Genomic DNA, 115,343 nt, shown 5'->3' on the forward strand with positions numbered 1-115,343 from the left:
TCCTACTAACCATATATTCTTTTACAAATTACATACCCAAACTCAAAAGAAGAGATAAATATCCCCCTTACTTATTTTTACACTCTTACCATTTATTTTTATAAATTGTATTCCTTTCCATTACTAGAAAAATACAAACAATATAACTAATTTATGGATCTATCAGCCGTTTCGAGTAAAATTTTAAACTTAACAAAATAAAACTATTCTATGGGGATATTAACGTTTCATTTATCTAAGCTCAGAATGATTTTTAATTTAATCAGATTAACCTTTCATTTAAATGATCAAATAGGGTTAACCATATAAAAAAAATAGTCTAACTTGATAGTAAACAATATTATAGAATATACCTCAATTTCCAGTTAGAAAATAGCGAAATATTATTGGAAATAAAAATTATTTAAAATTTAATAAGTCTTTGTCTAAGTTTTAGAAAGTACAATAGTACTTTCCATATTAAATAAAAGTTAGTAATTTTCTAGACATTCATCCTTTAAAATTTAAGTATCTTACTTTGATCAAATTGAAATTCATTTTTGTTCTTCGATCTCCGCAGCGAAGCTTACGAAAAACTATGTTTTTCGTGCTGCAAAAACAAGTTTTTGCAAGCTTTTGGAAATTTCCAATTTCCGATGTTTGCAAATCTTCGATTTGCAACCGCAAAAACCAATGGTTTTTGCATGCCCCGAAAACTTCGTTTTCGAGGGCGAGGATTTTTCGATCCATCCCTTGCAAAATCAAAGATTTTGCACGCCCAAAAATTCTATGAATTTTTGACGGCTTTTTTTGAAAAAGTTGGCAAAATTTTCAATTTTGCCACGTTAAAAATCAAAGATTTTTAACAGGGTGGTTAGTAATTTTCTAAACATTCATCCTTTAAAACACGGGCATCCTCATTTGCAGGATTTATAAGTATAGCCCGGTTAAAACACTCTGCTGCTTTTTCAAACTCATCAAGCTCCATAAGGGCCACACCTTTATTGCTCCAGATAATATCATTTTTAGAATCTAGATTTAACGCTTCGTCGTAACAATTTAAAGCTTCATCAAACCTTCCAAGCTCTAAAAGGGCATTACCTTTACGGTTCCAGGTTGATGCATCAGGTGATTCTTCAAGGCATAACTCCAATGCTTTATCATAAGCTGTAAGCGCTTCTTCAGTTCTTTCTAATTCTGTTAAAATATTTCCCTTTGCATTCCACACATCAGGATTTTCAGGCTCTATTTCTAGAATCTTATCATAGCATTTTAAAGCATCTTCAAATCTGCCAAGCATCTCTAAAATAAATCCTCTCCAGTACAATACAGCAGAGTTAGCTTTATTTATCTTTAAAGCCTTTGTATTGCACTTTAATGCTTCTTCAGGCTTATTTGAATTTAAAAGTGCTATTGCCTTGTTGTTCCAGATGAACTCATTCTCAGGATCGTTTTCTAATGCTTTATCATAGTTTTTGATGGCTTCATCGAACTTACCTAAACGTGACAGATTGTCTCCCCTCTTATTTAAAAGATAAACATCGTCAGGGTCATGTCTTAAAGCTGCGGTATAGCACATTACAGAATCATTGAATCTTCCTGAATCAAACAGTATATCTGCTCTTTTGGTTATCAAAGCTTTTTCATCTATTTTTTCGCCTTCCCATTTATCAACGGGATACTTTTTAAACCTTATTATCTGGAACAACGAATCATCGCTTGTATCATCAGGATACATCTTTCTAAATTCTGCTTCCAGCTCTGCAGCACTTTCAAAACCTTCTTCTCTTGCAAGATCATCATCTTTAATGATATCTTTAAATTCCATAATCTCTACACCGGTTACTTCAGCTTCAAATAGCTTTTTACGCTCTTTGGATATGAGATTCCAGTAACAGTGAAGACGATCCCCAGGAGACAGTGGTTTTTTCCATAGTTTCCTTATTGTGGTAGTTTTTTTACCCGTTATAAGTTCTAAATGACTGCTTCCAAATAATAATATAGGCATATACGACCTCCGCCTAATGAAAAATAATAATTAATTAATTTATAAATTCATTTCCAAATTCTGCTGTTTTTATTCTCACTTTTTTTAAGAATGGTTTTACAGCCTTACCAATTTCTCTAAGTTCATCCCTTGAAGGAACAGGCGTGCCCTGTAATTTTTTATCTAATACAATTTTATCTCTGAATTGTTGAATTGTATATATATCTGAGGTTATAGTTTTTGCAATTGCAATTATGTCTTGAGGATCCATTAAGAAGGGTACATAAGTTGTCCTGCACTCAAGATATATTTTATTATCTATGCAAATTTCCATACTTTCTTTAACATTATCCCCTATATCTGATCCTATAATCTCTTCGTACTTATCAAAAGGAGCCTTAATATCTAAAGCTACATAATCCAGCAGATCTATAAGTTCAGAAAGTTTATCTGGGAAACATCCATTGGTATCCAGTTTAGTTTTTAATCCCTGATTTTTACAGTATTTCAAGATTTTTTTCACATCATCATACTGTATAAGAGCTTCCCCTCCAGTTATTACAACGCTGTCTATAAAATCAATGGAACTTTCAATTTTTTCAATGATTTCATCAAGTTCTACTGATTTTCCATTGTCTATGAGTTCAGGATTATGGCAATATGGACACTTTAAAATACAACCTCCTGAAAAAATAACGATGGACATTTTTCCAGGAAATTCCAGAGAGGATACGATTATATCTCCTATCATCATTTAAATTACAACCTCAAATATCAAATTACCCAATTAAATCTGCAAGTATTTCAATAAATCGGGCATCTTCTTCCATTGTCCCGACACTTACCCTTACCCAGTACTCATCCAGTCCTTTAAACGAAGCACAGTCTCTTACAATGACTCCTCTTTTTAAGAGCTCTTCTGCAAATTCACTGGAGGTCATTCCAGTTTCTTTAACACCTACAAGCAGATAATTTGATTTTGAAGGGTAAACATCAAGTTTATCAAATTTAGACATGTTTTCATATAAAAATTCTCTGCTTTGGATTCCAATTTCTATGGATTCTTGTATGTACTCCTTATCATCCAGCACTGCCGATGCTGCCTCATAGGAAAGCTTTGTAAGGCTGAATACTGGTTTTACCCTGTGCATGTATTCTATAAATTCCGGATTTGAGATTGCATAACCTATCCTCATTCCAGAAAGTCCAAAGACTTTAGAGAATGTCCTGAGCAGAAGCAAATTATCATAATCTTTTATTAGATCAACATTGTTAACTTCTGAAAACTCAAAATATGCCTCATCTGCAACCACAAGCGCATCTGTACTTTCAAGTACTCTCTTAATATCTCTTTTATCTATTAATGTCCCTGAAGGATTATTTGGAGTACATAAAAAGATTATTTTTGTTTTTTCAGATAAAGCTGCTATTATTGAATCCACATCAAGTTCGTTTTTTTCCATGTCCCATCGGGCATATACTGGAACTCCTCCGTGAATCTTTAAAGTAAATTCATAGTACATATATGAAGGTAGTGGGACTATAAATTCGTCGCCTGGTTCTATTAATGTTTTCCCGAGCACATCCAGGATTTCATCTGCCCCATCTCCACCTATTATTATGTTAGAACTGTCCACTCCAGAGTATAAAGCTAGTTTTTCCTTTAGTGGTTCCAAATTTGTTTCAGGATACTGACTTATTAACTGGAGACTCTCTTTTATCGCTTCCATTGATTTTTCAGAAGGGCCAAGTGGATTTTCGTTTGATCCAAGCTTTATGATTGTTTCAGGATCAAGATTATATTTCTGTGCTATTTCTGGGATTGATTTTCCCGGAACGTAAGGATCAAGTTTTTTTACAGTTTCTTTTACTTTAACCATATGATCACCAGTTGTTCTACTAATATTAATTACTGGACTAATGTGTTGTGTTCTAAACCATGCGATTGACTGGATTAATTTAACCAGATAACTATTAATTCTAATTACAGATTTAATTATGTTGTATTTAATAGCGTGATTTAAACCACATAATTTATTTTGCTAATTGTGCGTATCTTACAGCATGATCTTTAATACCTTCTATTTCTTCATCTGTAAGCTTTCTGACCGCCTTTGCAGGAGCGCCCAGGATTAAACTTCCTTCTTCAAATTCTTTTCCTTCTGTAACTAATGCACCTGCCCCAACAATACAGTTTTTCATGATTTTTGCACCATTTAAAACAGTAGCATTCATTCCAATCAGGCAGTTATCTTCGATTTTACACCCGTGTAAAACTGCAGCGTGGCCTACAGTCACGTAATCTCCTAATTCAACCGGATAATTTTTTGATGAATGTACGACGCAATTGTCCTGAACATTAGAATATTTTCCAATAGTTATGGATTCTATATCTCCTCTTAAAACAGCATTATACCATATTGAAGATTCTGAATCGATTTTAACATTTCCAATTATTTTTGAACCTTCAAATGTCTTAACACTTTTATCTACAGTGCTCATTTGGTTCACCTACTTAAAAGTTAGTTAATTTACGGCAATTCTATTTTAAACATGTTTAAACATGTAAAAACCATAGGTTTTTACGGTTAAATAATCGAGAGATTATTTAAACACAGTTAAATTCAATAAATCTAATCGTGTTATTCACTTAATAAATAACAAATTTATTCATCATATTTTATGATTTTATATTCCTGTTTTACTAAAACAAGTGTATTTGAAGGTATATCTTCATAAATTATAGTGCCAGAACCTACTGCTGAATTTATACCCACTTTAACTCCGGGATTGAAACTGGAATTTATACCTGTTTTAACGTTATCTCCAAACACTGCACCAAGTTTTCTAATACCGCAGTCAAATTTTTCGCCTTTAATTTTCATCTTGACATTTTTATTATCAAAACGCAGGTTTGCAATGTTTGTACCTGCAGCAACGTTACAGTTAGCTCCAATTACTGAATCACCGACATATGAAAGGTGATTAACATTAGTACCATCCATTATAATTGAATTTTTAATTTCAACTGCATTTCCCACGTTTACGTTATTTCCAAGGTATGTATATTTTCTCAAATAGGAATTAGGTCCAATATCACAGCCTTCTCCAATAAAAACAGGACCCAAAATGTAAGTTCCAGACCTGATGATACTGTTTTTTCCAAGAATTATCTTGCCGTGGATTGTGACTCCTTCTTCAATTTCACCCTGGATATCCTCTTCCATTTCACTTATGAAATGTTCATTGACATTTAGAAGCTCCCATGGTCTTCCAACATCAATCCATTTATTATTAGATTTAAGCCCTCGTACTATTTTATTTTCGTTCATCTGAATTTTAAGGGAATCTGTTATTTCATATTCTCCTCTTTCAGACTTTTCTGTCCTGTCTATTGCATCAAAAATTGTTTTATCAAAAAGGTATATCCCGGCATTTATAAGGTTACTTGGAGCTTCTCCAGGAGCTGGTTTTTCAATAATATTTTTAATTATGTCGTTTTCTATTTCTACAACTCCAAATGAAGATGGATCTTCAACTTCAGTAAGCATGAGAATTGATGAAGTTTCCTCTGACTCATATTTTACTATTAAATCCACAATAAGCTCTGGATCAACTATTATATCCCCATTCAGAACTATAAATTCATCATCAATCATATCGCGGGCAGAATTTATGGCATGTGCGGTTCCGAGTCTTTTTTCCTGAGTGATGTAATCAATGTTAACTCCAAATGAAGAACCATCTTCAAAATAATCTTCAATAGCCTCTTTTTTATAGCCTACAACCATTATTATATCTTTAATACCTGCATCTCTCAGCGCTTCTAAATTATATTGAAGTATTGGTTTTCCTCCAACCTGCAGCATTGTTTTTGGTCTTGTTAATGTTAACGGGCGCATCCTTGTGCCTTCACCTGCCGTAAGCAATACTCCTTTCATAATATTCCCTCTATAAATTCTCTGGATTTAGTTCTAATTGATTGAGCTATTTCAACATTTCTACCCTCTAAAGTAATCCTTATGTAAGATTCGGTACCCGAAGGCCTTATTAGAACCCAGCTTCCATCTTTCATGGAAATTCTAACTCCATCTATGAAATTGACATCATTTACATCTTCGAAATAATCTGGAAGTTCCTCTTTGACTTTTTCCATTATCAGTGTCTTTTGAATGTTTTCACATTCTATTTTATCTCTCACTGTTGGATAACTGGGTATTTCATTTAAAAGTTTAGAAAGAGGACCATATTTTTCCACAATTTCTATAACCTTAAGTGCAGAAAGTATTCCATCAGGACACATGCAGAAATCTGGATGGAGCCATGTACCAGAAGGCTCACCACCAAATGCAGCATTACACTCCACTATTGCCTCTGCAACATGAACATCTCCTACTTTAGTACGTACTACTTCACCGCCGGATTCTTTCATACATTTATCCACACAGAATGACGCGTCAACAGTTGTAACTATTTTTCCACCAATTTTACTTGATACAAGTGCTAAAAGCTTATCAAAATCTGCCATCTTTCCTTCATCATCGATTGCAACCATTCTATCTGCATCACCATCATGTGCAATTCCAATGTCCGCCCCTGTAGCTTTAACAACTTTCATAAGTTCAGAAAGATTTGCCTCTGAGGGTTCTGGCATTCTACCCGGGAAAAATCCGTCGGGTTGGCTGTTTAAAGTTAAAACTTCACAACCTGCCTTTCTAAGCACTGTTGGAGATACAAAAGAACCTGCCCCATTTGCACAATCGACAACAACTTTAAGGCCTCCTTTAATATCTACATTGTTCAGTAAGTCGTCCATGTACCCTGAGATAATGCTGCTGTTATCTTTAATATCCCCTATATGTTCCCATGAAACTTTAGAGAAAGTCTTCTCATGGACTATTTTTTCTATTGTTCTTTCCTGATCCTGAGTATAAGCCATACCTTTTGGATTCCATAGTTTTATTCCGTTGTACTGGGAAGGATTATGAGATGCAGTTATCATGATTCCTATATCTGCATTGAGTTTCATTGCTGCATATCCAACCAACGGCGTTGGAACCATTCCAAGCCGAATTACATCGCAGCCGCATTGTAATATCCCTGCGATGATTGCATTTTCAACCATCTTATTTGAAGTCCGTGTATCATATCCTATAACAGCTTTACGCCCTTTTCCACCAACATATGTTGCTGCTGCCATTCCAACATCTGTTATTAAGTTTAAAGTGATTTCACTGCCTATTTTACCTCTGATACCTGATGTACCAAATAGTCTTGGAATCATATCTGTCATACAATACACCGTTTTTACTTAATTAGGCTCCAAATTTTTCAGACTTGTTCATGAAATCCATTAATATATTCATGATATCGGAGCCTCTTATTCTGCATAATCCGCCATATGCTGCTGCCCTTTCACTAAAACTGTTAACATTATCCACTTTAACTTCAGGTCCCTTTATGATAATAGGAACAGGATCTCCTGTGTGATCCATTACAGAAATTGGAGTTGAATGATCTGCAGTTAAAATGAAATAAAGATCATCTATTTTCATTACTTCCTCAATTACAGCGTCTACTTTTTCGATGAATTTCACCTTTTCTTCCATCTGCCCGTCGTGACCTGCTTCATCTGCGCCGTCTATATTAATTAATATAAATTCATAATCATCATTCTTTGCTGCTTCAACAATACTTGCAGTCATATTTTCAAGGTTGGTATCAATTCCACCGGTAGCCCCTTCAACATCAATTAAATCCATACCAGTTATTTTTCCAATTCCTTTAATAAGCCCTGTTTCTGCTATGCATGCAGCCTTTACTCCATATTTTTCTCCAAATGGAATAATATGAGGAACTGCACCTACTCCTCGAGGTAAAACCACATTTGCAGGGTTTTCTCCTTCATTTATTCTTTTAAGATTTACAGGGTGATCTTTTAAAAGATCATATGAAGTTTTAACGAATTTATTTAATATTGCTGCTGTTTTTGCTGCTTCAGGAGAATCATCTAAAGGAACAACTTCTTTAGGAGGTTTTCCTTCATGTTTTGGATCGGCGTCGGATACTTTATCAGATAATCCGGCTCCCCTAAGTACAAGTACAGCCCGGTGTCCTGTAGATTCTTTAAATATTATTTCTATATCTTCAAATCCTTCTAATTTTAAAGAATTTATAGATCCCGCAATTTCTTCTGTACCTTCTCTTATTCTCCCGGCTCTCCTATCTACAATAATACCATTTTCATCTTGGGTTGAAAAGTTACATCTAAAGGCTATATCTCCAGCTATAACATCTAGCCCTATTCCTGCTGCTTCAAATGGCCCCCTGCCAGTATAAACTTCATAAGGGTCATAACCCAGTATTGAAATATGAGAAGTATCACTCCCTGCCCTTATGCCTGGGCGTATCGGATCCATGATACCATTTATGCCTATTTCAGCTAATTTATCCATATTTGGAGTGTTTGCAGCTTCAAGTGGAGTTTTATATCCAAGATCTTTTATAGGACGATCTCCCATCCCGTCTATTATCATTATAATTCCTTTCACACTATCACCCAACTATGTAAACATTGTGCGTTATACCTATTAAACTATAAGAATTCCTAAAATTGCCCCTGATACAGTAGCTAAAAGATTAACATGTTCATTTGTAAGATAATTCCTTGATTCAAGTACGGCTCCAAGAATACTGTCTACAAAACATCCGAAAGTACCAGATATAACTGCTATTTTAAGTGCAGTGAAAGGATCTGCAGATATTCCTAAAAGATAAGCAATAATACCTATAATTCCTGCACCTATAATTCCTGCAGCAGTCCCCAGCGGAGAGATTCCTCCATCTGTTCCAGGCGGGACTTTTTTAAAAGTAGTTATAAGCCTAGGATGCTTATCTACAACTCCTATTTCACTTGCAAGTGTATCTGAAGTTGCAACTGCAATGGAACCTATAAACCCAGCATAATTTCCAAATGCCGCCATAACAAAAGGAACTATTCCATTAGAAATTACATTTTTTACACTTCTTGTACCCTCGTAAATACCCATTTCCTTCTTGTATTCATGTTTATATTTGGTAAATATCAGGCCAAGAATCAGGAAAGCAAAAATTAAAAGAAGCCAGTTAACTCCAGCAGTAAAAATAATAATTATACCCATGATAATCATGAAAATGGATCCTAAAAGATCGAGGGCTCCTTTAAGGTATATTAAAAGCCCTACGATTACAAGTAAGATCACATATTCTAAATATATCATTTATCTCCCAGATATTTTAGTAACTAAACTGATTATGCTGGTTCTTCAGCTACTTGAGTTTTAATTATTTCAACTCGTTTTAAAGGATATATTTTCTTTGTTTCGTGGTATATACTGGATGCCATTTTTCCAGTTATTACCCCTTCCACAAATTCTGGGAAAGTTTTTCCATCCACTGCCTGTTGAATAAGGTTGCCCATAGTTTCCCTTATAAACTTCTGCTGGGATGCTTTTGCCCTTTTTACGGTTATTGCAATGATATGCACATTAACTTTGTAACCGTCTTTTGTAGTTACCTCTGAAAGGGTATCTATTCTACTTGTTCCTCTTCTTATCATGCTTCTAACATAATCTGTTGTTACATGATGTCCAACAAACTTGGTGTTTGCTGTGTCTCCAGCTACGTTGTTAATCTGGAAGTAAAGTTTAACGTATTGTTTGCTGAAATCACCAGTTAATTCTCTCATTGATGATTCAACTCTTCTTTTTAAGAGTATATCTGGATCTCGTGCAGGTGTGGTTCCTATTTCTGCCTCTCCAAAATCTTTAGGAGTCATAATTTTATACCATTGTTTTTCTTTCCACGTATCACGCACTCTTCGCCTTCTAGCTTTAGCCATATTATCACCTTTATAAATTTATTTGTAAAATACCGTCCCTAATAGACTTATAGAATAATTCCTTTTATTATAACACTTATAAAAAAGGATTTCATAAAAACTATTTGGTAGATTAAATTAAATTAAAAATTTACTTAATATACAATCTCATTCCTAGTTTATAAATATATGGAAAATATCTGAGGATAAAACAGAGTTTTTATAGTAATTTTCCATTATTTTTAATTTTAAATTTATTTTTTAAAAATCCGCCCAGGTTATACACTACTATTTAGCAGGGGTAATATTTATACTTTTAATGTTCGAAAATCAAAGCCCGCAAAAATTAAAAAATTTTAAGAATATTTTTAAAATAAGGGTTTTTTCATGAAGTTATAATGCTTAACAAACTTCTCAAGAACATCTTCTATGCTCCCTTCATCTTCTACAAGCCTAATTCCCGCATTTTTAATGCCAAATTTACCTTTTAAACCTGCTTGAACACATATAACAACTTCACAATCACTTATTGCATCTAATGATTTTTGCCACTGGTGTTTTTCACCCTCGGTTTTAAGAGATTCTCTTTTTTCTATGAAATTCATATTTTTTTCATCAAATTCATAAATCATGAATCCCTGCGCTTTACCAAAATGATCCACATCATTACCATTAGATGTTGCTACAGCTATTTTCATAAATGATCACTTAATTTAATATAATCTTAATTACTCAAATATTTTCTTACAAAGTCGACCTTTACTATTTTACACCCACAAAAACAGGTCTTTCCCCATTTCCAATTTCATAAATTTCATCTTTAAAATTAGAGTAGATAAAAGTTTTAAATCCAATACTTTTCATTAATTCATCGACCTTCTTTATTTCAAAGATTCCCAATTTATGTTCATCAATGTCAAAATCAACTTTTCCATTCTCTTTTACCAGAAAAATAAAATTTGAATTAAGAACTCCGTTTTCCAAATGTGCTTTAGAAATCCGGGCTAATTTTAGGTCTTTATCAACTACAGTATCAACACTTAAATGTCCGTCAACCCAGTTTTCCTTATTGATCCCCAGATCAAAGATTAAAACACCGCCTTTATTTAAATGGCCATAAAAATTAGTTAAAGTCAATTTCAGCTCTTCAGCTGTAACATTGTAATTCATGGCACTGAACATACAGATTACAACATCGAATTTTCGCCCTAAATCAAGTTTTTTCATGTCTCCAGTTATAAACTCAACATCCGGCACTTTTTCTTGGGCAATTTTTAACATTTCTTTGCTTATATCAATCCCCAGAATTTCAAAATCATCCTTCAAAAAATGGGCATGTCTTCCAGTTCCACATGCAATATCCAAAAGTACATTACTTTCGCTGTTCCCATGTTTGTTTACAGCCCATTTTATAAATTTAGATTCCCTTTTGTGGTCTAATTTTTCATAGATCTTATCATAATAACCTGCAAATTTTTTATAAAGCTGTTCTTCAGTCATTTTAACACCTGAAAAAGTTAAAAATAGATATAATTAAAAAAAATTTATAAATTTTGATTATTCGCTTATTTTTTTAATTAAAGTTGCCACATTGTATCCAAATTTCTTGATAGTCCTCATTCCTTCTTCATCATCCTGCACATCTCCAGGGGCATGGCCAAATACCATGTTCCAGTAGGTTGATCCTGGAACGATCATATCATTGATAAAAAAAAACATCAGCATTTCCTGTATTGTTGCTGTATGTCCCCCTCTTCTTGCAACAGCTATTGGACCTCCCACTTTCCATGACAGAAAATTATCAGAAGCCATTGAAACCATTCCTATTCTCTGCAGTGCAGACATTACATCTCCACGCGCGGTTCCAAAATAAACCGGTGCCCCTACAATAAAACCATCTGATTCTCTAATTTTTGTTATAATATCATTTAATCCATCATTAATTGCACATTCGTTTAATTCTTTGCATCTTCCGCATGCAATGCATGATTTGATACTTTTTCCTACAAATGAGATTATTTCAACATCCAAACCTTCATCTTCTATAGCACCTGCACATTCTTCAAGTACCTGATATGTATTTCCACTTGGTCTTGGACTAGCACATAATAAAAGAACTTTTTTCATTAAATTGTTCCTCCTAATACATCTATTCACTACTTTGTGGATTTGGTCAATGGGGATAATAAAGTTAAAGGTAACCCATCAGTAACCAATTCATTCTTTACTTTTTATTACCCAATGCCAAAATCGTTCCATAATTCAAGATCATGTATTATTTAATCTTTGATTTTTATCTAAAAAAATTTTATCTCCCCAAATTTTATATGCGGCGCCATATAATATCGTAACACGATATATTTGAAGGCAAACAAAATGATTATGGGTACATATTAATCCCACAAAATAGCCAAATATAACAATTAGAGCAACACATGGCGGTATATAATTGAAAAAAGGAAATATAACAGAAATATTGAGATATTGGGAACATATAAATAAGTTAATACGATTAAAACACCGCGAAACAGCCCAAAAATATGAGTTAACATTTGAACAGTTCCATTTGATGATAGAACTGGATCACCATGCTGAATTCAAGCTTGATACCTATGAGTTACCACCAACAGTGGGAGAAATTGCAGCAGATATCGGAAATGCTCCCCATACATTATCTGAACGCATAAAAAGACTCGAAAAGAAAGGTATGGTTAAAAAAATAAAAGATGAAGAAGATTTACGGATAAATCGAGTTATGCTTACTGATAAAGGCCAGAACCTGATTGACCGCATAAAAAATGAATCAAGCAATACCTTCCTTTACAGTGCACTTGAAGAAATGGATGAAAAAACCTTAAGTAATTTATCAAATGGTTTAAAGCAGTTGGATGAGAATTTACTCAAATAAAACCAATTAAATTAAAATTAAAATTAAAGATTAAAATAAAAGATAATATAAAAAAGATATTTAACAGGGGATAAATCATGAACACAGAGAAATCTTGTAAGCAGACCAATACTATTGATAATCGAATACCCGCTCTGCTGGTAGCCACGTTAGCTTCATTTTTTACACCTTTTATGGCATCTGCAGTCAATATTGCTCTTCCAGCAATTGGTTATGAGTTTGCTGCAGATGCTATCATATTAAGCTGGATTCCAACAGCATATTTATTAGCATCTGCTGTTTTTGCAGTGCCTTTTGGAAGAATAGCCGACATACATGGCATGAAGAAGATATTTACATACGGCATAATCATTTTTACATCAGCAACCTTTTTATCAGGTGTAGCCCCCTCTGTAATTTCACTTATTGCATTCAGAGTTTTACAGGGGATCGGTTCTGCAATGATATTTGTTACAGGTTTAGCTATTATAACATCTGTATACCCTCCAAAAGAACGAGGAAAAGCAATAGGTATAAATATTGCGGCAGTTTACACAGGTTTATCAATGGGCCCTGTTCTAGGGGGAATATTAACACATTATCTCGGGTGGAGAAGCATATTCTATGTAATTATACCCTTAGGATTACTTGTAATTGCCCTTACCTCATTGAAAGTCAAAGGAGAATGGGCCGAATGTAAGGGAGAAAATTTCGATTATTTAGGGTCAATTATCTATGGTATCGCCATTATAATGTTGATGTATGGCTTTTCAATAGTTCCCGAGACTTCAGGAATTATACTATTAATTTCAGGCATTATAGGAATTTTAGCGTTTGCAATGTTCGAATTAAGGGTTAAAAATCCTGTTTTTGAAGTAAGGCTCTTCAAAAATATAACCTTCGGATTTTCCAGCGCGGCAGCTTTAATTAATTACAGTGCCACATTTGCAGTTACATACCTTTTAAGCCTTTATCTGCAGTACATAAAAGGGTTTGATGCCCTATCTGCAGGACTAATTCTTGTAGCCCAGCCTGCAGTTATGGCAATCACCGCACCAGTAGCAGGAAGATTATCGGATAAATTCTCACCAGGAGCAATAGCATCAATAGGAATGGCGATTACGGCAGCCAGCCTTTACTTCCTGACATTCCTAGACAGCAATACTGGTCTTGAGTTCATCATAGTAGTTTTATTGATACTCGGATTTGGATTAGGATTGTTCTCATCACCAAACACCAATGCAATTATGGGATCAGTTCAAAAAAGATTTTACGGTATTGCATCAGCTACTGTAAGCACGATGCGTCTTATTGGGCAGATGCTCAGCATGGGAATAGCTTTGCTGATATTTTCAATAGTTATTGGAAATGTTCAGATACTGCCAAGCAGTTACCCTGCCCTGTTAGTCAGTATAAAAATTGTATTTACAATTTGTGCAGTTCTCTGCTTTATAGGCATATTCGCTTCACTGGCCAGGAAATAACTTTTGGCCAGTGCACTAAATTCTCAATTCTCATTTCTTATATTTTTATTTTAATTTGATTATTATCTCTTAAATCATGTTTAATGTTTTAATATTCTTATTTTATATAAAATACCGATATTTTAATGAAATATACTAATTTTAGCCATTAAAACACCAAATTTATTAGACCTACAGTCAATAACCATTGACATTTAGTAAAGTTTATATAACATTATGTAAAGTACTATTTACATGAGGAGATTTAATGGGGGACATTCTTAAAATAAATAAAAAAACATCATTTGTAATTTATATAGTTTTAGATACATTATTGGTTGGAATGGGAATGGGCGTACCATTTTTTTGTATATTATTTGGATTTCCAGCAGGATGGTATCTTTCAAAAAGTTTAAAACATCAAAAATTGCAGATCAATGACATTTCAAGCAGAATTTTAAAATATGCAACCCTCACATCTCTAGTTACGTTAGCATGGATGTTAATCATATGGGGGCCTATGATTACAATGCTGCAGAATCCATCTGCAAATTTTACAGATTTTGGAATTCCATTAATCCTTTATGACCCCAAGTTAAGCTTCATTGGATGGATTACCCTTATGATATTCATATCTCCATTTTTACAGCTGCTTATGACAGTTTTCGCTTCACACGTTGCTATATGGAGATTATTTAAAAAAAAACAAATGAGTAAAAATAACTAAAGGTGAAATCATGAATTCAAAGTCAGGAATAATCATGAAAATACTTTCAATTTTCGAATCAGGTTTATTTATAAAAATATTATCAGTTTTTATAACAGGACTGTGGATTGCAGGCCTATTACTGGCAGATATTTACATTATTATACTGGCAGTTGTATTTTTAATTGCATTAAGTACCGTTTTATATATCCATAGAGATAATTTGAAAGAAATATTCCAAAAAGACAGTAATGCTATTGTTGAAGATGAAAGAACCCAATTGATTAATGAAAAAGCCGCTACCATGACTTTAGGAGTCCTTATAGCGGTTATGATCTATGCAGGCATTGTAATTATTGCACTTAGAAACAACTATCCCCAATTTTTACAAGCAGGATATACTTTATTTTTAGCATCAATTTTATGTTTTATACTTTACTTTACATCAAGAGCATATTACACCCACAAATACTAAAATATTCATATAAAGGTGATATAATGGAAAATTACAAGATTGTAAGAATAATAATTACCATATTTGTTGCTATGATAGCAGGAATATCTGTTGAACTGGGAGAAATTATCCCAGCCATACTGGCCATTGTAATTGGTGCCATGGTATCCTATATCTACAAAAAAAATACCAATGAAACTTTGGAAGATGAAAGAATAATTAAAATAAGTGAAAAAGCCTCAAGAATGGCAATGGTACTCTTTTCCATTACAATAGCCATTATAGGATTGTTCTTTATTACCATGAGAAATCAGTACCCCGACTTTATCCAGGCAGGTTATACCCTTGCATATTCAGCTGTTGCGCTTTTAGGTTTATATTATGTCTTTTATGGATATTATAATAAAAAATACGGTTACTGATTCCTATGAAAAATAATCTGAAAGTATACAGGGCCATGAAGAACCTGACCCAGGAAGAACTTGCCAAAGAATTAGGCGTCACTAGACAGACCATAATTGCCATAGAAAAAGATAAATATGATCCTTCCTTAATCCTGGCGTTTAAAATGGCTAATTTCTTTAAAGCACAGATTGAAGACATATTCCTCTATCAAGAAGAATAGATAATAAAACTTATTGGAAAGTAATCCATATGGTTCAAAAAAACGCTCGCTGGAAAAGCTATTTTAAAACCAGGATGTACATTGCTTCATTTATCCTTGCCATGGTTGGATGGTTCATTTTGTTCGTTTATTTGTTCGGCCAGTTTTTTGAAAAGGAACTCATAGTTTTAGAAGGGAGCATACAATCCCCTTTTTTTATATGGGGGCTCCGAATTCTCATCATTGCACTGGTTGTCCTTTTGATCAAAGAAAAAGGAAAAATTAAAAAATTATTCGAAAGTGTTAGGTGGGCAGTGTATGCCACATATTTAATAGGCGCTTTAGGCTGGTTAGCATGGTTTTTAAGCCTATTTTCTAATTAAATTATTATAACTGCAATTGTGGTAACAAAGTATCGAGTATAAGTCGAATGCAACTATTACAGGAGAATTTTATGGAAACTTTAAAAAAATCACAGGAATACAAACATTTTATAAAACTTTTATGCAAAGTAATAATTATATTAATTATAATACAACTTCTAAGGGCTTTTGTAATGGACAGCCTGTGGTATGTGATAAAACCCGGAGAAAATATAGTATTGTTCCAAATTTTAAATGGAATTTCGTTCCTTATTGTCGGAATATTACTTTTAGTATTGTTTAAGCCATCACTAAACGATTTGAGCCTGAATTTAGACGATGTTAGAAAAAGAACAAAAATAATTTACTTTGCAGGGATGATAGCGCTTCCAGTTTTCATAGTTTTACCTGTGGTTCTAGGAGCCGAGCTTGATATTATCATGCTGAGTTTTATATTCGGACTTATTGTGCCTGCATTTGAAGAGCTTTTGTTTAGGGGATACCTTTGGAACAATATGCAGAATTCTCTTAAAGGGAAACATTCAAGATTAATTACATGGATTACCATTACTATTCTATTTGGATTATGGCATATTGGATACATAGATGTATTTCTAATCCATCCAAAAGAGTTTGCCCTGGTACCACTGTTAATAGGTAAGATAGAAGTTGGACTAATATTAGGGGCTGTTGTAGGTTTTATACGCCTTAAGACCAACAAAGTATATGGATCTTTCTTATTCCATGGATTCTGGAATATTTTTGCACCTTAATAGATGAAAATTGGAGGTTTAAATTAATGAAACAGTTGAAGTTTATTTATGATATTTATGAGTGGTACATATCAAAAAATCTCAAACCAGAAAGCTTGCCTAAACACATAGCAATAATAATGGACGGTAATAGAAGATACACAAAAGTGATGGGCAATATGGAAGTTATAGAAGGCCATAAAAAGGGGGTGAGTACCCTTGAAAAAGTTCTGGACTGGTCCATTGAACTGGAGATAGAAATTGTTACTGTTTATGCATTTTCTACAGAAAACTTCAAAAGGCCTCCTCATGAAGTGGAGGGTTTAATGAAACTCTTCCAGAAAAATTTTGAAGACGTGGCGAAAAACCCTAAGATCCATAAAAATGAAGTCCGAATTAAAGCAGTTGGTAATTTAAATTTACTTCCAGAATATGTTAGGGAAGCCATAAAAACTGCAGAAGAATCCACAGCCCACTACCACAAAAAACATGTGAACTTTGCAATCGGTTATGACGGGCGTATGGAAATTATAGATGCTATAAAAAAGATTTCAAATGAAGTAAAAGAGAATAAATTAGATATAAATGAAATAGACGAAGATCTGGTTAATAAGAATTTATATACTGCAGGTTTAGATGATCCCAATCTTATTATAAGGACAAGTGGAGAGGAAAGGCTCAGCGGTTTCCTATTATGGCAGTCTTCATATTCAGAGTTATATTTCTGCGATAGTTTATGGCCCGAGCTTAGAAAAGTTGATTTTTTAAGAGCTCTCAGGTCTTATCAAGAAAGAGAAAGGCGCTTTGGAATTTAAATGTCATTCAAATAAATAAAATTAAAGTTGAGAAAAAACCACCGGTTTTTTCGAACATTCGAAAATTTTTATAAAAATTTTCGATGTTTGCAAATCGTAGATTTGCAACCGTAAAAATCGATGATTTTTACATGCCCCGAACACTGTCAAAATTTTCAATTTTGACGCAACAAAAATCTTCGATTTTTTTAAAGTTGAGGGAAATTTTCAATTTCCCGAACCTTAGAATTTTACGTAGTAAAATTCTAAAGTTGAGAAAATGCAAAGCATTTTCGAACATTAAAAATCGGAGCATGAAAAAATCGGAGATTTTTTCTGCCCCAAAATTCGTAGAATTTTGAGGGATTTTTAAAGTATTTTACGTTTAGGGCGTTCAGTAGCGCATGAAGCACTTTTATTTGGTAGTACCATATTTTGAGGTGTTTCAATACCTATTTTATCAAGAACTGCCCGGATATCAACTTTAGTACAGACACACCCATCTTTCAGGAGAGGGACCCCCTGACACGGGACATGAGATAAGTTCATCATTGCTAAATTCAAGTCTTGATGACATGCAACACCTAAAACTCCTTTAAACTCGTGATTTTGGGCAATCTTCTTCAAAAAGGTTGATCCTGGTATTATAAACACGTCGTACCCTTTATTTTCTGCTTTATTTTTTAAAACGCCTATCACGCATCGATTACAGTCAGTGCAGTGAAGGCCGGTAGAGTCCAGTTTAGCCTCGCATTTTGGACTTCTTAAACAATGGGGAAGTACTAAAATCTTATCATTGTTGTCTACATCATTAAAAGCCTTTTCATTAACTTTATTTCTTACTTCAACACCCATTTGATCCACAATTTTTTCATCTAAACCAACATTTCCTGCAAACTTTTTAAATAAGCCATAAAAAACATCTATTGTAAACAGAAGCAGCTTAGGAAAAATAAGGCGTTCCTGTTTTATAAGAATCCGTCCAAGGATAAGTGCTACCGATAGCAGACTTAAAATAAAAATACCTGCGATAAACACTATCTGTCCAAAAATGGTGTAAAATTCGTAAATTGACATATTGATCTAAATCTAAGTATTTTATGTTATATTAAACTAATGGTTATTAAAATTAGCTAAAAAAGAGTTATTTAGATTGATTATTCTTCTATTCAAAATTTTTCAACTTTGAATTTTTTAACAGTTCCTTCAACTTCAACACCATCTTTCGATGCTGTTATTTGTGTATCTGAAAGATCATCACATGCACATAATATATCCTGTTCTGGATGAGTACCTGGAACTATATTACAACTCAAATTAATGTGGTCTCCTGCTGCTACAACCATAGGAAGCCTTCTGGAAGTTGGATGATTTTCTGGAAGAACAGTAATGGGAAAATTCATTTCTCTAAGTAAATAAAGCATGCACCTTATTCCTTTTTCTGCTTTCTTACTATTTTCAAATGCAGAAACTGCAATTATATCATCTGGCTCAAGAAAAGCAACTATCTCCTCTTTATCAGGTGTACCTATAAATATCTGCTTTTGTTCTCCAGCTTTTAATATGCCCAGTTCTCCAGATTCTCCTATTAAAAATAAAATTTCGTCTCCAGTTATTCTAATGCTTCTACGTTGTCTGACTGGCATGATGGACATACTACTCTTTTTCCAATTCCTTTAAACTCGTTTCCGCAATCCAGGCATCTATATCTTTTTGTTTTAAGCTTTTTCAGTTTAATATCTGCCATTGGTCCTCCGACTGTACACATATTATCACCAATTCTGCTTATGTAATCGGTGTTATTTATTATTTATGATAAATCAATTCCGCCCTATTTTCCTTAAATTTCCAGATAACCACCAGTTATTGGTTAAAATAATATTATTGATAATGTATTTATGGATCAAATTATTATGTATTAATACTAACCAAAGTTCTAATTTAATAAATTAAAATTATTTCACAATATCAAACGGTGAGACTATTGAAAAACCTTATTTTTCCATTTTCGGCAATTGTAGGTCAGGAAAACGTGAAAAAAGCGCTTATACTAAATGCTATAAATCCAGGGATCGGCGGGGTCCTTATCAAAGGAGATAAGGGGACAGGGAAAACTACCGCAGTAAGGGCGCTTGCAGATCTTTTACCATTATTAAAAGTTGTAAAAGGATGTCCATTTAACTGTGATCCTGATGATGAGGAATCTGCATGCGATACATGCAAATCAGACAATGCAGAAATTGAAGAGAAAAAAATGAGAGTAGTAGAACTTCCACTCGGTTCTACAGAAGACCGCGTAGTTGGATCAATAAACATTGAAAAAGCATTAAAAGAAGGTACTCGAGCTTTAGAGCCAGGAATACTGGCAGAAGCCAATAGAAATATACTTTATATTGATGAAATTAACCTTCTTGACGATAATTTAGTAGATGTCCTGTTAGACGCTGCTGCATATGGGATAAATATTGTAGAAAGGGAGGGGATCTCAGTATCACATCCCTCCAGATTTATACTGGTTGGAACAATGAACCCTGCTGAAGGTGAGCTCAGGCCACAGCTTTCTGATAGAATTGGCCTGCACATCATAGTGCACAGTATCATGGACATAGAAGACCGTGTTGAAATAATGGCAAGAAGAGAAGAATTTGAAAGAGATCCCACTGCTTTTAAAAGAAAATTCAGTACATCACAAAAAGAGATACTGGATAATATCTTAAATGCTAGAGCATTACTCAAGGATGTTAAAATTTCTCCAGAACTAATGAAAATAATAGCACATGTCTGTGTTGATATGGGTGTTGATGGACACAGAGCAGATATTGCAATACTTAAAACATCGAAAACCATTGCCGCTTACAATAAGCATTTAAAAGTTGATTATGATGACGTCGAAGAAGCCGTGATGCTTGTACTTGGAGAAAGACTTCAAAAATCTTATGATCAAAAAAAGATTAAACAAAAACTTGAAAAAGCAATTTCAGATACAGAAGATGAAGATCAAACCCAAGAAGAGCAAGATAATAATGAAGAAGATTCTGAAACTGCAGAAAATCAGGACGAAAAATCCGATGATAATGAAAATGAATCTCAAGAAGGGCAAAATGAAGATAGTGGTTTAAAACCTGAAACTGAAGAAAATCAGGAAGAACCCCGTGATAAAGATGAATCCTCTGAAGAGGAGAGTAATGTAAGTGTTGTTCCCAATCCGGTTGAGCCGTCTGAAAATCCTGAAGAAAAAAAAGGAATTATGTTGAAAAGTATTGAAGAAGAAGGAGATCCCGTAGATTCTGATGATGAGGAAGTCGATATAAAAAAGCTCCTTAAAATGAAAGGTAAAAAAAAGAACAGGTTATATGGAAAACGGGTCGATTCAAAAACTCAAAAAGGGAAGTACATAAAAAGTAAAATTCCTAAAAATGTCTCAAATGATATAGCAATAGATGCAACTTTAAGGGCGGCTGCTGTTAAATCAAAAGGCAGCATTAATGTTAAAAATGAAGATATACGCCACAAAGTTAGAAAGCATGGCGCAAAAGCATCAATAGCTCTCGTGGTAGATATAAGCGGATCTATGTTCTCACAAAGGAAAGCAAATAAGATTAAAGGTATTTTAAATCAATTGATTGAAGATATTAACCGTCACAAGGATAAAATAAGTGTTATTGGATTTAAAGGTCAGGAAGCTGAAGTTATAATTCCAACAACAAGAAGAGCTTCTTCATTTAAAGAAAATGTTGATAATATACGTGTTGGAGGCACCACTCCACTTGCAGCAGGTCTTAAAAAAGGGTTAGAGCTTCTTAAAAAGGAAAAAATTAAAGAAGAATTCGTTCCCATGATGATTGTACTAACAGACGGCATGCCGAATGTAGGCATCAACGACAGGCCTGCAGAAGATGCCCTGAAAATTGCTGCAGACTTAAAAGAAAATGAGATACATACTATCATTGTTAATTTTGAGAGATCAGTTAAATACGGGCGAGATATGAATATGGAACTTGCACTGGCATCTGGCGGCCGTTATTATGATTTAGAAGATATTAAAGACACAAAATGTGTTGTATCACAGATTGTTGAGCAGGAAAGATCCGTTTTATAAATGTACAACTGTAAATAACTTATATAGACATCATAGATACAGCATCTGCGTTATAATGGCAGTTTATTCATTTTTAACTTATTTTCATTTGAAAGTGTAATTTTCAAGGGTTCCAGCCATTCCATTTCTGCTCCACCTCCATTTCACATCTATGCGCAATGGAAATATAATCATATAGCCTGTTTTCTTTTATTCTACTTACTATTCCCGACATTTTACATATCTCATCATACACGAGGAAAAGTATTTTACTTCCTTTACTCCAGCCGCCAACATAATGTGAACCTGGAATGAACACATCCGTCCATTTTTCATAAGTATCCCTATCGAGCATGGTCTTCCAAACCTTTTCTTTCAGGGCATTTTATAACGGTTGAGAAACGTAGTTCTTCAAAATCTTCGATTTTAAGGCCATGAAACTGTGTTTGCGACGGTTTTCCATATTTTTTCCTCTTTCGTATTTAGCTTAGATTCTTGTTTAACTCTTTAAGACATCCAATTCAGCAAACAATTAAAGGTACCCTAAACATGGTCTTGAGGTAAAACAGCAATAGCATCCATTTCTATTAGAAAATCAGGGTTTGCCAGTCCAGACACGAACATCATGGAAATAGCAGGAGGATTATGTCGCCTACCGCCTACCTGTTGGAATACTTCAAAGCCCTGCTCCAATGATTGGCCCTGGACCAGATACACGTTCCACTTAATAATATGCTCTAATCCCGCCCCAGCAGCCTTTAGAGCCTCTTGCAGATTGGTAAATACCTGGGAAACCTGTTTCTTGAGGTCTCCTTTCCCTACAATTTTACCGGAAGCATCTATGGCATCCTGTCCCCCAATGTATATCGTTTTTACATTGCCAGATATAGCAATTACATTGGTGAATGCAGGATTGGTGGACAGAGTATCGGGATTTATATACTGAATCTGCCCGTGGGACAGGTGTTCCATTTTATCGTCCTCCATAGGCCTGCTTCAGAGTTTCTATATCAATCTTATTCATCTGCATCATAGCCTGCATTACTCTCTGGGATTTTTCATTATCAGGATCGCTTAGATACTCTCTCAAAATAGTGGGTACGATTTGCCAGGAGACACCAAATTTGTCCTTAACCCAACCTGGTCCCAGTTCCATTCCACCATCAGAAAGCTTCTTCCACAGCTCATCCACCTCTTCCTGCGTCTCGCAGTTTACAAACAGTGATATAGCTTCTGTAAATTTGAATTGTGGATTACCATTTAATGCATAAAATTCATGTCCTTCCAGCTGAAAAGTCACGTACATAACCGATCCTTCCGGTCCAGGGCCAGCTTCTCCGTAACGAATGGTATTCACTATCTTCGAATCTTTAAAGATGCAAGTATAGAAATTGACAGCATCCACAGCTTTACTATCTTCAAACCATAAAAATGGAACAATTTTTTGCATATTAACTTACTCCTGGTTGTTTAAAAAAAACTACATTTAACTATCATTTATCACTGTTTTGATGTTATTGCAGACTTTCACAGTGATTATTCTATTTCTCTGCCAGTTCTTTGAGCTTTTGCAGTGCTTTGGGCCATATATCCTATAACATTTCTTTGAATTCCTCATTTGCATCCATATCCACCAGAACTTCTGTCTTGTCATCTTTTTCATGGAATGTGTAATTTTCAAGCGCTCCTGCCCATTCCATTTCCTTTTCTTTTCCGTCTTCAACTTCACCCCTATGCTCAATGGAAACATACTCATATTTTCTGTTTTCTTTAATTCTGCTTATCATTCCAGACATCTTACCTGACTCATCAGGGGCAAGGAAAAGAATTTTGCTCCCTTCACTCCATTCACCAACATAATGTGAACCGGGCATAAATACATCTGTCCAAAGCCGATAAGTGTCCTCATCGAGCATTGTTTTCCAAACCTTTTCTTTTGGTGCATCTATGACAATTGAAAAATGCATTTTCTCCATTATTTTTCCTCCATTTAAATATCCAAATTCTATTTTTGCATCTTTTCCAACAGCTCATCAAGACGATTATACGAATCATTAACTCCTTCTTCCATTCCAGACTGGAGCATTCCATCACGATCTTCAATTGTCAGAAAGACAGATTGAGATGTCATCTTTGTTCTGCCGCCAGTTAACGTCTCAAATATAGTCTTTTCAAGGATAACATGACCAGTTTCTGGAAGTCCTTCGAATTCAAATGTGCCAATGATTCTTTCTGGAGCTTTAACTTCATGATTTACTCCATGAAATGCAAATTCATTCCCTTCAGGATCCTTTTGAATATATCGCCAGGACCCTCCGTTTTTCGATTCAAATATTTCAAGATTAGTTTCAAGTTCCCTTGGCCCAATCCACTGCACATAAAGATCTGGATCTGTGTATGCTTTAAAAACAAGCTCCCGCGGCGCATTAAACTCCCTTATAATAAAAATTTCCTGTTTTCCAGGTTCTGCAGTAATTTTTGTTTTATTATTCGCCATTTTTTCAGCCCTTATACCGAATTCTTTCTCATTTAACATTCCAATTTTAACTTTTCGCCAGAAGTTCGGCGAGTTTATCTAATGATTCATCCCAGCCCTGCTGCATATCCTTTAGTTCAGCCTCACTGATGCTACTGACATCAGAATGTTTCAAAATTAGCTTAGTCTTACCACTTTGTTCTTCAAATGTCACTTTGATTTGCATTTCCATTGGAAATTCTGCCCCCATTTCATAGTATGTCGTTGCAACTTTGTTGCCCTCCTTATCTGCAAAGGAATCTGTCATAACCAGCCGTTCTGGTTCAACAACATCCATGTAAACACCTTTACTGCAGAAATCTTGCCCGTCAGGTGCCCGCATGCAGTTGAAGTATTCACCTCCCTTTCGGAGATCTATCTTAGAGACAGGTGTTGTAAAGCCTTTTGGCCCCCACCACTGCATGAACATATCAGGATCCGTCCATGCTTTCCATACAACTTCACGCGGCGCATCTAAGTCACGTGTGAGAACTAATTCTTTTTCATCTGCCATTTGTTTCAACTCCTTTTTGCTCGCTATCTACAAACTTAATAATCAATTAAAGTCATATAGTAATAATAAGTACTTCAAAAATTATAAACTTATCTTAAATCCAAATTAGACCATTTATCTAGAGAATTAATTAATGGTAAATTTAATATAACAAAAAATCATAACTAGTAATGTCTTTTATTTTTGAATTCAAACTGAAAAATAATAATGGCTCTAAGCTAAAATAATATTAAATGTGTTTTGAAAATGAAAATCGTTGTTTATCATGCAGAAGAGTGCGACAGGAAAAAATGTACTACAGTTAAACTTGGAAAACAGGGAAAAGTTAAAGTAGTCACAAAATTAAACCAATTACCTACCGGTGCAATTGTTTTAGATCCATACTCCCCAAAATCATTATCTGTTGAAGACAGGGAGACAGTAATGGAAAAAGGGCTTGTAGGACTTGATTGCTCCTGGAAAAGGTTAGACAAAGTTCCTTATAGAATAAAAACAGGCAAAAACAGCAGATCACTGCCTTTCATGATTGCTGCAAATCCCACCAATTATGGAAAGCCATGTATATTATCTACTGCTGAAGCAATTGCAGCAAGTTTTTATATAATTGGATTTAAAGATATAGCTACCGATATTATGTCGGGGTTCAAGTGGGGACCGCATTTTCTAACGCTCAATGAAGAGCTTTTAGAAAGGTATTCTAAAGCTAAAAGCAGTTTAGAAGTTGTAGAAATTCAAAATGAATATATAAGTTAGTAGTGAATAACCAAATGTTTTTGACTAACTATTTATAAAAAATTTGTTTATGTGCTTTAAACTCTCAAAAACCAAAGTTTTTGGGGTTCCAAACACATTGTGTTTGAGAACTTTCGAAAATTTAAAAAATTTTCGAATGTTCAAGAAATGTTATTAAAATCTGTCAAAATTTATAATTTTGACGCGACAAACACGAAGCATTCGAAAATTTTCAATTTTCGATGCGCCAAAATTCATTAAATTTTGGCAGTGTTTTGCATACATACATTTCTTTCAGCCTACAAAAAATTTTCGATTTTTTGGGTTTCGAAAAATTCTATGAATTTTTCTTCAGCCTCCAAATCTTTGATTTGGGGTTCAGAAAATCTCGAAGAGATTTTCCTCAACTTATCAATGTAAACTCAACTATCCAAAATTTATAAGTTTAGAAAGTTAAGTTATTCACTATAAAAATATATTTATATAAAAATAAACTAACGAGTATAATCAAGAACTCAATTTTAAACTGTATTAAAACAGATTATAAAGGAGGCTAATAATGGCTAGATTTGAAGAAGCAGAAAATAGAATATTCAATATCAAAATATGCTTAAAATGTAACGCAAGAAATCCACCAACTGCAAAAGTATGCAGAAAATGCGGTTACAAAGGTCTAAGACCAAAAGCTAAAGAACCAAGGGGATAAATAAATTCCTTGAAGTTCGATTTAGGAGGATATACCCTCCTATTTACATTTATAACATTTATTTACTTAATTAACTATTTTCTTGATGATGCTAATGAATGTCGAAAACTACATTAGAACTACACTTGAGGATCATAAATTACATTTAACACTTTTAGATCCAGAAGAGCAGAGCCCTGAAGAAGCTGTCAGAATAGCTAAAGAAGCAATTGCAGGCGGCAGCGATGGCATAATGCTTGGCGGATCTACAACAGAGCCTGAAGAACTCGATGCAACTGCAAAAGCGCTGCGTGAAAATGTCGATGTTCCAGTTATTCTTTTTCCAGGTAATATAAGCGGTGTAAGCAAACATGCAGATGCCATATTTTTTATGAGTCTTCTAAATTCAACGAATCCATACTGGATAATAGGTGCTCAAGCGTTATCGGCCCCTGGTATTAAAAAAATGGGAATAGAAATCCTGTCTATGGGTTATCTTGTTGTTGAGCCAGGCGGAACTGTTGGATGGGTTGGAGATGCTAAATTAATCCCAAGGAACAAACCAGATCTGGCAGTAGCATATGCAATGGCTGCAGAATTCTTTGGAATGAAATTAATCTATCTCGAAGCTGGCTCTGGAGCTAATGAACATATTCCAGAACAGATGATTGCAGGGGTCAAAAAAATGACCGACATAATTGTAATTGTCGGCGGCGGAATACGCGATGGTGAAACCGCTGCAAAAATTGCAAAAGCAGGTGCAGATATTGTCGTGACTGGAACTGTAGTTGAAGATAGTTCTAATGTTAAAGATAAAATTGAAGAGCTGGTTAGTGGAATTAAATCAGCTTAAAACTATTCCTTTTTTATATGAATCTGCTTTTTTTCATTTAATTCTTATTTTAATTTCATATTTGTTGATTATTAACTATTTATATGATTTATTATTTTTGCTTATTTAAATATGTCAATATAAGCTCTTATATCACGCGAAAATCCATATTATCTATTACTTATATTCTATTTTAAAGAGAATTTCAAATAGAAATAAATAATTTAAATAATATAATAAAAACGGTGAAAATCATGGCAGAAAGCACTTGCGAAGTAGAAGGATATGATATGATATCTAAAGAACTTAAAGAAAGACTCGGTTTAGACAAATCCCCAGTAGCAATAAAATTCGTTTTAAGGGAAGAAGACATTCCAGGGGGAATAGAAAAAATAGACGAAAACATAAGACACTGCGAAATGGTCCAGAGGGCAGCTCAGGGCGCCATGTTCTATGCAACAAACGATGAACAGATGTGTAAAGGTGGAGCATCCGCTATTGGGCTTATGGAGGCACCAGAGAAGATAAAAACAGGTGAATTTTACCAGAGCCTTGGAAGGTTCTCCAGTCTTGGAGCTGCAAAGCGTACGCTCGATGAAATACCAAAAATAGACCCTATGATGAAGGCTGTAATCTACGCACCTTTAGAAAATATTAAATTTAGCCCAGATGTAATTGTAGTAATATGTACACCTGTTCAGGCAATGAAACTTGCTCAAGCTATGGTCTATACTCGAGGAGGTAAAGTAGAAGCAAGCTTTTCAGGAATTCAATCTATATGTGCTGATGCTGTGGCCGGTCCGTTCACTAAAAATACCGCAAATATAACCATGGGGTGCAGCGGTTCAAGGGGATATGCTGATATAAAAGAAGACGAAGTAATTGTCGGTATGAACGGTGAGAATATAGGGTGCGTTGTAAATGCACTTGTATCCATGAAATAATAACTGATAAATAAGTTAAAGGGGGATTAGATGGCCGAAACAAAAATATTTGAAATATTGGATGAGGCTAAAGAACTGGATGCAAAAATGGAAAAATATAAAGATGTAGCAGACCAGGAAATGATGATGGTCTGGATGGACAACATACTGAAACTGGTAACTAAACTTGGAAAAGCAGAGGAAGAACTGCAAGAAAGATTTGAGATGCTAGAAGACAGTTTAGAAAAATAAATTTACTTTTTTATTTTTCTCTAATGTTTCAATTCGTTTCAAAATTACTTCTTTTAATATCAACCATCACTTCATCCACTAACATGCCCCCATTAGATTCAGCGGCCAATCTTTTAACAGTTTCAAGATGATACAAGACATGCTTAACTATTCTTTCTTTTTCTGTTTTATCCTGATTTTCATCCAGAATACCAATTGTAGAATCCATAATTACTCTTAAACCTTCACGGAATGTACCATAATCATATTTCATCAAGGATGCATTCATGATATCAATAATTGGCTGTATTGGGTCGTCTTTTTCTATTAGTTTCCCATCTGCACTGGCAGCTGCTAAAATACTTTTCTCATTAATTCTTTCTGCAAGTTTGCCAATTACAACAGAAGGCTTCATAAGGTCTAAAATATTCCACATATACGGTATCAAAGCTATAAATGCAAACATGCTGATGTAGTATGCAAAAAGAATATAATTTTCAAGGTCTGAAATCCTGCTTTGAGTGTCAACTATGAGTTTCAGTAAAGTTACACAGTATGCTATGGCAAAAATGTAAACCACAATCAAAACCCAGAGGTCTGGAGTTCTTTTGAAGATATCAATTACCCTTGGAGAAGACGATGCAGCAAGCTGCACTGCTACTAGACTTAAAGTAACGACTATAGCCAAAATAGTAGCTTCACTTTCAATAAGGGAACTCAATATATAACGGGCACTGTCTATATCCGTATAAAGTAGCTTAAAATGATAAAAGAAAAGATATGAAACCAGCGTAACCATTACAAAAATAACTAAATAAATCGTCAATCCACGCAGCCAATCATTTTTAAAGGAAACATTAAGAACCATATATTATTATAGTTCATTATAAAGAACTTTCTTTTCTCTAAACTCAATCTAATTTTTTTTTATACATTACCTTTTCTCCATCATGAATACTTTTTTCCTTTATTATTTTGTTAATCTTTTCTAAGGAAGACTGAGCGGCTAAGCTTGTTTCTTTAACTCCCAGTTCTTTTGCTCTTTTTCTTATATTTTCAAGGGATTCTTTGGCATGTTTTAATATACTATGAGCAGCCAAAACACTTAATTCACTCCATACAGCTATTCTCCCAATTTCCCACAAATATTCAGCCACGTCATTTGTATTTTTGCTAAATTCAGATTCTAGAGCAGCTGTGCCCAAATTAGAGAGATAATTCACTATCCTTATGGTAGTCTTAGGGAGATCATTTCTTGCCGTATATCTTCCCATATTTCCCATGGAATTTACTGCACTGGAAACCGACTGATCCAATTTTTGAGTTATTGCCAACTTCCCAATTCCGTAGATAGTTCCCCCCATCCAAACTGTTTCTTCCAATCCACGTTGAGCATGTTTAGCTGCATCTATAGCAATAATTCCCAGTGAATTAACCGCTACGCTGGTTGCAAAATCAAGTTCATTTTGAGCAGTCCATCTGCCAATTTCCCCTATTAAATCAGTTGCCGCTGCTCTTATATCAACCATTTCTCGATTTATAGCCAGCCTAGCAATATTTTTAATGGAATTAACTGCTTCACCCACCACACTCTCAATCTTATTTTCCATGGCCGTTTTTCCAATTAAATAGATAGTAATTATTACTTCCATAACAGAATCTTCGTCATCACGGCTTGCTGCTAACTTTCCAACCCTTTCCAGATGAGTAAATATGTGCTTTACTACTATGCCCTCTTCCCGCTCAAATTTTCCATTTTTAAGTGTAGCCATCATATAATTTTCAAGTACATTCAATCCATACCTCATTGTTCCATAATCATATTTCATCATTGAGCTGTGTATAATATCAATTACAGGTTGAACTGGATCACTTTCAGTGTCAATAACCGGCCTCATTATATCTGAATAAATGTAAGAATAGCTAATATCATTTGAATCAGCGCCAACAATTTTTTCAGATTCTTGAACACCGGCTAAAATGTTTTCATTTGTTATCCTTTCAGCAAACCTATCTACTACTGTTGAAGACTTCATAATCTCAAGAGATCCTAACAAATAAGGTATTAAAGCACCAAATGCAAAAATACCAAGAAAATAAGCAACCCAAACACTAATCTCAAAATTTAAAATACCACTTGCATGAATAGCATCTATAGCATTTAAAACTGTTAATCCATAGCCAATAGCAATAATATAAATTCCCACAATCAGCCAGATTGATGGAGAATCCTCAAATATATCTATAACCCTAGTTGAATAAGAAGAAGCAGTTAACTGGAGAACAACGAGTGTTAATGTTATGACTATAGCTATGACGGTGGCTTCACTTTCAACAAGAGTAGACAAAACAAATCTAGTGCTTTCAATAGATTTATAGATGAATGCTGGCGAGAAATAATACAAAATAAAAGATGATATCAGTATTAAAGAACCTGAAACCAAGAAATATATTCTTAAACTCAGGGATAATCTAGCTAAGAAGAACAAATTAAGCACCAGTATACTATCTGGTTTTAATGTTTAAAATAATAATTTTATTACAGAAAGTAATTTAAGCAGGAATGTTTTTTTCCAAGATATTGAAGTGATTATCAAATTTATTGATGTTTAAAAGTCCCATATCCCATAAAGACCCCCATAAAATGTAATCTCCAATTTAGCTATAAGATCCGCTCTTACCTTTTTAAAATATGTTAAGCATTATTTAAAAAAATTAAATCTAAAATAAGGGGAGAAGATTAGTCCCTCAAGCCCAATTCAGTTACTTTCTTCTCAGCGTCAGTCTTGTCTGGAATAAGGTAATATATTCCATTAACACGCTGGCTTTTCCCAGTAATTATCTCAGTCGGAGCATCATTTATGTCAAAGTCTAGAAGGAGTTTTCCAAGCCTTACTGAGTCATAAATGGGGACATTTGTATGGGTATTTTCACTCAACTGACTTAAAATAGAAGGTAATTTAGGTAAATTAGAAGTTTCTAATGATTCCCTGATAATTTCTGCAATAATTTTTTGATGTCTCTGCACTCTCCCCATGTCTCCTTTACTGTCCTGCCTAAAACGTGCATAAAGCAAGGTTTGATCTCCATTAAGTTTATGTACACCTGCGGGTGCTAATTCCGGCCTATAAGCAGCGATTTGTGGTTCGACATTGATATTAATTCCGCCCAGAGCATCCACAATACTTTTGAACTCTTCAAAGTCTATCACAACATAATAATCTATATGTATGTTCAAGAAATTTTCTACAGTAGTGGTTGTCAAGTTAATTCCACCATAACCATAGGCAGCATTGATCTTATCCATACCATGTCCAGGTATGTCTACTTTACTATCTCGAGGGATAGAAAGAAGGGAAACTTTTTTTGTGTTCTTATCAATAGAAAGAATTGTTATGGAGTCAGTATTACCTGAATAAATTGAATTTTGAGCATCTCTACCCAATAACAGTATATTTATCTTACCGCCGGTTTGCTGATCTGTAAGTTCAAATTCAACCAGGATAGCTGCAGTAATTGAAACTAATATCAATATTATAATTATAAGAGCTTTTTGCCACCTTTTCATTTTTACCCCTCTCGCGTATCATACGTTAAAATTCATTGATTTACGGCTTTAAACAGTTGATATTCATTTTGCAAAGACTTCAAATTATTTTACAATCAATAATTTTATACTATTTTTAATTTTTTATAACCCAAATAATGAATCATTTTTCACATCCCAAATAATCATCATACCTATTAATGTTTACAAGTTCCAGATCATCCTTTGGAGGAACTCCATAAAAAATAGCCCCTTCTTTAAGTATTTTTCTCAAAATTGGGTTTAAATTATCTTTATTTCCAGTTAAATATTTTTTTAAAATATTTGTATGGCATGCAAAGGGCATGCCAAGACCTTCGGCAGTATCCAAATATCCGGATTTTCCCCTTGCAAGAATTGAAACTGTATTTCTAGGTTCTGAACTATGAGATATCCCATTTATAATATTTTTAAAAGTTTCAGATGATACTGTAGGTTGATCCGCTGCAACACAAAGGCAGAAATCATCTTCAGCCTTTTTAACTCCATTTAAAAGAGATTCCGATAATTCAACATTAACTTCAGGATTTATAACTATTTTAACTCTTTCATCATCAAATTCATCCAGTACTGATATTATTTCATCGCTGAAATGCCCTAAAACAACGATACATTCGTCGACACCTGCATTTAATGTATTTTGAAGTGTTTGTAATATTATTGGATTTCCACAAAAATTAAGGAGAAGTTTGTGCCGAATTTCCATCCCACGAGATCTAAAATCTTCCCTCATTCGTCTATTTTTACCTGCCGCAGTTATAATTGCTGATACCATTGGAATCACATTTAATATTACAAACCAGTTATCTATTCCATTAAACACGGAATATGAAATTTAAAAGTTATAAATAAGAGAAAAAAAGGAAATTTAAAATTATTCCTTTAAATCAATTAGGAACAAGTTCAATGACCTTAGTATATATATTCATACTAGTTCCAGACCCTTCAGTCCACATTACTATCTTAATTGGGTAATCTTTAGTATTTGTAACGGTTATACCAGTAGCAGGGTTATAACCTAATTTTACAGCATACTCCCCTGACTGCATACCAACTGGGAGTCCTAATCCTGCATTAAATAGTGCACCTCTCAGCGACCTTGCTGCAGGGCAAACACCATGAGTTACCCATCCGGCTGAAACAGTTGGATCAGAAACTCTTTCAAATCCTACAGTTTCTTTTCCTGATGAAGTTGTATGTGGCGGGATTATAGTTCCATTCCATGCTACTGCAAATGAATGTGCATTGTATGCCCTTTTTGCATTATCATACTCTGCATAATAACCAACCGTATCTGCCCCAGTTCCAATAACTTTTTGGGTTACAGAGCTATTATAAGCAAGTATTGGTAATCCTGCAGGATAAGCTTTCATATAATTTAATACATCACTCCCAAATAAAGATTCAATATTTCCAGGGGCGACTAAATTCCTTCCATCGTTGAACTTTGAAATTGCATAGTCCAGTGTTATACTATCCCCATTACTAGCGCTTTTATACCACTCTTTAACAGCACTTGCGCTCACATAATTATGGGGCACGGTGCCGTTATTGATCTGATCGTAAGCCACTACTTTAATAGTATTTTTTCCTTCTATTATCTTCAAACCATCATTTGTCTTAACTCCAAAGGTATAAGGAGTTTTATATCCATAAACAAAATTACCAGGGTAAGTAACAGTCAATTTATTATCTGTAACCGCTAAAATTCCAGGACCACTGAATCCCTGTGCAGCTCCTTCTTTGGATATACCCGTACTTGTAAGCTGATCAGTTGGAGTTTTAACTGTACCCGTGACCACCGCATCTATAACGTCTAAAAATTCCATGTTACTTATATAATACCCCAAGTATTCAGGATGATAAAGTAAAGGAACCTTTCTAATTTTACTATCATCTGTAACCTGAGTTCCTGCTATAACTGTATCACCTACACTCAAAGCAGTGATGTCTGTTGGCCCCTGTTGTGGACAGTAACTCCCCACAATATTTCCAAATGGATACATGGCTAGTGCCAGTAAAATAAGTATAGCTATGTTAATTTTTGAATTTCCCAAGTATTTCTGAAGAATATTTAACTCCCCCTTCCCCTATTATCAGAATGATATCTTCTTTTTTCGCTTCATTCACTGCCAAATTTAAGCTCTCTTCTACCTGTGCCCTGCTTGCACCTAAAGTTCCTATTTTAGAGGCCTTTTTACTAGATTCTGTCAGTATAACATAGTTATCAACATTAATCTTAGATGAAGCTTTTCTACTAGCATTCGATGCTACTACTATAACATCTGCATCTTTTAATATTTTTGCTATTTCTATATCTCCAGTAATTCCACTTTCAGAGGATACAGTATTTACAACGATTAATCTTGAGGTTTCTGGTTTTTCTCGGATTAAAGTTTGAATTATTGCTTTAACACCCGCAGGATTATGGGCATAATCTATTATTACCTGCTTTCCAATATTTACTTTCTGAAATCGCCCTTTTACCCCTTCAAAAGATTCAATACCTCTCACAATATCATCGAAATCAATATTAAGTGCTGAAGCTCCGCTTGCTGCGGCAAGGGCATTGTAAACATTGTGAATACCTGCCTGTTTGAGTTTAACTTCTGCAGTATTTGATCCTATAACAAGTTTAAAAGAATTATTCTTTACATCAAAAGCTTTAACATCAGGTTCTTTACGTTTAAATCCGCAAGAACATTTATAAACTCCAAGATGACCTAAATAATGCAGGGAATATTCCAGTTCTTTTCCGCATAGAGGACATTCTCTTGTTTCAGGATAAGCTTCTATTTCCGAATCTATACCTTCAATTCCATAAAAAAAGACTTTATGAGAGGTATCGTTACTAAAACCAGTTACCACAGGGTCATCTGCATTAAAAATTAAACAGCGGGCAACATCTACGATCTCTCTTTTGCAGTTTATATAATCCTGGAAGTTATGGGATCCACTTAAATGATCCTTAGAAATATTAGTTATAATCCCTATGCCTACTTCAGATTTAAGGGCACAGTTTTTAATTTCATCAGGATTTCCATGAGTACCTATCTCTAAAACAGCGATATCTCCGTCAAGTCTTGCCTGAAAAGAGGGTATTAATTCCGTGTTTCCCTGCATCTTCAGTTTATGTTCAGGAGTTCTATATCCACTGAGATTTAATATATTTTTGAGCATCCATGTTGTGGTGGTCTTTCCGTTGGTACCTGTTATTCCAACCACAGGTTTACTCACTTTACATGTGCTTAAAATCTCATCTGCACTTATTATATCTGCGTCTGTAACGCTCTTTATTTTTCCAATCAATTTGCTATTTTGAAGTAAGCTTGGAGCAACTACAATTACATCTACATTTTTTAGGATGTTTTCGTCATGTTCTCCAAGATTGAGTTTTATCCCCTCTTCTTCAAGGATATTTATCTGTGGACTGTCTGTTGAAAGATCAGATACAGTGACGTCGACACCGTTATCCTTTAAAACTCTTGCCATTAAACTCCCGACAGTTCCGCAGCCGCCGATAACTACTGCTTTGAATTCTTGTTCTTTCATAAAAATAAATCCGTTTAGCTGGTTCACTGAAATTTAAGTTTTATCTTTATACTCTTTAATACCTTTATATATCTCTGATTTTACATTGTCATATGCATTAACGACACCGGGACCTATATGGATTATTGTATCTCCCTCTTTTGCAATTTCCAATGCTTTAGATATTGAATCTGCAATATTAATTGTTTGGTATGTTTCTATACCATCAGCTCCGTCCACCACTGTCTCCGCTGCTTCAAGATCTACCACTTCAGTAGTTTCATTTTTTGCGCTTGCAATAACCACATCAGCATACTTTCCAAGCACAGTGCCCATCTTAAATTTATCACGAACTGTAAGTGTATCTGGATTATCTACAGATATTATAAGCTTTCCTTCAAGAGTTAAACCATCTAGAAGGCGTTCTGCGGCTTCAGGATTGTGAGCCGCATCCATGAATATATTTATGCCGTTGATCAAGTCAATTTTCTCAAATCTTCCAGCTACTCCAGAAAAACTTTCCATTTTATCTTTAATATAATCTAAATCAAAATTTAAAATCATATCTACAGCAAAAGCAGCCATTGCATTTTCTATATTGCATGCGCCGGGTGATTTAAGCATTATTCTCATAGTACATGGATCTCTATACTTTCTTTCAAAGTTACCGCAGTTACAGTACACTTTACCACAGTTTTTACAAACCACTGTTGGAATAACTCCAGTTTTAATGGTAAATTCTGAACCATAAAGACCTTTAAGCTCAACATCCTCTGCTAATATATCAAAGTCTATATTATTTTTATGAGGATAAGTTCTACCTTCACATACAACTGTTCTAGGTTCATTAAAACCATAATATATGACTTCTTTATCAAATTTAGGGGCCAATATACTTATGATTGGATCATCACCATTTGCAATTAAAATCCCGTTTTTATGGAGTAAATCTTTTATAGCCACATTTCTCTCCACGTATTCTTCATATGTGTTAAATTCATCCATATGATCTGGAGTAAGGTTAGTTAAAACCCCTGCACAAATTTCAAGCCCGTCTAACATTCTTATAGTACCATGAGGAAGTTCAAAAACTGCAAAATCTTTATTTCCAGTTCCGTTTTCGACTATAAAATCAACTAGCCCCTCAATAACAAGCGAGTTCTGCAGGGATGAGAAAAGTAATGTTTCATATCTATCAGATAATGTATAATTTGTCATGTTGGTGGTTGTGGTTTTACCATCTGTTCCAGCAATACCAATCATAGGGATCTTTATAATAGAATTTATCATCTTTCCAATGTCCCTTGTACCAATTTCCATGATTTCGTAGTTCTCTTCACACTCATTAATAAATTGTCGAATTTCAGAATTTTTAGGTACATTTGGAGAAACAAAAACAACATCCGCCCACATTGCATGTTCATTTACATGGGATCCCAGTTCTACAGCTATTCCTTTTTCTTTTAGCTCTTCAATTCTTCTTCTGGCTTTTTTTGGCAGCTGTTCAAATTCTTTAATATCCGAAATAATAACCTCATTGCCAAGGTAGTTTAAAAGATGTGCTGCAGGCCTTCCCGCGTTTCCTGCGCCTATTATCAGTACTTTTTTGCCCCTAATCACTGTATCATCCTTTGTTAATCTCCGTAGTGTTTCCTGTATTTCTATAAGTTTAGTTTGGCCATTTCCACCTATAAATATATTTTTACATTTGTCACTGCACTCCACTGCAAAGTCAACAACGTCGGCTGTATCTTTCATTATTTTAACAGTTCCATTATAACCTTCATTTTTTAACTTTTCAAATGCAATATCTGTTGTATTGTCTAATCCCGGAAATAAAACTATAGTTTCTGGATTAACTTTGACTACTTCCTTTAAAATTTCATATCTACAGGTTTCATTCTTTCTGGGCGTACCAATTATAGCCACATCAAATTTTAACTCATTAAGCACTGCTGCAGTTGCATCAACGTTATCTGTTTTTCCAACCACAAAATTACATCCAGATAAATTAAGAGTTTCTGATCTTCCATTAACTCCTTTAAATCCACTTAACGCATCATCAATATCGCCTTGTGGAATCTCTAAAAATTGTGCAACTTTTTCTGCAGCAGCAGCATTTTGAAGGTTAAATTCACCGAACAGTTTAAGATCTCTGTATCCATTTCCAAAAAAGAACGTTTCATTAGGATAATCTTTAATTCCAGATAAAAATTCATCTTGTCCATTTAATATAGCCGTTTTCCCTTTTAAGAATCTACCTAACGAGTTTCTATAATTCTCAAGAGAATTATGGAAATCCATGTGATCATGCCCTATGTTTGTTACAACTATCAGGTCAAAATCAAAGGCATAAGAACAAAAATCAAGAGTCATATCACAAACTTCAACTATTAAAATGTCACATTTTTGTTTAGAAGTTTCCAGTATAAGTTTTGTGTATCCCCCAAATCCTCCACCAGCATTTCCGCCGATGAGTACATTAAAACCTGCTTTTTCAAGTATTTCCTTAATCATAAAGCAGGTAGTTGTTTTACCATTGGTTCCTGTTACTCCTATTGTAAAAATAGATTTATGATCTGCCAGAATGTCTGATAAAGACTTCTTATGAGATCTTATTTTTTCGCCGATCTTACTACTCCACAAGCTTGGACTTAAAACTACTGCATCTGCAGAATTTATTTTATCAAAATCATGATATCCAAGATCAAGATCCATAGCAGAGTTATGTTTTAATTCCACATTTTTTTGCATATCAGAAGCATAAACTTTATATCCATAATTAATAAGGGATTTTACAGCATTTTTACCTTCTGTTCCCAATCCGACCACTGCAACTTTCATATTACCTACCGATATTTATAATCCTAAAGGTTATTATGACTATCTAAAAATGGCTTCTAAAATAATTTAAATAATATAGATATTTAATTGTAACGCTTGAATTTCTTCGAACTCTGTAAATCGAAAACAGCCGATCCCGTAAATTCATAAATAAGTACCCATTCTTATTATTAAACCTTAATTTATCTATAGAAAGCCATAAGATCATTTTCAATATTAGTTACCTCAAACAGCCATATTTACTTTTTCGTATTAATTTTTTTGTTATTTGTAATAATAAATTTTTTGATAATTCTATTATTCAAGTAATTTGATCTATACAAACTAGAATAATCAATTTGTATTTATTACAATCATATATAAATGATTTTTAATTAATATCATTTGATAAATATATCGTAAATATAAAATCAATGAAATGAAACTAGTATCTCCCAACATAAATAATTTCAAATAATTAAAGCATTTTATTTCGCTAAATAATCCCTAAATTCCTATTAAAATTCAATAAAAATAATAAATCAGCAATTATATAACAATGTATTAACAATATATGAACAATAAACTAAATTGTTTATTTAAAGTCATTACCTAATAAATATCCTTAAACTTATCTGTTAATCCAAGGATTTAATGATAAATAATTATAACAAAAAAATGATTTGATACAATCAACAACGAAAACAGATCAAGGTGACATCATGAAAAATCTATCCAAAGAAATAGTAGAACGCATTGAAAACATTTCAAGGCCCGTTAAAATAATGCACGTATGTGGCTCCCATGAACATACTATAATGCAGCATGGAATAAGATCATTGATTCCAAAAGAAGTAGAAATAGTGGCAGGGCCGGGGGGTCCTGTTTGTTGTGTACCTTCAATAGAAGTTGATGAATGCCTGTACCTTGCACGAAAAGGCGTTACCATTGCAACATTTGGAGATATGCTGAGGGTTCCCGGAACAACAGGGACACTTGCAGACGCAAAGGCCGAAGGTGCAGACGTAAGAATAGTTTATGGGATAAACAATGCGGTTGAAATTGCAGAAAAGATTGATAACGATGTCGTATTCATGGCAGCCGGTTTTGAAACTACTGCACCTACCACTGCAGCAGAAATAGTTGCAGGGCTTCCGAAAAACCTTTCAATTTTATCCTGTCACAGGTTAATACCTCCTGCACTCAAATTTTTAATTGAATCAGGAGAAGTAAACTTAAATGCCCTTATAGAACCAGGTCATGTTTCAACAATAATAGGTACAGAACCATATGAACTATTTTCTAAAAAATATGGTATTCCTCAAGTTGTTGCAGGATTTAATCCATTTGACATACTGATTGCAATTTATATGATATTAAAACAGATGGATGAAGGCAAAGCCGTAGTTCAAAATGAGTATAAACGAGCTGTTAGAGAAGAAGGAAATATAAAAGCCCAAAAACTTATGGATGAAGTTTTCTATATTAAAGACAAAGAATGGAGAGGTTTTCCAGAAATTCCTAATTCTACATATGAAATAAAGGATGAATTCGCAGATTCCAACGCAAGGGAAAGATTCGATATCAAAGTAGAGCAGGGTGAAAAAGTCCCAACTGGCTGCATATGTGGTCCAATTTTGAGGGGAATTGCAAGACCAGAGCAGTGCAAACTTTTCAGGAAAGAATGCAATCCTATGAACCCAATCGGCGCATGTATGGTCAGTAAAGAAGGAACATGCAACATAGCATTTAGATATGGATCAGGATTATAGTCAAAATCTCTAATTGTAACCTCGAACCTAATTTTCAGGTTCCAATTCAATATTTTTTAAATAATTGGAGTAATGTCAGAGTGAAAGCAATTGCTGTAGACATAGATGGTACGATTACTGATAAAAATCGGAAGATATGTGTAAATGCAATAAATGCACTGCGAAAAGCAGAAGATGCAGGTTATCCTGTTATATTAGTGACTGGAAATGTACTCTGCACAGCGAAAATGGTATCCACAATGGTAGGTACATCTGGCGGAATAGTATGTGAAAATGGCGGAGTTGTATATACCACAAAAAGAAATTTAATTCTTGGAGATATCAAAAAATGCAAACCTGCCTATGAACTATTAAAATCAAGGTATGATGTGGAAAAAACAGAATTTTCAGATCTTCGGTCATCTGAAATTGCGATAAAACGCACCATTGATGTAAATACTGTAAAAGAGACTGTAAAAAATTTTGATGTTGTGGTATATGACACTAAATTTGCAATACACATTACAGACCCCCTAGTTAATAAAGGAAAATCGCTTAAAATCATTGCAGAAGATATGGGCATAACCGCTGATGAAATAATTGCAATAGGCGACAGTGAAAACGATCTTGAATTCCTGGAGGTTGCAGGGTTCAAAGTTGCTGTTTCAAATGCAGATGATGATCTTAAAGAAAATACTGATTATGTAACAAAAAAGGCCTACGGTGATGGGGCTGCCGAAGCAATTGAAAAATTCATTTTAAATAAATAATTCAAACCGGGAGGTTGAAGGAAATCCTTCAGATTTCCTGAACATTCGAAAGCAAAGCTTTCGATGTTTACGGAGCATAGCATGCAAATCTATGATTTGTACTCCAAAAATTCGGAGAATTTTTGATAGCTCCGTAACCGTGAAAAACAGAGTTTTTCACATGCCCCGAAATCCTCAAAAATCGAAACTTCGATTTTTGGAACTGTCAAACGCGAAGCATGCAAAAACTCCGTTTTTGCTTGTGCCAAAATCATAGATTTTGAGCAACGTTTGGGGCATCACAATCAAAGATTGTGATAGCCTACAAAAACACAGTTTTTGTAGCCGAGGAAACAGAGTTTCCTCCGGCATCGGAAATCTATGATTTCCAAAAGGTTAGAAAATGCAAAGCATTCGAAAATCGTAGATTTTCGATGTGTCAAAATAAAAATTTTGACAACATGCAAACATGAAATGTTTGCTGTTACAAAATCAAAGCATGCAAAATTTTTAATTTTGCTGCGTCAAAAATCCATGATTTTTGACAGATTTTGTAAACATTTTTCTAAAATTCTTATGAATTTCAAGGGCTTTCAAAAACCAAGGGTTTTTGATGCACCAAACATGAAATGTTTGAGTGCCCCAAATTTTGTAAAAAATTTCGGAGGATTTAAATGATAAATACTGCAGAACGCGCATTAAATCTTGCTTTAAAAGATTCTGATTATGCAGAAGTGTATATAGAAAGAGAAAAAAGTATTGATGTAGACATCCAGAGAAATGAAATTAGTTTTGCAAAAGAAGAAATTACCTACGGATTAAGCGTAAGAGTAATTTTGAGAGGAAAAATGGGATTTTCTTATACAACTAATATTGATAAAATTGATGAAACCGCAAAGAATGCAATATTCAACGCGAAATCTAATATTGAAGATGAATATTTTGATTTTGCCCATGAATCCCAATATGGTCAAGTTAAAGGTACTTATGATAAAAAAAATGAAGCAATGGATATCGAAAGTTCCATAGATTTTGCAAAAGCTATGATAGCTACAGTTGAAGAAGAAAAATGTGAACCAACCTCCGGAGGATTTTCTGCAGGAAAAACAGAGAGTTTAATCCTAAATTCAAATGGTGTAAACCGCAAAGAAATAGGAACATCATTTTCAGGGTTTATAGCAGTAAATGCTGAAAAAGATGGAGAAATATCAACAGCATATGAAGGGGACTCATCAAGGCTCTTTGATATTAACCCTGAATGGATTGCAGATAATGCATGTGATATTGCAAAAAATTCTTTAAACGGCCAACCTGTAGAAACAAAAGATATGGATGTAATATTAGATTACCGTGCATCTGCAGGTCTTCTCGGGACATTTGTCGGTGCTTTTAATGCGGATAATGTTCAAAGAGGCAGGTCTATCTTTGCAGATAAAATAGGAAACGAAGTTGTTTCACCTTCATTAAGCATCTATGATGATGGTACACTTGAAGGAGGACTTGCTTCATCAATAAGTGATGGAGAAGGAACCCCTACCCAAAAAACTGCCGTAATTCAGGACGGAATCCTAAAAAGTTTCATTTATGACATATATACATCTAAAAAAGGAAACACAGAAAGTACAGGTAACGGTATGAGGTCTTCATTTGCAGATATGCCTTCAGTGGGCTTAAGTAATTTTGTTCTTGAATTTAAAGATACCCTTGAAATAGAAGATATTAAAGAAGGAATACTTGTTACAGATGTTTTAGGTGCACATACAGCCAACCCAATTTCAGGAGACTTTTCAGTTGAGGCCAACAATGCATTTAAAATAGAAAATGGAGAAATTAGTTACCCTGTTAAAAAAGCTATGCTATCTGGAAACATATTTGATGTCATGAAAAATGCATCAAGCGGTTCTAAAGAAATCAGACAACGCGGGCCTTTCGTTATTCCACGTATTCTAGCCCCAAATTTAAGAGTGGTAGGTTAAGTAATTCTATTTTTAGTCTAATTAAAGAGATTTGGAATTAACCAAATCTATCTTTAGTTTTAAAATAAAAGAAAAAAGTAATTCCTTAGAGATACTTGTTTTATAGTGAATGAAGTAACTTTTTAAACTTATAAATTTTGGATATTCGAAAATCTACGATTTTCGATACGTCAAAACTGAAAGTTTTGACAGTAGTTGATTAAGTTTACATTGATAAATTGAGGAAAATCCCAAAGGATTTTCTGAACATTCGAGAGTTTAAAGCACATAAACAAATTTCTTATGGTTAGTCAAAAATATTTGGTCATTCACTATAATTCAAACATTTAGAGCGGCCTGTAACTTTCATTAAGTATCTTACTTTTAACATTAGATGCTTCTTCCTTAACTACAGGCATCTCATCGTCATTGAGATACAGATTTAATTTAATCATTCCTTCAGGTTTTACAGGGCCCACCACAATATCTGATCTTCGATCTATTCCTGTAAACCGCAGGTGAGTTGCTTCATTTTCATTTACAGGTTTACCCTCCTCATTTTCATATTCAACATCATGCCCCGTATATGTTGAAGGAATACGAACTTCTGAAGCAGGTATATCTTCAGGCACATTTACATCTTCAGGTATTGGAATCAATTCTATTCTTGGTAATTTTTTCCATCCTTCCCCAGGCAAAATATCACCTCCACTACTAATTCACAGAAACTACCTTTCATTCAGTTTATGGATCAATTCATCCTTGTTTTTAACTTCAAATGTATATGTACGTCCATAAAATGGTTCAGCGAATTTTTTAGACTCTTCAGATACTTTCATGACATGTTTCAATGGGGATCTTTTCATAGTACCTTCAGGATATACAATATTGTTTTCAAACCATTCAGCATCTTCTTCATTTTTAAATTCAACTATTATGGCTATTTTCTGGTCGATTAGTTTACATTCACCACAATTATCCTGAAAGGCGCTTTTTATTTCCTCAAACTGTTTTGTCATAATGATCTTTTATTATTATATATGACTTCATTAATACTTTTGAGTCAAACATATAATCTATTCAGAGTATAAAATTAAGATCAATGAACAGCGCTATAAAAAAGGAACTTTCAACTTATTTTAAAATTATGCTCAATCAAAGAGCATCAAGAGTTAAAGTATCTTCAATGATAGAAGCAGAAGAAAGTGAGAATAATAATGCTCTTTGGAGAGAGCATGAATGTATTCGAAGCGAATTTAAAGAAATATTCAATACAATATCCTTTGATGACATTAAAGAACCAGATTTTTCTTATCTTGATCTAAAAAGAAAGATTGCAGAAAAAATATTTGAAAACTGCTATTTTTGTGAAATGAAATGTCATATTAACAGAACTACAGAAAAAGGGTTTTGCAACGTGGAAAATCCAAAAATAGCATCTGAATTTATGCACATGGGTGAGGAAGCCCCCATTATACCCAGCCATACCATCTTTTTTACAGGCTGTAATTTTGAATGTATTTACTGTCAAAATTTTGATATAAGTCAATTTCCAGAAGCAGGAATAGAAATAAGTGAAATGCACCTGGCAGAAATAATTGATAAACGGAGAAAAGAAGGTTCAAGGAATGTAAACTTCGTTGGAGGAGATCCCACCCCAAATTTATATTATATTTTAAAGACAATGGAGCTGTGTAATGAAAACATTCCCGTGATCTGGAACAGCAATTTTTACATGAGCGAAGATGCCATGAAACTTCTTGATGGTTTTGTCGACTTATTTTTAAGTGATTTTAAATATGGACCAGAAGGATGTGGAGAAAAGCTTTCTAAAGTGCCTAATTACTGGAACATCGTAACAAAGAATCATAAAATGGCAAAAAAATCTGGAGATATGATCATAAGACATCTTGTACTTCCAGACCATGTTGAATGCTGTTCAAAACCTATTTTAAAATGGATAAGTGAAAATTTAGGGAAAAAAACAGTTGTAAATATTATGGGACAGTATAGGCCCGTTTATAAAGCCTATGAATCTAATGAAATCACAAGATATCCAAACCATCAAGAAATGGAAGAAGTAGTTAATTATGCAAAAAGTTTGGGTTTAATAAATTTAATTTAATTACAAGTTTTATCTAACACGTTTATTTTACGTTAGCGCTAATTATTTATAACTTTTTATTAGCCCATTTATTCCATTACTCGCATCAACTGTTTTTAACAGTCAGCAGAAATATTAATAGTTAATTTATGTAAAAACTAGTTGATATTTATTTCTATAAAATACCCCATTTACCTAATAAATATACATCATTTTACAAAAAGGAATAAAATTCTTATAATATCCATTAAATCATTTTAAGTTAAATAGAACGTTTAAAAAAGTTTATTCCAAATTAAGACAGTAATAGTTGAATTATAAAAGTAATAGGTATAACCCCTTTTGATATACAATGTTTGAAATAAACTGATCTATCCAAAATAATAATTGAAAGAGCTCACCCCACATATCTTATTTCAATAACCACACAATAGGCCTTAAATACTAAAAAGAGCTTTAAACATACTTTTTTTGAGGATTAAAATCAAAATATTTATATGATATGGAATATTAACTATTTTCTACCCATAGAAAAACTTTAATTAGTTTTTTTCCCACCACAAAACCACAGGTTTTATAGGCATGGAAAAATTAAAAAAATTTTTCAGTATGGGTAACTGGAGGCGTTATTATTAAGAGAAAACTGCCTTTTGCAGTTCTACTAGTACTTTGCCTATTTCTGGCAAGTATAGCTGGCGCAAGCGCAGCAGATGTAGGTACTGCACAAGCACAGGCTGCTAATAACAGCACTGTGCAAGGAAATGCTGGAATACACACAAATGATACAGACAATGAAAATGGATCGGTTGTAAATGAAACCGATGAAAGTGTAAAAACTGTGGAGGATACGAGTACTGATACATCAAATGCCAGTACTAACCAAACCGCCGTTGAAACACAAGCAGTTGCACAAGATAGAGCAAATACAAGTGCTAATCAAACTGCAACAAATTTAACAGCAACTTCAACAAATTCAACCAGCAAAAATTCAACAAATACAGAGACAGATACAAAAAACGCAGTACAAACTGCAGTAAATAACAGTAAAAATTCAACAGTCACAAAAACAAACACAATGAATAATGCAACCAGTACTCAAACACAAAGTGTTGGGTACAAAACTATCAGCAGTGATAGTTCTAAAAAATATGCAGCTGCAGGAGAAACAAAAGTTTCTAAAAGCTTTACTGTAAAGCAAATCAACGATGCAGCGGCAAAAGTTAAAGCATATATCGAAACCCACCATGTACTTCCAAGTTATGTGACAATTGGTACAACTCAGGTGCAAATGTCTGATTTCCTGAAATTGTTAACTGCAAATTTACTGCAGTTAAACAGCGGGAAAACAACATCAATAACACTAAAAAGCATACTTAGTGCGCCAAAACCTACTGAAAGCGTTAAAAGTGGCACTATAAATAAAGCAGGTTATTTAGACCTTGCTAAAAGAGTTAATGCATTTATAAATACGAATGGTATCTTACCAAATTATGCAAACAGCAATCTTGGCAAACTGAATTATAAATCATTGATTTACATGTTTTCCAAGATAACAGCTTTCTACAATACAAACAGTAGACTGCCAAATTATGTAACTGTTAATCCATGGAGTAAAGTCGGAACTTCAGATACATCTCCGTCGACTCCATCAACACCAGTACCTGCATCACTACAAAAGTATCTCAAAGCAACAAAAAACTGTCAGGTGACTAATTCACAGATTCAGGCACTGGCAAAATCAATAACAAGCGGTAAATCATCCACATATGCTAAAGCATCAGCAATATTTAACTGGGTAAGAGACAACATAAAATACGACTTTTATTATAATAGTATAAAAGGAGCAACAGGCGCATTAACATCAAAATCAGCAAATTGCTGTGATACTTCTAACCTACTGGTAGCTCTCGAAAGAGCAGCAGGAATCCCAGCAAGATACGAGCATGGCTACTGTAAATTTTCAAAAAACTGGTATGGACACGTCTGGACACAAGTATACGTAGATGGTAAATGGTATAGAGCAGATGCAATCAGTTACAGCAATACTTTTGGTGTTATTAACAATTGGAATACATCAACGGCAACAATATATGGAACATATACATCCTTACCATGGTAAATTATAGTTGCAGTAAATTGTTCAGCTGAGAAAAAAATATCAGCTAGAACTATATAAATTTTATTAGCGGCTGTAAAAAGCATTATTTAGACTAATAACAGTCATATGTAGGCATATAAAGCAGATAACATTAAAACAAAGTTACAAAAAAAATATTCATAAAAAACAATCACCTTCACACATTAAATATTCTATTCAAGTACGCAATACATGTAAATGGACAGAGAATATGAATATATGCCCTTTATTGAAATTAAGATGCACGGGTAAGGAAGTTAATGCTTTAACGGACATAATGTTGGAGACACTGAATTTAGTGTGTTCCTCTAAAATTGGTTTAAACTGGAAAAATCTCAAAGAGATTTATGCTCGAAAATTCTATGAATTTTAGAAAATGCGAAGCATTTTCTAACTCCCAAAAATCGGAGATTTTTGAGGATTTTCGGCACCCTAGGAAACATAGCCTACGAAAAACAAAGTTTTTCGTGCTCCAAAAACCGAAGGTTTTTGAGAGTTTCCTGGGCCCCAAAATCATAGATTTTGAAGGCCCCAGAAATTCACAGAATTTCTGAGGGGTCCTTTTTCTTTTTAGTCTTGAAAAATTAAGATCTATGTAATCTCCTTTAATTTTTAATGTATTTGTCTCGACATATTCACAGCATCTAAATTTTCAATTTTGTATTAACCTTGTTTGAGTCATACGTTATCACTGAAATTTTAGTATTAACAAATGGAGAATAATAATTAAGCTATACAAAAAACAGTTAATACCCCTTTTTGTTAGTAAATTTTTTAACATAATAATTAATAATTAATTAATAAAAATGAATAAAATTCTTAAAATTTCAAATAACTTCGTTTAACCCAAATAGAATGTTAATAGAGTTTATTTAATGATTACTCCAATTATGCCATGAGTATAAAAGCAATGTAAATACCTCTTTTTGCCAAATAATGTTTAAAATAAGCTGATTTACTGAAAATAATAATTGAGAGAGTTCATCCCAAAGATCTTATTTCAATAACTCCACAGCGTGTCCCAAATCGTAAAAAGAGCCCAATACGTGCCTTTTTTTGGCATTAAAATCAAAAGGTTTATATGGTATAGCACATTAACTACTCCATACCCATAGGAAAACTCTGATTGAGTTTTCCCATGATTGGTAATCGGAGGCGGTATAATTACGAGAAAATTGCTTTTTGCAGTCCTATTAATATCCAGTCTATCTTTGATGGGTATAGCTGGCGCAAGCGCGGCAGACGCAGGAACTGCACAAACACAGGCTGTTAACAACAGCACTGTGCAAGAAAAAGCCAATATACAAATAAATAATACATGCAACACAAACAAATCGGTTGCAGCACAAAATTCAACCGATGCAAGTGTAAAAACAGTGCAGAATACAAGTACTGCCACATCAAATGTCAGTACCAACCAAACCACCGTTAAAACACAAGCAGTAGCACAGAATACAGTAAGTACAAAGGATAATCAAACTGCAGTAACTTCAACAGCGACTTCAATAAATTCAACCAGCAAAAATTCAACAAATACAACCAGTACTCAAACACAGGCAGCAGCTGCAGGAGAAACAAAAGTATCTAAAAACTTTACTGTAAGCCAAATCACAGATGCCGCAGCTAGGGTCAAAGCATACGTTGAAACCAACCACAAACTTCCAAACTATGTGACAATTGGTACAACCCAGGTTGAAATGCCTGAGTTTTTAAAACTACTGACTGCAGGTTTACTACAGTTAAACAACGGAACAACAACATCAATAACACTTAAAGATATAAATAGTGCAGCAAAACCTAGTGAAAGTGTTAAAAGTGGTAATATAAATAAAGCAGGTTATTTAGACCTTGCTAAAAGAGTGAATGCGTTTATAGATGCAAATGGTGCTTTACCAAATTATGCAACAAGCAGTCTTGGTAAATTAAATTATCAATCTTTAATTTACACATTTTCCAAGATAATGGCTTTCTATAAAACAAACGAACGGTTACCAAGTTATGTTACAGTAAAGTCATGGAGCACAGTTGGAACTTCAAGTACATCAACTTCAAATTCTTCAAACACATCTACATCGGTACCTGCATCACTGCAGCAGTATCTTAAATCTACTACAAACTGTCAGGTAACTAATTCACAGATCCAAGCACTGGCAAAATCAATAACAAGCGGTAAAACTTCCACGTACGATAAAGCAGTGGCAATATTTAACTGGGTAAGAGATAACATAGGTTATTCCTTCTATTACAACACCAAATACGGTGCTGTAGGCACTTTAAGCAAAAAAACTGGAAACTGTGTTGATACAGCTCATCTGTTAATAGCACTTGAAAGGGCCGCAGGAATACCAGCACGATACGAACACGTTAAAGCTAAATTCACAAGCGGTAACTGGTACGGGCACGTTATTGCCCAAGTATACGTAAACGGCAAATGGTACAATGCAGACGCAACCAGTTCTAAAAACACGTTTGGTGTTATTAAAAACTGGAATACAGGAACAGCGACATACAAAGGTACATACGCTACATTGCCTTTCTAAATCTAGTTAAATAAAAAAATGAGGTTGAATGATGATTAAAAAATCAATAGTTGCAGTAGTGGTAATGCTGGCTGCAGCGGCACTGGTATTCGGTGCTTCTGGAAACCACATAAATTCCACCAGCAATTCTAATCAGGGACAACAGTCATCTGTTACTGGCGACAGTTCGTCTAGTGACAGCACATCAGATAGCGACAAAGCATCAGATAATACAACTAAACCAAAGATAACTTCAGAAGAAGCCCAGAAAATAGCCCAAAAGTACATTAACGTAGAAGGAGCAACCGCAGGAACACCCAAATTGATCAAAACTGATGGTCAATACATATACGTGGTTCCTGTTATCGACAACGGAACAAATGTTGGTGAAATAGACATTAACGCTATAACTGGCAAAAACGTTGGAGGAGCAGGTGGAGCACCTTAAGGTGTTTTCCCAAATTGATTACACTGAAAAGATCTCTTATGATATCTTTTCCTATTTTTTTATTTTAAAATTGCCCAATTTATTATCTTCTTTAAAATTTATTATCACACTTTTTAAGGCATGAAAGTCTGTAAAGTTTAAAAAAATAAAATAACAGGATAGTACATAATTTTAAATATTTGAGTCCATAGTTTATTACATAGTTATAAATAATTAAAGGAGTTAACATACCTAAACACGATAAAGCAGATAAAATATTTATCTCAATTTTATAAATAACACATGGTGAAGTAATTAGATTTATTAAAACCACAAATAAGTGATAAAAATGATATGTGATAACTGTGGGGCAGAAATAGATAACAAAGAAACATACTGCCCTAACTGCGGAATGGAACTTCCAACTTCTAAATCCTCAAAAAAGAAAAGTTATAAAAATTCACAGCAGTTTGATAGTTTCCAGTCAAAGAAAAAATATAAAAATTACCCTAAAAAAGAACATTTTGAGGGGAAAAGCTCAAGAAGAGAGACTGATACATCTGATTTTACATATGATATTCCCCATCCAAAGGCAGATTATACAAATTATAATGAAGAAGAAGATTACAAAAGAAAGCCTTTAAAAAGAAAATATTACGGCAGCCCTTCAGCTTCTAAACGCCATGATTCACCCTATAAAAACGATATGGATTATGAAAGTTATTATAATTACGGAGAAGAAGAAGTTCCTGAAACAAAAAAATCAAGACTTAGTTTAGGTACAATATGCCTCTTCATGATCATGATACTTCTGCTTGGATTTGTTATAGGGCTGATACTGTTTTCAAATACGCAGATAACTCCTAGCGTTCCTGGATTCAACAGTTAGTATCAACTCCCAACTTATTTTAAAATAAAATTTAGCTAGTATCATTATATCTAAAAATGAAGCTAGCTAAACCTGCGGTTTACTAATACCATCCTGAAATTGAAAACTTACCTTCCATAATTCTTTTTTTAAGATCACCAGTGAGTTCCCGTGCCCTTTTAATATCAGACTGTCTGCATATTATAGGCACATCTATAACTTCATTGTCCATTTTGAATTTCAGTTCACCACGTTTCATTTCGAATGCACCATGTTGACATGAATAAGCACACATGCCACAACCAAAGCACTTCCTTTCATTTAAAGTACCTTCGTATGCTCCAGTAGGACATCTTTCACGTACCATACATACCCCGCAGTTTAAACATGCTTCAGGATCGTAAACTGGCCTTTCATCATTATCACTCCATACAGAAGCATAGTCTGTAAACCCTAAAACTTTATGTCTTCCACGTATATCTGCAACAGGTAACGGTATATCTTTATTTAGGATAAAAGTGTTCTTCAAAATTTCATCATTTAGAATCGGGATCGCAGCAGCTACACTGTTGAAAACTTCGGGCCCTGCTGCTGTTTTGAACCCTCCCAAGTAATGTGGATCCATATCTGCCATATCTGCAGCTACCATTAAGTTCGGTTTTTCAGGAGCACTTCTTGTCCCACTGCCAAGAACAATTCCTTCAGATCCACACAACAGCACTTTAGTTCCTGTTTTTATTGTTTTCATCTCCGGATCATTTTGCAGCGGATTTAATTCGCCGCAACCTGAAAATGAAAGCCCTTTAAATGGACCTTCCATATCTACAGCATTAAATATAGATGCAACAGGTTCTTCAGTTGGGTTTAAAAATGCAGTGTAATTTTTAAATGCTAGACGAGTTCCAATCATCCGCGCCATGCCCATTTCTTCAATATTAGTGGTTGATTTTATAATTTCCCCGTGAATGGACTCGACTTCAATTTCTATATCTTTTCCTTCTACAATATCCTTAAATAAGAATCCTCCACCATAATCCTCATCATAAATACTGTGTGACGTACCGTAAGCTATCAAATCAACAGATCCCAGCCATTCATTTGGACATGGACCTGGGAACCCTGGGACACCGTTTAAAAGAACTTTTTTTGCTTTTTTAAATGATCCTGGTTCCCCTGCTTTTATGTGAAATACCGCAGCTGTTCCAGACATTATTCCACATGTTCCTGCAGTTACAACGTCAATATCTTCTGCTTTTGGTTCTTCTCCATCCCTTACAAGGTTACTAACTTCTTCTGCTGTTAGTACAGTTGCTTCTCCTCGTTGGATTTTCTGATTTATTTCTTCAATGTTACGAATGTTCAAAAATATGACCCCGTGATTTTTTAAAATTTATAACTATTGTTATATTAAATGAATTTATATAAAACCTTATTTAATGTTATCTCAATTAAACTATATTTATTTTATTAAAATTAAAAAAAGAGAAATTAAAACAGTTAATAAAATATAAAAATCAAAGAAATCATTGTATTCAGCAAAATAGTTAAATATTTATCTATTTGAAGGTATAGCAAAATATCTACGGATTCCTCCAGCTATAATCCATATTATAACAGCGCCAAATATTCCATATTTCCATTCATATATATCAAGTATAGGTGCAAGAAGAACTAAAAGTCCTACAACGCCTAAAATGTAAAGTATAAAATCTGCCTGCCTATCTTCCATTTTTCTATCTCCCCATGTTAATTTAAATATAGTTAAGCTAAAACTTATTGTTATTTAGTTATTTATGAGCCAATATATAAGTTTTATGGGAAAATATAACATATTAACTATTTTCAGTAAATAAAGAGGACATATTACTATTTGTGCCTAAATTATACTCCGCCAATTCTTAAAGAGAAGCTATTTTTCCATAAGCCGTTGTTAATATTCCCATAAAACATGCCACTGCAAAAACCTTAAATGCAACCCTTATGCTTCCCAAGAGATTGAAATAGGTATCAGGTGTAATTTGAACCTTTCCAATTAGCAGCGAAAAGATCAATATAATAATTCCAAAGCTTAAAACCTGCCCGCTAAGCCGCATTGTACTGGCCGTTGCAGAAGCTACTCCATAATTACGTTTCTTAACAGATCCCATAATTGCGTTGGTATTAGGGGAAGAAAATAGAGCAAATCCAGAACCAAGCACAAGCTGTCCTGCTATTACATATGGCAAAGCTGTAAAAAATCCCACATAACTAAAAAACGATAGTCCTACAGCAGTTAATGCCATTCCAACTGAGGCTAGTATCCTCGGATCAATTTTGTCAGATAGTTCTCCTGCAATTGGAGATACAATAACCATTATAAGTGGCAGAGGTAACAGAACTAATCCTGCCTTTTGAGGTGTATATCCCAATATGTACTGCAAGTAAAGGCTTAATAGAAAAACCGCACCTGTAGTCGTGCTGTAGTTAATTAGAGCCGCTAAATTGGATAAAGCAAAAACTTTATTTTTTAAAAAAGGTCCATGTCTAGAAGAGGATTATCTACCTTTGTATCCACCAATATGAACACAATGATTCCGATGATTCCCATTACTGTTAATATTATCCCTAAAGTTCCAGGGAGAGATGAAAATCCATACATCAATAAAAGGAGTGTAAAGCTATATACAACTGCGCTTTTAAGATCGAATTTTTCACCCATACATTCAGCCCATTCTCCTTTTAACCTCAAAATAACAAAAGAAATCACAATTACACCAAGCAGTACATTTAAAAAGAATATACTCCTCCATCCGAGATATTGCGTCATGATTCCGCCTAAAAAAGGACCAATTGAAAGGCCAAAATAAACTCCTGCAAGATTAATTCCCAGGGCTTTCGAAAATCATTGATTTTCGAATGCACAAACACAAAGCATGCGAAAACTTCGTTTTCGCTGCGTCAAATCGAAGATTTGACAGTGTTTGTTAGTTTTTCCCCTTTCTGCTAAAGGGAATACAGAAGTTAAAATTGCCACCCCCGTACCAAACATCATTGAAGCTCCAATACCCTGAAAAGCTCGAAATATGATAAGCGACATTGCAGATGGTGCAGTGCCTGAAAGAAATGAAAAAATAGTATAAGTAATTATTCCACAGGTAAATATTCGTTTTAATCCATAAATATCAGCAATTCTCCCAAACGGAAGTGTAAAAATAGCTGATGCCAACAAAAATGATGCTGAAATCCAGCTGAGCAAAATCGCATCTGCAGCAAACTCATTTCCAATGGTTGGAAGTGCAACATTGAGGGAAGAACCCATAAACGGTACAAGAAAAGCAGCTAATGTGGCAGCCAGTAATGCAGTCATTTTAGTTACGTCATTGGCCTTGTTTTCCATAGCAGTTCCTTCTTAAAAAATCTAAAACAGTTGAAATTAAAATAAAATTACAACTATTCTAGTAACCACCAACTATTAATCTTTCGTAACTAACCTGTTTCAATATATAACTAAGCCACAATTATTTAAAATACAGATATTGCATCTTTAATTCTTATAACTCCCATAAAAAAGATAAATCTTAAATTTTCCTAAACTATAAAACTTCACCCCCTGCATTTTTATTTCATCCAATTAACCCATATTAGAATACCTGCCAAATGTACCTGCCGTTACCCATATAGCAATTGTACCCAACAGTACGTATATCAATGAATAATGAAATGTACCTACCATTAAAAATATCAATCCAATACTGCCTATAACTCCCATTACAGTTTTCCCAATAGCACCGCCTATGATCCATAATATGAAAGCAGCCATTAACCCATAATTAAGATTATAAAGCTTAAATAGTCCACCTAATAAAATTATAAGCCCTAAACCACCTAATAAATAGGTTAAGGCGTTTTGTTCGTTCCTCCGCATTATCTTTCCTCCAATCAGCACCATTAATGTCATTATGTATCCTAAAAAAGATATTCCAAAACCTGTTGAATTATTACAGAACAATACCTATATAACCTTTATGAAAAAGTACAGTATTAGTATTATCAATAATGCAAAAGAAAATCTAAAATTATGCAGATTTAAGTTTGAACTAAAAATAAGTGTTTAAATTAATAAAAAAGAAATTAAAAGTCCAATATTACTTAAAAAGACATATTTAATTATTTAAATTAAAAAATAGAAAAAAGATTAAATCTTTTTTAATTCAGTAACTGCAAAATCAAGTGCTTCTTGCATTTTTTCAGCTTGTGGCCCTGCACCTTGAGCAAGATTTGGCCTTCCGCCCCCACCACCGCCGAGAATTGCAGCAGCATCCTTTATGATACCATTAATCTTGATACCGTTTTCAAGCGCTTTTTTAGAGATGGCACCAACTATTTTACCTTCGCTGCTTCCAAGAAGCACAACATCAACTTTTCCCTGTTTTTCGGTTAAGTCAGTTGCCATTTTTATAAGTTCATTCATGTCTGAATCAATAATCTCACTTAAAACAGTTAAATCACCAATTTTTTCAGTTTTGTTTAAAATTCCTTCGGTTTTAAGTGATGCAATTTCTCCTTTAAGTTTATCAATTTCATTTTTAAAGGATTTCCACTCGTTAAAGAACCTATCACAGGTTTTAGGAAGTTGTTCTGGTGTGACTTTAAATACGTCTGAACTTTCTTTTAATATATTATCGTTGCGCTGTGCTGCTTCAATTGCAGCTTCACCTGCTGAAAATTCAATCCTTTCTACACCGTCTTGAATTCTTTCGGTCTTGGTTATTTTTATAAGTCCGATATCTCCAGTTTGATTACAGTGTGTTCCGGCACATGCCTGCACGTCAATTCCGTCAACTACAACTGTCCTTATGTCCATTCCAGGGACAATTCCGCCCTGATATAATATGAACCCATATTTTTTCTCGGCTTCTGCCCTTGCCATCCAGTTTGTAAGTACAGGACGATTTTCCATGACGAATTTATTTGCCAGCAGTTCAATTTCCTGAAGTTCTTCAGGTTCTATCCGCTTATAGTGAGTAAGGTCGATCCTTGATTTTTTAACGCCTTTTTGGGCTCCTGCTTGCCATATGTGATCTCCAAGGATCTTTCTTGCTGCTGCAACGATTAAGTGAGTTGCAGTGTGGTTTCGGGTTAAAGCCATCCTTCTGGAAATATCGATCTGGCCGCTGATTATCTGACCTTTGTAAGGATGCACTTTTTCAATATCCTCTTCAGCCACCCTGTGTAAAACGGTACTGTTAACTTTTTCAGCGTGTAAAACTTTTATTTTTTCGCCGCGGATCTCAAGATACCCAATATCCGAAGGCTGACCTCCCCCTTCAGGATAGAATACAGTTTGATCCAGTACTACATTATTTTCATATGTTCCAAGCACATGAGCCTCAAATTGTGTATCAAACGGCTTCTGGTAGAACAATAAATCAGTGGCTGGGAACTCAAGTTCAATTTCGGCTTTTTCTTCCGGAGCTTCTTCTTCATGCTCAGCAGCTACCAATGTATAGAAATTATCAGGCACTTTTACCTCAAATTCCATCTTTTCAGAGATTTCCTTGGTAGTCTCTGGAGGAATTCCATGGGATTCATAAAGCTCTTTAAGTGTCTCAAACGGCATCTCAGTTTTATTCTTTTTCCTGAGTTTTTTAATGCTTCTTTTAACAAGTTCTCTGCCTTTTGAAACAGTTTTATCGTACCGTTTATCCTCTAAATTAATTACATTAATTATATGATCTTGACTTTGCCTGATTTCAGGATAGGTCTTAGACAGGAAATCAAGCTGTATTTTCATTATATCTGCCAGGGACTCTTTTAATCCCAATTCTTTTATGAAACGGATTGTTCTCCTCAGGACAAGTCTTGCAAGATATCCCTCTTTAACATTGGAAGGAATTACACCATCGGCAAGCATGAATGCAAGGCATCGTGTATGGTCCGCAATTACATAAATAGCTTCCATTGGTTTTGTAGCCCTTTCAAGGTCATCTAAAGATATATTAAGCCTATCTGCAACCTTTGACCTTAATTCTCTCAGGTCTGCAAATGTTTCAATGTCCATCATACCTGCAACTTGAGCATTCTCTGCTAAGATTCTCTCATCAACTTCAACACCAGATAGTTCCTTTAATGTCTGTATTACAGGTCCAAAAGAAGCATCGTAGGCTGTTGGTGTTCCTTGAGATATCCATGCGAATCTTTCAAGTCCATATCCAGTATCTACAACTGTAAGTGGAATTTCTTCAAGTTTTCCATCAGGTAATGTTTTATATTTAATAAAAACAAGTGTTGCGAGTTCTACTCCCCTGACACAAATTTCATAGCATGGTCCGGCGTTTCCTCCACCTTTCCACCAGGATTCAATATATGTGATTTCTTCAGGGTTGATTCCAATTGATTTAATAAAATCATGACAGTATTTTACTGTTTCATCTTCCCAGTAAATCTGTTCTTTATCAGTGTTAAAAGCGTGATGTGCACCCATTGTAAAACACGTCATGTGTCTGCCGGTCCTTCCGACATTATCCACATCGTTAAGTCTTATTGATGGTTGTGCGACTACCAGTGGGTTTGCAGGTGGTTCTACGGCGCCAGATGTTACCCATGGTTGAAAATCGTAAATTGATGCCCCTACTAAAAAAACATCGTCTCTCCACCTTTTTGCAAGAACCGGATATCTCTTTATAGGTGTATGTCCGTGTTGGGCAAAAAATTCCTTAAAAGCTTTTTGAATTTCGTAGAGGTCATATTTTTTATCTGTTGCAGGATTTCCAATAAATGTATATTCATCGCAGGGTGCATCCCCACATGTCTTTCTATCTCCAATTGACCAGAAATCGTTTCCACAGGTAATACAAGTTTTTTTAGTAAATCCTAGTTCTTCAAGTTGGCGAGACATAGTAATCATTGATAAAAGTTATTAAATTATAGTAAATTACCAAATATTTTTATACAACACTTTGAACTGTGTTTTTATTTTTAAATATTAATTTTTATAAATTGAATAATTTACATTTTTGACTTAAAATAGCAGTGTAATTAAAATAAAAAAATAGAGAAAGCCAAAAAATGGCTTTGAAGTTTTGGAATTATCCGAAGAGAGCACCGAGACCTGCTGCGGCTTCTTCTTCTTTTTCTTCTTCCTCTTCTTCTTCCTCTTCTTCTTCTTCAGCTGGAGCTGCTGCTGGAGCTGCTGCTGCTGGAGCTGCTGCTGCTACTGCAGTTTTTTCCATTGCTTCTTCGATGTCCACATCTTCGAGTGCTGCGATTAATGCTTTTACTCTAGCTTCGTCTACTTCTGCTCCTGCTGCTTCTAATATTTTAGTTACATTTCCTTCGTTAATTTCTTGACCAGTTGTGTGCAATAACATTGCTGCGTATACATATTCCATTATAATCACCTTTCAATTTTATAAATTTAACCAAACAAGGCACCTAACCCTGCTGCGGCATCTTCTTCTTTTTCTTCTTCATCTTCTTCTTCGTCTTCATCTTCTTCTTTTTCTTCTGATTTAACTTCAACAGCCTGTGGGCGTGATTTCAGTTTGTCCAGAAGTTCATCATCAAGTGCTTCTTCATTTTTGCTAGCTATTTCAGATGCCAGTGCTAACATTTGCAAGTAAGCCTTGGATAACAGTAAGTCTGTTGTTTTTGATGTGAGAATTTCTGCATTTAATGCTAGATTCATTGACTTGCTTGCAGCATTCTGTATTATGTATGGCATAGCCACTTTGTTGTATATTGAAGCATTTACTGATAAGTTCAATGCTTGAGAGAATGCAGTCTGTATATCAGATATGGTTTTACTCTCATCAATTGTTAAAAGATCAGATGTGTATACTGTTTGATCTTCATATGCTGCTACTAAATCAATTCCAACTTCCATTGGGTGGATATCAAGTCTTGTAAGAATACCTGCTATCTCCCTGGAAACTACTTCCCCTTCAGCTACAACAACCTTATCCTTGGTTATGACGATTTTTCCTTTATCAATTTTTGCAGGAATACCGACTTTTTGAAGTTCCCCAAGAATAGGGCCGGGTTTGAAAGCTGTGTCACCTTTAGGTACTACAATATCTGCAGGGGCAATACTTCCAGCCTTTGCAGGGGCAGGAGTCTTACTAGCTTCAAGAATCTTAAAAAGCTTAAATGGATTCATATTTGTAAAGATTAATGCAGGTTGCCCTTCCATATGTTCTCCGAGAGCATCTATATTAGATTTTTGAGATTCACTTAAAGCAAGGCTCATTAATGTCTTTCTTGACATTTTTACAGTTGCGTCCTCTTTTAAGGTTCTTCTCATCTTTTGGAGTTGAGGAGCCGGTATATCTGCCAGATTAGCCATACCTACTACGCTATGGCCATCAATCAGTTCTTTAAGGTTATTTACCTCGTCCTTTTTCCAATTAGCAACATGAGCCATTAGATCACCCTCGTTACTGGACCCATGGTTGTTTTAACATACATGGATTTTATTTGGTTTCTTCCTTTTTCAAGGTTCCTATCCAATACGCCAAGCACAGCTTCTACATTATCCGCAATTAGTTCATCATCCATATCTTGTGAACCTACAATCGCCTGAATAACTGGCTGATCTTTTATTCTTACTTTTACAGTATTAGAAAGCCTTTCCAATATAGGATCTGGTTTTACAGTAGCTGGAACTGGTTTTGGCATCTTTTTCCTAGGTCCAAGAACTGGTCCTAAAAATCTACCAACCTGCGGCATCATATCTGCCTGTGCAACAAAAAATGTGTATTCATTGGCCATTTTTTTGGCCTGTTTCCGGTCTTTTCCCAGCTCTTCTAAATCAGCTTTGCTGATTACAAGGTCTGCGCCGGCATTTTCTGCTTGAATTGCCAGTTCACCATCTGCTATAACGGCAATTTTAATGCCTTTACCTCGTCCATTTGGAAGGAAGACTTCTTCATCAAATCTGTTTTCTGGTTTTTTCACGTCTAAATCTTTGATGTTTATAACAACATCGATAGACTGTGTGAAGTTTCTCGGCTTGGATTCTTCCTTAGCCTTCTTCACTGCTTCCACTATCTCTTGATTCATCAAATTCCTCCATGAACTTTTTTGATAAAAAGTTCACAATTATAGGGTATTACACCAAACGGATTGGTCAACTTATTTTATTAAAATTTATAACAATTTATCGTCGTACATACCTTCATCGATTTCTTTTTGAACTGTTTTAGGATCCTTTCCTTCCACAGTTAAACCCATACTTACACAGGTTCCTACAACTTCTTTTGTAGCCATTTTGTAATCGTTTGAAAGTAACGCACTGAATTTCATTCTAGCCACTTTTAACGCTTGTTCTATGGATAGATCAGCGACTTTATCAAGTCCAGGATCTTGAGAACCTTTTTCAATATTAAGTTCATCCATTATAAGTGCTGTTGTTGGAGGTGTACCTACCTCAATTTCGAATGCTTTAGTTCCAACATCTACAATTACTTTTACTGGAACTTTCATTCCATCGAAATCTGAAGTTTTTTCGTTTATCTGTTCAACAACTTGCATCATGTTAATACCAAGCGGTCCTATTGCAGGTCCTAATGGTGGTCCTGGTGTGGCTTTTCCGCCTTCAATGAGAATTTCTACGGTTTCTTTTGCCATTAATCTGCCTCCTTCTGTATTAATCTAATTTGGTCACCTTTGACCGTAACTGGGATTGGAATCGCAGCTTCAATAAGTTCTAAAACTACTTCTTCCTTAGATTCATCTATTCTAACTACTTTAGCTTTTTCATCTTTAAAAGGACCAGATATAAGCTCTACAATACTTCCTTTTTTAACAGAAGCAAGTACCGGTTCTGGGTTTAAAAATGTTTTTATCTCTTCAAAGGATATTTCACCCTCAACTGATCCCCTTAAATTTGGAACTTTAAATGCGGGATCCTGCATATCTACTTTTGAAGGAGTTTCTACTAGTATATAACCTTTTAAAGTATCTGGAACAAGTATTGAAGTTACGTCTATATCACTGTTTCTAACATTTCTTGCAAGCAGCCTTGCAACGTTTTTTTCTTGTCCCACAAGGGTTCTAAATGCATATATCAAATTATCACTTACCTAAAACATTTAAGCTAATTTAATGCAGTAAATCAATAAAAATTATGTTTGACCAATTAACTGAGCCACAAGAGTTATTACAAAACCTATAACCCCTATGATTATAATTCCAATTCCAGTTATCTTTGCCACGTTTATATATTCATCACGTTCTGGCCTTTTGGATATGTATAAAACTCTTCTGTATTGTTTTAAAGCTTGGGTAATAGATTCTTTATTCAAATTCATAAAAATACCTACTTAAATTCATAATAGAATAAGTTATTGAATTAAGGATTGGGAATAATGTATTTGGTAATTATTCTATATAAATGATAATAGTTTATTTTCATTATGAATTTATAAACCTTTTCATTTTTATAGATAACTAAAACTAACCAAGAGAGAGAAAATCATAGGGTGTTTTTATAATTTATATTATATGATTAAAAAACACCATCTATAAACTCTTCTAAAGCAGATTCATGCACAGAATCTTTACTTTCTTCTTCCAGATACTCGCGTTCAGCAGGCGCGCCATATATGTGGGGAGATTTTACTCCAGCTACTACTATAGTTGTCCTGATGATATTTTGAAGGTCTTCCTGTATCTGTGTACCCCAGATTATGTTTGCATCGGGATCAAGTTCATCAGCCACTATCTGGACAATCTTTTCAGCTTCGTGTAATGTCATATCTGAGCTTCCAGATATGTTTATCAATGCACCCTTAGCATTTGAAATATCCAGATCAAGTAATGGACTGTTTAATGCCTCATGAACAGATTCAATTGCCCTATCGCCAGATTCAGATTCACCCATACCAATCATTGCCATTCCAGAACCCTGCATTATACTTCGTATATCTGCAAAGTCAAGACTTACAAGACCAGGTTTAGTTATAAGCTCAGTTATTCCTTTAACAGCTCTTCCTAAGAGTTCATCTGTAACCATGAAAGCTTTATTTATAGGCAGATTTGGTGCAACTTCCAGTAATTTATCATTAGGTACAACAATTACTGTATCCGCATTATTCTGCAGCTTTTCAAGTCCTTTTTCAGCATTTTCTCGTCGTCTGAGTCCTTCAGCACTGAAAGGCATTGTAGCGACTGCAATAGTTAATGCACCAATTTTTTTGGCTAACTTCGCAATTACTGGAGCAGATCCTGTTCCAGTACCTCCACCAAGCCCACAGGTTACAAAAACCATGTCGGCCCCTTCTAACCTTTCTTTTATCTGTTCTTCACTTTCTTCAGCGCTTTCTTCACCTATCTCAGGTATACCGCCAGCGCCTAATCCTCCACATGTTCCTTTACCTATGAGTATCTTTTGGTGAGAATTTGAGTAGAATAAGTCCTGTGCATCTGTATTTACCGAAATAGTATCTGCGCCTTCAATTCCTATTTCCATAAGCCTTGAAACTGTATTATTTCCAGCCCCTCCAGTTCCAACAACAAATATTTTTGCTTTACTCTGCTCTATAATATCTTTGAGGTCACTGTTGATGTCTGATATATCGAAGTTATTCTGGATATCACTTGGTGTTCTCTCCCTTCTCACTTCAGATTCTTTTAAGGTACTATTTATAAGAGATTTCAATTCCTACCCCCACAGCCAATGTTGTTAAATTTATTTGTGGTATTGTAATAACTTATATTTAAAACCAGCGATTATATCAATGACAATTTACTATCTTGCAAATAATTTTTTAGTTTTATGATGATATACCCACCACATCTTTTAGATATTGCTCAAGTATATTACTACATTAATGTCTTTGATTTTCCAATATAAGTCCACGTTAAATTCATGAAAATATATCTAAATATAAGAATTATCTCCTAAAATTTAAGATTTAAAAATTATTCTCGCAAACTAAGATCGAGGCATTGCAATTATCTCTTTAAATTTAAGATCAAAGAAATTATTCATATGCGCCGGCTCTAAAACTACCGCAGCATCTGCACCTCTTGCAGTTCCCCCAATTGCAATTATCTCAGAGTCTATGGGTATTAAACCAGCATCAGCAGCCATAATAGTTACTTCAACACAAACCTTTATTCCCTGGCCAAATAATCTAAGGGTGCCCGCTATTATCTCAACAGGTGTTACTCCCCCAAATTTATTTGATATTCCCCTGCCAACACCACTTAAAGCATGAGATCCTGTGTAAAATGTTATACCATTTTCTACAAGCTTATTTTTGTCTTTTTCAGATATTTCCAACTTTCCTTTTTCTTTAAATCCTGCATGATGAGTTATACTTACTATATTTACATCAGCCATCGCTTCTTTTAGTTTAAGCGCAGTTTTACCAGATACGGAGGCAACTACAATATTTTTTATGCCTAATTCTTCTTTTCTCTGCTTTACAACTTCTACCAGTTTATCTGTATTTTGTTCACCGGGACTTTCAAAATAATAAATGCTCTTTTCCATTTATTTCACCTCAATAACACCATTATTTATTTATCTCTAAAACTTTATATTTTATTGATATTTTTTGCACTATGTCGGTTTACCCATAACCGAAAGACATTGCCCTAATAAAAACGTGACTAAAAATTTTATTTTTGATAGTATTATCTGTTACAATTTACATACTTATACAAAAATTAGAATGTCAAATTAACAAACACAAACTTTAAAATTTACATGCATTACTATATAAATCACAAAAACAATAAGACACTGACATAATTAGATTTAATTGTTTTAGAAATTTATCAAAAGGTGAATTAATGAAAGCATTTAACTTTATTACACCATATCGAGTTGAAAAACCTCGTAAAAACGGAATTACCATGATGTTAGACAAAGGCATGGGATTAAGAGTTCTAGAAGATTTGATGGAAGTATCAGGCGAATATATAGATTTTGCCAAACTGGGATGGGGAACATCTGCCCTGCACGACAGAGAACTCATACAAAACAAGGCCGAAATGTATTTGTCCTATGATGTAAATCCATATCCTGGTGGAACCTTATTTGAACTTGCATATATGAAAAATAAGTTTTCGGAATTTTTAGATGAATCTGACAAGTTAGGATTTACCGCTATTGAGATATCAGACGGATCTACCATCATATCACCTGAAGAAAGAAGAAATATAATATCTAAAACTAAAGAAAGAGGATTCACAGTTATTTCTGAAGTTGGGAAAAAAAATCCCCAAGATGATTGTAAACTGGATACTGAAGACCGTGTGAAACTTATAAACTCTGATATAAATGCTGGTTCAGATAGAATATTAATTGAAGCACGTGAAGGTGGAAAAGGCATAGGCATTTATGATGAATGTGGAAATATCAAGGAAGATGAGCTTGAAATACTGGCAAAAACAAATATGGAAAAAATAATCTGGGAAGCCCCCCTTAAAAACCAGCAGACAGACCTGATTTTAAAATTTGGACCAAATGTAAACCTAGGCAATATAGCTCCAGAAGAAGTAACTTCACTTGAAACACTTAGACGTGGGCTTAGAGGAGATACCTTAGGTAAATTAGATATTTAATTCCATCTATTCTTTTATTTTATACAATAAAATCCGGCCTGCATGTAAGAATACCAGAATATTTCAACCACGCGGAATCCGATTTTTCTCAGTAATAAAAGATGATCTTCAACAGTTATAGGGAAATACTCCACACCAAATCTTTTTATATGGTTTTCAGCATCTTTAACTGATTTACCCTTTGAAATTTGAAATTTCTCCCAGTATTCTTTTCCTACTTCAGTTCCTTTTTCTGTAAGCGGGCGAATATTTTCAAAGGCAACATATACTCCATTTTCATTTAAATTATCATAGCATGACTTTACAGCTTTATATCGTTCATCTTCACTTAGATAGTGATGTGATTGAATTGCAGTAATTACATCTACATTTTTTAAAAGAGAAATATCCTGGCTTGGTGTGGGTTCTAAAAATTTTATGCCATTACAATCTATTAACTTTTCCTTTGCCTTGTTTAGCATATCAGCAGAAGGATCAGCTAGAATAAAAGCCGTATCTGGAAATTTTTGCAACGCTTTTTCTACCAGATTACCGGTTCCACAACCAGTATCTAACCAAATATTAGGGTTTATATCCATTGATTCAACTAAATTAAGGATTTCCTGGTGAAAAAAATTATAATAAGGAATTGTATTTGCTATTTGAGAGTCATACTCACTTGAAAGGTGTGATGATAAGTTATCTGATTTATGCATTTTTATTTCTCCAAACAATCTGTAAATTAAGATTAAAGCTAATCTTTAATATAGTGAATAACTAAATAGTTTTGACTAATTATTATAATAATCTGTTTATAATGTCGTTGACCTCCCAAAAATCAGAGTTAGCAAAAAACTTTGTTTTTTGCACTATCGAAAAGCAAAGCTTTTCGATGCCCCGAAATTATAAATTTCGAGGGCTCCGAAATCCTCAAAAACCATAGGTTTTTGGGAGTTAGAAAATATTTCATATTTTCTAAAATTCTACGAATTTCGAGAGTTCCGTAACCGTGAAAATTCATAGAATTTTCACATGTTATTCACTATAATTTTAAGGATATACATGATTTGATTGTAAATTTTATTTTCTAAAAATATCAAATTTAGCCCATACAAATAAACCAATTAGATGTGCAGATATGAAAACCCAAAAATATGAAATTATTCCAGTTAAAACAGGTTACATCAAGCCAAACGAATCATACAACATAATCATTGATAATGCAGAGAATTTATTAGAAGATGGAGATTATCTCGTAATTTCAGAGACTCCCATAGCTATAGCTCAGGGCAGAATAGTTGATGAAGCACTAGTTAAACCTTCATACCTTGCAACTTTTCTTGCAGATATCTGGTCAAAATATCTATGGGGTTATATCCTCGGGCCTCTTTTAAGAATTAAACAGAGAACAATTAAAAATTTAAGAAATTTACCCCCGGAAGCGCGATCACATAAAGAAGTTGTACTGAAATATTATGGATTAAAACATGCTTTAAAACCTGCTTCTGAAGCTGGAATTGACCTCAGTAATGCACCGGGGACTTATGTCTCTCTGTTACCACACGAACCACAGCAGGTGGTGGAAGACATTGCACAAAAAATATCTAAAAATGTTGCAAAAGAAGTTGTAGCTATAATAATTGATACAGATGCAACTTATGAATTTTTAGGTATGAAATTTACATCACTTCCCATAGCTGCAGAAGGAATTAACGCTGATTTTGGAATAATGGGATATCTGTTGGGAAGATTCGGCAGAATCATAGGCCCTACCCCCTTAGCTATCTCAAAACCCCAGAATATGGAAAAAATTCTGGAAATTGCCAAAGTTGCCGATGATTACCAAAACCAAACTGAGTACAGTATGAAAACTGTTTACGATATGGGAAATACCTTTGATAAAGAAGTAGACGGCATAACAATTGAAATGTTGAGTTCCATAGAACATACCCCTGCAGTCATCATCAGGGAGCTTAAACAATGATCATATTTTATTGACATCATTGTTCGCCATGATCAATATTGTTGCATCCAAATAATTAAATAGTAGTATAACAATAATAATAACAAGAGTCAAAATGTGTTACTTGACATCATTTTGATAAAAACTAAAATTTAAATGTCTTTAGAACCAGTGTTTTTCAGAAATGCTCGTTAAATATTTTTTTAATTTAACTTTAACGACTTTGCAATTTACATCTACCGCACTTTTTTAAAATAATTTCCTAGGAGGATAAACATGCTTAATGTTAATGGCCCAGTAACTCAAGAATTAATTAAATCTTCCCTATCTAAAGAAGGAACCGAGATTCTAAATGAAACTATGGTTCAAGAATTGATCCATGAAGTCACTGAAGATAATGAACATAGTCTCACCATTATCAAGTGTCTTTTAGAAGGTAAAATAACCGATGAAGAAATTTCAGAAGAAATTGAAGTAAGGCTCAATATAGTGAGAAGAATTCTTTACAAACTTTACGATGCAGGACTTGCAAGCTACAAGCGAAGTAAGGACCCGGAAACTCAGTGGTACACCTACAGCTGGACATTTGAAAAAGACAGCGTTATTGAAACTATTTCTAAGAACTACGAAGAAAAAGCAGAAGAAATCGAAGAATCATTAGCATATGAAGAGGACAATATGTTCTTTGTGTGTGTCAACGGTTGTAGATTTAAATTTGAAGAAGCTGCAGAGTACAACTTCATATGTCCTGAATGTGATGAAACACTAGAGTACCAGGATAACACTTCCGTAATTACTAATTTAAAAGAACAAATGAACTAATTCTTTTTCAGGGGCAAATAGTTGACTGTTGAAATTTTAAAGCATTTAAATTGCCCTACTCATTTAATTAATCATTCCAAGGCTGTCTGTAGAAAAGCCTTGAAATTATCTTCTAATTTTGATGTTGATATCGAACTGGTAGAAACAGGTGCCCTACTCCACGATATTGGGAGATCTAAAACAAACGGCATAGATCATGCAGTAGTAGGTGCAGAAATCCTAAAAGATATGGGATTCCCAGATTCCGTTTCAAATATTGCACTGAGACATATAGGTGCAGGTATTCCAAAAGAAGAAGCTCTACAACTGGGTTTACCGCCTCAAAATTATATTCCACTTACACTCGAAGAAAAAATTGTCGCCCATGCAGATAATTTAACCCACTGGGACAAAGAAGTAGATTTAGATTTTGTAATTAAAAAATGGAAAGAAAGACGGGGAACTGATCATCCATCAATTCCACGAATTATCAAGCTCCACCAGGAGATTGTAGGTTCTGATATCAATTAATTTCAGCTATTTTTACTATATATAATTTATATTTTCTTATTAGTAATTACATCCGATTTTTCATCCTGTTTGAAGCTATTGGTAAATTCTACAAGTTCAATTTTACAGCCAGACCCAATGATTATATCAGTCCCTCTCACCACTTTTGCAGTTGTATTTTCAAGGTAAACCCTGTCTCCTTCAATGATATCTGCAGTAAGTTCATTTTGCCTGCCAGGCGTAACAATAAGTTTAAGGCCTAAAAAGCTTAATTTTCCACTTTTTTTAACTGTAATTTCCGATCCACCAATTTCATGTACTTTACACGGCCAGTATAAGTTTATTTTTACTATATCTGCATTTAACAAACCGTCAATTGTAAGGCCTCCTTCTACAGTGAAAATTTCAGCGTTGCAATCTCCGCCAGAGCTGATATTTCCTGTAATTTTCACCTCATCTGCAAATAACTCGCCATTAACTTCAAGTTCCCCCTGAACTTTAACCTTTTGAGCTTTTAAATTACCTTTAACATCTGCCTCGCCCCTTATGGTCACTTTACCTTCCGATTTTAAACTGCCATCAACTCCACATTCCCCATTAACTTTAAAATCAGTGCAGTCAACATTTCCATCTAACATTCCTTCCCCCATTACGCTGACATTATTTACTGCTTTTAAATTACCTTCTACTGTACCTTCTCCACTTATTTTAAGATCGGTACAATTAATATCGCCATTTATTCTTCCTTCTCCCATTATGCGGATTTTATTGTATTCCCCGCCAGATGAACTTCCAGATCCATAAATTTTTAAATCTTTAACTTTTTCCATAATAATCATTCCCTAAATGAAAGAGGATTAATCCTCTTTCCAGCTAAAAGTAGCTGCTCCTAATCCAAACAGTATGATTCCAAGTACTGCAACAATTGCAAGATTAATAGCCGCATCTCCAGTGTTTCCAGTAATCATAGAGCTCCTCAAACCTTCACTCAGGTAAGTTAAAGGAGATATTTTTGCCAAATACTGCAGGAACCACGGCATATTCTCAACAGGTATTAAAGTCCCTGAAACGAACATCAATGGAAATGTTATAACTCCCACAGCGTTCATGGCAGATTCTTCATTTTTAACGAAGTTTGCAACCACTATTCCAAACCCTGCAAAAAGTGCAGTCCCAAGGACAATAAGCAGTAAACTTATCAGGTTGATATTTGGATGTATGTTAAATACAAGCCATGCCAGGAATACAGCTACTGCCAGAGAAAGAATCACCAGCACAGTCCATGTGGTAATTCTTGCAGCGATCCATTCCTTACTTGAGAGGGGTGTAGTTGAAAGTTTTCGAAACACACCAGTGCTGCGTAATCTTGCAATAGTTCCCACCGCCATATTTGTTGCAGCAGACATTATGGTAATAGCAAGTATTCCAGGTAGCAGGAAGTCAAAGTAGTTCATTCCAGATGAAGCAGCTTCAGTTGGGTTTACATTGATAATATTTTTGGCACCCGCCATTTTCATGTTGAAGCCATTTGCAACCTGTTGAACCACAGAAACAGCTGCCATGGAGGTTGATTTTGACTTATCGTAGTATATTGGTAGATCAGCGCTGGGAACACCACCCGATCCTGTCGTTACAATGTCTTGCCCGAATCCTTTCGGTATTTCAAGATATGCAGAGACTTTTCCATCCCTGAGCATCTGCTCCAGATTCATGCCCGAACCATCTTTGAGTTCCAGTGCGCCCGTAGAGTTCAGCGCCTGAATAAATGTATTAGACATCTGCGACCCATCATTGTCCTGGTAATACAGTGTTATGGAGCCAGACTGACCACCAAATATGTATCCAAATAAGAGAAATAGAACTATAGGAAATACAAACATCCAGAAAATGTTCATTCTATCCCTGAAGGTCTCTTTAAAACTGTATTTAATATCAGTAGTAATTCGTGACATCTATTTTCCTCCTTCAACAAGCTTGTCACCAGTTAAATTTAAAAATACATCTTCAAGAGTTGCTTTTTTAACGTAAAGCTCTTCACATGTTAAACCACTTGCATTAATAATAGATATTGCATCAGACATGCTCTTCATACCATTCCCTTCTTCTAATTCTACCAAAATATCATTACCTTCAACTTTACAATCAGGGATAGCTTTAATAAGTTCATCTCTTGTATGTTCGTCACATTCTCTGATAATAAGCATATTACCCCCACCGTAACGGTTTATTAAGTCTTCAGGGGTTCCTTCAGCAATGATATGGCCATTATGTAATACACACACCCTACCTGCAAGATAGTGGGCTTCATCCATGTAATGAGTTGTAAGAAATACTGTCTTACCCTGTTTTTTTAATTCCTTAACTGCATCCCATACATCTCTTCTTGCTTTTGGGTCAAGACCAGTGCTTGGTTCATCAAGAAAAACTATTTCCGGATCGTTAACCAATGCTATAGCAATCCCCACACGTTGTTTTAAACCTCCAGAAAGGTCCTTAAATAAAACGTCTCTTTTATGCTCTAAACTCAACATTTTGACGAGACCATCTACGTCTACATGTTTTGGGTACATTTGAGCAAAATAATCGATATTTTCATAGACTGTCAACCATTCAAATGCATTAAAATCCTGCGGAAGCACACCAATTTTTTGTTTAACTTTCATTTCGTCTTTTTTAATGTCAAATCCAAGAATATTTACAGAACCTGCAGTTGAACTTTTAAGACATTCCATTATTTCAACTGTTGTTGTTTTACCTGCACCATTAGGACCAAGGAAAGCGAATATTTCGCCTTTTTTGATACTAAATGATATATTATCTACTGCAGTGAAATTTCCATATTTTTTTACCAGAGATTTCACTTCAATTACGTTATTTGTCATTCTTTTTCACTCCATAACTATCATAAACTCGTACGACGGTAGTTAGCCTATTTTTTTCCATGAATACTTGCTTAATGTAAGAGCATGTGAAAAGTATTATCATTATTATATCCTCCTGTGAGTACCAACCACAGTATTCTCATCCTGTTTGAAACTTTCATTGTATTCTACAAGTTCAATTTCACAGTCAGGCCCTAATTCTATGTTATTTCCCCTCACGACTTTGGCATGAGTATTCTCAAGGTAAACATCATCTCCTTCGATAACATCTGCATTAAGACCTTTATCATGCCCATGTGGCCAGATAAAGTTTTTTAGACCTCTTAATCCAAACCGGCCCATTTTTTTAACCGTGATTTTCTCACCACCAATTTCACGTGCCCGGGATGGCCCATGTAAATTGAGTTTTAATTCACCTGCGTTTAAAAGGCCTTCAACTGCAAACATGCCGTCTACACGGAATATTTCAGCGTTGCAGTCCCCCCCAATAGTGATATTCCCATAGGTTTCAGCATCTTCTACAGATAAATTCCCTTCAATATGTGTCATACCATTAACTTTAATTTTCTCAGATTCTAAATTCCCCTTTATTGAGCTGTTACCATTAATTTTAAAGGATTCTGCTTTTGTACTGCCTTTAACATTACCCTGTCCATTAATTCTCAGGTAAACACATTCCAGATCACCGTTTATACTTCCATTCCCATTTATAGTTACTGAGTTGTATTTACCCCCAGTTGAACTTCCATGACCATTGATTTTCAGGTCAGATATGCTCTTTTCCATAATAATCACCATTAAGCTATTTTTATTTTTAATTCCTCGATTAAGTCTGAAAGATTCATCCTTTCAATGATTTTCATGCTGTCTTCAAAATAAATATCACAAATATTTGAGACAAGACAGCAGCTTGAAATTCCAAGCTTACGCAGGAAAAGCAGTTCTCCACCTTTTCCCTTAAATTTAGGATATTCCTCTTCTAAAAGTTTTAATATTATTTCTCCCTCGTCAAAATTGATTTTTCCAGATTCAAACATTTTGTCCAAAATATATAAGTAAAGCATCTTTTCAAAGGCAAATTTCGCTACCTCTCCTCTCTTTTGGGTATAAAAATCAAGGGTAGTTTTTGAAACAATGTTCTTTTCCACTAATTTCTCACTTTCAAGCACGGTTTCCATTAAGTTTGGAGAAAGCATGTCAGCCAGATCATCCAGTGATACGTCTCCTTTCATGTTTTTTATCTTCTCAACCCTATCCAGTATCCTTTCTTTTGGAAAAAATGTCTCCTGGCCTGTAAATGTAGATTTCTTAATGAACCATTCTTCAGGTATGAGATTTTTCCTTTTCCAGCGGTAAAGCTGGCCGTAGGAAATTCCAGTTAATTCCAAAAGCTCTTTTTTGGATATTAAATCATCTTCCATACATAAATCACTTCCAATACGCTAGTTTCGCTAATAAAACATCTAAGATCATTATAAATCTGAAGTGACCATCAAATGATGAGGCAGTAAATATCATTTGATGGTTTCCTCACGTAACATAACATTGTTACGCTAACTATATAAACTTAACCTATTAACTAATGTCAACTTAGTGTCCAGGCCATTTGAACAGTACTACGATATGCACAACATCACCACATTTAGAAATTTATTACAGCTTTTTGAGGATTCACATCAATTTAAATCAGGAAAATCCAGGCAAAAATTGCTGAAATAAAACCTAAGCAATATACAGAAAAATTAGATTAATTTAGCTAGAAAATGGAAAACTGTAAAAAAAACTTTTCTTTAACCTCTTAAAACTCTTCCAATTTTTTTGTTAAAGTATATTTAGTATTAAATTAAATTAGAAGTAGTGGTTGGATGCTAGAATATGTAAATCATACAATAGAACAGAATATTGCATCAAAAGACATAAAAATTAAATATAAAGATACTAAACTCACTAAAGAGCAATATAATTATTTAAAAAACAGTTTAAACCTGTATATGTTCACTACAAATTATGAAAAATATCCAATGATACCATTATCTAAATATAATGAATATTACGAATCTTTAACAATAAATCTTATTATTAGTACCCCCTCTAGGTCTAGTTTTAACGATTCTGACGAATTAAACAGAATACTTGAAACCCATATAACTGGATTTCAAGAATTTTATGAAAAACAAAAAGAAGAGTTTAATCTCATAAATAGTAAAAAAGATAGATAAATCTCTTTATGGTGTTTTAAGCTATTTTTAGCTTATATTTTTTATATTCAATTTTTTATACTTTCTAATTTTAATATAAAATCAATTTCATTATTTTTAGATTAACTAACGCTATTTAATATTACATAGCCCCAATCTAGACATAAAATGCACACCAAATTAACAATCATCCCCAACATTTAAATAAATAAGTTTTTAATGCAATGCTAAAATTACCCAAAATTCAAGCATAAAAATATAATAATTGTGGAAGCATATCTATCAATACACACTTTTCAACCTTAAAATTGATTTCAAATTTAATTTAGAGCTAAAAGTCGCGAAGGAGACCAAAATTGCATTTAAACAAAAAGAATATCATAATCTTTCTCGGACCATCAATGAGTGCTGATGAAGCTTCCAAAATATTAGATGCCGATTATCGTCCCCCAATACAGAGAGGAGATGTAACAGCTGCATTGCAGGATAATCCCGACATAATTGGGATTATAGACGGTGTTTTTCACCAGCAGCCTGCAGTTTCCCACCGCGAAATATTAAATGCACTTAAAAAAGGAGTTAAAATTGTGGGCGGTGCGAGTATGGGTGCCCTTCGAGCATCGGAACTTGATGACTTTGGAATGGTTGGAATAGGTTATGTTTACAACCAGTATAAAAACGGCTTTATCGAATCAGATGATGATGTGGCTATTGTTATTAACCCCATAAATTTAGAACAGCTCTCAGATTCACTTGTCAGCATGGAATACAACTTCAAAAAGATGCTTGAGGAAGGAGTAATATCTGGAGAAGAATTTAACAGATTATTTAAAACTGCAAAATCTATCTTCTATCCAAAAAGAACCTATGATTTGGTTTTTAAGAATGCTGATATTGATGATAGTAAAGTTAAAGAAATTAAAAAGTCTTTAGATGATGAAGGAATTGATATTAAACGACAGGATGCAGTTGATGTTATAAAATACATTAAAAACATGACCGAATGAATAACAATTTCATAAGATGCAATTAATGTTATAATTAACATGAAAATTGAAAATAGCAGCATAAGATACAGTTGGATATTAAAATACATTAAAAACATGACCAACGAATAAAAATCCCATACAACTATGTTATTAAACATGAAAATTGAAAATAGCATTCATAAGATGCAATTAATGTTAAAATACATTAAAAACATGATAGACTAATAAAAATATTTTAACTCTAATTATATCTAATCAATATTTAACTAAATTTACACTTATCAAATTTTAAGGATGAGTTTATGGACCTTGAACAGAAAATAGAAAAAATAAAAGAATGCCTTAAAGATAAAGAAGTTATAATTGCTTTTTCAGGTGGTGCAGACAGCACACTTATTGCGAAAATAGCAAAAGACGTGTGTAAAGAAGCTGCAGCCGTAACAGTAGATAATGGAGTTCTTCCTCCAGACTGTATCAGCAACGCAACTGAAATTGCAAATGAAATTGGGATTCCCCACGAAGTGGTGAGGTACAATCTCCTGGAAAATGAAACTTTCAAATCTAATTTACCAAGCAGATGTTTTATCTGTAAAAATGAAATGTACAGCAAGTTACAGGATATAGCAAACGAGAAAGGGATTGACACCATAATTGATGGGACAAATATCAGTGATTTACTGGAAGACCGTCCAGGAATAATGGTCAATTATGAAAAAAATATAGTCAGCCCCCTCGTATATGCTGGTTTTACAGACGAAGATGTTAGAAAAACTCTTGAAAAGCTAAATATACATTATTCAACATCTACAACCTGTTTTGCAACCAGAATTTCCAGATACGGTGAGATAACTCCTAAAAAAATAAACAGGATAAGCTATGCTGAATCACTTATCAAAAACATGGTAAGAGACGGTCCTGTAAGGGTAAGGGACGACAATGATATTGCCAGGATCGAAGTTGGAAATGTCGAAAAACTATTAAACATGGGAATTTTAAATCATATAAACTCAGAATTAAAAGCCGTTGGTTTTAAACGTGTTGCATTAGATATTAGCGGTTATGGCGAGCCGGGAAAAGAATTAGTTGTTTATAAACCATGTAAAGATGAAGAAAATAAAATAATGTTTGAAACAGAACTGCCATATGAAGTAGATATTAAAAATACATGTTCAGAGCTTAAGAAACGTGGATCTACTAAATGTTCAGAGCAAATGGGAATAGTAATGCTTGAAATAGAGGGTAGGAATGTAACGGTATTTAAAACAGGTAAAATCGTTGCCAGACGTGTTGCAGATAAAGAAGATGCAGAAAAGATTTTAATTGATGTTCTGCCACGTATTAGAAGAAAATTGGAGTAAATATGGTTTTGAATAATTACTCCCTATTTTTTATACATTCAAATTTTTAACCATTTAAAATATAATTAAAAGTCTTTATGCACGCTTCCACTGGCCTTTCTTCTAGAACTGGTAAGTTTTTTCCAGAAGCCCCTTGTATCTTCACTTTCAAAGGAGATATACCTTCCAGTAACTTCAATTTCTACCCCATCAACGATCACACTATTTATAAATAATTCAATAGTTGATGCATCTTCTAAAAGGTCGTTTGCTTTGTAATCGTAGTCTATCACAAGATCATCGTAGTCATAAACATTTTTGATAGTGCTTCTAATTGCCTCTTCCATTAAATTAAATACTGTCTCAACTACTGGAACATTTGCCCACCAGCAGTATCCAAGGATTAATTTAAGTAGTATAGTTTTAACAGATACGTCACCATCAAGCTTGGAAACAACTTTGATATTTCCATTTCGTGATGTTATTTTGAGAGTAAGTAGTGATTCTGACATCTTAATCCTTAATTGATTTTATTAGGTCTGTAGCTCTTACAAGTCCTGTTAATTCTCCATCAACATCTATAACTGGTATCTGCTCAATATTATGATGCCTCATTTTATTGGCACACTCTGTTACAGTGGTTCTTGTGGTGGCTGTTACTAAATCAGCTGCGGAAACATCTTTAACTTCCTTATCAGAAAATTTAAGATGGTTTTTTATGACATACAGAACATTTGTACTGTCCCATGACCATTTATCTCCTTCAGTCCCTACAGATGTGTTATGGACTGTCCGTTCCGAGACAACCTCACTTTCATTTATAAAATCAGTTTCAGTGAGTATTCCAGACAATTTTCCATCTTTATTCAATGCAATTAACACTTTAAATCCAGAGTACCTCATCATTTCAAAAGCTACATTCAAAGGAGTTCTTTCCCATGTTGTAGGGATGTTTTGAAGCATATAATCTTTAACCGGTTCTTCAATACTTAATTTAGACAATGCATTTTGTATCAAGTCAAATGCAGTAACTAAACCAACTAATTCCCCATCATGAACAACTGGAACTCTTCTTATGTTGTTTTCTATCATTTTGATTGCAGCATCTTTAATATCATCATCTGGAGTAGTTGTTACCAGATTTCTAGTCATTATAAGAGCTATTTGTTCTTCATCTGGGTTATTTACAAGATCTGATCTTGTAACTAATCCAACAAGTGTCTTTGTTCCAGATTTTACAACAGGCAGCCCTGACACATTCTTTTCTCGCATTAATTCCAGAGCGTTCAAACGGTTCCCTGGAACCTGTATATAGTGTATATCCTCTGACATTACCTCTTTTACAAGCATTGTTACACCAACTAATAAAAATAACTACAAAACAGATATTCAAATTTAATGCACGACTAAAACAGGACACTGTGATGATCGTACCACGTTTTCAGTCACACTTCCAAGCAAAAATCGGTCTAATCCATGTTTTCCTGAAGTACCCATTACAATAAGGTCAACACCTTCTTCTTTCACAGTATTTATTATAATATCTGAAGGAGAGCCTTCTTTAGTACTAAGGGTCAATTTAACTTCTTTTTGACATTCGTCTTCAATTTTACTTTCCTTTAATATGTCAGAAATCTTCTCCAGTGATTTACGCCCTTCTTCTTTTAGCATCTCTTTAATCCGCACTATAAGATCCTCTGCAGGTAATCCGACAAGCGATGATGTCTCAATTACATTTAGAGCTATGAGTTCTGCGCCGTTTAATCTTGCAAGCCATATTGCATGTTTTGCAGCCTTGTTTGCATACTCAGAACCATCTGTGGGCAGTAAAATTTTTTTATACATGAATTCACCTCTTAAGATAATATATGACTTAATAATATATATTTTAATTGTACTGATTCAAATATTATATAAACTAGATTATTAATTTTTACTTAATTAAAAGCTGATTTAATATTAACGTATTACTAAAACCGGGCATGGTGCCGATCTCATAGTGTTTTCAGCTACACTTCCAAGCAAAAATCTGTTAACACCATGTCTTCCCGCAGTGCCCATTACCACAAGATCTATATCTTCTTCATCTATAGTTTTGAGTATTTTATCTGCAGGAGACCCTTCCTTAAACTTCAAATCCAATTTAACATCCTTCTGACATTTTCCGCCATCCATAATTCCGGTCAGCATGCCAGAATACTCGTCAAAAACCCTTTGTACGTCCTGCTCTAATTCTTTTTTTAGTTCAGTTTTATTAACTGATCTAATTCCACTAAATCTAGGGGTTTCAACCACATATAAAACCAGTATCTCTGCACCGCTTCTACTTCCTATTTGAAAAGCTTGTTCTGCAGCCCTTTTTGCATTTTCAGAACCGTCTGTAGGCAGTAAAATTTTTTCATACATTAATCCACCTCTCACATTTTCTAAATAATAGGTCTATGCTGTAAAATGCCCAAATTAATTAATATATACAATATTGCCTTCTGTGATTAAACCAACTATATCTTTCGGTTCTGTTCTGTTAATAAGAGATAGTATTGAATTACCTGAAAATTCTTTTACAATGATAATATCTGCAGTACTTTCTTCTTTTATACATCCTGTATCTAAACCAAAGGCATTTGCAGCGTTTACTGTCGCCATCTTAAATATTTCTGCGGGAGAAAAATATTCTCGGTAATAGCCACGAGTTACTTTCAAGGCATATTCCATTTCCCTCAACATATTAGGGGAATTAAACATTATATTATCTGTTCCAAGAAGTACATTTATTTTATGTTTAAGCATGTCACTTAGTGGTGGAATTCCAACAGAAAGTGTTCCATTTGATCGAGGGCATGAGACCACTGAACTACCGCTGTCACCTATCAATTTTAAATCACCCCTAACAGGAGATGTAACATGAATTAAAGTATTTAAATCTGCTTCAACAGCCCTTTGAACTTCACTCTTTCCAGTTGCTTTAATAGAATCCTCCTGCAGTTTTTCATATTCTGCAGTATGTATTGCAGAGATTTTTCCATGTTTTTCACATATTTTAGCAATTAAAGCCACCACTTCATCCCTTATTTCTCCAAATCCGCTTAAACCTATACCATCACATGATTTAAGGAGATTCTTAGTGATGCTTTTAATTTCTCCCTTTCCCACATCAGGATCAAAAAATGAGTTATCCCTTCCAAGAACTATTTTTCGTATTTGAATATCTTCAGAGGCTTCTTCTAGTAAAAGTATCCCCTCAAGTCCACCTTCTCTAAAATCAACGAAAGTCGAAGTACCGCTTGCAAGCATATCATTCATAGATCGCTTCATGGAATTTATGATTTCTTCAGGTTTTGATTCTTCAAGTATCCTATGTTTAAGGCCGTTTGGTGGTTTAACAATTTCAGCTATAGTTTTTCCATCCCCAACATCACATGCTATAGAATCGCCGATATGCACATGAGAATTAATAAATGCAGGGGCCACAATACATCCCTTTGCATCGATCTTTTTGCCATTTTTGACTTTATCTTTAGTAATTTCAACTATTTTATCATCTTCAATTACCACATTTGCCTTAATGGCACCCATGCCTTCTCCATATAGTACTTTGCCATTTTCAATTGTTATCATGTGAATCATTATTTTGTCTTGTATCTATAAATTGAAATTTTAAATTAATTTATTATCTTTTAGTTTAAGTATAAAAATTTGAATTATAAATTAATTATTTGGATTTAAGATAATAACAAAATTAAACTATAATAAAAAATATTTTAAAAAAATTCAAGTTCAAACAAATTTTTTTAAGGATTCTTTGTAACAACTGAAGAATATTTACTTAATAGCCTTAAAAAATGTTCCAAATTGACTTTAAAGGTTACATATAAATAATTCCATGAACTGTAGACATTCGTTTTTATGATATCCCAATCCACATTACCAAATACATTTCCTGCTACATTACTATCATACCATTTTTCAGCTGCAGCATCGTTGTAAGGAGTAGTCTGAGCAGCGGTTGGGAATTTACCATTCCAGTCGCCAACAAAAGCAGCTATTCCATGCTCATTCCGCCACACCAGGGTGCCGTTGTAACTTGTACTTTTTGTTATCTTTTCAAAGTTCTTATTGTTGGCATCAGCAAAGCTTGTTGCCCCACCTAAAAAATCATAGATTATTTCTGCCCCGCTCCAGCCAGTGGCATAATAATTTGCCCCCGCACCTGTAAACATCCTTGCAAAGTTGTAAACAGTTGCAGTAGGGTTTGCAACCTCCTTATTTTCAACCCATCCATCGGAAAAACATGCATGCAGCAGTATTACAGGAATGTTCTTTTTAAATGGCGCTTTAAATGTTTTTTGTCCTAATCCCATGCTCATTTGGCTCCCCACGCCCCATACAAAACCGTCAGATCCAATAAGTGCAAAGGGAGGGCTTGCAGTTCCGCCATTTTGATCATAATTTCCAGACTCATAGCCTCCATGCCCTTCATAGATCACAGCGTCAGCTTTATACATTCCTTTTATAATGTTTTTAGTGGTTGCATTCTTCCCATAAATCCATAAAACATGATATCCTTTATTTTTTAAAGTTTTAGCTATTTTTGAGGCTTCATTATAGTTATTTGAATCTGAAACAATAAGTACATGAGCTTCAGCTGCGGGTAAAAAAATGAAAATACATACCATCATCACTATAGCCACTTTCAACAGATTTTTTGAATTTCCATACAATTTTTAATCCCCAATATAAAAAATTTAATTTTTATTCACCATTATCCTTCAGAGCACCTGCAAATGTTATCTACTATACTTTATTTTAGTTAATACTATAAAACTATTATTTAATAAAACACTGAAAAATTAAAAATATAATAGTTAACCCTAAGGTTTAAACTATTTTAAAAAGTTTTCACATTATTATTCCCATTTGACTCCAAAACAGTATTATAATAATCAGTGCTAACTGTACCATGCGTGTATGTAAAACTAACTTGGTAGATTTTGCTTTCTCCAGGTTTAAGAGCATATGTATAAATATCTTTGTAGTAACTATTGTATGATACCCTTGTGTAACAAGCTCCAGAAATGGCTGTTCCCTGGTTTTTAACAGTTACATACAGGTAACCTCCAGATTTATAAGCACTTGTTACTGTAAGATCTGGCCTGGCACTGCTAGTTGTACTTATTACATAACTGTTATACCACTTTTCAGCAGCAGAATCGTTGTAAGCTGTAGTTTGAGCAGCAGTTGGAAATTTACTGCTCCAGTTACCAACGAAAGCAGACATTCCATGGTCATTTCGCCATACTTGAATGCCATTGTAGGTTGCATATTTTGTTATTCTTTCATAGTTTTTACTGTTAGCATCAGAGAAGCTTGTTGCACCGTTCAAGAAATCATATACTATTTCTGCTCCGTTCCAGCCAGTAGCATAATAATTTGCCCCTGCGCCGTTGAACATCTTCGCAAAGTTATAAATTGTTTCAGTTGGGTTTGCAACTTCTTTATCTTCAGCCCATCCAGTTGAAAAACATGTATGCAGCAAAATCACTGGAATGTTCTTTTTAAATGGGGCTGTAAACAGTTTTCCATTTGATCCTAGACGCATTTGGCCCCCTATACCCCATATAAAATTATTATCTGTGCCAACAAGCGCGAACGGAGCTTTTGCTGTTCCACCATTTCCATCATAATTACCAGACTGATAACCCCCATGCCCTGCATAAATTACGGCATCTGCGTTGTACATTCCTTTTATAATTTTTTTAGTTGTGGCGTTTTCTTTATAAAGCTCTAAAACCTTATACCCTTTATCTTTTAAAACTTTACCTACTTTTGAAGCTTCATCATAATTATTTGAATCCCCTATGATCAAAATATGGGCCTCAGCTGAGGGTACAAATGCAAAAATACTTGCAAAAAAAGTTACTGCTAAAGCCGTGCTTAATAGTTTCTTTGGAATTTTATGCAATTTCTGTGCCTCCAAATTTCTTTATATAAAATAAAGAAATTGATATTCACCTACTACTCTGTATTAATTTCCGTGACTTACGGCACATATTACTAAAATAAAGTTGTATATAATCCCTTTTATCAAAATAATACTATAAATTCATGAGTTAAGATATAATAATTTTAAAATTAAAATATTAAAAAAAGAATTTGAGGATCCAAAAATAAAATATTTGAAGATGGTTTAAAAGTAAATTAACTTACAAGATGATGGTATTCATTCAATGATTTTACCCCTATTTCATCGCCTTTAACCTTTTCAATGGCAGTAAGTGCGGCACGAGCTCCCGCAAGTGTTGTAACATATGGTATTCCAAGTTCAATTGCCATTCGCCTTATGAAATAGCCGTCATCTGCAGACTGCTTACCAGAAGGAGTATTTATTATAAGATCTATTTCACCATTTACCATTGCTTCTTTTATATTTGGAGAACCCTGGCTGATTTTTTTAATTCTTCCAATCTTTACATGGTCTTCAACTGCTTTTGCAGTTCCTCTTGTTGCTACAAGCTCAAAACCAAGTTCTTCTGCTTTTTGAACTATGTCAAGGATTTTAGTTTTATCAGCATCTTTTACACTTATAAACAGTTTACCTTCGGTTGGAAGTTCCATACCTGCTGAAAGCTGAGATTTATAGTATGAAACACCAAAGTTCTCATCAATTCCCATGCTTTCCCCGGTTGACTTCATTTCAGGCCCAAGTATTGCATCAGATTCTGGAAGTTTGATAAATGGAAATACAGACTCTTTAACAGCCACATGGTCAATTTTGACCATATCTACAAGACCTAAATCTTTAAGTTTACAACCAACCATCAGTTTAGCCGCTATTTTTGCAATTGGCACTCCAACAGCCTTACTGACAAATGGAACGGTTCGGCTTGCACGTGGATTTGCCTCCAAAATATAAACTTTAGGATTTCCATCATCTTTTACCGCATACTGGATATTCATAAGCCCAACTACATCCAGTTCAAGTGCGAGTTTCCTTGTGTAATCTTTAATGGTTTCTATGACCTCATCAGGAATAGTTTGTGGCGGTATAACACATGCTGAATCTCCAGAGTGTACTCCGGCTTCTTCTATGTGTTCCATTATTCCGCCGATGAATACATCTTCGCCGTCGCACAGGGCGTCCACATCCACTTCAATTGCATCTTCAAGGAATTTATCTACAAGGATAGGATGTTCTGGCGAAATTTTTACAGCTTCTTTCATGTATTCTTCAAGTTCGGTGTTATCGTAAACTATTTCCATAGCTCGCCCACCCAGTACGTATGACGGACGGACCAGTACAGGGAACCCTATTCTCTCTGCAGCAGCTTTAGCATCTTCAAATGAATGAGCAATACCAAAATCTGCCTGTGGAATTCCAAGGCGATCTAAAACCTTTGTAAATTGTTCACGGTCCTCTACACGATCTATACTTTCATAAGGAGTACCTAATATTCTTACTCCTTCCTCTGCAAGAGGTACAGCAAGATTAATAGATGTCTGACCACCAAACTGTACAACTACCCCATAAGGATTTTCCTTATTGACGATATTCATAACGTCTTCTAAAGTAAGGGGTTCAAAATAAAGTTTATTTGAAATATCATAATCAGTACTGACTGTTTCAGGGTTGTTATTTACAACTATAGTTTCTATTCCTTCATCTTTAAGTGCCATTGCACCATGTACACAGCAATAATCAAATTCTATACCTTGCCCAATTCGTATAGGTCCAGCACCGAGTATAATAACTTTTTTATTATCTGAAACATCTACTTCATCGAACTGCTCATAAGTACCATAATAATAAGGAGTTTTTGCCTCAAATTCAGCAGCACATGTATCAACCATTTTATAGGTTGGGATGATTCCATTTTCTTTCCTTAAAGTCATTATCTGTTTTTCATGCATTCCAGTAATTTGAGAAAGTTTTTTATCTGAAAAACCCATTCTTTTTGCTTTTTTCAGCAAAAATGGATCAGAAATAGTGTCTTTGTTTAATTCTTTTTCAAAATTAATGATATTTAATATTTTATAAAGGAAAAATTCGTCAATTTTAGTGATCTTCTTTATCTCTTCAATGCTTACGCCGGATTTAAGAGCCGCATACACCTGAAATATCCGTTTATCAGTAGCATTTTCAAGTGAATCCTCATTGAATTCCACATCGTCGAATCCATATCGCCCAATATCAAGAGATCTTATGGCTTTATGGAGAGACTCCTCAATTGTTCGCCCTATTGCCATAACTTCCCCAGTAGACTTCATCTGGATTCCAATCTGCCGGTTTATACCTTTGAATTTATCAAAGGGCCATCGGGGTATTTTAGCAACAACATAATCAATAGAAGGTTCAAAAGAAGCAGGTGTCTCCTTAGTAATATCGTTTCTGATTTCATCAAGGGTCATTCCAATGGCAATTTTAGAAGATATCTTAGCTATAGGATATCCAGTTGCCTTGGAAGCCAATGCACTGCTTCTACTTACCCTAGGATTCACTTCAATTACTTTATATTCACCAGTTACAGGATGTACAGCAAACTGTATATTACATCCTCCCTGAATTTTCAGAGCCCTTATTATTTTGATGGATGCATTTCTAAGTCTCTGGTTGTCGTCGTCACTTAAAGTCTGTGAAGGAGCGACAACAATACTTTCCCCAGTGTGTATCCCCATAGGGTCAATGTTTTCCATGTTACACACAATTATGCATGTATCGTTTTTATCACGCATAACTTCATATTCAAATTCTTTCCAGCCCATTACGGATTGATCAATGAGCACCTGACCAATATAACTCATATCGAGCCCACGGGATGCGACTTCCCGTAATTCCTCTTCATTATGAGCTACTCCACCACCAGTACCTCCAAGAGTAAATGCAGGCCTGACAATAACAGGGTATCCAATCTCTTCAACTGCTTTTAATGCCCCTTCCAGTGTATCTACAGCTCTTGCTTTTGGTACAGGTTCATTGAGTTTTTTCATAAATTCATCGAAAAGTTCACGATCTTCTACATTTCGTATGGTTTCTACTGATGAACCTATTACCTTAACACCTTTAAGAGCACCTATTTCTTCAAGTCCAGTTGCGACATTTAAACCTGTCTGTCCACCCATTGTTGGTAAAATTGCATCTGGTTTTTCTTTTTCTATGATTTTTGCAACAATTTCTGGAGTTAGTGGTTCAACATACACCCTATCGGCCATATCTACATCTGTTTGAATTGTTGCAGGATTGCTATTTACAAGTACAGTTTCAATTCCCTCTGCCCGGAGGGATTCACACGCTTGAGAGCCAGAGTAATCAAATTCGGCTGCTTGACCTATTTGAATTGGCCCTGATCCAATGATAAGAACTTTTTTTATGTCATGATCCTTCGGCATCTTTATCCCCGTTATTTTGTAACTTATTATTTTTGTGAGTTTAAATCCATTGAACTATGTTTTTATCTTTATTAAATTTTTTTCAAATTGGCAGTCTTTTTTCTCTTAAAGTACTCCCAATGATGATTTTATTAATATTCTTTTATTGTTTTAATGAACCTATCAAATGTATAATCTGTATCGTGAGGTCCAGGACCTGCTTCGGGATGGTACTGTACACTTGAAACTGAAAGTTCCTCATGTTCAATTCCTTCAGGCGTACCATCGTTTAGATTCACTTGAGTCATTTTAAGAGGGGTTTTTTCAATCGATTCTGGATCAAGTGTAAACCCATGATTTTGAGAAGTTATAGAAACTTTATCAGTTCGTAGATCCATTATTGGTTGATTTATTCCCCTGTGACCAAACTTCATCTTGTATATCTTGGCCCCAAATGCAAGACCTATTATCTGCTGTCCAAGACATATTCCAAAAACAGGAAGTCTTTCAGACAATTTTCTTACATTTTCTATAGCATCTTTTACCCTTGTGGGGTCTCCAGGGCCGCTTGATACAAGTATTCCATCTGGGTCGTAATCAAGAACTTCTTTATAATCAGTTTTATACGGTAAAACAACTACTCCAGTTTCTCTTTTGAGTAATGCATTTATACTGTTATTTTTTATTCCACAGTCAACAATAGCTACCCTTCTTTTGAAACCTTCCCCATAAATTACAGGCTTGTCCACACAAACCTGATCTACAAGATCTATTTCTTCTATATCTGGTTGATGGTTTGCAATATCCAGCAGTTCAGCATCAGATATGTCTTCAGTTGTAAGTGCTCCTTTCATGGTTCCGTGTTCTCTGATCTTTATTGTAAGTGCTCTTGTGTCAACTCCACTTATTCCTGGAATTTTATAGTCGCTTAAAAATTCTGAAAGGCTTTTTTGGGAGTGGCTGTGTGATGGATGCTGGCTTTCATCCCTTACTATGAATCCTTCTGCCTTTATTCCATTTGATTGGAACCACTCGTCAGAGATTCCATAATTTCCCTGAAGAGGATAAGTATTCATTAGTATTTGACCTTTATATGAGGGATCTGTAAGTGATTCTACATATCCAGTCATTCCTGTAGCAAAAACTACTTCCCCAGTTTTTGTAGTTTCAAAACCAAAACTTTCTCCTTTAAATATTGTTCCGTCTTCCAAAGCTAATTTTGCTTCCCTTACCATTTAATCACCGTATAATCGTGAATCAGTTTAATAGCTTAAATTAATTTAATTAAAAAATTGAACTTTAATTTAGTAGTTATCTTTATCACATTTGATCTTCTACTATTATAGTTTTATGTAGTTTTCTAGAATTAAATATTGAAAAATTATTTCGTAACCTTCAAAAATTATAGGGTTTTGAAAGTTTTTGTATGTTTGAAAATCAGAGAGTTTCAACCGCAAAAATTCTAAGAATTTTGAACGGCTTTTTTCATGATTACGGCATCTTCACCGTCCTCATAATAACCTTCACAGATTTTACTTTCCTTAAAACCTAATTTAGTGTAGAATTTTCTTGCTCCCCTATTTCCAACTCTAACTTCTAGTTTAATTTCTCTTACATTGCATTTTTTGAAGATATCTACAGCATAGCTTACAAGTTCTGCACCTACACCTTTTCTTCTGTAATTTTTATCCACTGCAATTGAAATTATATGACCTTCATCTTCATATCTGATCCAAAATATAATATATCCCACAACAATATTATCTTGTTGGGCAACTAAAAATCCTGCCCCTAAATTATAAATATCTATAATAATACTTGCTGGATAAGGATCCTTAAATGATTCCATTTCAATTTCAAGGACTCTTTTAATATCTGGACGTTTAAATTCTCTTATTATCATGAATATCTCCGTGGTAGAAATGTGGAAAGATTTTGCTCAGTATATCATTAACAATTATAGTAACGCAGAGAAGATAGTCGAAGTAGGTGCTGGAAAGTTCCATAAAGTTGCCTCGATTCTGGAAGAAAACCTCAACTCATCTATTGTCATGACAGATATTAAACCTTCTCATGGGAAAATAATCAAAGATAATATTTGTAATCCTGACTTAAAAATATATGGTGGATCATCTCTTATTTATTCTATAAGGCCCCAGCCAGAATTGATGCCCCACCTTATTGTAGTTGCAGAAAAAATTGGTGCCGACCTTATAATAAAACCATTTTCTACAGACTTGGTAAATTCCAGCAAAATGAAACTTATAAATTATAAAAGGGCAACTTTTTACAAGGCATCTTATAAATAATAGTCCTTAAAAACGTGATTCCTGCTAAAATTAAATTATTATTTATTTTTCAACATAATATACTCTAAAAACATAATGTTAATCTTTAAAAATTGAAAATGATTTTTAAAATGCATTTTTTAAACAGCATAATGCTATTGGAAAATTATTCATAGTTAATAGTAGTATACATAATTCTTGATCAAATGAGAGAATTTAATTAATTATATATTAGGTTAATTACTATAAAGATTGAAGAACGGTTATAAAAAATATAAAATTTGAACCATAATATAACCTTAAATGTCTTAAAACTATTTTTTTACAAACTATTAATAATAAATTTATGTTAATATATCATTTTACAAAGATGTGTTACAATGAAATGGCAAAAGTCAAGTGTAGATGAAACGTTGAAGACGCTCAATTCAGATGCAAATAAAGGTTTAGCTGAGGAAGAAGCTAAAAAACGTAACCTTAAATTTGGACTGAATGAACTAGTCGAAAAAGAGAAACCTGGCCCAATACGTCTTTTTTTAGGGCAGTTTAAAGAAATACTTATAGTTATACTTATATTTGCAGCTATAGCTGCATATTATGTAGGAGATGCAATTGATGCGATTGTTATCCTGATTGTTGTTGTAATAAATGCAGTTGTTGGATTTATACAGGAATATAGGGCCGAAAAAGCCATGGAAAAGCTTAAAGGTCTTATTTCTAATGAAGCAGTCGTTATCAGGGATGGGAAAAAACAAAAAATACCTGCCAAAAATTTAACGCCAGGAGATATTGTTGTTATAGAAGAAGGAGACAACATTCCTGCAGATTTAAGGTTAATACAAAGTTTTGATTTAAGAGTAGACGAATCAGCGCTTACTGGAGAATCAGTCCCTGCTAAAAAACACTCCGAAATTGTTGAAGTTGAAGAAGAAACCGGTAATTTAGTCTTTATGGATACTGATGTGTCTTTAGGTAGAGGAAAGGGTGTTGTAGTTGCAGTTGGTATGGAAACTGAAATCGGGAAAATAGCAGAATTAATACAGGAAGAAGATGAGGACACCCCACTACATCAAAAAATAGGACGCCTTGGAAGGAATTTAGGAATTCTCGCGCTGGTAGTCTGTTCAGTGGTATTTGTTTTACAGTACCTGCAGGGACTTCCAATAATTGATACATTTTTAACAGCGATTTCTTTAGCAGTTGCAGCGGTTCCAGAAGGCCTTCCTGCAATTTTAACACTTACACTTGCTCTTGGAATGCAGAGGATGGCAAAAAGCAATGCAATTGTTAGAAAACTCCTTGCAGTTGAAACTTTAGGGTCATGTAATGTCATATGTACCGATAAAACTGGTACACTTACCAAAAATAAGATGACAGTGAGGGAAACACGCATAACTGCCCCTGAAAAAGCCTTTGAAATTTCTGCATTGTGTAACAATGCGGTCTTAAATGAAGGCAAGCTCATAGGCGACCCTACTGATGGGGCAATATTAGCCTATGCTGAAGAAAATGGGTATACGAGGTCTGAACTTGAAAAAATACATCCAAGACTGCTTGAAATCCCGCTTGACAGCGTTAGAAAACGGATGACAACTGTGAATGATTTCAATGGAACCAATTATGTCCTGGTCAAAGGAGCTCCCGAAATCGTTTTGGACAAATGTATGTGGATTGAAAAAGATGCACGACCTCAAAAACTTGCCAAACAAGATAAAGATATCATATTAAATGATCTAAAGGACATGACCGGTAAGGCCCTCCGTGTTTTAGCTCTTGCATACAAAAAACTAACACCTGCAGAACAAGATCTGGATAGTATTGATAAAGATAAATTAGAAGAGAACCTTGTTTTCGTTGGTTTAGTTGGAATGATGGACCCACCACGACAGGAAGCTAAAGAAGCAGTTGCAACCTGTATGAAAGCAGGAATTAGAGTTGTAATGATAACAGGAGACCATGAAGACACTGCCGCCGCCATAGGGAAAGAAATTGGAATTCTTACAGAGGGTAAAGTTCTTACAGGTTCAGAGCTTGATAAACTCAGTGATGCCGAATTCAAAGATATGGTTGATGATATACAGGTTTATGCAAGGGTTTTCCCTGAACAAAAAGTTAGAATTGTAGAAGCCCTTAAAGAAAAAGGCAACATCACATCAATGACTGGAGACGGTGTAAACGATGCCCCTGCTCTTAAAAGGGCAGCCATTGGAGTTGCCATGGGAAGCGGTACTGATGTCGCTAAAGAGTCCGCAGATATGCTTTTACAGGACGATAACTTTGCCACTATTGTTAAAGCCGTTAAAGAAGGACGTATAATATTTGATAACATCAGAAGATTTGTCAGGTTCCAGCTTTCAACCAACATAGGAGCCATACTCACCATTACTTCTGCATCGATCCTGAGCCTTCCAGTTCCATTTAACCCCATTCAGGTTTTATGGATAAATATTATCATGGACGGCCCACCAGCGCAATCCCTTGGAGTTGAGCCTCCTGAAAAGAATGTTATGGAACGTGCCCCACTAAAAGAAGAGATAATACCTCGGAAAAACTTGCTTAAAATAGCCATTGCAGGAGTTGTAATGACTGTAGGAACACTGGTACTCTACTATTTAGAGCTTGTAAATGGGGCAGGTACTTTAAAAGCTACAACAATAGCATTTACTGTGTTTGTTATGTTCCAGATATTTAACGTGTTTAACTGCAGGGCAGAGAAGTTCTCAAACTTCTCAAACAAGTTCCTGGTTGTAGCAATTGGACTGTCATTCTTACTGCAGCTAGCCGTTATATACATTCCATTCCTACAGGGCGTATTTAGAACAACTGCACTGTCACTTATTGACTGGGCTGCAATTTTAATAGTTGCCTGCTTAATTTTCGTAAGCGACTGGCTAGTTGAGAGGTTTATGAAATGAATGTAATGGTAATGGCAGGTACAAAAGATGCTGCAAATATAATAAAAACGTTAAGCAGCATAGAAAAGTTCAAAATACTTGCCACAACCACTACTTCTTATGGTGCAGATATTGCAAAAGCTGCAGGTGCAGATGAAGTAATTTCTAAAGGGCTTACACTAGACGAGCTGGTAGAAGTAATTGAAACAAACAACATATCTATTTTAATAGATGCTACTCACCCATTTGCTGCAATTGCAACATATAATGCCATAAAATCTTCAAATATAACTGGAACTAAATATTTAAGGTTTGAAAGGCCTTTAGAAGATTTAAAAGAAAATGGTTTGATTCATGAAGTATCCTCATTTGAAGAAGCTGCATTAAAATCCAAAGAACTGACTAAAGGCAGAGTTCTGCACCTTGCAGGGGTTTCAACATTGAAACCCATAATCGAAAAAATTGATTCTTCAAGATTATTTGCAAGGGTACTTCCATCAGTCAATTCTATCCAGAAATGCATTGACCTGGGAATAAAACAGGAAAATATAATAGCAATGCAAGGTGTATTCTCAAAAAAATTCAACAAAACATTATTTGAGGAATATAACATATCCCTCATCATAACAAAAGAAAGTGGAGAAACTGGCGGGACTTTATCAAAAATAAGTGCTGCTGTTGAATTTGGGATTGATATAGTGCTGGTTACTCGCCCAAAAGTTGCAGAACTTGAAAATAAAGATATTTTCACAGATCTAGATGAAATAGTTGATTTCATATTAAAAATTACATAAAATCATCATTTAAACTCTTTAGAAACACTTTAATAATTCTAACTTTATTTTTTAAGTTATTTCTAGCCTTATTTCTAAATTAACTATTTTTAACATTAGCTGCCCCACATTAGGACTACTTAACATATTTGAAATATGATATGCTAATCACAGCTATACCAAAAGGTAGTTAATATATATGGCATATGTTCAAATAAGATCAACTCCGACATGAGGTGTTTTTATGGACAAAAGTCATGACTATGTTTTACTAGCATCTATTTTTATTATAGGTTTACTTATAGGCCTTGCAATTAATGGGGGCACCTCCTATTTTACGGATACTCTCGCAGTGACCGATGATATCAACCAGACTTATACAAATGCCATCGATGACGCTATGATCGCTGATGATAACGAAATCAGCTCTAACCTCACTCCCATTACTGAAAATAATTCCAATTTAACATGGCAAGGGAACGGTAACGATAAAAGAGTTTTAGTTGTTTTATGGACAACGCATAAATCCAGTTATCCTGTTGGGGGAAATGTAACCACATACTGGGGCGAAACATGGGTTACAGTTGTTCCTGAGATAAAAAACTTCTTTAAATCCCATTCAATTTCCGAGCAGTATATCCACTTAAGAGTTGCACAGCTTTTAGGTTTACCCCCAGATTCAAAGGACGATTACTTTGTAGAGGTTTGGGTAAATCCAAAAGACCTTTTTAGACCAACACCTGATAACGAAATAAATGATACAACTGCACAACTGGACTTCCCAAGCTCGGTCAATCCTGCATATGAGAAATGGTTCGATGAAAATATAATATCTTCATATTTCCCTAAAGAGTATCCATGGACACGGTTAGGATATACATACGATTGGGGTAACCCAAATTCCCATGTAGGACTAAGCGAGTTCGTGATAAAAAATAATTCAAATATCGCAGTTAAATCAGTGCAGACAACAAAGGAGTATCTCGCTTCTTAAACCATTTCATTTTTTTATTTTTTTATAAATAAACATCCCCATTGCTGTTATACATATAAAGTGCTTATAATCCATATTTTATGCTAAATAAATATATTATATGGTTTTAAAGCTTTAAAAGTATTTTAAGATATAAATTTTGCTTAGATAATAAAATAATTTATTTATTACAAAAAAGACATAACTATAATTAGTTATATGAAAATATGTTGGAATTAAAACATAAATGGAGTTGTAAACTTGAAATCAATAGTTCTGTATTATTCAAGAACTGGAAAGACTGCTGCAACTGCAAAAAATTAATTTTTTGCGCGTCAAAATTGAAAATTTTGACAGCTGCAAAAGCCCTTGCAGATAAACTATCTTCTGAAATAATTGAAATTAAAGACCTTAAATGTAGAAAAAGATTTATAGGTTATATTAAAGCCGCTCTTGATGCAAGAGGTATGAAAACCACGCCCATAGAGCCAAATGCTGCAAATACAGCAGATTACGATCTAATATGTTTAGGAACCCCATATGGGCAGGAAAACCAGCTCCAGCAATAAATACTATTATGAAAAATGAAGAAATCAAAGGAAAAGATGTTATTTGTAACCCTCGGCGGAAATAGATATGAAGATACACTTGATTCAATGAGTAAAGAAATTGAAGAAAAAGGCGGTAACGTAATTAAAACTATTGCAATAACAAAAACAAACAATAAAACTGAAGCAGATATTGCAAATGAAATAAATCAGATTAACATTTAATCCATTTTCAAAAGTAACATCAATTTCATTTATTCTATTTTAATTAGTTTAAAAGTTAGAATTTTATAAATTTAATACTTATTTTAAAATATTTATGTAGTTTTGTCTAATTATAAACCGTTTTAAAAAATTTAACACAATTTCGTACATTACAAACTATTTTAAATGAGTAAAAATAAGTAAAAACATACAAAGTAGTATAAATATAATTACAACCAGGTGTATTCATGGCTCCAGAGGATATTTTCGAACTCTATGAAGAAATAAAGGAGGATTTAAAGTTTATAACTTCCTCTGATATTCGAGCGAAAATAATCATAAGTTTAAAAGAAGGACCCAAGAAGCTAGGTGATCTAAAAAATGAAGTCCATATGAGATCCTCTTCTATTTTACACAGCATGAGCCAGTTAGAAACTAAAAATCTCATAACTAGAGAATTCCAAAGTTATTCACTATCACAAACCGGAGAAATGGCAGCAACCGTTCTTATAGACATGGTAAATTCGTTCTATTTAATTAAAGAAAATGAAAATTTCTGGTTGAACCATGACATAAATGAAATTCCAGAGGATTTAATGGGAAAAATTGATGATTTAAGTGGTTTTAAAATCATAACCTTTCCAGATTTTTCTAAGCAATCCCCATTTAAAGAGCTGCTTTTAGATTCTAAAGTCATAAAAGGGATTATTTCCCCTTTAATTATCTATGATGAACTTGAAGTAGTAAATAAAAAAGAAGATATACATCTCATTTTAGTTAATAATAACTCAAATGAGGTTATTGAAAAATTGAAGGTTCAAGATATATCCATAACAGAAAATATTAAGCTATGGAAAATAAATGGGAATTTAAAATTAATTTTAATTGTTACAGATAACTTCATATTGTTGAATTTACCCCAAGTACTAAAAAATGATTCTAGCAGTTATTTAATTAGTGAAACTGAAGAATCAATTGAATGGGGAAATAAATTATTCAATTACTATCTTAACCAGGCTGAAGAATTGAATATTTAATTTAAGTTTATTACTTACTTTCTAAAAGGATAACTTCAACTTCAGTTCCTTCCGGAACCAGTTCCACATTTTTCTTAACTTCAAAATATCCATCAGCTTCTGCAATAGCTGTTATTGCACCAGAATCCTTTAGTATAGGACTTGCCATCCCATTTTCTATTTTGACAAGAACATATTGATGCCTTCCCCTTGATGAATGGTATCTCCTGGACAATTTAAGTCTCAAAACATCTGATTTTCGACGGCTTACAGAAGCCATTTTTCGCAGGAATGGAGCTACAAGAACATGAAAAATAGTTAAAGCTGCTGCAGGATAACCTGGAAGCCCAAAAACAGGTTTATTATTAATTTTACCGACTATTGTAGGTTTACCTGGCTTTACAGCTATCCCATGAACAAAGACTTCACCAATATCATCTAAAACCAATTTAAGTACATCCCCTGCACCTGCTGAAGTCCCACCAGAAGTTATTATTACATCAGCATCTAAATGCTGTTCTATACGAGTTCTGATGTCATCATAATCATCTTTTGCAACTCCAGAATATACGGGAGTACATCCACAGGACTTCACTGCATTTGTAATAGTTTGAGAGTTTATATCATATACCTTACCATATTCCAGCGTTTCATCATAGTTTATTATTTCATTTCCCGTTGATATCACTGCAACTTTAGGTTTCTTAAAAACAGGCACTTCCCCCATACCTATAGCACCTAAAACTCCAATTTTATCATGAGTAAGTAGAGTGCCTGAAGCTAAAAGAAAATCTCCTTCAGATACATCAGAACCCTTGGATGCTATCCATTGCTTAATAGCTGCGCTTTTATGTATATATACATGTCCATCTACTTTTTCTGTAAATTCTACCATTATCACGGCATCTGCACCCTCTGGAACGGGAGCCCCTGTTCCTACCTCAATACAGGTTCCTTTTTCAACTTCTTTCTCTGGTTTATCTCCAGCCCCAATAGCATCGATTAATTTTAAAGTTACAGGATTATCTTCAGAAGCCCCAAATGTATCCTCCGCTTTAACTGCATACCCATCTCGTGATACTCTGTTAAACGGCGGAAGATCAATTGCAGCGTGCACATTTTCTGCCAGTACTCTCAGATATGCATCTGTTAGGTGTACTTTTTCAATTTTCCGTTTAATCTCCATATTTTCTATGATGCCCTTTACGTCTTCTGAATCAATTATTTTTAAAAACTCTGTTCCCATGTAAATCACTTTTAAGTTAAATCCGCCGATATATTCTCTTTAAAAATTTAAAGATATTTTATTAATGATATTAATTTAACATATATCCAATAAAAATTTTCTGAGTTCAATATCTTTAAATCCACATTCCCTTTAAATCATTTTTCAAATAGGGTTACCAATTAAAAATATTTAAAAAACATCATATTAATGGCTTCAACTTATAATTTTAATAAATATTTCTCATTTAACTTAAATACGACATTTTCAGAATTAATTATTTTTAATTGAGTTCCATTTAACTACTTTGTTAAATCAAAGAACATATCATGATTTAAAACATTTAAAAAATATATTACTTGATCCTAAATTTAATTAATTTATAATATATTTATCAGTTGCCACTTCAATTTAAATAAAATAATAGTAAAAATTATTGTTTAGATGTATATGGTATTCATTTTATACAATGCATTAATCAATTATTTAGATTTTCTATAAAAAACGATCAAAATTTCATATGAAAATAGTTTTCATTTCAATAATTTTAATAGACTATTTTATATACTATAATACACATATAACCTATAGCAGGAAATAGATGATTATTTTACTAATAAGATTGCTTAATTTATCAAAAAATACTTGATAAACCTGTAATTTCATTATTGATCGTATAAAACACGACTATTTAAAAATCTAATATTTTTAGACTCGTAAAACCATGATTACCAGGTTAATCAAAAAGTGATTAAACAATATAATTAGTATTTATACATTGTTCATCTTATTTATTATGTACTACAAAAATCAGAAAATTTTCAACTAAGGAGGAGAGTATTTGAACAGAGGTAGAGGACATGGACAAGATACACAACAGGTTAGAAGAGTAAGGTCTCCAAGAAAAGGAGAAATACCAGGTGTTGTTGAACAGATATTGGGTCACGGAAAATTAAAAGTCAGATGTGCCGATGGAAAAATAAGGCTTTCCAGAATACCTGGAAAAATGAAAAAAAGGATATGGATACGGGAAGGAGATGTAGTTCTTGTTAAACCATGGGAATTCCAGAGTGATGAAAAAGCAGACGTCATATGGAGATATACAAGAACAGAAGCAAACTGGCTTGAACGTAGGGGTTATCTTAACTTATAATCTCTAATACATTTTAATTCATGATTTAGCGATGATTTATGCTTCATTTTAATTTTATAGTAAACAGCTGAAAAAATATTTGCGGGGCCAAATGGATTCTAAAATATCAAAAGCAGATGACATTTTACAGAAAATGTTATCTGAAAAAAGACTTAAGAGCGTTGAGGATAAACGCGTTGGAAGCGAAGTATTTGATAGAATAACTCTTAAAACACTTTACAAACTCGCAAATGAGGGTTATATTCACAGGTTGAATGGAGCAATAAGCACTGGAAAAGAAGCCAATGTATTTACAGGTATAGATAAGAATGATAATTTTGTAGCTGTCAAAATTTACAGAGTTACCACATCTGATTTTAAAAAAATGCAGACATACATCCAGGGAGATCCTCGATTCCGCGTAAGAACTACAAACAAACGCCAGCTTATAAATGCATGGGTTAATAAGGAGTTTAGGAATCTTCAAAGGGCTGATGACGCTGGAGTTAAAGTACCAAAACCAATTGTGGCTAAAAACAACATACTCGTAATGGAGTATATTGGAGATGAAGAAGGAGATGCAGCACTCCCAATGAGACATTCCACTATTAAAAGCCCTGAAGAACTTCTAAATAAAGTAATCAACAATATGAAACTTTTATATAAAAAAGCAGGGCTTGTACATGGCGATCTTTCAAGCTACAATATTTTAATTCAAGATAACGAACCCGTAATTATTGATATATCCCAGGGAATGACCAAGGATCATCCCATTGCAGAAGAGCTTTTAAATAGAGATATAGAAAATATCGCTAAAGATTTTAAGAAATTAGGCGTTAAAATATCTGCAGAAGAAATTAAAAGCGAAATTATAGATTTAAAATCATAGAAAAGTATATTATATGCCATACTGAACATAAAATTTGAGATTAAGGAAAAATATCTTTAGAGATTTTTCTGAACCTTTCGAAAATCATAAATTTTCGATGCCGAACACAAGTGTTCGACGGCCCAAATCGAAGCCAGCGAAAATTGAAAATCCCTCAAAATCTGTCAAAATTTATAATTTTGACGCGACAAACATTTTATGTTTGTCAGCTTCGATTTTGGGGCAGAAAAAATCAAAGATTTTTTCATGTTTCGATTTTCAAACTCGCAAATGAAATTTGCTAGAATTACGAATTGAAAATTCGTAAACTCAAAACTTTTCAGTTTTGAGAATTGAAAATTTTCACGGCATGCAAAAACCGTAGGTTTTTGCAAACATCAAAATCGAAGATTTTGACAGATTTTGGATGTTGAGGAAATAGATAGTATGCAAAAATTAGAGATTTTTGATAATATTTCCTGAACACAAAAAATGGAACATTTTTGAGGTGAATATTATGCCCAACACTGAATATCTTAAGATCCCCAAGGAAAGAGTAGGGGTCCTAATTGGAAAAGACGGTACTACAAAAGAACACATTGAAAAAATGACTAAAACAGAGCTGGATATTGAAAGTGAAACTGGGAGTATCACCATTACCCCAACAGATGAAATGGAAGATCCATTATCTGTTTGGAAGACTAGATACATTGTAAAAGCTATAGGCAGAGGCTTTAGCCCCGAAACAGCTTTTAAATTACTTGACGATGAATTTATTCTTGACATAATCAATTTACAGGATTTCGTTGGGAAATCAAAAAAAGCAATACTGAGACAGAAAGGAAGAATAATCGGTAGAGAAGGAAGGACAAAAGAAATAATTAAAGAAATGACCGATGTAGATGTTTCTGTATATGGTAAAACGGTTTCTCTAATTGGAGACATGGAAAGAATACAAATTGCAAAAGAAGCAATTGAAATGATTCTAAATGGCGTAAGACATAAAAGTGTTTACTCATTTTTAGAAAAGAAGAAACAAGAACTTAAAAGAAGAGAATTTGAGAATATTGTACTCAAAGAATAAACTCATCACTCAATTTTCACGATTCAAACAAAAATAAATAAAACCTAAAACATTAATTAAGGAGGCTAAATTTGGAAACAAACGCGTCTTTGCAAAAAGAAATATCTGCAGAAAGAGAAGCATCAGAAATCTTTGAAGAATTCAAAGAGCTTACTCCATCAGAATTTTTCAGAAGAAACAAACAAATGCTCGGTTTTTCTGGTAAAATACGATCACTAACAATAGTTTTCCACGAACTGATCACAAACAGTATTGATGCTGCTGAAGAAGCAGGAATTTTACCAGAAATGGTAATAGATCTCAAAAGAGTAGATAAAGATCATTATATTTTACGTCATCAGGATAACGGGCCCGGTATCCCAGAACCTTTCATCACCAAGGTATTCTGTACCATGTTTGCTGGTTCTAAATTTAGAAATATCCAATCAAGAGGACAGCAAGGGTTAGGTTGTAGTGGATGTGTTTTATTATCTCAAATGACCACAGGACAACCTGTTAAAATAAGGTCAGGATACAAAGAAGGAGACAAAATCAAAGGGGTGGAAATGACGGTCAAAATGGACGTCAAAACAAACCAGGGGCTCATATTAGACCGTAAAGAAATTGAATTAGATTCAACCGGCGTAAGCATGGAACTTCACTTTAAAGATGTTTCCTACTCTCTAAGTGAACAGGGAGCATTTGAATACATAAGAAGAACCATGATTGCAAACCCGCACGCTAAAATCGTGTTTAAAGATCCAACCGGCGGCAGGTATATCTTTGATAGAGCAACAGATGAGATACCACCAATGCCAAAAGAAGTACTCCCTCATCCAAAAGGAGTAACTGCAGATGATCTAATCTTTATGGCAAAACATACCGATAAAAGACGGTTCAGAAGTATGCTTACAAGTTCTCTTTCAAGAATGTCCAATAAAAGGGTAGACGAACTTGAAGAAATAACTGGAATTGATTTCAACAAGCGCCCTAAAGACATGAAATGGGAAGAAGCAGAAAAAATCGTTGAACTGTTCCAGTCAATGGACTTCATGGCTCCTCCAACAGCAGGATTAATCCCAATAGGTCAAGAACAAGTTGAAAAAGGTATGATAGAAATATTAGAGCCAGAATATGTAAAAACTATAACCCGGAAACCTAAAACATATAAAGGTGGTGTATCCTTCGTTATAGAAGCAGGACTTGCCTACGGTGGAAAATCAGGAAGAGTTGTGGGTGAGCAGAAAAAGGCAGAAATCATGCGTTTTGCAAACAGAGTTCCACTTACATTCGATCAGGGAAGCTGTGGTATAACTGAAGCTTTAAAAAGTATAGATTGGAAGCGTTACGGTATAAGAGACCTTGAAAATGCCCCAATAACAGTATTTGTAAATATTGTTTCAACCCACGTGCCGTATATGTCTACAGGAAAGCAGAGTGTTGCTCCTGAAGCTGAGATAATGCAGGAAGTAAGGCAGGCTACAATGAAAATTGCAAGGAGCTTACAAAAGTATCTGAATGCGAAAAGAGCTGCTAAAGAAGAAGCAATGCGTGCCAAGGTATTTGAAACGTTGGTACCCGTTGTACTCAAAGAAGCTGCAATCCTTGCAGAAAGGGATGTTCCAGAATATATAGAAGTTATGAAAAAAGTCACAAGAAATGCGGGAATTTTAGGCGGTGCCACTGATGATGAATAGACGAGATTTTACCCTGGCTAAATTAAAAGGCTTAGGAAATACAATAATAGACGACGTTGAGAAAAACACGGTTCCTGCAGTAAAGGTTCCTTCAAGAGGTACATCCAACATAGTTTACGATCAGGATAAACGTTATTATGTCCTTGGTGACCGATATGGGCAGCGATCCCTCGGAAACGTGAAACAGATCAAAAAAGTTGCCCAAATGGTCAGCATGGCCAACTTCTGTAAAGGTCTGGTGGAAACCCAAAAAACAGCCACCATAAGGGAAATGTATTACGTTTCAGAAGGTTGGGATGTTGATTTTGGAAGTCAGGACGAATCTAACCTTATAGGTGAAGATTTAGAAGTTACCTTGGGAATAGCTCGTGAAGATCTTGGACTGATGCCTGAAGAGGACGGCGCATCTGTTTATGGTAACATCACTATAAAAGATGATGATGTTGAAATCAACGCCGCTAAATCAGGGAAATCAGGATACTCCATATCTCCAACCATTGACGATGTTGAATTTGTAGATCATGATGTCCAGCGGGTAATTGCAGTGGAAACCATGGGGATGTTCCACAGGATGGTTCAGGAAAAAGCTTACAAAAAATTTGACACTTTAATCGTTGGATTAAAAGGTCAAGCTGCAAGAGCAACAAGAAGATTCCTTAAAAGAGTTAACGAAGAGCTACATTTACCAGTTTATATTTGTAACGACGGAGACCCATGGGGATTTCACATCGCCATGGTTATAATTTCTGGAAGTGCAAAACTGGCACATGTTAACCACGACCTTGCAACACCTGATGCTAAATTTATGGGGGTAACTGCAAGCGATATAATAAACTACGACCTTCCAACTGATCCATTGAAAGATATAGATGTTTTAAGGCTTAAAGAACTTGCCAAAGATCCAAGATATAAAAATGAATTCTGGCAGAATGAAATTAAAAAGATGCTTAAAATCGGGAAAAAAGCAGAACAGCAGTCTTTTTCAAAATATGGTCTGGAATATGTTGTAGACACATATTTCCCAGAAAAACTGGACTCAATGTAACTTAGAAGGTTTCTTCTAAGATAGAGGGGCTTAAAAATACAATGTATTTGAGTGCAAACTTTTGTCCCCTTTTTTTTATTTTTTAAATCAACTTTGATAACGATTAACCAAAAACAATAAATTAGATTTCAACTCAATTATTTTAATTCTATAAAAAAAATTCAACCGTTGATAAACATGCCAGCAATCGATAAATTTGAAAGACCGGTATTCTCTCTTAGAATTTCAATAACCAACCGATGTAACGTTAGATGCTTTTACTGCCATCACGATGGCATACTCCCACAGAGCTATGAAATGACTCCTGACGAGATCTACAGAGTTTCAAAAATAGCAGCAGATACTGGCGTTCGAAAAATCAGGCTTTCAGGCGGAGAACCGTTAATAAGAAATGATATCGTGGAAATTGTTGAAAAAATAGCGGCTGTTGGATTTAAAGATATAGCCATAACAACTAATGGAACTCTCCTTGGAAAATATGCCAAAGGGTTAAAAGCTGCAGGCCTTAATCGAGTTAATGTAAGTTTTGATACACTTAATCCTGAAACTTATAAGTTTATAACTAAACGAGATTACATTGAAAAAGCCAAGGACGGGATTAAAAAAGCGTCGGAAGCAGGACTTTATCCTGTCAAGGTGAACATGGTGGTCATGAAAGGAATAAATGACCATGAAATCTGGGACATGTTCCAGTTCTGTAAGGAGAATAATTCAATACTTCAACTTATAGAGCTTTTAAAGGCAGATAACCAATCCAGCTCTAGATTTTTCAGTGAATATCATTTTAAAATGGACGAATTAGAGGAAGAACTTACCCAAAAAGCAGATGAAGTTAAAACAAGGCAGTTTATGCAGGACAGGAAAAAATATTTCATTGAAGATGGTGAAATCGAAGTTGTAAAACCAATGGACAACACTGAATTCTGCAAAAATTGTACCCGAATTAGGATAACACCGGACGGTAAAATTAAACCATGCTTACTTCGAAACGATAATTTAGTTGATCTAATAGAACCAATGAGACAGGGATATTCCGATGAAGAGCTCAAAAAAATATTTTTAGATGCAGTACAAAATCGAGAACCCTTCTTTAAAGAATGTTCTGGTTAAATAATTTAGATACATCCTCCAAAAATTAAACAACATAATTTTACTGCTTATTTAGATAATTAATTAAATTCTGTTTAAATAGACAACAGGCAAATACATTGTTCTTTTTTTGATTTTATATTTAAATTAATTTAAAAAACATAACATCCAAATCATGTTATAAATCATTCCCCTTTTGAGACTATTCAAATTAATATCTGGTTTAAATGATATATTTGAGAATTAAACTAATTTGATTTATCTGTTTTGATTGCAGCATAAATAAAACAAATATGAAATCATAAATATTTATAATGCCAAAAAATATACTAGAAGATGTAAAACTGGTGTTTTTATGTTGAGGCTCGTACTTGAAGAGATAACGTCACATGTGAAATCCATGGATATCGATGATGATGCTAGAATACTCATGGAAAAATATTTACGTGAGGCTTCTAAAGTATTTATATGTGGTTTTGGAGAATCAGAGCTTGTAGGAAAAGCTTTTGCTTCAAGACTTAGTGAAATCCGCCGGGATGTTTTTGTTATTAGTGAAACTATAGTTCCCGAGATCAATGAAGGGAACATTCTCATAGCTATTTCCGGATCTGGGGAAACGGAACCAACTTTAAGTATTGCAAAAAAAGCAGCAGATATTGGTGCAAAAATTATATCCATAACTTCTTTTCGTGATTCCCCGCTTGCCCAGATATCCGATGTTGTAATTGAAATACCCGGTAGAATAAAAGCAAAAACTAAAAATTATATAGAAAGGAGAGTATCAGGCGAATATGAGCCCTTAACACCTTTCGGTGCCCTCTTTGAGATATCAACAATGATATATCTTGAAGGCATCATTGCAGAACTTGCAAACAAGGAGGTCAATTTATGAAATCTGTTGGTATAAATGGATATGGAACAATAGGTAAAAGAGTAGCAGATGCTGTTTCTGCCCAGGATGATATGAAAATTGTTGGAGTTACCAAGCGAAGCCCTGATTTTGAAGCCCGCATGGCTGTGGAAAAAGGTTATGATCTCTATATAAGTGTTCCTGAAAGAGAAAGTTCCTTTGAAGAAGCAGGCATCAAAGTAACTGGAACTGCAGACGAACTACTTGAAAAACTGGACATAGTGGTCGATTGTACTCCTGAAGGAATTGGAGCTAAAAATAAGGAAGGAACATACGAAAAAATGGGGTTAAAAGCAATATTCCAGGGTGGAGAAAAACACGACCAGATAGGACTCTCATTTAATTCATTCTCAAATTATAACGATGTAATAGGTAAAGATTATGCAAGAGTGGTATCCTGTAACACTACAGGACTTTGCAGGACTTTAAATCCAATAAATGATTTATGTGGAATTAAAAAAGTAAGGGCGGTTATGGTAAGGAGAGGTGCCGATCCAGGACAGGTTAAAAAGGGACCTATCAACGCTATAGTTCCAAACCCGCCAACAGTACCATCACACCACGGACCTGATGTCCAAACTGTAATGTACGATCTTAACATAACCACAATGGCATTACTTGTACCTACAACCTTAATGCACCAGCACAACCTGATGGTTGAGCTTGAATCTTCAGTCAGTGTAGATGACATAAAAGAAAAACTGAATGAAACTCCAAGGGTTTTGCTCCTTAAAGCTGGAGAAGGTCTTACCTCAACAGCAGGATTTATGGAATACGCTAAAGATTTAGGGCGTTCAAGGAACGATTTATTTGAGATAGGCGTCTGGGAAGAGTCTTTAAATATCGTTGATGGAGAACTCTATTACATGCAGGCAATTCACCAGGAATCAGACGTAGTTCCTGAAAACGTAGACGCAATAAGAGCTATGCTTGAGATGGAAGATGATCCTTCTAAATCAATCCAAAAAACTAATAAAGCTATGGGAATTCTTTAATATAAAGGATATAATTCCCTTAAATTTTTATTTTATTTGTAAACATTTAACAATGAAAACGTGCCATAGTTAGTCCTGTAACTATTGCTTTCTTTTTGAATAGGCATACTATTAGAATAAATTAACTATATCTATAATAAATTAGTTGCTAAATTATTTGATAAATCTTAAAAAGGATATTCTAGACTTACAGTGATATAATGATAAAAGAACTCATAATTGCAATGCGTCCGAAACAGTGGTATAAAAATTTAGTCATATTCATTGGAATTGTTTTTTCTCTAAAACTTTTAGATTTAAATCTTTGGGTTGATGCTATTGCTGCATTTGCAGTCTTCTGCGTGATTTCAGGGTGCTTATATATAATAAATGATATTATCGATGTTGACAAAGATAAAAATCATCCTAAAAAGCGTAATAGACCAATTGCATCAGGCAAATTAAAAACAAGAGACGCATGGATATCTGCAATTATATTGATTATTGTGGCCTTTGGAGTTTCATATTTAATTAATATCTGGTTTTTAGCTTCAGCAGTAACTTTTTTCCTGTTAATATTAATTTACTCCCTGTTCTTGAAACAGCTTGCCATAGTAGATATGATGGTAATTTCTGTAGGTTTTGTTATAAGAGCCATTGCAGGATGTGCAGCAGTGGGGGTGCTTGTATCACCATGGCTTATAATTTGTGCATTCCTTCTTGCATTATTTTTAGCAATTGGAAAACGAAGACATGAGCTGGTTGTACTTGGAAAGAATGCGGGGAATCATCGTAAAATCCTGGACGGATACTCAACTGAAATGCTTGATCAGATGATGAATATAACTACCAGTGCTTTAATTATGTCTTATTCCATTTATACATTCTTTACAGGCAAAATATACATAATGGTTACTATTCCATTTGCATTTTACGGCCTCTTTAGATATATATACATGGTCCATGCTGAAAATTTTGGCGGAGAGCCAGAAATGCTGTTTAAAGACAAAGGAATGCTACTCAGCATGATACTATGGGCAGTTTTAGTTATAGTCATACTATATGGAAGTTCAATATCTCGATTTCTAGGAGTATTTTAATCATGTTGGATAAATTTCATTTAAATCACTACAGTTCAAAAAAAATTGATATCATCATTTCAGCGATTTTAACTCTTTTAATAGTGATAACAAGAATTCCTTTTGTAAGCAAATACTTATACGAATGGGATTCTGTAAATTATGCACTTGGATTTGAGAAATTTGACATTGTACATCATCAACCCCACCCTCCAGGTTATATATTTTATATAGGCCTTGGAAGAGTGATAAACACCATATTCAATGACCCCAACACTACAATGATATTTATCAGTATTGTGTTTAGCATTATTACAGTCATATTAATTTATTTCCTCGCTAAACAAATGTTTTCAAGACAGTTTGCAGTTATAGCCGCATTACTGCTCATATTTAATCCATTATTCTGGTACTATGGAGAAATATCTACAATTTATCCAACTCAGGCGTTTCTTGCCACCATTGTTGCTTACTTATCATATCAAGTATTTAGAGGAAAAGAAAAATTTTTCTATCCTTCCATCATTGCTTTAGGCTTAGCAGGAGGCTTCAGACAAGATTTAATCATTTATATGTTCCCATTATGGTTCTTTTGTGCATTTTACCATAAAAGAGATCCAAATAGACTATTAAAAGCGATTATAGTGCTAATCCCTTCTGTCTTAGTATGGGTTATTCCAACAATGATATTTTCAGGAGGTATTGAACAATACTCCCAGGCTTCAAGCACATTGTATAAAATAGCATTTCCCCGATCCTCCATACTCTTTGGATCGACCATTATTAATAAACTCACAGCAGTTGGTTCCTATGTTACATGGTTAGGACTTGCTTTAACCTATTCCGGAATTATTATAATGGCATTGTTCACTAAATACGTTGGAAAAGGACCAAAACATGTATTCCGCGAAAATATAAAGGATTATAGAGTTATATTCCTTATACTATGGTTTTTACCTACTTCCATCATGTATCTACTTATACATATAGCTAAACCAGGATACATGCTCGTATTCATCCCTGTATTGGCCATTATATTAGCATATTTTGTTAAAGAACTGTCTTACAATTTAAGTTCAAGATTTAAGAAATACAGCCCCAAAAAATGCCTTACAATAATACTCTCCTTAATCATCCTGTTTAATATAGCATATTTTACAGTCCCCTACAATGTAAATGAAGAAAAACTGTGGGAAACTCCAATAAGTGATTTAGGTAATTTATCCATACAGGATCAAGTTTTATGGATATTAGACATGGGATTTATGTCTACCCACGAAAAAATTAACGCTGATGACCAGAGTACCCAAACCTACCTCAATGCCATATCCCATGTACCCGGTTCTAATTCCAGCAATACAATAATAGTAATAGGAGAAATTACCCGCGAGAATGAAGGGTTTAATTGGAGAAAAGCAATGTATTACCTGCCAGATTATCAAGTCTATTACTTAATTGAGGCAGATCATTTTATAACTTCAGAATGGTATGCTAAAAACCATACAAACACATGGTTAGCATCCAATATATTTAAAATCCCAGTTAATAGTTCCACACAAAAAATAATATGGGTAATCAGTAACCAATCCACATATTTCCCCCAGATAACATCACAAATCCCTGTAAAAACTATAAATTTACCAGATGGCCTAAAATTATACTATTCCGACATTAATGGAACTCAAATAAAGAATAATGAACTGGTCTTTAACGGGCCGGAACAATATTAAACAATTAGGAGCCTAAAATGAAATACGATCTTCACTCTCATTCAAAATATTCTTCAGATGGAATTCTTGATCCTCGAAAGATCATTAAAGTTGCCGTTAAAAAAGGCCTAGATGGTATTGCCGTTACGGATCACAATACCATAAAAGGAGGATTAGAAGCAAAAAAATATGAAACAGATGATTTTAAGGTTATAATCGGTTCAGAAGTTATGACAACTAAAGGAGAAGTGATTGGGTTATTTTTATCTGAAGAAATAAAATCTAAGGATTTTTATGATGTTATAGAAGAAATTAAAGCGCAAAACGGCATAGTGGTCCTTCCCCACCCCTTTGACGAATGGAGATATGCTTCATTCCCTGCCAAAGAGGACGTTAAATATATTGATAACATTGAAATATTTAATTCACGCTGCGTTAAAAAGAAATATAATGATAATGCCAGTAAATTTGCAAAAAAATATAAATTAGGAGTAACTGGAGGGAGTGATGCTCATTTTGCAAATGAAATCGGGCATGCAGGCATAATAGTAGAAACAGATGACATTTATGAAGCTATATTAAAAAATAATTTACAGGTGTTTGGTAAAACATCGACCAATTTGAATCATGTTTTTACTAAAATGTTAAAAATATGGAAAAAACATTTCTAATACATGAAAAATAGTTACAGTGTGTTTCTAATAACAATCAGGTGCTGAAGTATGGAAAATAACAAAGTTTGGCTGGTTATCCTATTTGCAGTTGTTGTTTACCTTATAATGGGTATATATGCAGATTTTGGAAGCCTGTTAACTGCAATTGAAAAATTTAACTGGGTTTTCATTCCATTAATGCTTATTCTAGTTTTGATAGCATATCTTGTCCGTTTTTTAAAGTGGAGTCTCTTTTTAAAAAGCGCAGCCGTCCACTTAAAACTTAAAGATAATTTATTTATATTCTTCAGTGGAATGGGAATGATCATAACTCCTGCCAAAGTAGGAGAAATATGGAAAGGCTGGTTAATACGAGACATAAACGGAGAAAAACTAAGTAAAACAGTTCCCGTTGTGATTACTGATAGAGTTACAGATGTAATTGGATTAGTTATACTTTCTCTACTTGGAATTCTGTATTATAAAGATGGAATCTATATTTTAGCAGCACTGCTTTTAATATTTGCAGTATTCTTCATAGCCATAAGATCTGAAAAAATTTCAGGCATATTCATTTCCATACTTGAGAAGCGAGCCGGAAAATATTCCAAAGATATCAAAACCATGCACGCCACATTCCTACAGTTAATGCATCCCAAAAATATAGTAGGACTATCATTTTTAAGTGCATTTGCATGGTTCTTTGAATGCCTTGCACTTTACTTCGTAATAATAGGATTTGGACAATCACTCAACTTAATCTTATCAACATTTGTATTCAGCTTCGCATCATTAATTGGCGCAATAAGCATGATTCCAGGAGGTCTTGGAATTGCAGAAGCCACAATTTCAGGAATGCTACAGTACTTTGGATTAACATCAGTAGATTCTATAGGTGTAGCCATAATAATAAGGTTCGGAACGCTCTGGTTCGGGGCAATTTTAGGGTTCTTGATACATTTCATCTTTAAAAAGAAGATCATGGGAAAATAAATATAAATAGTTAAATTATGAATAAAAATTATTATGAAGCTTAAGTTCTCCAGTATATCAAAGTATTTACCATTTATAATCGCTGTTGCTGTGCTATGGATAACTATACTCATACTATTTAGAGAATCCATTACTATAAATCAAGGAATTTTCACATATGTACTTGATGACCCTTATATTCACATGGCAATGGCCAAAAATCTAATTTTACACGGCGTGTGGGGTGTAGATAAATATGGTTTTACATCCTCTTCATCGTCGCCCCTCTGGATAATAGTGTTATTTCTGGCCTATTCTTTATTTGGAATAAATGTATTCATTCCTTTCATATTAAACATTACATTCGCCACAATTTTTATTTTCATAGCATACTCCATATTTAAATACTATAAAATGCAACCCATGTACAACCTGATTTTTTTGCTGTTTTTAATATTTTTTACTCCAATTCCGGCACTTGCATTTACAGGCATGGAGCATATTCTCCAGATAGTGCTAGTTGTTTTATTTGCTTTTATCAGCACCCAGGTACTTTGTGAAGATAAACCAAGCACGTTTAAATATTATATACTTTTAATCTTAGCATCCATGGTTGTTGCAGTACGTTATGAAGATTTAATTGTAGTTTTAATTATTGCAGCTATGTTTTTTATTAAAAAAGAGTATTGGAAATCTTTATCTATATTGGGTACCAGTATGATCCCCGTATTTGCATATGGAATATATTCTACTATGAATGGATGGTTTTTTCTGCCTAATTCACTTATAACTAAAACTATTTTTGTTGAGGCTAAAACTCAAGCTTTTTCATTAAATGGCATAGTTCTGCTTGTGAATAATTTTCTAAATATTCAAAATTTATTTATATTTATTCCCTTGATTTTGGCAGTTGGGCTGTTAATTTTCCGTTTCGAAAAAAAGGTTTTATGGAATGCTCCAAATATTCTACTTACCATATTTATAGGCACTGCCACATTACATATGATCGCAGCACGAACAGGCTGGTTCTACCGTTACGAAGCGTATCTTATAGCTTTAGGAATTCTAACAATTGCAATTGGTATAAATGAATACTTGCCTGCAGTTCCAAAATGGGATACAAAATTGATTTCTAAAAATTTAACATTAATCCTCATAATATTCGTGTTATTCGTCTCCCTCGTGGGAAGAGGGTATTTTTCATTCAATGAGGTCCCTACAGCTACCCATAATGTCTACGATCAACAGTACCAGATGGGCCTGTTTATACAGAAGTATTATAGAGGAGATGCAGTTTCTTTAAATGATGTGGGTGCAGTAAATTATGTTACAGATATAAAATCAGTAGATCTACTAGGATTAAGTGGATTAAACGTTTCTAAAGCAATTTTAAATGAGAACTACACCATAAAAGATATTGATAATATTACACATCAAAACCATGTTAAAGTAATTATAGTATATGAAGATTTATATAGAAAATATTTAACAGGAGGAATACCTTCTGATTGGATTAAAGTAGGGCAATGGAGGATCACCAATAGAATAACCTGTTTTATGGATACTGTTTCTTTTTATGCAATTGATCCTCAAGATGCAGAAAATTTAACCAAAAATTTAAAGGAATTCTCTTCTCAATTACCCCCAGACGTTCAACAAAGTGGGAATTATATGGATAAAGACTAAAAATATAATTTGATTTAATATATAAAATTGGTATAATTGGGAAAAAAGATATAGATAATAAAAACTGAAGTGAATAACATGTCAAAAGTCGCTTTACTTAAAACATCACCAGAAACAGTAATTGATGATTATTACAAATTAATGCATCTTACAGATTATGAAAAATCATTATCAAAACAGGACAAAACAGTTTTAAAGCTCAACCTTTCATGGACACTCTACTACCCTGCATGTTCAACTCCCCCATGGCAGCTTGAAGGGGTTTTAAATACATTAAAAAAAGACGATTACAAGGATATTGTAGCTGTAGAGAACCAGACTGTGGTAACTCACCCATGGAAAGGAGCATACTACAACAAATGGTTACCTCTATTAAAGGAGAATGAAATAGATTTTCAACCATTAACAGACGTAGAATGGGAAACTCATAAACCTAAATCAGAAATGCTTGCAATGAACGACATATTCGGCGAAGTGTTAGTCCCAAAAATGTTTTACGGTTCTAATGTAGTCCATTTCCCAACAGTAAAAACCCACGGCCACACCACAACTACAGGGGCTATGAAAAATGCTTTTGGTGGATTAATTCCCAAATACAGGCATCATGCCCATAAAAAGATACATGAGGTCCTTGTCGATTTACTGGCAATTCAAAAAGAAATCCATAACGGAATCTTCTCAGTTATGGATGGAGGAGTTTGCGGAAATGGCGCAGGACCAAGAACAATGGAACCATACTGCGGAAACATCATCCTTGCCAGTGAAGATCAGGTTGCAATCGATGCCATTGCAGCTAAAATAATGGGCTTCGACCCACTAAAAATAAATTACATCAAAACAGCACACGACAGAGGCCTTGGAATAGGAGATGTTGACCAGATCGAAATAGTGGGAATGGATAATGGAGATCTGAAAAATCTAAACTTCAAATTTGAAACAAGCAGGAGCCCAGTTGTAAAGTGGGATCAAAGAATAAGAAAAAGCACCATGAACATCAAATGGCTGCACCACCTGCTATTTAACTCCCCCATATTTAAAACATTCATTTTTGCGTCCGAATTCTACCATGACAAACTATGGTACCCAACGACAGGAAAAAAGAAAATAAAAGAATTTAAAAAGACCGAATGGGGACAAATGTTTAATAAATATCCATATGGAGACTTTCCAGAGTATAAAGAAATCAAAAACTGGGACCCATATTAACTCCAGATAATTTACTTATATTCTTTTAAAATTCATTTTTGAAGCTTATTTTAATATTATTTCAATTTTTATTCCCAATAGATGCTTATTCGTTTTAAATACTTTTATGGTCAATTTAAACGATTACTGGTTTTATACGGTTCATATTTACATTACTTGTCTAAAACATGTTAAAATTTTAAAGGTTATTTATTTAATTAAAAAATGACAATAATGATTATGGATCTTTACGATTTCAAAAAGCCAGAAAACACCGGACAAAAAATTGAAGTACAACCACAAATAAATAAAATTAATGTTAAATCTATTCTCAATAAACATAAAAAGAGAGATTCATGGTTTTTAAGTGATTACACATTAAATCCATATTACGGGTGTTCGGTTAACTGTCTTTACTGTTACATTCGCGGGAGCCATTACGGCGGAAATATCACCCATAAAACATCTGCCAAAGCAAATGCTCCAGATATCCTGGTAAAACAGCTCAAAAAAAGGGCAAAAAATAAAGAATATGGATTAATAGCCTTAGCAACGTCCAGTGAAGCTTATCCTCAGATCGAAGAAGAATTGAAATTAACAAGATCTATTCTCCAGATAATAAACAGGTTTAAATTCCCTGTAAGTATTTTAACCAAATCTACCCTTGTTTTAAGAGATATGGACATTTTAAAGAGGATCAATGAAAATGCAATTTTACCCCCTGATTTAAAACCTAAATTAAAAGGAGGAGCCATAATATCTTTTTCTTTCTCCACCCCTGATGAAAAATTGGCCAGAATATTTGAACCCAATGCCCCCACACCTAAAGAAAGGCTTGAAACCATGAAAAAGTTTAAAGACGAAGGTTTTAAGGTTGGAGTATGCTACATGCCTGTCCTGCCATTTTTGTCTGATTCAGATAAGCAAATAGAAAAAATGGTAGTACTCGCAAAAAACTACGGAGCTGACTCAATTTTAACTGCAGGACTTACATTATTTGGAGAAGAAACTAATGATTGCAAGACCGTTTATTACAAAATAATTGAAAAAAATTTCCCTGAAATTTTAGAAAAAACAAAGCGTTTATTTGGGGATAATTTTTATCCTACCTCAAAATATCAAAAAGACCTTGCTGAAAGGGCAAATAAAATATGTAAAAAATATGAAATTAAAAACAGATTTTAAATTAAGTAGCCAAAAAATGATATTTATACGATATCTACCAGTAAAAAAGTGATTAAATGAAACAAGACATAAGATTCGGTCCAGCAGGAAGGCCCATAGGATACAAAGGTAAAACCACACAGGTTTGTGATTATATTAAAAAAATAGGGCTTGATGCTTTTGAATATCAAGCTACTTATGGAGTTAGAATTTCAAAACAGTCCGCGCTTGAACTTGGTGAAAATGCGGCCAAAAATGATATTTTGGTTTCAATGCATGGGCCTTACTACATCAATTTATGCTCACAAAAAGAGGATACAATCAAAAAATCAGTTGAAAGATTAGTTCAGTCTGCAAAAGCAGGAGAATGGATGAATTCATACAGAACAGTTTTTCACATGGGTTTTTATACAAAATATTCCCCAGAGGAAGCCATGAAAAAATGTAAAGATGCTATTTCCGAACTCTTAGAAAATATGGAAACGCTTGGAATTAAAAATTATACATTTGCACCAGAAACTACAGGTAAAAAGTCACAATTTGGTTCACTTGACGAGCTAGTAGATATATGCAGGTCTTTTGATAATTTTGCCCCAACTGTAGACTTTGCACACATGCATGCGCGGTCTGGAGGAATTATTAAAACCAAAGAAGATTATGCAAAGATATTCAATAAAATAGAAAAGGAATTAGATTTAAAATCACTTCACTGTCATTTTACAAAGATAGAATACACAGATGCCGGTGAGAAAAAACATCATATACTCGATGATTCAAACTTTGGGCCTCCCCTTACTCCATTACTTGAATTAATTTCAGAAAATGGATTTAATGTCACTTTAATATGTGAAACTCCTTACCTGGATATTGATGCATTAGAAATGAAAAAAGAATACAGCAGTATTTTGAGGGGATAAAATAAAGCAAATGTCAACCAATAATTTTGCACCACACAAAAAATAAAGCCATTTTTCAGGTTTTTTATGCCCATAGGTTTATATACAATCTGAAGCTAAAGTTTTTATTCCTAATCATACATACCATACTATAAAGATGTATAAAATTAAACCAACTTACGAATTTTTATATACAAAAAATTGATTTTTAACATTATATCTAACGCTGGAAGGTGTATTAGTGAAATTTAACAATGTAACGCCTGATTCATATATAGTAGAGAAAAAAATGCCAACAAGTCAAAACGGGCCTAAAAAAGAAGCCAAAGTTGTTGTCCTGCAGTCAGTTGGCTATCCATTCCTATGTAATCTGGTTGAAAGCCCAAAGATAGAGATAGTTAATAAAGAACTTTTTGAACTCTATGCAAGGGAACAATGGGAAGGTTATGAAGTTTGCGAAGGCTCTTTTCTCTTTGATCAAAAATTATTACCGGATTACGCATTTAAAATAATAAAGGCCCATCCAAATAATTCCAAAATAACTGAAAATACCTCAATATTCCTTATGGAAAATGAAGAAAATGAGGAAATCAAAAAAATAGAAACCAACGTCAAAATGGATGATGTAATTGGCCAGGAACGTGCAAAAACAAAATGTAAGATAATAATGAAATACCTGCAGGAGCCTGAGAAATTTAAAGAATGGGCACCTCGAAATGTATTATTCTATGGGCAACCAGGAACAGGGAAAACAATGCTTGCAAAATCCCTCTCCAACGAGCTTAAGGTTCCATTATTCCTTATAAAAGCCACAAGGCTTATAGGAGAACATGTTGGGGATGGCGCAAGGCAAATACACGAGCTTTTTGAAGCTGCATCCCAATCATCCCCTTCAGTCATATTTATAGATGAAATGGATGCTATTGGACTAGATAGAAAATACCAGTCCCTTCGTGGAGACGTTTCAGAGGTTGTAAATGCATTACTCACCGAAATGGATGGAATAGACCAGAATTACGGTGTAGTAACCATAGGTGCGACAAACAATCCCCATCTGCTTGATTTTGCAATAAGGAGCCGTTTTGAAGAAGAAATAGAATTTGAAATCCCAAATAAAGACCAGAGACAAAGCATGCTCGAAAATTATATAAAAACCATGCCTGTTGAAATGAAAGTAGACGTCAAAAGGCTGGCAAATGTGAGTAAAGGTATGTCTGGAAGGGATATAAAAGAGAGGTTGTTAAAAACAGCACTCCATAAAGCAATTTCTGAAGATACCGATTCTGTAACATGGGACCATGTAGAATATGCTCTGAATTTATATAAAAACGAAAAAAATGAACCAAAACACATGTTCGCTTAATTAGATAAAATTTAAAGAATGTTTTTAACGCACAAACATTCTAATCTTCCTTATTTTTAAATAAATATTTGCATATTTTATCTCAGGCATCCCAAAATTCAACTATAGAATCCAAATATTGATAAACATAATCATATCATATTGGATACAGTGTAATCAAGGATGTTCAATTATGAAAATGCGTGAAATACTAATAGATTCAGCAAAATATCCATTACTAAATTTAAAATCACTTTTTTCACTTGGATTTTTGATTTTAATTGGCAGTTTTTTGTTGAGCAGATATTTTGATTCTAACCAGCTTTTCGGATACAAACTAGGTATCACTGGCACAATAATTATTATTTTACTGAGTTTTTTGTTATTAGCTATTACAACTATATTGGAATCAGGTTACACTTTTAAAATTATCGAAAAAAGCTTAACTGGGGCTAAAAAGCCTCCCAAATTAAATAATTTCATCTCTATGTTTAAACATGGGATTAATGAAATAATTATAGCAATTATATATTTTTTAATACCGCTTATTATTTTCATTGTGATTTTAGATGCAGTATTTACTCAAATAAACTTTGGACTACCATCATTTCCCGAAAATATCGTAATTATGCTTATAATCCTTTTAGCATTCTTATTATTCATTTTTGATGTATTATTTACTGTAGCAATACCCCATATGGCCTTTAAAGGAGGTTCATTCGTAGAAGCATTTAAATTGATCGAAATATCTAAAAAAATTAAGCAGATAGGTTTAAAAAAACTATTAGTTGGATATATAATTGTAATTTTAGGATTAGTGGCAGTTGGATGGCCAATACTGCAAGAAATAATAGAATCCGCAAATATATTTGGTTTTGTAATTGCAGAGCTCATAATTGCCCCTTATATCCTGATATTTTATGCAAGATTTACTGCGCTCATATATAACTCCCATCTTTCTCAAAACAAGGATTAAATACATTATTTTGCTTATTAAACATCTAATTAAAAAAATGATCATTTCAATATGGAAAATATCTATGTTTCTTATCAATTGGTTCTAATTTTTTAAGGATATTTTTAAAAACCGAAAAGCATATATAACAATCGTTATATAACAATTGTTACTATAATTGAAGATAATTACCCATTTTCAAAAGCATCAGTTTTTACAGGTTATTTAAATGAATAATAAATGATTAAATAGATTTATACCAATAAATGAGGCAAAATATGAAGTTTAACACGAAATCAGTCCATTCTGGAAGGCAGCCGTGTCCAGCAACAGGCGCAATCTCCACTCCAATATGGCAGACTTCCAATTTCATCTTTGATGACTTAGGGAAGCCTAAAGAACATGATTACACCAGGACAAGTAATCCAACAAGAAAAGCTCTGGAAGATGCACTTGCAGCACTGGAAGGAGGCAATGCAGGATTTGCATTTGCAAGCGGGATGGCTGCAATTACAACTGCCATACACTTCCTGAAAGCAGGAGATCATGTAATAGTTTGTGATGATTGTTATGGTGGGACTTATAGGCTCTTTTCAGAAATAATGACCAAATTTGGGCTCG

General features: G+C 34.1%; 117 protein-coding genes and 1 pseudogene (1 of these 118 only partly in view). 56 read left to right on the top strand and 62 right to left on the bottom strand.

Annotation, left to right across the window (positions count from 1 at the left end; all coding sequences use genetic code 11):
- Window positions 1–853: 853 nt before the first annotated feature.
- The 12 genes from EJ01_RS02110 to EJ01_RS02165 all read right to left on the bottom strand — a co-directional run bounded on the left by EJ01_RS02110 (window position 854) and on the right by EJ01_RS02165 (window position 11,951).
- Window positions 854–1,987: a tetratricopeptide repeat protein gene (locus EJ01_RS02110; protein WP_084689103.1), complete on the bottom strand. Its 1,134-nt coding sequence runs from the start codon at window positions 1,985–1,987 to the stop codon at window positions 854–856.
- 34 nt (window positions 1,988–2,021) lie between these two features.
- Window positions 2,022–2,720 carry an anaerobic ribonucleoside-triphosphate reductase activating protein gene (locus EJ01_RS02115; protein WP_048080271.1) on the bottom strand — a complete coding sequence of 233 codons (699 nt, stop codon included), beginning with the start codon at window positions 2,718–2,720 and terminating at the stop codon, window positions 2,022–2,024.
- 25 nt (window positions 2,721–2,745) lie between these two features.
- Window positions 2,746–3,846 (bottom strand): histidinol-phosphate transaminase, encoded by a 1,101-nt coding sequence (gene hisC / locus EJ01_RS02120; RefSeq protein WP_048080272.1) that lies wholly within the window; start codon window positions 3,844–3,846, stop codon window positions 2,746–2,748.
- A 154-nt stretch (window positions 3,847–4,000) separates the two neighbouring features.
- Window positions 4,001–4,468, bottom strand: a complete 468-nt coding sequence (locus tag EJ01_RS02125; RefSeq protein ID WP_048080273.1) for a gamma carbonic anhydrase family protein — start codon at window positions 4,466–4,468, stop codon at window positions 4,001–4,003.
- A 164-nt stretch (window positions 4,469–4,632) separates the two neighbouring features.
- Window positions 4,633–5,907: a bifunctional sugar-1-phosphate nucleotidylyltransferase/acetyltransferase gene (gene glmU, locus EJ01_RS02130; protein ID WP_048080274.1), complete on the bottom strand. Its 1,275-nt coding sequence runs from the start codon at window positions 5,905–5,907 to the stop codon at window positions 4,633–4,635.
- Window positions 5,904–7,259: a phosphoglucosamine mutase gene (gene glmM, locus EJ01_RS02135; protein ID WP_048080275.1), complete on the bottom strand. Its 1,356-nt coding sequence runs from the start codon at window positions 7,257–7,259 to the stop codon at window positions 5,904–5,906. Before glmM ends, glmU begins: the two co-directional genes overlap by 4 nt.
- 22 nt (window positions 7,260–7,281) lie before the next feature.
- Entirely contained in the window at window positions 7,282–8,517 is a 1,236-nt protein-coding gene (locus tag EJ01_RS02140) for a 2,3-bisphosphoglycerate-independent phosphoglycerate mutase (RefSeq protein WP_048080276.1), read from the bottom strand.
- A 39-nt stretch (window positions 8,518–8,556) separates the two neighbouring features.
- Complete coding sequence (locus EJ01_RS02145) at window positions 8,557–9,225, bottom strand: TIGR00297 family protein (protein WP_048080277.1); 669 nt, start codon at window positions 9,223–9,225, stop codon at window positions 8,557–8,559.
- A 32-nt stretch (window positions 9,226–9,257) separates the two neighbouring features.
- Window positions 9,258–9,845 (bottom strand): 30S ribosomal protein S3ae, encoded by a 588-nt coding sequence (locus EJ01_RS02150; protein WP_048080278.1) that lies wholly within the window; start codon window positions 9,843–9,845, stop codon window positions 9,258–9,260.
- Between the two features lie 347 nt (window positions 9,846–10,192).
- Window positions 10,193–10,522, bottom strand: coding sequence for a NifB/NifX family molybdenum-iron cluster-binding protein (locus EJ01_RS02155; protein ID WP_048080279.1), 330 nt, complete (start codon window positions 10,520–10,522; stop codon window positions 10,193–10,195).
- Window positions 10,523–10,586: 64 nt separating this feature from the next.
- The gene (locus EJ01_RS02160; protein ID WP_048080280.1) at window positions 10,587–11,324 is read right to left on the bottom strand and encodes a class I SAM-dependent DNA methyltransferase; all 738 of its coding nucleotides are present in this window, start codon (window positions 11,322–11,324) and stop codon (window positions 10,587–10,589) included.
- Between the two features lie 57 nt (window positions 11,325–11,381).
- Window positions 11,382–11,951 (bottom strand): flavodoxin family protein, encoded by a 570-nt coding sequence (locus tag EJ01_RS02165; RefSeq protein ID WP_048080281.1) that lies wholly within the window; start codon window positions 11,949–11,951, stop codon window positions 11,382–11,384.
- 322 nt (window positions 11,952–12,273) lie between these two features.
- Here EJ01_RS02165 and EJ01_RS02170 point away from each other — a divergent pair, with 322 nt between their 5' ends.
- The 9 genes from EJ01_RS02170 (at window position 12,274) to uppS (ending at window position 17,867) form a co-directional block, all read left to right on the top strand.
- Window positions 12,274–12,732 (top strand): MarR family winged helix-turn-helix transcriptional regulator, encoded by a 459-nt coding sequence (locus EJ01_RS02170; protein ID WP_048080282.1) that lies wholly within the window; start codon window positions 12,274–12,276, stop codon window positions 12,730–12,732.
- A gap of 77 nt (window positions 12,733–12,809) precedes the next feature.
- The gene (locus tag EJ01_RS02175; protein ID WP_048080283.1) at window positions 12,810–14,195 is read left to right on the top strand and encodes an MFS transporter; all 1,386 of its coding nucleotides are present in this window, start codon (window positions 12,810–12,812) and stop codon (window positions 14,193–14,195) included.
- 247 nt (window positions 14,196–14,442) lie between these two features.
- Complete coding sequence (locus EJ01_RS02180) at window positions 14,443–14,901, top strand: hypothetical protein (RefSeq protein WP_048080284.1); 459 nt, start codon at window positions 14,443–14,445, stop codon at window positions 14,899–14,901.
- Between the two features lie 10 nt (window positions 14,902–14,911).
- Window positions 14,912–15,355, top strand: coding sequence for a DUF2178 domain-containing protein (locus EJ01_RS02185; protein ID WP_048080285.1), 444 nt, complete (start codon window positions 14,912–14,914; stop codon window positions 15,353–15,355).
- A 23-nt stretch (window positions 15,356–15,378) separates the two neighbouring features.
- A complete protein-coding gene (locus EJ01_RS02190; protein ID WP_048080286.1) occupies window positions 15,379–15,756 on the top strand; it encodes a DUF2178 domain-containing protein in 378 nt (125 codons plus the stop codon).
- 5 nt (window positions 15,757–15,761) lie between these two features.
- Complete coding sequence (locus EJ01_RS02195; protein ID WP_048080287.1) at window positions 15,762–15,959, top strand: helix-turn-helix transcriptional regulator; 198 nt, start codon at window positions 15,762–15,764, stop codon at window positions 15,957–15,959.
- A gap of 29 nt (window positions 15,960–15,988) precedes the next feature.
- The gene (locus EJ01_RS02200; RefSeq protein WP_048080288.1) at window positions 15,989–16,321 is read left to right on the top strand and encodes a hypothetical protein; all 333 of its coding nucleotides are present in this window, start codon (window positions 15,989–15,991) and stop codon (window positions 16,319–16,321) included.
- A gap of 71 nt (window positions 16,322–16,392) precedes the next feature.
- The gene (locus EJ01_RS02205) at window positions 16,393–17,073 is read left to right on the top strand and encodes a CPBP family intramembrane glutamic endopeptidase (RefSeq protein ID WP_048080289.1); all 681 of its coding nucleotides are present in this window, start codon (window positions 16,393–16,395) and stop codon (window positions 17,071–17,073) included.
- Window positions 17,074–17,099: 26 nt separating this feature from the next.
- Window positions 17,100–17,867, top strand: coding sequence for a polyprenyl diphosphate synthase (gene uppS / locus EJ01_RS02210; protein ID WP_048080290.1), 768 nt, complete (start codon window positions 17,100–17,102; stop codon window positions 17,865–17,867).
- 348 nt (window positions 17,868–18,215) lie between these two features.
- Here uppS and EJ01_RS02215 read toward each other — a convergent pair whose 3' ends face one another.
- The 3 genes from EJ01_RS02215 to EJ01_RS17470 form a co-directional block, all read right to left on the bottom strand.
- Window positions 18,216–18,923 (bottom strand): DUF116 domain-containing protein, encoded by a 708-nt coding sequence (locus EJ01_RS02215; RefSeq protein ID WP_048080291.1) that lies wholly within the window; start codon window positions 18,921–18,923, stop codon window positions 18,216–18,218.
- Between the two features lie 92 nt (window positions 18,924–19,015).
- Window positions 19,016–19,492, bottom strand: coding sequence for a hypothetical protein (locus tag EJ01_RS02220; protein WP_048080292.1), 477 nt, complete (start codon window positions 19,490–19,492; stop codon window positions 19,016–19,018).
- Window positions 19,459–19,614 (bottom strand): hypothetical protein, encoded by a 156-nt coding sequence (locus EJ01_RS17470; protein WP_169740425.1) that lies wholly within the window; start codon window positions 19,612–19,614, stop codon window positions 19,459–19,461. Before EJ01_RS17470 ends, EJ01_RS02220 begins: the two co-directional genes overlap by 34 nt.
- A gap of 207 nt (window positions 19,615–19,821) precedes the next feature.
- On the opposite strand from EJ01_RS17470, the gene EJ01_RS02225 reads away from it, so the two are divergent.
- The gene (locus EJ01_RS02225) at window positions 19,822–21,945 is read left to right on the top strand and encodes a VWA domain-containing protein (protein ID WP_245611131.1); all 2,124 of its coding nucleotides are present in this window, start codon (window positions 19,822–19,824) and stop codon (window positions 21,943–21,945) included.
- 103 nt (window positions 21,946–22,048) lie between these two features.
- Here EJ01_RS02225 and EJ01_RS02230 read toward each other — a convergent pair whose 3' ends face one another.
- The 6 genes from EJ01_RS02230 to EJ01_RS02255 form a co-directional block, all read right to left on the bottom strand.
- Window positions 22,049–22,279: a hypothetical protein gene (locus EJ01_RS02230; RefSeq protein ID WP_052375751.1), complete on the bottom strand. Its 231-nt coding sequence runs from the start codon at window positions 22,277–22,279 to the stop codon at window positions 22,049–22,051.
- A gap of 188 nt (window positions 22,280–22,467) precedes the next feature.
- Window positions 22,468–22,911 carry a RidA family protein gene (locus tag EJ01_RS02235; RefSeq protein ID WP_211251398.1) on the bottom strand — a complete coding sequence of 148 codons (444 nt, stop codon included), beginning with the start codon at window positions 22,909–22,911 and terminating at the stop codon, window positions 22,468–22,470.
- Window positions 22,898–23,374: a VOC family protein gene (locus tag EJ01_RS02240; RefSeq protein WP_048080295.1), complete on the bottom strand. Its 477-nt coding sequence runs from the start codon at window positions 23,372–23,374 to the stop codon at window positions 22,898–22,900. Before EJ01_RS02240 ends, EJ01_RS02235 begins: the two co-directional genes overlap by 14 nt.
- Window positions 23,375–23,516: 142 nt before the next feature.
- Entirely contained in the window at window positions 23,517–23,900 is a 384-nt protein-coding gene (locus EJ01_RS02245) for an SRPBCC domain-containing protein (RefSeq protein ID WP_048080296.1), read from the bottom strand.
- A gap of 29 nt (window positions 23,901–23,929) precedes the next feature.
- Complete coding sequence (locus EJ01_RS02250; RefSeq protein WP_048080554.1) at window positions 23,930–24,421, bottom strand: SRPBCC family protein; 492 nt, start codon at window positions 24,419–24,421, stop codon at window positions 23,930–23,932.
- 46 nt (window positions 24,422–24,467) lie between these two features.
- Entirely contained in the window at window positions 24,468–24,953 is a 486-nt protein-coding gene (locus tag EJ01_RS02255) for an SRPBCC family protein (protein ID WP_048080297.1), read from the bottom strand.
- Window positions 24,954–25,199: 246 nt separating this feature from the next.
- Here EJ01_RS02255 and EJ01_RS02260 point away from each other — a divergent pair, with 246 nt between their 5' ends.
- From EJ01_RS02260 to EJ01_RS02280, 5 genes are all read left to right on the top strand, one after another.
- Complete coding sequence (locus tag EJ01_RS02260; protein ID WP_048080298.1) at window positions 25,200–25,706, top strand: DUF367 family protein; 507 nt, start codon at window positions 25,200–25,202, stop codon at window positions 25,704–25,706.
- Window positions 25,707–26,244: 538 nt separating this feature from the next.
- Window positions 26,245–26,391 (top strand): 50S ribosomal protein L40e, encoded by a 147-nt coding sequence (locus EJ01_RS02265; protein ID WP_048080299.1) that lies wholly within the window; start codon window positions 26,245–26,247, stop codon window positions 26,389–26,391.
- Between the two features lie 94 nt (window positions 26,392–26,485).
- Window positions 26,486–27,223, top strand: coding sequence for a geranylgeranylglyceryl/heptaprenylglyceryl phosphate synthase (locus tag EJ01_RS02270; RefSeq protein ID WP_048080300.1), 738 nt, complete (start codon window positions 26,486–26,488; stop codon window positions 27,221–27,223).
- A 233-nt stretch (window positions 27,224–27,456) separates the two neighbouring features.
- Window positions 27,457–28,146, top strand: a complete 690-nt coding sequence (locus EJ01_RS02275) for a DUF169 domain-containing protein (RefSeq protein WP_048080301.1) — start codon at window positions 27,457–27,459, stop codon at window positions 28,144–28,146.
- A 30-nt stretch (window positions 28,147–28,176) separates the two neighbouring features.
- Window positions 28,177–28,377, top strand: coding sequence for a hypothetical protein (locus EJ01_RS02280; protein WP_048080302.1), 201 nt, complete (start codon window positions 28,177–28,179; stop codon window positions 28,375–28,377).
- Between the two features lie 28 nt (window positions 28,378–28,405).
- Here EJ01_RS02280 and EJ01_RS02285 read toward each other — a convergent pair whose 3' ends face one another.
- The 7 genes from EJ01_RS02285 to EJ01_RS16870 all read right to left on the bottom strand — a co-directional run bounded on the left by EJ01_RS02285 (window position 28,406) and on the right by EJ01_RS16870 (window position 38,317).
- Window positions 28,406–29,182 carry a DUF2254 family protein gene (locus EJ01_RS02285; RefSeq protein WP_169740426.1) on the bottom strand — a complete coding sequence of 259 codons (777 nt, stop codon included), beginning with the start codon at window positions 29,180–29,182 and terminating at the stop codon, window positions 28,406–28,408.
- A gap of 85 nt (window positions 29,183–29,267) precedes the next feature.
- Window positions 29,268–30,845: a DUF2254 family protein gene (locus EJ01_RS02290; protein WP_048080304.1), complete on the bottom strand. Its 1,578-nt coding sequence runs from the start codon at window positions 30,843–30,845 to the stop codon at window positions 29,268–29,270.
- A gap of 251 nt (window positions 30,846–31,096) precedes the next feature.
- Entirely contained in the window at window positions 31,097–31,924 is an 828-nt protein-coding gene (locus EJ01_RS02295; protein ID WP_048080305.1) for an LCP family protein, read from the bottom strand.
- Between the two features lie 142 nt (window positions 31,925–32,066).
- Complete coding sequence (locus EJ01_RS02300) at window positions 32,067–32,717, bottom strand: nucleotidyltransferase family protein (RefSeq protein ID WP_048080306.1); 651 nt, start codon at window positions 32,715–32,717, stop codon at window positions 32,067–32,069.
- A 112-nt stretch (window positions 32,718–32,829) separates the two neighbouring features.
- A complete protein-coding gene (locus tag EJ01_RS02305) occupies window positions 32,830–33,999 on the bottom strand; it encodes a hypothetical protein (RefSeq protein ID WP_157197531.1) in 1,170 nt (389 codons plus the stop codon).
- Window positions 33,980–35,494 (bottom strand): Mur ligase family protein, encoded by a 1,515-nt coding sequence (locus EJ01_RS02310; RefSeq protein ID WP_048080308.1) that lies wholly within the window; start codon window positions 35,492–35,494, stop codon window positions 33,980–33,982. The genes EJ01_RS02305 and EJ01_RS02310 overlap by 20 nt, the downstream gene beginning before the upstream one ends.
- A gap of 33 nt (window positions 35,495–35,527) precedes the next feature.
- Window positions 35,528–38,317: a Mur ligase family protein gene (locus tag EJ01_RS16870; protein WP_084689105.1), complete on the bottom strand. Its 2,790-nt coding sequence runs from the start codon at window positions 38,315–38,317 to the stop codon at window positions 35,528–35,530.
- Window positions 38,318–39,018: 701 nt separating this feature from the next.
- Here EJ01_RS16870 and hypD point away from each other — a divergent pair.
- From hypD to EJ01_RS02335, 3 genes are all read left to right on the top strand, one after another.
- On the top strand, window positions 39,019–40,068 hold the full coding sequence (gene hypD, locus EJ01_RS02320) for a hydrogenase formation protein HypD (protein ID WP_048192839.1): 1,050 nt from the start codon (window positions 39,019–39,021) through the stop codon (window positions 40,066–40,068).
- 80 nt (window positions 40,069–40,148) lie between these two features.
- Complete coding sequence (locus EJ01_RS02325; RefSeq protein WP_052375753.1) at window positions 40,149–40,817, top strand: phosphoglycolate phosphatase; 669 nt, start codon at window positions 40,149–40,151, stop codon at window positions 40,815–40,817.
- A 653-nt stretch (window positions 40,818–41,470) separates the two neighbouring features.
- Window positions 41,471–42,772, top strand: coding sequence for a TldD/PmbA family protein (locus tag EJ01_RS02335; RefSeq protein WP_048080312.1), 1,302 nt, complete (start codon window positions 41,471–41,473; stop codon window positions 42,770–42,772).
- A gap of 326 nt (window positions 42,773–43,098) precedes the next feature.
- On the opposite strand, the gene EJ01_RS02340 is transcribed toward EJ01_RS02335, so the two are convergent.
- Both EJ01_RS02340 and EJ01_RS02345 read right to left on the bottom strand, forming a co-directional pair.
- The gene (locus EJ01_RS02340; protein WP_048080313.1) at window positions 43,099–43,449 is read right to left on the bottom strand and encodes a hypothetical protein; all 351 of its coding nucleotides are present in this window, start codon (window positions 43,447–43,449) and stop codon (window positions 43,099–43,101) included.
- Between the two features lie 30 nt (window positions 43,450–43,479).
- The gene (locus EJ01_RS02345; protein WP_048080314.1) at window positions 43,480–43,770 is read right to left on the bottom strand and encodes a hypothetical protein; all 291 of its coding nucleotides are present in this window, start codon (window positions 43,768–43,770) and stop codon (window positions 43,480–43,482) included.
- A gap of 83 nt (window positions 43,771–43,853) precedes the next feature.
- Between EJ01_RS02345 and EJ01_RS02350 the strand changes: the two genes are divergently transcribed.
- From EJ01_RS02350 to EJ01_RS02375, 5 genes are all read left to right on the top strand, one after another.
- On the top strand, window positions 43,854–44,876 hold the full coding sequence (locus EJ01_RS02350; RefSeq protein ID WP_048080315.1) for a radical SAM protein: 1,023 nt from the start codon (window positions 43,854–43,856) through the stop codon (window positions 44,874–44,876).
- A gap of 730 nt (window positions 44,877–45,606) precedes the next feature.
- On the top strand, window positions 45,607–46,974 hold the full coding sequence (locus EJ01_RS16275) for a transglutaminase domain-containing protein (protein ID WP_052375755.1): 1,368 nt from the start codon (window positions 45,607–45,609) through the stop codon (window positions 46,972–46,974).
- A gap of 1,232 nt (window positions 46,975–48,206) precedes the next feature.
- The gene (locus tag EJ01_RS16280; RefSeq protein ID WP_084689123.1) at window positions 48,207–49,532 is read left to right on the top strand and encodes a pseudomurein-binding repeat-containing protein; all 1,326 of its coding nucleotides are present in this window, start codon (window positions 48,207–48,209) and stop codon (window positions 49,530–49,532) included.
- A 31-nt stretch (window positions 49,533–49,563) separates the two neighbouring features.
- The gene (locus EJ01_RS02370) at window positions 49,564–49,959 is read left to right on the top strand and encodes a PepSY domain-containing protein (RefSeq protein ID WP_052375759.1); all 396 of its coding nucleotides are present in this window, start codon (window positions 49,564–49,566) and stop codon (window positions 49,957–49,959) included.
- Between the two features lie 328 nt (window positions 49,960–50,287).
- Complete coding sequence (locus EJ01_RS02375; protein WP_048080318.1) at window positions 50,288–50,827, top strand: zinc ribbon domain-containing protein; 540 nt, start codon at window positions 50,288–50,290, stop codon at window positions 50,825–50,827.
- Window positions 50,828–50,909: 82 nt separating this feature from the next.
- Here the strand turns inward: EJ01_RS02375 and EJ01_RS02380 are convergent, their stop codons facing one another.
- From EJ01_RS02380 to EJ01_RS02435, 15 genes and pseudogenes are all read right to left on the bottom strand, one after another.
- Window positions 50,910–52,169 (bottom strand): methanogenesis marker 16 metalloprotein, encoded by a 1,260-nt coding sequence (locus tag EJ01_RS02380; RefSeq protein ID WP_048080319.1) that lies wholly within the window; start codon window positions 52,167–52,169, stop codon window positions 50,910–50,912.
- 189 nt (window positions 52,170–52,358) lie between these two features.
- Complete coding sequence (locus tag EJ01_RS17475) at window positions 52,359–52,535, bottom strand: hypothetical protein (protein WP_169740427.1); 177 nt, start codon at window positions 52,533–52,535, stop codon at window positions 52,359–52,361.
- 169 nt (window positions 52,536–52,704) lie between these two features.
- Window positions 52,705–53,226, bottom strand: coding sequence for an MFS transporter (locus EJ01_RS17735; RefSeq protein WP_331275693.1), 522 nt, complete (start codon window positions 53,224–53,226; stop codon window positions 52,705–52,707).
- Between the two features lie 86 nt (window positions 53,227–53,312).
- Window positions 53,313–53,612 (bottom strand): efflux MFS transporter permease, encoded by a 300-nt coding sequence (locus EJ01_RS17740; protein ID WP_245611132.1) that lies wholly within the window; start codon window positions 53,610–53,612, stop codon window positions 53,313–53,315.
- A gap of 75 nt (window positions 53,613–53,687) precedes the next feature.
- Complete coding sequence (locus tag EJ01_RS17745; RefSeq protein ID WP_245611133.1) at window positions 53,688–54,182, bottom strand: MFS transporter; 495 nt, start codon at window positions 54,180–54,182, stop codon at window positions 53,688–53,690.
- 234 nt (window positions 54,183–54,416) lie between these two features.
- A complete protein-coding gene (locus EJ01_RS02390) occupies window positions 54,417–54,794 on the bottom strand; it encodes a hypothetical protein (RefSeq protein ID WP_048080320.1) in 378 nt (125 codons plus the stop codon).
- A 186-nt stretch (window positions 54,795–54,980) separates the two neighbouring features.
- The gene (gene alaS / locus EJ01_RS02395) at window positions 54,981–57,692 is read right to left on the bottom strand and encodes an alanine--tRNA ligase (RefSeq protein ID WP_048080321.1); all 2,712 of its coding nucleotides are present in this window, start codon (window positions 57,690–57,692) and stop codon (window positions 54,981–54,983) included.
- Between the two features lie 244 nt (window positions 57,693–57,936).
- Window positions 57,937–58,176 (bottom strand): annotated as a pseudogene (gene rpl12p, locus EJ01_RS02400) (50S ribosomal protein P1); the annotation flags it as partial.
- Window positions 58,177–58,202: 26 nt separating this feature from the next.
- A complete protein-coding gene (locus EJ01_RS02405) occupies window positions 58,203–59,207 on the bottom strand; it encodes a 50S ribosomal protein L10 (protein WP_048080323.1) in 1,005 nt (334 codons plus the stop codon).
- Entirely contained in the window at window positions 59,207–59,845 is a 639-nt protein-coding gene (locus EJ01_RS02410) for a 50S ribosomal protein L1 (protein WP_048080324.1), read from the bottom strand. The genes EJ01_RS02405 and EJ01_RS02410 overlap by 1 nt, the downstream gene beginning before the upstream one ends.
- A gap of 87 nt (window positions 59,846–59,932) precedes the next feature.
- A complete protein-coding gene (locus EJ01_RS02415) occupies window positions 59,933–60,412 on the bottom strand; it encodes a 50S ribosomal protein L11 (protein ID WP_048080325.1) in 480 nt (159 codons plus the stop codon).
- A complete protein-coding gene (locus EJ01_RS02420; protein WP_048080326.1) occupies window positions 60,412–60,855 on the bottom strand; it encodes a transcription elongation factor Spt5 in 444 nt (147 codons plus the stop codon). The genes EJ01_RS02415 and EJ01_RS02420 overlap by 1 nt, the downstream gene beginning before the upstream one ends.
- A gap of 54 nt (window positions 60,856–60,909) precedes the next feature.
- The gene (locus EJ01_RS02425) at window positions 60,910–61,095 is read right to left on the bottom strand and encodes a protein translocase SEC61 complex subunit gamma (protein ID WP_048080327.1); all 186 of its coding nucleotides are present in this window, start codon (window positions 61,093–61,095) and stop codon (window positions 60,910–60,912) included.
- 197 nt (window positions 61,096–61,292) lie between these two features.
- On the bottom strand, window positions 61,293–62,444 hold the full coding sequence (gene ftsZ, locus EJ01_RS02430) for a cell division protein FtsZ (protein ID WP_048080328.1): 1,152 nt from the start codon (window positions 62,442–62,444) through the stop codon (window positions 61,293–61,295).
- 276 nt (window positions 62,445–62,720) lie between these two features.
- Entirely contained in the window at window positions 62,721–63,284 is a 564-nt protein-coding gene (locus EJ01_RS02435) for a pyruvate kinase alpha/beta domain-containing protein (RefSeq protein WP_048080329.1), read from the bottom strand.
- Between the two features lie 302 nt (window positions 63,285–63,586).
- Here EJ01_RS02435 and comA point away from each other — a divergent pair, with 302 nt between their 5' ends.
- Window positions 63,587–64,360: a phosphosulfolactate synthase gene (gene comA / locus EJ01_RS02440; protein WP_048080330.1), complete on the top strand. Its 774-nt coding sequence runs from the start codon at window positions 63,587–63,589 to the stop codon at window positions 64,358–64,360.
- Window positions 64,361–64,374: 14 nt separating this feature from the next.
- On the opposite strand, the gene EJ01_RS02445 is transcribed toward comA, so the two are convergent.
- Complete coding sequence (locus EJ01_RS02445) at window positions 64,375–65,055, bottom strand: class I SAM-dependent methyltransferase (protein WP_048080331.1); 681 nt, start codon at window positions 65,053–65,055, stop codon at window positions 64,375–64,377.
- A gap of 422 nt (window positions 65,056–65,477) precedes the next feature.
- Between EJ01_RS02445 and EJ01_RS02450 the strand changes: the two genes are divergently transcribed.
- From EJ01_RS02450 to EJ01_RS02460, 3 genes are all read left to right on the top strand, one after another.
- Window positions 65,478–66,323, top strand: coding sequence for a coenzyme F420-0:L-glutamate ligase (locus EJ01_RS02450; protein WP_048080332.1), 846 nt, complete (start codon window positions 65,478–65,480; stop codon window positions 66,321–66,323).
- Between the two features lie 324 nt (window positions 66,324–66,647).
- Window positions 66,648–67,124: a transcription factor E gene (gene tfe, locus EJ01_RS02455; protein WP_048080558.1), complete on the top strand. Its 477-nt coding sequence runs from the start codon at window positions 66,648–66,650 to the stop codon at window positions 67,122–67,124.
- A 21-nt stretch (window positions 67,125–67,145) separates the two neighbouring features.
- Window positions 67,146–67,634, top strand: coding sequence for a TIGR00295 family protein (locus EJ01_RS02460; protein ID WP_048080333.1), 489 nt, complete (start codon window positions 67,146–67,148; stop codon window positions 67,632–67,634).
- Window positions 67,635–67,660: 26 nt separating this feature from the next.
- Here the strand turns inward: EJ01_RS02460 and EJ01_RS02465 are convergent, their stop codons facing one another.
- The 5 genes from EJ01_RS02465 to EJ01_RS02485 all read right to left on the bottom strand — a co-directional run bounded on the left by EJ01_RS02465 (window position 67,661) and on the right by EJ01_RS02485 (window position 71,916).
- Window positions 67,661–68,443, bottom strand: coding sequence for a bactofilin family protein (locus EJ01_RS02465; protein ID WP_048080334.1), 783 nt, complete (start codon window positions 68,441–68,443; stop codon window positions 67,661–67,663).
- 27 nt (window positions 68,444–68,470) lie between these two features.
- A complete protein-coding gene (locus tag EJ01_RS02470; RefSeq protein ID WP_048080335.1) occupies window positions 68,471–69,565 on the bottom strand; it encodes an ABC transporter permease in 1,095 nt (364 codons plus the stop codon).
- The gene (locus tag EJ01_RS02475; protein ID WP_048080336.1) at window positions 69,566–70,495 is read right to left on the bottom strand and encodes an ABC transporter ATP-binding protein; all 930 of its coding nucleotides are present in this window, start codon (window positions 70,493–70,495) and stop codon (window positions 69,566–69,568) included.
- A 105-nt stretch (window positions 70,496–70,600) separates the two neighbouring features.
- Complete coding sequence (locus EJ01_RS02480; protein ID WP_048080337.1) at window positions 70,601–71,281, bottom strand: polymer-forming cytoskeletal protein; 681 nt, start codon at window positions 71,279–71,281, stop codon at window positions 70,601–70,603.
- Window positions 71,282–71,292: 11 nt separating this feature from the next.
- Complete coding sequence (locus tag EJ01_RS02485) at window positions 71,293–71,916, bottom strand: YhbD family protein (protein WP_048080338.1); 624 nt, start codon at window positions 71,914–71,916, stop codon at window positions 71,293–71,295.
- Between the two features lie 444 nt (window positions 71,917–72,360).
- Here EJ01_RS02485 and EJ01_RS02490 point away from each other — a divergent pair, with 444 nt between their 5' ends.
- The 3 genes from EJ01_RS02490 (at window position 72,361) to larE (ending at window position 75,040) form a co-directional block, all read left to right on the top strand.
- Window positions 72,361–72,714, top strand: a complete 354-nt coding sequence (locus EJ01_RS02490; protein WP_048080339.1) for a hypothetical protein — start codon at window positions 72,361–72,363, stop codon at window positions 72,712–72,714.
- Between the two features lie 335 nt (window positions 72,715–73,049).
- Window positions 73,050–73,700 carry a TfuA-related McrA-glycine thioamidation protein gene (locus tag EJ01_RS02495; protein ID WP_269221189.1) on the top strand — a complete coding sequence of 217 codons (651 nt, stop codon included), beginning with the start codon at window positions 73,050–73,052 and terminating at the stop codon, window positions 73,698–73,700.
- Window positions 73,701–73,984: 284 nt separating this feature from the next.
- A complete protein-coding gene (gene larE, locus EJ01_RS02500) occupies window positions 73,985–75,040 on the top strand; it encodes an ATP-dependent sacrificial sulfur transferase LarE (RefSeq protein WP_048080340.1) in 1,056 nt (351 codons plus the stop codon).
- Between the two features lie 65 nt (window positions 75,041–75,105).
- On the opposite strand, the gene EJ01_RS02505 is transcribed toward larE, so the two are convergent.
- From EJ01_RS02505 to rimI, 10 genes are all read right to left on the bottom strand, one after another.
- The gene (locus EJ01_RS02505; RefSeq protein WP_048080341.1) at window positions 75,106–75,531 is read right to left on the bottom strand and encodes a hypothetical protein; all 426 of its coding nucleotides are present in this window, start codon (window positions 75,529–75,531) and stop codon (window positions 75,106–75,108) included.
- Between the two features lies 1 nt (window position 75,532).
- The gene (locus EJ01_RS02510) at window positions 75,533–76,369 is read right to left on the bottom strand and encodes a CBS domain-containing protein (RefSeq protein ID WP_048080342.1); all 837 of its coding nucleotides are present in this window, start codon (window positions 76,367–76,369) and stop codon (window positions 75,533–75,535) included.
- Window positions 76,370–76,414: 45 nt separating this feature from the next.
- The gene (locus EJ01_RS02515) at window positions 76,415–76,864 is read right to left on the bottom strand and encodes a universal stress protein (protein ID WP_048080343.1); all 450 of its coding nucleotides are present in this window, start codon (window positions 76,862–76,864) and stop codon (window positions 76,415–76,417) included.
- Window positions 76,865–76,978: 114 nt separating this feature from the next.
- Entirely contained in the window at window positions 76,979–77,425 is a 447-nt protein-coding gene (locus EJ01_RS02520; RefSeq protein WP_048080344.1) for a universal stress protein, read from the bottom strand.
- A gap of 54 nt (window positions 77,426–77,479) precedes the next feature.
- Window positions 77,480–78,637: an amidohydrolase family protein gene (locus EJ01_RS02525; protein WP_048080345.1), complete on the bottom strand. Its 1,158-nt coding sequence runs from the start codon at window positions 78,635–78,637 to the stop codon at window positions 77,480–77,482.
- Between the two features lie 173 nt (window positions 78,638–78,810).
- The gene (locus EJ01_RS02530) at window positions 78,811–79,740 is read right to left on the bottom strand and encodes a hypothetical protein (RefSeq protein WP_052375760.1); all 930 of its coding nucleotides are present in this window, start codon (window positions 79,738–79,740) and stop codon (window positions 78,811–78,813) included.
- Window positions 79,741–79,907: 167 nt separating this feature from the next.
- On the bottom strand, window positions 79,908–80,981 hold the full coding sequence (locus EJ01_RS02535) for a CARDB domain-containing protein (RefSeq protein WP_052375762.1): 1,074 nt from the start codon (window positions 80,979–80,981) through the stop codon (window positions 79,908–79,910).
- 236 nt (window positions 80,982–81,217) lie between these two features.
- Entirely contained in the window at window positions 81,218–84,403 is a 3,186-nt protein-coding gene (carB, locus tag EJ01_RS02540; protein ID WP_048080346.1) for a carbamoyl-phosphate synthase large subunit, read from the bottom strand.
- 131 nt (window positions 84,404–84,534) lie between these two features.
- On the bottom strand, window positions 84,535–85,617 hold the full coding sequence (gene carA, locus EJ01_RS02545; protein ID WP_048080347.1) for a glutamine-hydrolyzing carbamoyl-phosphate synthase small subunit: 1,083 nt from the start codon (window positions 85,615–85,617) through the stop codon (window positions 84,535–84,537).
- A gap of 227 nt (window positions 85,618–85,844) precedes the next feature.
- On the bottom strand, window positions 85,845–86,285 hold the full coding sequence (gene rimI, locus EJ01_RS02550; RefSeq protein WP_048080348.1) for a ribosomal protein S18-alanine N-acetyltransferase: 441 nt from the start codon (window positions 86,283–86,285) through the stop codon (window positions 85,845–85,847).
- A 19-nt stretch (window positions 86,286–86,304) separates the two neighbouring features.
- Here rimI and EJ01_RS02555 point away from each other — a divergent pair, with 19 nt between their 5' ends.
- The 7 genes from EJ01_RS02555 to EJ01_RS02585 all read left to right on the top strand — a co-directional run bounded on the left by EJ01_RS02555 (window position 86,305) and on the right by EJ01_RS02585 (window position 93,099).
- Window positions 86,305–86,691, top strand: coding sequence for a UPF0146 family protein (locus EJ01_RS02555; protein WP_048080349.1), 387 nt, complete (start codon window positions 86,305–86,307; stop codon window positions 86,689–86,691).
- Window positions 86,692–87,050: 359 nt separating this feature from the next.
- Window positions 87,051–89,585, top strand: coding sequence for a calcium-transporting P-type ATPase, PMR1-type (locus tag EJ01_RS02560; protein ID WP_048080350.1), 2,535 nt, complete (start codon window positions 87,051–87,053; stop codon window positions 89,583–89,585).
- Window positions 89,582–90,358 (top strand): precorrin-6A reductase, encoded by a 777-nt coding sequence (cobK, locus tag EJ01_RS02565; RefSeq protein WP_048080351.1) that lies wholly within the window; start codon window positions 89,582–89,584, stop codon window positions 90,356–90,358. Before EJ01_RS02560 ends, cobK begins: the two co-directional genes overlap by 4 nt.
- Before the next feature lie 223 nt (window positions 90,359–90,581).
- Window positions 90,582–91,331: a hypothetical protein gene (locus tag EJ01_RS02570; protein WP_052375764.1), complete on the top strand. Its 750-nt coding sequence runs from the start codon at window positions 90,582–90,584 to the stop codon at window positions 91,329–91,331.
- Window positions 91,332–91,537: 206 nt separating this feature from the next.
- The gene (locus tag EJ01_RS02575) at window positions 91,538–91,879 is read left to right on the top strand and encodes a hypothetical protein (RefSeq protein WP_048080352.1); all 342 of its coding nucleotides are present in this window, start codon (window positions 91,538–91,540) and stop codon (window positions 91,877–91,879) included.
- A 15-nt stretch (window positions 91,880–91,894) separates the two neighbouring features.
- Window positions 91,895–92,083, top strand: a complete 189-nt coding sequence (locus tag EJ01_RS02580) for a Rossmann-fold NAD(P)-binding domain-containing protein (RefSeq protein ID WP_048080353.1) — start codon at window positions 91,895–91,897, stop codon at window positions 92,081–92,083.
- Window positions 92,084–92,310: 227 nt separating this feature from the next.
- Complete coding sequence (locus tag EJ01_RS02585) at window positions 92,311–93,099, top strand: helix-turn-helix transcriptional regulator (RefSeq protein ID WP_048080354.1); 789 nt, start codon at window positions 92,311–92,313, stop codon at window positions 93,097–93,099.
- A gap of 10 nt (window positions 93,100–93,109) precedes the next feature.
- Here the strand turns inward: EJ01_RS02585 and EJ01_RS02590 are convergent, their stop codons facing one another.
- Window positions 93,110–94,324 (bottom strand): molybdenum cofactor synthesis domain-containing protein, encoded by a 1,215-nt coding sequence (locus EJ01_RS02590; protein ID WP_048080355.1) that lies wholly within the window; start codon window positions 94,322–94,324, stop codon window positions 93,110–93,112.
- A gap of 820 nt (window positions 94,325–95,144) precedes the next feature.
- On the opposite strand from EJ01_RS02590, the gene eif1A reads away from it, so the two are divergent.
- The 19 genes from eif1A to EJ01_RS02685 form a co-directional block, all read left to right on the top strand.
- A complete protein-coding gene (eif1A, locus tag EJ01_RS02595; RefSeq protein WP_048080356.1) occupies window positions 95,145–95,456 on the top strand; it encodes a translation initiation factor eIF-1A in 312 nt (103 codons plus the stop codon).
- Between the two features lie 91 nt (window positions 95,457–95,547).
- Window positions 95,548–96,324, top strand: coding sequence for a serine protein kinase RIO (locus tag EJ01_RS02600; protein ID WP_048080357.1), 777 nt, complete (start codon window positions 95,548–95,550; stop codon window positions 96,322–96,324).
- 496 nt (window positions 96,325–96,820) lie between these two features.
- Window positions 96,821–97,387: a KH domain-containing protein gene (locus EJ01_RS02605; RefSeq protein ID WP_048080358.1), complete on the top strand. Its 567-nt coding sequence runs from the start codon at window positions 96,821–96,823 to the stop codon at window positions 97,385–97,387.
- Between the two features lie 71 nt (window positions 97,388–97,458).
- A complete protein-coding gene (top6B, locus tag EJ01_RS02610) occupies window positions 97,459–99,063 on the top strand; it encodes a DNA topoisomerase VI subunit B (RefSeq protein ID WP_245611134.1) in 1,605 nt (534 codons plus the stop codon).
- Complete coding sequence (locus tag EJ01_RS02615) at window positions 99,056–100,108, top strand: DNA topoisomerase IV subunit A (protein WP_048080564.1); 1,053 nt, start codon at window positions 99,056–99,058, stop codon at window positions 100,106–100,108. The genes top6B and EJ01_RS02615 overlap by 8 nt, the downstream gene beginning before the upstream one ends.
- Before the next feature lie 177 nt (window positions 100,109–100,285).
- Window positions 100,286–101,218: a GTP 3',8-cyclase MoaA gene (moaA, locus tag EJ01_RS02620; RefSeq protein WP_048080359.1), complete on the top strand. Its 933-nt coding sequence runs from the start codon at window positions 100,286–100,288 to the stop codon at window positions 101,216–101,218.
- A 334-nt stretch (window positions 101,219–101,552) separates the two neighbouring features.
- Window positions 101,553–102,089: an SIS domain-containing protein gene (locus EJ01_RS02625; RefSeq protein ID WP_048080360.1), complete on the top strand. Its 537-nt coding sequence runs from the start codon at window positions 101,553–101,555 to the stop codon at window positions 102,087–102,089.
- A complete protein-coding gene (locus tag EJ01_RS02630; RefSeq protein WP_048080361.1) occupies window positions 102,086–103,102 on the top strand; it encodes a phosphorylating glyceraldehyde-3-phosphate dehydrogenase in 1,017 nt (338 codons plus the stop codon). The genes EJ01_RS02625 and EJ01_RS02630 overlap by 4 nt, the downstream gene beginning before the upstream one ends.
- A 200-nt stretch (window positions 103,103–103,302) precedes the next feature.
- Window positions 103,303–104,181 (top strand): decaprenyl-phosphate phosphoribosyltransferase, encoded by an 879-nt coding sequence (locus EJ01_RS02635; protein WP_048080362.1) that lies wholly within the window; start codon window positions 103,303–103,305, stop codon window positions 104,179–104,181.
- Window positions 104,182–104,183: 2 nt separating this feature from the next.
- Complete coding sequence (locus EJ01_RS02640; protein WP_048080363.1) at window positions 104,184–105,890, top strand: ArnT family glycosyltransferase; 1,707 nt, start codon at window positions 104,184–104,186, stop codon at window positions 105,888–105,890.
- A gap of 17 nt (window positions 105,891–105,907) precedes the next feature.
- Window positions 105,908–106,540 (top strand): PHP domain-containing protein, encoded by a 633-nt coding sequence (locus tag EJ01_RS02645; protein WP_048080364.1) that lies wholly within the window; start codon window positions 105,908–105,910, stop codon window positions 106,538–106,540.
- A 51-nt stretch (window positions 106,541–106,591) separates the two neighbouring features.
- Window positions 106,592–107,515, top strand: coding sequence for a lysylphosphatidylglycerol synthase transmembrane domain-containing protein (locus EJ01_RS02650; protein ID WP_048080365.1), 924 nt, complete (start codon window positions 106,592–106,594; stop codon window positions 107,513–107,515).
- Window positions 107,516–107,548: 33 nt separating this feature from the next.
- Window positions 107,549–109,180, top strand: a complete 1,632-nt coding sequence (locus EJ01_RS02655) for a hypothetical protein (RefSeq protein ID WP_048080366.1) — start codon at window positions 107,549–107,551, stop codon at window positions 109,178–109,180.
- A gap of 78 nt (window positions 109,181–109,258) precedes the next feature.
- Entirely contained in the window at window positions 109,259–110,386 is a 1,128-nt protein-coding gene (locus EJ01_RS02660) for a DUF362 domain-containing protein (protein ID WP_048080367.1), read from the top strand.
- Window positions 110,387–110,599: 213 nt separating this feature from the next.
- A complete protein-coding gene (locus EJ01_RS02665; protein WP_245611135.1) occupies window positions 110,600–111,550 on the top strand; it encodes an SPL family radical SAM protein in 951 nt (316 codons plus the stop codon).
- Between the two features lie 56 nt (window positions 111,551–111,606).
- Window positions 111,607–112,446, top strand: coding sequence for a TIM barrel protein (locus EJ01_RS02670; protein WP_048080368.1), 840 nt, complete (start codon window positions 111,607–111,609; stop codon window positions 112,444–112,446).
- 220 nt (window positions 112,447–112,666) lie between these two features.
- Window positions 112,667–113,788 (top strand): AAA family ATPase, encoded by a 1,122-nt coding sequence (locus EJ01_RS02675; RefSeq protein WP_048080369.1) that lies wholly within the window; start codon window positions 112,667–112,669, stop codon window positions 113,786–113,788.
- 172 nt (window positions 113,789–113,960) lie between these two features.
- On the top strand, window positions 113,961–114,743 hold the full coding sequence (locus tag EJ01_RS02680; protein WP_048080370.1) for a DUF4013 domain-containing protein: 783 nt from the start codon (window positions 113,961–113,963) through the stop codon (window positions 114,741–114,743).
- Between the two features lie 257 nt (window positions 114,744–115,000).
- On the top strand, window positions 115,001–115,343 hold the beginning of the coding sequence (locus tag EJ01_RS02685) for a trans-sulfuration enzyme family protein (RefSeq protein WP_048080371.1). Its footprint extends 791 nt past the window's final position; only the first 343 of its 1,134 coding nucleotides appear in the window; it begins with the start codon at window positions 115,001–115,003; its stop codon lies beyond the right edge, outside the window.

It is taken from the genome of Methanobacterium veterum, assembly GCF_000745485.1.
Taxonomy (GTDB): Archaea; Methanobacteriota; Methanobacteria; order Methanobacteriales; family Methanobacteriaceae; genus Methanobacterium_D; species Methanobacterium_D veterum.

Coding starts and splice junctions, on each gene's coding strand:
- EJ01_RS02110 (WP_084689103.1), bottom strand. CDS start 1,987: ATGCCTATATTATTATTTGGAAGCAGTCATTTAGAACTTATAACGGGT.
- EJ01_RS02115 (WP_048080271.1), bottom strand. CDS start 2,720: ATGATGATAGGAGATATAATCGTATCCTCTCTGGAATTTCCTGGAAAA.
- hisC (WP_048080272.1), bottom strand. CDS start 3,846: ATGGTTAAAGTAAAAGAAACTGTAAAAAAACTTGATCCTTACGTTCCG.
- EJ01_RS02125 (WP_048080273.1), bottom strand. CDS start 4,468: ATGAGCACTGTAGATAAAAGTGTTAAGACATTTGAAGGTTCAAAAATA.
- glmU (WP_048080274.1), bottom strand. CDS start 5,907: ATGAAAGGAGTATTGCTTACGGCAGGTGAAGGCACAAGGATGCGCCCG.
- glmM (WP_048080275.1), bottom strand. CDS start 7,259: ATGACAGATATGATTCCAAGACTATTTGGTACATCAGGTATCAGAGGT.
- EJ01_RS02145 (WP_048080277.1), bottom strand. CDS start 9,225: ATGATATATTTAGAATATGTGATCTTACTTGTAATCGTAGGGCTTTTA.
- EJ01_RS02150 (WP_048080278.1), bottom strand. CDS start 9,845: ATGGCTAAAGCTAGAAGGCGAAGAGTGCGTGATACGTGGAAAGAAAAA.
- EJ01_RS02155 (WP_048080279.1), bottom strand. CDS start 10,522: ATGAAAATAGCTGTAGCAACATCTAATGGTAATGATGTGGATCATTTT.
- EJ01_RS02160 (WP_048080280.1), bottom strand. CDS start 11,324: ATGACTGAAGAACAGCTTTATAAAAAATTTGCAGGTTATTATGATAAG.
- EJ01_RS02165 (WP_048080281.1), bottom strand. CDS start 11,951: ATGAAAAAAGTTCTTTTATTATGTGCTAGTCCAAGACCAAGTGGAAAT.
- EJ01_RS02175 (WP_048080283.1), top strand. CDS start 12,810: ATGAACACAGAGAAATCTTGTAAGCAGACCAATACTATTGATAATCGA.
- EJ01_RS02180 (WP_048080284.1), top strand. CDS start 14,443: ATGGGGGACATTCTTAAAATAAATAAAAAAACATCATTTGTAATTTAT.
- EJ01_RS02185 (WP_048080285.1), top strand. CDS start 14,912: ATGAATTCAAAGTCAGGAATAATCATGAAAATACTTTCAATTTTCGAA.
- EJ01_RS02190 (WP_048080286.1), top strand. CDS start 15,379: ATGGAAAATTACAAGATTGTAAGAATAATAATTACCATATTTGTTGCT.
- EJ01_RS02195 (WP_048080287.1), top strand. CDS start 15,762: ATGAAAAATAATCTGAAAGTATACAGGGCCATGAAGAACCTGACCCAG.
- EJ01_RS02200 (WP_048080288.1), top strand. CDS start 15,989: ATGGTTCAAAAAAACGCTCGCTGGAAAAGCTATTTTAAAACCAGGATG.
- EJ01_RS02205 (WP_048080289.1), top strand. CDS start 16,393: ATGGAAACTTTAAAAAAATCACAGGAATACAAACATTTTATAAAACTT.
- uppS (WP_048080290.1), top strand. CDS start 17,100: ATGAAACAGTTGAAGTTTATTTATGATATTTATGAGTGGTACATATCA.
- EJ01_RS02215 (WP_048080291.1), bottom strand. CDS start 18,923: ATGTCAATTTACGAATTTTACACCATTTTTGGACAGATAGTGTTTATC.
- EJ01_RS02220 (WP_048080292.1), bottom strand. CDS start 19,492: ATGCCAGTCAGACAACGTAGAAGCATTAGAATAACTGGAGACGAAATT.
- EJ01_RS17470 (WP_169740425.1), bottom strand. CDS start 19,614: ATGTGTACAGTCGGAGGACCAATGGCAGATATTAAACTGAAAAAGCTT.
- EJ01_RS02230 (WP_052375751.1), bottom strand. CDS start 22,279: ATGCTCGATAGGGATACTTATGAAAAATGGACGGATGTGTTCATTCCA.
- EJ01_RS02235 (WP_211251398.1), bottom strand. CDS start 22,911: ATGGAGGACGATAAAATGGAACACCTGTCCCACGGGCAGATTCAGTAT.
- EJ01_RS02240 (WP_048080295.1), bottom strand. CDS start 23,374: ATGCAAAAAATTGTTCCATTTTTATGGTTTGAAGATAGTAAAGCTGTG.
- EJ01_RS02245 (WP_048080296.1), bottom strand. CDS start 23,900: ATGGAGAAAATGCATTTTTCAATTGTCATAGATGCACCAAAAGAAAAG.
- EJ01_RS02250 (WP_048080554.1), bottom strand. CDS start 24,421: ATGGCGAATAATAAAACAAAAATTACTGCAGAACCTGGAAAACAGGAA.
- EJ01_RS02255 (WP_048080297.1), bottom strand. CDS start 24,953: ATGGCAGATGAAAAAGAATTAGTTCTCACACGTGACTTAGATGCGCCG.
- EJ01_RS02260 (WP_048080298.1), top strand. CDS start 25,200: ATGAAAATCGTTGTTTATCATGCAGAAGAGTGCGACAGGAAAAAATGT.
- EJ01_RS02265 (WP_048080299.1), top strand. CDS start 26,245: ATGGCTAGATTTGAAGAAGCAGAAAATAGAATATTCAATATCAAAATA.
- EJ01_RS02270 (WP_048080300.1), top strand. CDS start 26,486: ATGAATGTCGAAAACTACATTAGAACTACACTTGAGGATCATAAATTA.
- EJ01_RS02275 (WP_048080301.1), top strand. CDS start 27,457: ATGGCAGAAAGCACTTGCGAAGTAGAAGGATATGATATGATATCTAAA.
- EJ01_RS02280 (WP_048080302.1), top strand. CDS start 28,177: ATGGCCGAAACAAAAATATTTGAAATATTGGATGAGGCTAAAGAACTG.
- EJ01_RS02295 (WP_048080305.1), bottom strand. CDS start 31,924: ATGAAAAGGTGGCAAAAAGCTCTTATAATTATAATATTGATATTAGTT.
- EJ01_RS02300 (WP_048080306.1), bottom strand. CDS start 32,717: ATGGTATCAGCAATTATAACTGCGGCAGGTAAAAATAGACGAATGAGG.
- EJ01_RS02310 (WP_048080308.1), bottom strand. CDS start 35,494: ATGAAAGAACAAGAATTCAAAGCAGTAGTTATCGGCGGCTGCGGAACT.
- EJ01_RS16870 (WP_084689105.1), bottom strand. CDS start 38,317: ATGAAAGTTGCAGTGGTCGGATTGGGAACAGAAGGTAAAAATGCTGTA.
- hypD (WP_048192839.1), top strand. CDS start 39,019: ATGAAAAATCTATCCAAAGAAATAGTAGAACGCATTGAAAACATTTCA.
- EJ01_RS02335 (WP_048080312.1), top strand. CDS start 41,471: ATGATAAATACTGCAGAACGCGCATTAAATCTTGCTTTAAAAGATTCT.
- EJ01_RS02345 (WP_048080314.1), bottom strand. CDS start 43,770: ATGACAAAACAGTTTGAGGAAATAAAAAGCGCCTTTCAGGATAATTGT.
- EJ01_RS02350 (WP_048080315.1), top strand. CDS start 43,854: ATGAACAGCGCTATAAAAAAGGAACTTTCAACTTATTTTAAAATTATG.
- EJ01_RS16280 (WP_084689123.1), top strand. CDS start 48,207: ATGGGTATAGCTGGCGCAAGCGCGGCAGACGCAGGAACTGCACAAACA.
- EJ01_RS02370 (WP_052375759.1), top strand. CDS start 49,564: ATGATTAAAAAATCAATAGTTGCAGTAGTGGTAATGCTGGCTGCAGCG.
- EJ01_RS02375 (WP_048080318.1), top strand. CDS start 50,288: ATGATATGTGATAACTGTGGGGCAGAAATAGATAACAAAGAAACATAC.
- EJ01_RS17475 (WP_169740427.1), bottom strand. CDS start 52,535: ATGGAAGATAGGCAGGCAGATTTTATACTTTACATTTTAGGCGTTGTA.
- EJ01_RS17740 (WP_245611132.1), bottom strand. CDS start 53,612: ATGACGCAATATCTCGGATGGAGGAGTATATTCTTTTTAAATGTACTG.
- EJ01_RS17745 (WP_245611133.1), bottom strand. CDS start 54,182: ATGGAAAACAAGGCCAATGACGTAACTAAAATGACTGCATTACTGGCT.
- alaS (WP_048080321.1), bottom strand. CDS start 57,692: ATGATTACTATGTCTCGCCAACTTGAAGAACTAGGATTTACTAAAAAA.
- EJ01_RS02405 (WP_048080323.1), bottom strand. CDS start 59,207: ATGGCTCATGTTGCTAATTGGAAAAAGGACGAGGTAAATAACCTTAAA.
- EJ01_RS02410 (WP_048080324.1), bottom strand. CDS start 59,845: ATGAATCAAGAGATAGTGGAAGCAGTGAAGAAGGCTAAGGAAGAATCC.
- EJ01_RS02415 (WP_048080325.1), bottom strand. CDS start 60,412: ATGGCAAAAGAAACCGTAGAAATTCTCATTGAAGGCGGAAAAGCCACA.
- EJ01_RS02425 (WP_048080327.1), bottom strand. CDS start 61,095: ATGAATTTGAATAAAGAATCTATTACCCAAGCTTTAAAACAATACAGA.
- EJ01_RS02435 (WP_048080329.1), bottom strand. CDS start 63,284: ATGGAAAAGAGCATTTATTATTTTGAAAGTCCCGGTGAACAAAATACA.
- comA (WP_048080330.1), top strand. CDS start 63,587: ATGAAAGCATTTAACTTTATTACACCATATCGAGTTGAAAAACCTCGT.
- EJ01_RS02445 (WP_048080331.1), bottom strand. CDS start 65,055: ATGCATAAATCAGATAACTTATCATCACACCTTTCAAGTGAGTATGAC.
- EJ01_RS02450 (WP_048080332.1), top strand. CDS start 65,478: ATGAAAACCCAAAAATATGAAATTATTCCAGTTAAAACAGGTTACATC.
- EJ01_RS02465 (WP_048080334.1), bottom strand. CDS start 68,443: ATGGAAAAAGTTAAAGATTTAAAAATTTATGGATCTGGAAGTTCATCT.
- EJ01_RS02470 (WP_048080335.1), bottom strand. CDS start 69,565: ATGTCACGAATTACTACTGATATTAAATACAGTTTTAAAGAGACCTTC.
- EJ01_RS02475 (WP_048080336.1), bottom strand. CDS start 70,495: ATGACAAATAACGTAATTGAAGTGAAATCTCTGGTAAAAAAATATGGA.
- EJ01_RS02480 (WP_048080337.1), bottom strand. CDS start 71,281: ATGGAAAAGAGCATATCTGACCTGAAAATCAATGGTCATGGAAGTTCA.
- EJ01_RS02485 (WP_048080338.1), bottom strand. CDS start 71,916: ATGGAAGATGATTTAATATCCAAAAAAGAGCTTTTGGAATTAACTGGA.
- EJ01_RS02490 (WP_048080339.1), top strand. CDS start 72,361: ATGCTAGAATATGTAAATCATACAATAGAACAGAATATTGCATCAAAA.
- larE (WP_048080340.1), top strand. CDS start 73,985: ATGGACCTTGAACAGAAAATAGAAAAAATAAAAGAATGCCTTAAAGAT.
- EJ01_RS02505 (WP_048080341.1), bottom strand. CDS start 75,531: ATGTCAGAATCACTACTTACTCTCAAAATAACATCACGAAATGGAAAT.
- EJ01_RS02510 (WP_048080342.1), bottom strand. CDS start 76,369: ATGCTTGTAAAAGAGGTAATGTCAGAGGATATACACTATATACAGGTT.
- EJ01_RS02515 (WP_048080343.1), bottom strand. CDS start 76,864: ATGTATAAAAAAATTTTACTGCCCACAGATGGTTCTGAGTATGCAAAC.
- EJ01_RS02520 (WP_048080344.1), bottom strand. CDS start 77,425: ATGTATGAAAAAATTTTACTGCCTACAGACGGTTCTGAAAATGCAAAA.
- EJ01_RS02525 (WP_048080345.1), bottom strand. CDS start 78,637: ATGATAACAATTGAAAATGGCAAAGTACTATATGGAGAAGGCATGGGT.
- carB (WP_048080346.1), bottom strand. CDS start 84,403: ATGCCGAAGGATCATGACATAAAAAAAGTTCTTATCATTGGATCAGGG.
- carA (WP_048080347.1), bottom strand. CDS start 85,617: ATGGTAAGGGAAGCAAAATTAGCTTTGGAAGACGGAACAATATTTAAA.
- rimI (WP_048080348.1), bottom strand. CDS start 86,285: ATGATAATAAGAGAATTTAAACGTCCAGATATTAAAAGAGTCCTTGAA.
- EJ01_RS02555 (WP_048080349.1), top strand. CDS start 86,305: ATGTGGAAAGATTTTGCTCAGTATATCATTAACAATTATAGTAACGCA.
- EJ01_RS02560 (WP_048080350.1), top strand. CDS start 87,051: ATGAAATGGCAAAAGTCAAGTGTAGATGAAACGTTGAAGACGCTCAAT.
- cobK (WP_048080351.1), top strand. CDS start 89,582: ATGAATGTAATGGTAATGGCAGGTACAAAAGATGCTGCAAATATAATA.
- EJ01_RS02570 (WP_052375764.1), top strand. CDS start 90,582: ATGGACAAAAGTCATGACTATGTTTTACTAGCATCTATTTTTATTATA.
- EJ01_RS02575 (WP_048080352.1), top strand. CDS start 91,538: ATGTTGGAATTAAAACATAAATGGAGTTGTAAACTTGAAATCAATAGT.
- EJ01_RS02580 (WP_048080353.1), top strand. CDS start 91,895: ATGAAGAAATCAAAGGAAAAGATGTTATTTGTAACCCTCGGCGGAAAT.
- EJ01_RS02585 (WP_048080354.1), top strand. CDS start 92,311: ATGGCTCCAGAGGATATTTTCGAACTCTATGAAGAAATAAAGGAGGAT.
- EJ01_RS02590 (WP_048080355.1), bottom strand. CDS start 94,324: ATGGGAACAGAGTTTTTAAAAATAATTGATTCAGAAGACGTAAAGGGC.
- EJ01_RS02600 (WP_048080357.1), top strand. CDS start 95,548: ATGGATTCTAAAATATCAAAAGCAGATGACATTTTACAGAAAATGTTA.
- EJ01_RS02605 (WP_048080358.1), top strand. CDS start 96,821: ATGCCCAACACTGAATATCTTAAGATCCCCAAGGAAAGAGTAGGGGTC.
- EJ01_RS02615 (WP_048080564.1), top strand. CDS start 99,056: ATGAATAGACGAGATTTTACCCTGGCTAAATTAAAAGGCTTAGGAAAT.
- moaA (WP_048080359.1), top strand. CDS start 100,286: ATGCCAGCAATCGATAAATTTGAAAGACCGGTATTCTCTCTTAGAATT.
- EJ01_RS02625 (WP_048080360.1), top strand. CDS start 101,553: ATGTTGAGGCTCGTACTTGAAGAGATAACGTCACATGTGAAATCCATG.
- EJ01_RS02630 (WP_048080361.1), top strand. CDS start 102,086: ATGAAATCTGTTGGTATAAATGGATATGGAACAATAGGTAAAAGAGTA.
- EJ01_RS02635 (WP_048080362.1), top strand. CDS start 103,303: ATGATAAAAGAACTCATAATTGCAATGCGTCCGAAACAGTGGTATAAA.
- EJ01_RS02640 (WP_048080363.1), top strand. CDS start 104,184: ATGTTGGATAAATTTCATTTAAATCACTACAGTTCAAAAAAAATTGAT.
- EJ01_RS02645 (WP_048080364.1), top strand. CDS start 105,908: ATGAAATACGATCTTCACTCTCATTCAAAATATTCTTCAGATGGAATT.
- EJ01_RS02650 (WP_048080365.1), top strand. CDS start 106,592: ATGGAAAATAACAAAGTTTGGCTGGTTATCCTATTTGCAGTTGTTGTT.
- EJ01_RS02655 (WP_048080366.1), top strand. CDS start 107,549: ATGAAGCTTAAGTTCTCCAGTATATCAAAGTATTTACCATTTATAATC.
- EJ01_RS02660 (WP_048080367.1), top strand. CDS start 109,259: ATGTCAAAAGTCGCTTTACTTAAAACATCACCAGAAACAGTAATTGAT.
- EJ01_RS02665 (WP_245611135.1), top strand. CDS start 110,600: ATGATTATGGATCTTTACGATTTCAAAAAGCCAGAAAACACCGGACAA.
- EJ01_RS02670 (WP_048080368.1), top strand. CDS start 111,607: ATGAAACAAGACATAAGATTCGGTCCAGCAGGAAGGCCCATAGGATAC.
- EJ01_RS02680 (WP_048080370.1), top strand. CDS start 113,961: ATGAAAATGCGTGAAATACTAATAGATTCAGCAAAATATCCATTACTA.